This window comes from Hydrogenophaga sp. (genome assembly GCF_041913525.1).
Lineage (GTDB): Bacteria > Pseudomonadota > Gammaproteobacteria > Burkholderiales > Burkholderiaceae_C > Hydrogenophaga.
Window position 1 is genome coordinate 1 of record NZ_JAYSFD010000006.1, and the last position, 111,266, is coordinate 111,266.

103 protein-coding genes, 1 tRNA gene and 2 pseudogenes (1 of these 106 running past the window's edge) are annotated in these 111,266 nt (G+C 66.4%); 76 read left to right on the forward strand and 30 right to left on the reverse strand.

What is annotated here, in order from left to right:
• Positions 1 to 60 precede the first annotated feature (60 nt).
• A pseudogene (locus ACE3RQ_RS09130) lies at positions 61 to 495 on the forward strand (recombinase family protein); the annotation flags it as partial.
• Between the two features lie 42 nt (positions 496 to 537).
• Positions 538 to 903 (forward strand): plasmid partitioning protein RepB C-terminal domain-containing protein, encoded by a 366-nt coding sequence (locus ACE3RQ_RS09135; protein ID WP_374521660.1) that lies wholly within the window; start codon positions 538 to 540, stop codon positions 901 to 903.
• 68 nt (positions 904 to 971) lie between these two features.
• Here the strand turns inward: ACE3RQ_RS09135 and ACE3RQ_RS09140 are convergent, their stop codons facing one another.
• Positions 972 to 1,991 (reverse strand): hypothetical protein, encoded by a 1,020-nt coding sequence (locus tag ACE3RQ_RS09140; protein ID WP_374521661.1) that lies wholly within the window; start codon positions 1,989 to 1,991, stop codon positions 972 to 974.
• A 779-nt stretch (positions 1,992 to 2,770) separates the two neighbouring features.
• On the opposite strand from ACE3RQ_RS09140, the gene ACE3RQ_RS09145 reads away from it, so the two are divergent.
• Positions 2,771 to 3,277, forward strand: a complete 507-nt coding sequence (locus ACE3RQ_RS09145; RefSeq protein ID WP_374521662.1) for a hypothetical protein — start codon at positions 2,771 to 2,773, stop codon at positions 3,275 to 3,277.
• A 140-nt stretch (positions 3,278 to 3,417) separates the two neighbouring features.
• Here the strand turns inward: ACE3RQ_RS09145 and garD are convergent, their stop codons facing one another.
• The 4 genes from garD to kdgD all read right to left on the reverse strand — a co-directional run bounded on the left by garD (position 3,418) and on the right by kdgD (position 8,343).
• Complete coding sequence (garD, locus tag ACE3RQ_RS09150) at positions 3,418 to 4,959, reverse strand: galactarate dehydratase (protein ID WP_374521663.1); 1,542 nt, start codon at positions 4,957 to 4,959, stop codon at positions 3,418 to 3,420.
• The gene (gudD, locus tag ACE3RQ_RS09155) at positions 4,956 to 6,299 is read right to left on the reverse strand and encodes a glucarate dehydratase (RefSeq protein ID WP_374521664.1); all 1,344 of its coding nucleotides are present in this window, start codon (positions 6,297 to 6,299) and stop codon (positions 4,956 to 4,958) included. Before gudD ends, garD begins: the two co-directional genes overlap by 4 nt.
• A 134-nt stretch (positions 6,300 to 6,433) precedes the next feature.
• Positions 6,434 to 7,390: a Bug family tripartite tricarboxylate transporter substrate binding protein gene (locus ACE3RQ_RS09160; RefSeq protein ID WP_374521665.1), complete on the reverse strand. Its 957-nt coding sequence runs from the start codon at positions 7,388 to 7,390 to the stop codon at positions 6,434 to 6,436.
• Between the two features lie 41 nt (positions 7,391 to 7,431).
• Positions 7,432 to 8,343: a 5-dehydro-4-deoxyglucarate dehydratase gene (kdgD, locus tag ACE3RQ_RS09165; RefSeq protein WP_374521666.1), complete on the reverse strand. Its 912-nt coding sequence runs from the start codon at positions 8,341 to 8,343 to the stop codon at positions 7,432 to 7,434.
• Between the two features lie 179 nt (positions 8,344 to 8,522).
• Between kdgD and ACE3RQ_RS09170 the strand changes: the two genes are divergently transcribed.
• Both ACE3RQ_RS09170 and ACE3RQ_RS09175 read left to right on the forward strand, forming a co-directional pair.
• A complete protein-coding gene (locus tag ACE3RQ_RS09170) occupies positions 8,523 to 9,290 on the forward strand; it encodes a FadR/GntR family transcriptional regulator (protein ID WP_374521667.1) in 768 nt (255 codons plus the stop codon).
• A gap of 88 nt (positions 9,291 to 9,378) precedes the next feature.
• Positions 9,379 to 10,851 carry an aldehyde dehydrogenase (NADP(+)) gene (locus ACE3RQ_RS09175; RefSeq protein ID WP_374521668.1) on the forward strand — a complete coding sequence of 491 codons (1,473 nt, stop codon included), beginning with the start codon at positions 9,379 to 9,381 and terminating at the stop codon, positions 10,849 to 10,851.
• Positions 10,852 to 11,143: 292 nt separating this feature from the next.
• Here ACE3RQ_RS09175 and ACE3RQ_RS09180 read toward each other — a convergent pair whose 3' ends face one another.
• Entirely contained in the window at positions 11,144 to 11,320 is a 177-nt protein-coding gene (locus tag ACE3RQ_RS09180) for a hypothetical protein (protein WP_374521877.1), read from the reverse strand.
• Between the two features lie 324 nt (positions 11,321 to 11,644).
• Here ACE3RQ_RS09180 and ACE3RQ_RS09185 point away from each other — a divergent pair, with 324 nt between their 5' ends.
• From ACE3RQ_RS09185 to ACE3RQ_RS09285, 21 genes are all read left to right on the forward strand, one after another.
• Entirely contained in the window at positions 11,645 to 12,223 is a 579-nt protein-coding gene (locus ACE3RQ_RS09185) for a TRAP transporter small permease (protein WP_374521669.1), read from the forward strand.
• The gene (locus tag ACE3RQ_RS09190) at positions 12,220 to 13,497 is read left to right on the forward strand and encodes a TRAP transporter large permease (protein WP_374521670.1); all 1,278 of its coding nucleotides are present in this window, start codon (positions 12,220 to 12,222) and stop codon (positions 13,495 to 13,497) included. The genes ACE3RQ_RS09185 and ACE3RQ_RS09190 overlap by 4 nt, the downstream gene beginning before the upstream one ends.
• A gap of 46 nt (positions 13,498 to 13,543) precedes the next feature.
• The gene (locus ACE3RQ_RS09195; protein WP_374521671.1) at positions 13,544 to 14,557 is read left to right on the forward strand and encodes a TRAP transporter substrate-binding protein; all 1,014 of its coding nucleotides are present in this window, start codon (positions 13,544 to 13,546) and stop codon (positions 14,555 to 14,557) included.
• Positions 14,558 to 14,577: 20 nt separating this feature from the next.
• Positions 14,578 to 15,369, forward strand: coding sequence for an SDR family NAD(P)-dependent oxidoreductase (locus ACE3RQ_RS09200; protein ID WP_374521672.1), 792 nt, complete (start codon positions 14,578 to 14,580; stop codon positions 15,367 to 15,369).
• 33 nt (positions 15,370 to 15,402) lie between these two features.
• A complete protein-coding gene (locus ACE3RQ_RS09205) occupies positions 15,403 to 16,113 on the forward strand; it encodes a GntR family transcriptional regulator (RefSeq protein WP_374521673.1) in 711 nt (236 codons plus the stop codon).
• An 18-nt stretch (positions 16,114 to 16,131) separates the two neighbouring features.
• Complete coding sequence (locus ACE3RQ_RS09210; RefSeq protein WP_374521674.1) at positions 16,132 to 16,995, forward strand: oxaloacetate decarboxylase; 864 nt, start codon at positions 16,132 to 16,134, stop codon at positions 16,993 to 16,995.
• 38 nt (positions 16,996 to 17,033) lie between these two features.
• Positions 17,034 to 18,440 carry an FAD-binding oxidoreductase gene (locus ACE3RQ_RS09215; protein WP_374521675.1) on the forward strand — a complete coding sequence of 469 codons (1,407 nt, stop codon included), beginning with the start codon at positions 17,034 to 17,036 and terminating at the stop codon, positions 18,438 to 18,440.
• Positions 18,437 to 19,276, forward strand: coding sequence for an SDR family NAD(P)-dependent oxidoreductase (locus ACE3RQ_RS09220; protein ID WP_374521676.1), 840 nt, complete (start codon positions 18,437 to 18,439; stop codon positions 19,274 to 19,276). The genes ACE3RQ_RS09215 and ACE3RQ_RS09220 overlap by 4 nt, the downstream gene beginning before the upstream one ends.
• A 17-nt stretch (positions 19,277 to 19,293) precedes the next feature.
• On the forward strand, positions 19,294 to 20,211 hold the full coding sequence (locus ACE3RQ_RS09225; protein WP_374521677.1) for a VOC family protein: 918 nt from the start codon (positions 19,294 to 19,296) through the stop codon (positions 20,209 to 20,211).
• Positions 20,208 to 21,128 carry a sugar phosphate isomerase/epimerase family protein gene (locus ACE3RQ_RS09230; RefSeq protein WP_374521678.1) on the forward strand — a complete coding sequence of 307 codons (921 nt, stop codon included), beginning with the start codon at positions 20,208 to 20,210 and terminating at the stop codon, positions 21,126 to 21,128. Before ACE3RQ_RS09225 ends, ACE3RQ_RS09230 begins: the two co-directional genes overlap by 4 nt.
• A gap of 43 nt (positions 21,129 to 21,171) precedes the next feature.
• Positions 21,172 to 21,921 (forward strand): electron transfer flavoprotein subunit beta/FixA family protein, encoded by a 750-nt coding sequence (locus ACE3RQ_RS09235; RefSeq protein WP_374521679.1) that lies wholly within the window; start codon positions 21,172 to 21,174, stop codon positions 21,919 to 21,921.
• Positions 21,922 to 21,932: 11 nt separating this feature from the next.
• Entirely contained in the window at positions 21,933 to 22,862 is a 930-nt protein-coding gene (locus tag ACE3RQ_RS09240; RefSeq protein ID WP_374519699.1) for an electron transfer flavoprotein subunit alpha/FixB family protein, read from the forward strand.
• A 602-nt stretch (positions 22,863 to 23,464) separates the two neighbouring features.
• Positions 23,465 to 23,776, forward strand: a complete 312-nt coding sequence (locus tag ACE3RQ_RS09245; protein ID WP_374521878.1) for a DUF3489 domain-containing protein — start codon at positions 23,465 to 23,467, stop codon at positions 23,774 to 23,776.
• The gene (locus ACE3RQ_RS09250) at positions 23,773 to 24,153 is read left to right on the forward strand and encodes a DUF2924 domain-containing protein (RefSeq protein ID WP_374521680.1); all 381 of its coding nucleotides are present in this window, start codon (positions 23,773 to 23,775) and stop codon (positions 24,151 to 24,153) included. The genes ACE3RQ_RS09245 and ACE3RQ_RS09250 overlap by 4 nt, the downstream gene beginning before the upstream one ends.
• A complete protein-coding gene (locus tag ACE3RQ_RS09255; protein WP_374521681.1) occupies positions 24,153 to 25,835 on the forward strand; it encodes a recombinase family protein in 1,683 nt (560 codons plus the stop codon). The genes ACE3RQ_RS09250 and ACE3RQ_RS09255 overlap by 1 nt, the downstream gene beginning before the upstream one ends.
• Positions 25,836 to 26,238: 403 nt before the next feature.
• Positions 26,239 to 26,577, forward strand: a complete 339-nt coding sequence (locus tag ACE3RQ_RS09260) for a zinc ribbon domain-containing protein YjdM (protein ID WP_374521682.1) — start codon at positions 26,239 to 26,241, stop codon at positions 26,575 to 26,577.
• A gap of 395 nt (positions 26,578 to 26,972) precedes the next feature.
• On the forward strand, positions 26,973 to 27,923 hold the full coding sequence (locus ACE3RQ_RS09265) for an HNH endonuclease (protein ID WP_374521683.1): 951 nt from the start codon (positions 26,973 to 26,975) through the stop codon (positions 27,921 to 27,923).
• 350 nt (positions 27,924 to 28,273) lie between these two features.
• Complete coding sequence (locus ACE3RQ_RS09270) at positions 28,274 to 29,245, forward strand: hypothetical protein (protein ID WP_374521684.1); 972 nt, start codon at positions 28,274 to 28,276, stop codon at positions 29,243 to 29,245.
• Positions 29,238 to 30,365 (forward strand): hypothetical protein, encoded by a 1,128-nt coding sequence (locus ACE3RQ_RS09275; protein WP_374521685.1) that lies wholly within the window; start codon positions 29,238 to 29,240, stop codon positions 30,363 to 30,365. Before ACE3RQ_RS09270 ends, ACE3RQ_RS09275 begins: the two co-directional genes overlap by 8 nt.
• Positions 30,362 to 31,030 carry a hypothetical protein gene (locus ACE3RQ_RS09280; protein WP_374521686.1) on the forward strand — a complete coding sequence of 223 codons (669 nt, stop codon included), beginning with the start codon at positions 30,362 to 30,364 and terminating at the stop codon, positions 31,028 to 31,030. The genes ACE3RQ_RS09275 and ACE3RQ_RS09280 overlap by 4 nt, the downstream gene beginning before the upstream one ends.
• Positions 31,031 to 31,307: 277 nt before the next feature.
• The gene (locus ACE3RQ_RS09285; protein WP_374521687.1) at positions 31,308 to 32,426 is read left to right on the forward strand and encodes a putative phage abortive infection protein; all 1,119 of its coding nucleotides are present in this window, start codon (positions 31,308 to 31,310) and stop codon (positions 32,424 to 32,426) included.
• 435 nt (positions 32,427 to 32,861) lie between these two features.
• On the opposite strand, the pseudogene ACE3RQ_RS09290 reads toward ACE3RQ_RS09285, so the two are convergent.
• Positions 32,862 to 33,329, reverse strand: a pseudogene (locus ACE3RQ_RS09290) (tyrosine-type recombinase/integrase); the annotation flags it as partial.
• 179 nt (positions 33,330 to 33,508) lie between these two features.
• On the reverse strand, positions 33,509 to 34,276 hold the full coding sequence (locus tag ACE3RQ_RS09295) for an IclR family transcriptional regulator (protein ID WP_374521688.1): 768 nt from the start codon (positions 34,274 to 34,276) through the stop codon (positions 33,509 to 33,511).
• A gap of 112 nt (positions 34,277 to 34,388) precedes the next feature.
• Between ACE3RQ_RS09295 and ACE3RQ_RS09300 the strand changes: the two genes are divergently transcribed.
• From ACE3RQ_RS09300 to ACE3RQ_RS09360, 13 genes are all read left to right on the forward strand, one after another.
• Entirely contained in the window at positions 34,389 to 35,393 is a 1,005-nt protein-coding gene (locus tag ACE3RQ_RS09300; RefSeq protein WP_374521689.1) for a Bug family tripartite tricarboxylate transporter substrate binding protein, read from the forward strand.
• Positions 35,383 to 36,963, forward strand: coding sequence for an AMP-binding protein (locus ACE3RQ_RS09305; RefSeq protein ID WP_374521690.1), 1,581 nt, complete (start codon positions 35,383 to 35,385; stop codon positions 36,961 to 36,963). The genes ACE3RQ_RS09300 and ACE3RQ_RS09305 overlap by 11 nt, the downstream gene beginning before the upstream one ends.
• A gap of 14 nt (positions 36,964 to 36,977) precedes the next feature.
• On the forward strand, positions 36,978 to 38,144 hold the full coding sequence (locus tag ACE3RQ_RS09310; RefSeq protein ID WP_374521691.1) for a thiolase domain-containing protein: 1,167 nt from the start codon (positions 36,978 to 36,980) through the stop codon (positions 38,142 to 38,144).
• A gap of 2 nt (positions 38,145 to 38,146) precedes the next feature.
• On the forward strand, positions 38,147 to 38,560 hold the full coding sequence (locus tag ACE3RQ_RS09315; RefSeq protein WP_374521692.1) for a Zn-ribbon domain-containing OB-fold protein: 414 nt from the start codon (positions 38,147 to 38,149) through the stop codon (positions 38,558 to 38,560).
• A complete protein-coding gene (locus tag ACE3RQ_RS09320) occupies positions 38,557 to 39,333 on the forward strand; it encodes an SDR family NAD(P)-dependent oxidoreductase (RefSeq protein WP_374521693.1) in 777 nt (258 codons plus the stop codon). Before ACE3RQ_RS09315 ends, ACE3RQ_RS09320 begins: the two co-directional genes overlap by 4 nt.
• Entirely contained in the window at positions 39,330 to 40,157 is an 828-nt protein-coding gene (locus tag ACE3RQ_RS09325) for an SDR family NAD(P)-dependent oxidoreductase (protein ID WP_374521694.1), read from the forward strand. The genes ACE3RQ_RS09320 and ACE3RQ_RS09325 overlap by 4 nt, the downstream gene beginning before the upstream one ends.
• Before the next feature lie 31 nt (positions 40,158 to 40,188).
• Positions 40,189 to 41,013, forward strand: coding sequence for an SDR family NAD(P)-dependent oxidoreductase (locus tag ACE3RQ_RS09330; RefSeq protein WP_374521695.1), 825 nt, complete (start codon positions 40,189 to 40,191; stop codon positions 41,011 to 41,013).
• A gap of 13 nt (positions 41,014 to 41,026) precedes the next feature.
• A complete protein-coding gene (locus ACE3RQ_RS09335; protein WP_374521696.1) occupies positions 41,027 to 42,187 on the forward strand; it encodes an acyl-CoA dehydrogenase family protein in 1,161 nt (386 codons plus the stop codon).
• Positions 42,188 to 42,220: 33 nt separating this feature from the next.
• The gene (locus ACE3RQ_RS09340) at positions 42,221 to 43,930 is read left to right on the forward strand and encodes a long-chain-fatty-acid--CoA ligase (protein WP_374521697.1); all 1,710 of its coding nucleotides are present in this window, start codon (positions 42,221 to 42,223) and stop codon (positions 43,928 to 43,930) included.
• Positions 43,923 to 44,624 carry an SDR family oxidoreductase gene (locus ACE3RQ_RS09345; RefSeq protein WP_374521698.1) on the forward strand — a complete coding sequence of 234 codons (702 nt, stop codon included), beginning with the start codon at positions 43,923 to 43,925 and terminating at the stop codon, positions 44,622 to 44,624. The genes ACE3RQ_RS09340 and ACE3RQ_RS09345 overlap by 8 nt, the downstream gene beginning before the upstream one ends.
• Positions 44,625 to 44,702: 78 nt before the next feature.
• On the forward strand, positions 44,703 to 45,509 hold the full coding sequence (locus tag ACE3RQ_RS09350; RefSeq protein ID WP_374521699.1) for an enoyl-CoA hydratase/isomerase family protein: 807 nt from the start codon (positions 44,703 to 44,705) through the stop codon (positions 45,507 to 45,509).
• 12 nt (positions 45,510 to 45,521) lie between these two features.
• Positions 45,522 to 46,643 (forward strand): CaiB/BaiF CoA transferase family protein, encoded by a 1,122-nt coding sequence (locus ACE3RQ_RS09355; protein ID WP_374521700.1) that lies wholly within the window; start codon positions 45,522 to 45,524, stop codon positions 46,641 to 46,643.
• A gap of 281 nt (positions 46,644 to 46,924) precedes the next feature.
• Positions 46,925 to 48,616, forward strand: coding sequence for a HipA domain-containing protein (locus ACE3RQ_RS09360; RefSeq protein ID WP_374521701.1), 1,692 nt, complete (start codon positions 46,925 to 46,927; stop codon positions 48,614 to 48,616).
• 179 nt (positions 48,617 to 48,795) lie between these two features.
• Here ACE3RQ_RS09360 and ACE3RQ_RS09365 read toward each other — a convergent pair.
• Positions 48,796 to 48,887 (reverse strand) — tRNA-Ser (locus ACE3RQ_RS09365).
• 115 nt (positions 48,888 to 49,002) lie between these two features.
• On the opposite strand from ACE3RQ_RS09365, the gene ACE3RQ_RS09370 reads away from it, so the two are divergent.
• Positions 49,003 to 50,442, forward strand: coding sequence for a sensor histidine kinase (locus ACE3RQ_RS09370; protein ID WP_374521702.1), 1,440 nt, complete (start codon positions 49,003 to 49,005; stop codon positions 50,440 to 50,442).
• 10 nt (positions 50,443 to 50,452) lie between these two features.
• On the opposite strand, the gene ACE3RQ_RS09375 is transcribed toward ACE3RQ_RS09370, so the two are convergent.
• The 7 genes from ACE3RQ_RS09375 to ppc all read right to left on the reverse strand — a co-directional run bounded on the left by ACE3RQ_RS09375 (position 50,453) and on the right by ppc (position 58,483).
• Positions 50,453 to 51,046 (reverse strand): LuxR C-terminal-related transcriptional regulator, encoded by a 594-nt coding sequence (locus tag ACE3RQ_RS09375; RefSeq protein WP_374521703.1) that lies wholly within the window; start codon positions 51,044 to 51,046, stop codon positions 50,453 to 50,455.
• A 155-nt stretch (positions 51,047 to 51,201) separates the two neighbouring features.
• Positions 51,202 to 52,497, reverse strand: a complete 1,296-nt coding sequence (locus tag ACE3RQ_RS09380) for a tryptophan--tRNA ligase (RefSeq protein ID WP_374521704.1) — start codon at positions 52,495 to 52,497, stop codon at positions 51,202 to 51,204.
• An 11-nt stretch (positions 52,498 to 52,508) separates the two neighbouring features.
• Positions 52,509 to 53,177 (reverse strand): site-2 protease family protein, encoded by a 669-nt coding sequence (locus tag ACE3RQ_RS09385; protein ID WP_374521705.1) that lies wholly within the window; start codon positions 53,175 to 53,177, stop codon positions 52,509 to 52,511.
• A gap of 42 nt (positions 53,178 to 53,219) precedes the next feature.
• Positions 53,220 to 53,852 carry an L-threonylcarbamoyladenylate synthase gene (locus tag ACE3RQ_RS09390; RefSeq protein ID WP_374521706.1) on the reverse strand — a complete coding sequence of 211 codons (633 nt, stop codon included), beginning with the start codon at positions 53,850 to 53,852 and terminating at the stop codon, positions 53,220 to 53,222.
• A 10-nt stretch (positions 53,853 to 53,862) separates the two neighbouring features.
• On the reverse strand, positions 53,863 to 54,771 hold the full coding sequence (locus tag ACE3RQ_RS09395) for a DMT family transporter (protein ID WP_374521707.1): 909 nt from the start codon (positions 54,769 to 54,771) through the stop codon (positions 53,863 to 53,865).
• On the reverse strand, positions 54,771 to 55,625 hold the full coding sequence (locus ACE3RQ_RS09400) for a 3',5'-nucleoside bisphosphate phosphatase (RefSeq protein WP_374521708.1): 855 nt from the start codon (positions 55,623 to 55,625) through the stop codon (positions 54,771 to 54,773). Before ACE3RQ_RS09400 ends, ACE3RQ_RS09395 begins: the two co-directional genes overlap by 1 nt.
• A gap of 62 nt (positions 55,626 to 55,687) precedes the next feature.
• A complete protein-coding gene (ppc, locus tag ACE3RQ_RS09405; protein WP_374521709.1) occupies positions 55,688 to 58,483 on the reverse strand; it encodes a phosphoenolpyruvate carboxylase in 2,796 nt (931 codons plus the stop codon).
• Between the two features lie 163 nt (positions 58,484 to 58,646).
• On the opposite strand from ppc, the gene hemC reads away from it, so the two are divergent.
• Genes hemC through ACE3RQ_RS09425 form a run of 4 tightly spaced genes read left to right on the forward strand, consistent with a single transcriptional unit; the run spans position 58,647 to position 62,825 of the window.
• On the forward strand, positions 58,647 to 59,594 hold the full coding sequence (gene hemC, locus ACE3RQ_RS09410) for a hydroxymethylbilane synthase (RefSeq protein WP_374521710.1): 948 nt from the start codon (positions 58,647 to 58,649) through the stop codon (positions 59,592 to 59,594).
• Between the two features lie 11 nt (positions 59,595 to 59,605).
• A complete protein-coding gene (locus tag ACE3RQ_RS09415) occupies positions 59,606 to 60,439 on the forward strand; it encodes a uroporphyrinogen-III synthase (protein WP_374521711.1) in 834 nt (277 codons plus the stop codon).
• On the forward strand, positions 60,427 to 61,527 hold the full coding sequence (locus tag ACE3RQ_RS09420) for a uroporphyrinogen-III C-methyltransferase (protein WP_374521712.1): 1,101 nt from the start codon (positions 60,427 to 60,429) through the stop codon (positions 61,525 to 61,527). Before ACE3RQ_RS09415 ends, ACE3RQ_RS09420 begins: the two co-directional genes overlap by 13 nt.
• A 23-nt stretch (positions 61,528 to 61,550) precedes the next feature.
• Positions 61,551 to 62,825, forward strand: a complete 1,275-nt coding sequence (locus tag ACE3RQ_RS09425) for a heme biosynthesis HemY N-terminal domain-containing protein (protein ID WP_374521713.1) — start codon at positions 61,551 to 61,553, stop codon at positions 62,823 to 62,825.
• 284 nt (positions 62,826 to 63,109) lie between these two features.
• On the opposite strand, the gene ACE3RQ_RS09430 is transcribed toward ACE3RQ_RS09425, so the two are convergent.
• Positions 63,110 to 66,022 (reverse strand): ribonuclease E/G, encoded by a 2,913-nt coding sequence (locus tag ACE3RQ_RS09430; protein WP_374521714.1) that lies wholly within the window; start codon positions 66,020 to 66,022, stop codon positions 63,110 to 63,112.
• Positions 66,023 to 66,615: 593 nt separating this feature from the next.
• Here ACE3RQ_RS09430 and ACE3RQ_RS09435 point away from each other — a divergent pair.
• From ACE3RQ_RS09435 to ACE3RQ_RS09445, 3 genes are all read left to right on the forward strand, one after another.
• Positions 66,616 to 67,581 (forward strand): RluA family pseudouridine synthase, encoded by a 966-nt coding sequence (locus ACE3RQ_RS09435; RefSeq protein WP_374521715.1) that lies wholly within the window; start codon positions 66,616 to 66,618, stop codon positions 67,579 to 67,581.
• Positions 67,582 to 67,667: 86 nt separating this feature from the next.
• Positions 67,668 to 67,973, forward strand: coding sequence for an H-NS family nucleoid-associated regulatory protein (locus ACE3RQ_RS09440; protein ID WP_374521716.1), 306 nt, complete (start codon positions 67,668 to 67,670; stop codon positions 67,971 to 67,973).
• Positions 67,974 to 68,055: 82 nt separating this feature from the next.
• Positions 68,056 to 68,523, forward strand: coding sequence for a low molecular weight protein-tyrosine-phosphatase (locus ACE3RQ_RS09445; RefSeq protein ID WP_374521717.1), 468 nt, complete (start codon positions 68,056 to 68,058; stop codon positions 68,521 to 68,523).
• A gap of 25 nt (positions 68,524 to 68,548) precedes the next feature.
• On the opposite strand, the gene ACE3RQ_RS09450 is transcribed toward ACE3RQ_RS09445, so the two are convergent.
• Together ACE3RQ_RS09450 and ACE3RQ_RS09455 are read right to left on the reverse strand one after the other, a co-directional pair.
• Positions 68,549 to 69,526, reverse strand: a complete 978-nt coding sequence (locus tag ACE3RQ_RS09450; RefSeq protein ID WP_374521718.1) for an NAD-dependent epimerase — start codon at positions 69,524 to 69,526, stop codon at positions 68,549 to 68,551.
• Between the two features lie 29 nt (positions 69,527 to 69,555).
• A complete protein-coding gene (locus ACE3RQ_RS09455) occupies positions 69,556 to 71,247 on the reverse strand; it encodes an AMP-binding protein (protein WP_374521719.1) in 1,692 nt (563 codons plus the stop codon).
• A gap of 110 nt (positions 71,248 to 71,357) precedes the next feature.
• On the opposite strand from ACE3RQ_RS09455, the gene ACE3RQ_RS09460 reads away from it, so the two are divergent.
• Positions 71,358 to 72,065, forward strand: coding sequence for an alpha/beta hydrolase (locus ACE3RQ_RS09460; RefSeq protein ID WP_374521720.1), 708 nt, complete (start codon positions 71,358 to 71,360; stop codon positions 72,063 to 72,065).
• Here ACE3RQ_RS09460 and ACE3RQ_RS09465 read toward each other — a convergent pair.
• Positions 72,062 to 73,369, reverse strand: a complete 1,308-nt coding sequence (locus ACE3RQ_RS09465) for a Kelch repeat-containing protein (protein ID WP_374521721.1) — start codon at positions 73,367 to 73,369, stop codon at positions 72,062 to 72,064. The two genes, ACE3RQ_RS09460 and ACE3RQ_RS09465, sit on opposite strands and share 4 nt — an antisense overlap.
• A gap of 75 nt (positions 73,370 to 73,444) precedes the next feature.
• Positions 73,445 to 74,401 carry an EamA family transporter gene (locus ACE3RQ_RS09470; protein WP_374521722.1) on the reverse strand — a complete coding sequence of 319 codons (957 nt, stop codon included), beginning with the start codon at positions 74,399 to 74,401 and terminating at the stop codon, positions 73,445 to 73,447.
• Between the two features lie 70 nt (positions 74,402 to 74,471).
• Between ACE3RQ_RS09470 and ACE3RQ_RS09475 the strand changes: the two genes are divergently transcribed.
• From ACE3RQ_RS09475 to ACE3RQ_RS09510, 8 genes are all read left to right on the forward strand, one after another.
• On the forward strand, positions 74,472 to 74,960 hold the full coding sequence (locus tag ACE3RQ_RS09475) for an Lrp/AsnC family transcriptional regulator (protein WP_374521723.1): 489 nt from the start codon (positions 74,472 to 74,474) through the stop codon (positions 74,958 to 74,960).
• A 57-nt stretch (positions 74,961 to 75,017) separates the two neighbouring features.
• Positions 75,018 to 76,349: a glycerate kinase gene (locus tag ACE3RQ_RS09480; protein WP_374521724.1), complete on the forward strand. Its 1,332-nt coding sequence runs from the start codon at positions 75,018 to 75,020 to the stop codon at positions 76,347 to 76,349.
• 45 nt (positions 76,350 to 76,394) lie between these two features.
• Complete coding sequence (locus ACE3RQ_RS09485; protein WP_374521725.1) at positions 76,395 to 77,486, forward strand: PA0069 family radical SAM protein; 1,092 nt, start codon at positions 76,395 to 76,397, stop codon at positions 77,484 to 77,486.
• 252 nt (positions 77,487 to 77,738) lie between these two features.
• Positions 77,739 to 79,019: a CaiB/BaiF CoA transferase family protein gene (locus ACE3RQ_RS09490; RefSeq protein WP_374521726.1), complete on the forward strand. Its 1,281-nt coding sequence runs from the start codon at positions 77,739 to 77,741 to the stop codon at positions 79,017 to 79,019.
• A 16-nt stretch (positions 79,020 to 79,035) separates the two neighbouring features.
• A complete protein-coding gene (locus tag ACE3RQ_RS09495; RefSeq protein WP_374521727.1) occupies positions 79,036 to 80,229 on the forward strand; it encodes a thiolase family protein in 1,194 nt (397 codons plus the stop codon).
• Complete coding sequence (locus ACE3RQ_RS09500) at positions 80,226 to 80,651, forward strand: Zn-ribbon domain-containing OB-fold protein (RefSeq protein WP_374521728.1); 426 nt, start codon at positions 80,226 to 80,228, stop codon at positions 80,649 to 80,651. Before ACE3RQ_RS09495 ends, ACE3RQ_RS09500 begins: the two co-directional genes overlap by 4 nt.
• Before the next feature lie 38 nt (positions 80,652 to 80,689).
• On the forward strand, positions 80,690 to 81,847 hold the full coding sequence (locus ACE3RQ_RS09505; protein WP_374521729.1) for an acyl-CoA dehydrogenase family protein: 1,158 nt from the start codon (positions 80,690 to 80,692) through the stop codon (positions 81,845 to 81,847).
• A 200-nt stretch (positions 81,848 to 82,047) separates the two neighbouring features.
• Positions 82,048 to 82,755 (forward strand): hypothetical protein, encoded by a 708-nt coding sequence (locus ACE3RQ_RS09510; protein ID WP_374521730.1) that lies wholly within the window; start codon positions 82,048 to 82,050, stop codon positions 82,753 to 82,755.
• Positions 82,756 to 82,830: 75 nt separating this feature from the next.
• Here the strand turns inward: ACE3RQ_RS09510 and ACE3RQ_RS09515 are convergent, their stop codons facing one another.
• Together ACE3RQ_RS09515 and ACE3RQ_RS09520 are read right to left on the reverse strand one after the other, a co-directional pair.
• Positions 82,831 to 83,316 (reverse strand): MaoC/PaaZ C-terminal domain-containing protein, encoded by a 486-nt coding sequence (locus ACE3RQ_RS09515; protein WP_374521731.1) that lies wholly within the window; start codon positions 83,314 to 83,316, stop codon positions 82,831 to 82,833.
• Positions 83,313 to 83,876 (reverse strand): DUF2889 domain-containing protein, encoded by a 564-nt coding sequence (locus ACE3RQ_RS09520; RefSeq protein WP_374521732.1) that lies wholly within the window; start codon positions 83,874 to 83,876, stop codon positions 83,313 to 83,315. Before ACE3RQ_RS09520 ends, ACE3RQ_RS09515 begins: the two co-directional genes overlap by 4 nt.
• 137 nt (positions 83,877 to 84,013) lie before the next feature.
• Between ACE3RQ_RS09520 and ACE3RQ_RS09525 the strand changes: the two genes are divergently transcribed.
• The gene (locus tag ACE3RQ_RS09525) at positions 84,014 to 85,387 is read left to right on the forward strand and encodes a hypothetical protein (RefSeq protein WP_374521733.1); all 1,374 of its coding nucleotides are present in this window, start codon (positions 84,014 to 84,016) and stop codon (positions 85,385 to 85,387) included.
• A 27-nt stretch (positions 85,388 to 85,414) separates the two neighbouring features.
• A complete protein-coding gene (locus ACE3RQ_RS09530) occupies positions 85,415 to 86,521 on the forward strand; it encodes a CaiB/BaiF CoA transferase family protein (RefSeq protein WP_374521734.1) in 1,107 nt (368 codons plus the stop codon).
• A gap of 37 nt (positions 86,522 to 86,558) precedes the next feature.
• On the opposite strand, the gene ACE3RQ_RS09535 is transcribed toward ACE3RQ_RS09530, so the two are convergent.
• On the reverse strand, positions 86,559 to 87,512 hold the full coding sequence (locus ACE3RQ_RS09535; protein ID WP_374521735.1) for a 2Fe-2S iron-sulfur cluster-binding protein: 954 nt from the start codon (positions 87,510 to 87,512) through the stop codon (positions 86,559 to 86,561).
• Positions 87,513 to 87,628: 116 nt separating this feature from the next.
• Here ACE3RQ_RS09535 and ACE3RQ_RS09540 point away from each other — a divergent pair, with 116 nt between their 5' ends.
• The 5 genes from ACE3RQ_RS09540 to ACE3RQ_RS09560 all read left to right on the forward strand — a co-directional run bounded on the left by ACE3RQ_RS09540 (position 87,629) and on the right by ACE3RQ_RS09560 (position 93,321).
• Positions 87,629 to 88,945: a Rieske 2Fe-2S domain-containing protein gene (locus ACE3RQ_RS09540; protein WP_374521736.1), complete on the forward strand. Its 1,317-nt coding sequence runs from the start codon at positions 87,629 to 87,631 to the stop codon at positions 88,943 to 88,945.
• Positions 88,946 to 89,010: 65 nt separating this feature from the next.
• A complete protein-coding gene (locus ACE3RQ_RS09545; protein ID WP_374521737.1) occupies positions 89,011 to 89,988 on the forward strand; it encodes a Bug family tripartite tricarboxylate transporter substrate binding protein in 978 nt (325 codons plus the stop codon).
• A complete protein-coding gene (locus ACE3RQ_RS09550) occupies positions 89,985 to 91,169 on the forward strand; it encodes an acetyl-CoA acetyltransferase (protein WP_374521738.1) in 1,185 nt (394 codons plus the stop codon). The genes ACE3RQ_RS09545 and ACE3RQ_RS09550 overlap by 4 nt, the downstream gene beginning before the upstream one ends.
• Positions 91,166 to 91,630: a Zn-ribbon domain-containing OB-fold protein gene (locus tag ACE3RQ_RS09555; RefSeq protein WP_374521739.1), complete on the forward strand. Its 465-nt coding sequence runs from the start codon at positions 91,166 to 91,168 to the stop codon at positions 91,628 to 91,630. The genes ACE3RQ_RS09550 and ACE3RQ_RS09555 overlap by 4 nt, the downstream gene beginning before the upstream one ends.
• Positions 91,627 to 93,321 (forward strand): FAD-dependent oxidoreductase, encoded by a 1,695-nt coding sequence (locus tag ACE3RQ_RS09560; RefSeq protein WP_374521740.1) that lies wholly within the window; start codon positions 91,627 to 91,629, stop codon positions 93,319 to 93,321. The genes ACE3RQ_RS09555 and ACE3RQ_RS09560 overlap by 4 nt, the downstream gene beginning before the upstream one ends.
• Before the next feature lie 7 nt (positions 93,322 to 93,328).
• On the opposite strand, the gene ACE3RQ_RS09565 is transcribed toward ACE3RQ_RS09560, so the two are convergent.
• Entirely contained in the window at positions 93,329 to 94,171 is an 843-nt protein-coding gene (locus tag ACE3RQ_RS09565) for a FadR/GntR family transcriptional regulator (RefSeq protein WP_374521741.1), read from the reverse strand.
• A gap of 154 nt (positions 94,172 to 94,325) precedes the next feature.
• Between ACE3RQ_RS09565 and ACE3RQ_RS09570 the strand changes: the two genes are divergently transcribed.
• From ACE3RQ_RS09570 to ACE3RQ_RS09600, 7 genes are read left to right on the forward strand one after another with little or no spacing between them, the layout of a single operon-like run.
• On the forward strand, positions 94,326 to 95,486 hold the full coding sequence (locus tag ACE3RQ_RS09570) for an acyl-CoA dehydrogenase family protein (protein ID WP_374521742.1): 1,161 nt from the start codon (positions 94,326 to 94,328) through the stop codon (positions 95,484 to 95,486).
• A 12-nt stretch (positions 95,487 to 95,498) separates the two neighbouring features.
• On the forward strand, positions 95,499 to 96,647 hold the full coding sequence (locus ACE3RQ_RS09575; RefSeq protein ID WP_374521743.1) for an acyl-CoA dehydrogenase family protein: 1,149 nt from the start codon (positions 95,499 to 95,501) through the stop codon (positions 96,645 to 96,647).
• 45 nt (positions 96,648 to 96,692) lie between these two features.
• The gene (locus tag ACE3RQ_RS09580) at positions 96,693 to 98,222 is read left to right on the forward strand and encodes an acyl-CoA synthetase (RefSeq protein WP_374521744.1); all 1,530 of its coding nucleotides are present in this window, start codon (positions 96,693 to 96,695) and stop codon (positions 98,220 to 98,222) included.
• Positions 98,222 to 99,238: a phosphotransferase family protein gene (locus tag ACE3RQ_RS09585; RefSeq protein ID WP_374521745.1), complete on the forward strand. Its 1,017-nt coding sequence runs from the start codon at positions 98,222 to 98,224 to the stop codon at positions 99,236 to 99,238. The genes ACE3RQ_RS09580 and ACE3RQ_RS09585 overlap by 1 nt, the downstream gene beginning before the upstream one ends.
• Positions 99,235 to 99,594, forward strand: coding sequence for a DUF6285 domain-containing protein (locus ACE3RQ_RS09590; protein WP_374521746.1), 360 nt, complete (start codon positions 99,235 to 99,237; stop codon positions 99,592 to 99,594). Before ACE3RQ_RS09585 ends, ACE3RQ_RS09590 begins: the two co-directional genes overlap by 4 nt.
• Positions 99,591 to 100,856 (forward strand): CaiB/BaiF CoA transferase family protein, encoded by a 1,266-nt coding sequence (locus ACE3RQ_RS09595; RefSeq protein ID WP_374521747.1) that lies wholly within the window; start codon positions 99,591 to 99,593, stop codon positions 100,854 to 100,856. Before ACE3RQ_RS09590 ends, ACE3RQ_RS09595 begins: the two co-directional genes overlap by 4 nt.
• Positions 100,853 to 101,674 (forward strand): PaaI family thioesterase, encoded by an 822-nt coding sequence (locus tag ACE3RQ_RS09600; RefSeq protein WP_374521748.1) that lies wholly within the window; start codon positions 100,853 to 100,855, stop codon positions 101,672 to 101,674. Before ACE3RQ_RS09595 ends, ACE3RQ_RS09600 begins: the two co-directional genes overlap by 4 nt.
• 31 nt (positions 101,675 to 101,705) lie before the next feature.
• Here the strand turns inward: ACE3RQ_RS09600 and ACE3RQ_RS09605 are convergent, their stop codons facing one another.
• The gene (locus tag ACE3RQ_RS09605; RefSeq protein ID WP_374521749.1) at positions 101,706 to 102,851 is read right to left on the reverse strand and encodes a CaiB/BaiF CoA transferase family protein; all 1,146 of its coding nucleotides are present in this window, start codon (positions 102,849 to 102,851) and stop codon (positions 101,706 to 101,708) included.
• A 310-nt stretch (positions 102,852 to 103,161) separates the two neighbouring features.
• On the opposite strand from ACE3RQ_RS09605, the gene ACE3RQ_RS09610 reads away from it, so the two are divergent.
• Complete coding sequence (locus ACE3RQ_RS09610; protein ID WP_374521750.1) at positions 103,162 to 104,145, forward strand: Bug family tripartite tricarboxylate transporter substrate binding protein; 984 nt, start codon at positions 103,162 to 103,164, stop codon at positions 104,143 to 104,145.
• 57 nt (positions 104,146 to 104,202) lie between these two features.
• Here the strand turns inward: ACE3RQ_RS09610 and ACE3RQ_RS09615 are convergent, their stop codons facing one another.
• The 4 genes from ACE3RQ_RS09615 to ACE3RQ_RS09630 are packed head-to-tail and all read right to left on the reverse strand — an operon-like array spanning position 104,203 to position 107,400.
• A complete protein-coding gene (locus tag ACE3RQ_RS09615; protein WP_374521752.1) occupies positions 104,203 to 105,018 on the reverse strand; it encodes an SDR family oxidoreductase in 816 nt (271 codons plus the stop codon).
• Complete coding sequence (locus ACE3RQ_RS09620) at positions 105,015 to 105,812, reverse strand: enoyl-CoA hydratase/isomerase family protein (RefSeq protein ID WP_374521753.1); 798 nt, start codon at positions 105,810 to 105,812, stop codon at positions 105,015 to 105,017. The genes ACE3RQ_RS09615 and ACE3RQ_RS09620 overlap by 4 nt, the downstream gene beginning before the upstream one ends.
• Before the next feature lie 10 nt (positions 105,813 to 105,822).
• On the reverse strand, positions 105,823 to 106,221 hold the full coding sequence (locus ACE3RQ_RS09625) for a Zn-ribbon domain-containing OB-fold protein (protein WP_374521754.1): 399 nt from the start codon (positions 106,219 to 106,221) through the stop codon (positions 105,823 to 105,825).
• Between the two features lie 3 nt (positions 106,222 to 106,224).
• Positions 106,225 to 107,400 (reverse strand): thiolase domain-containing protein, encoded by a 1,176-nt coding sequence (locus tag ACE3RQ_RS09630; RefSeq protein ID WP_374521755.1) that lies wholly within the window; start codon positions 107,398 to 107,400, stop codon positions 106,225 to 106,227.
• A 70-nt stretch (positions 107,401 to 107,470) separates the two neighbouring features.
• Between ACE3RQ_RS09630 and ACE3RQ_RS09635 the strand changes: the two genes are divergently transcribed.
• The 5 genes in view from ACE3RQ_RS09635 to ACE3RQ_RS09655 are tightly spaced (at most 39 nt apart) and all read left to right on the forward strand, a layout consistent with a single transcriptional unit that may run on beyond the window.
• A complete protein-coding gene (locus ACE3RQ_RS09635) occupies positions 107,471 to 108,244 on the forward strand; it encodes an SDR family NAD(P)-dependent oxidoreductase (protein ID WP_374521756.1) in 774 nt (257 codons plus the stop codon).
• Between the two features lie 7 nt (positions 108,245 to 108,251).
• Positions 108,252 to 109,304, forward strand: a complete 1,053-nt coding sequence (locus tag ACE3RQ_RS09640) for a phosphotransferase family protein (RefSeq protein WP_374521757.1) — start codon at positions 108,252 to 108,254, stop codon at positions 109,302 to 109,304.
• A 39-nt stretch (positions 109,305 to 109,343) separates the two neighbouring features.
• Positions 109,344 to 110,390 (forward strand): hypothetical protein, encoded by a 1,047-nt coding sequence (locus ACE3RQ_RS09645; protein ID WP_374521758.1) that lies wholly within the window; start codon positions 109,344 to 109,346, stop codon positions 110,388 to 110,390.
• A complete protein-coding gene (locus ACE3RQ_RS09650) occupies positions 110,387 to 111,211 on the forward strand; it encodes an enoyl-CoA hydratase/isomerase family protein (protein WP_374521759.1) in 825 nt (274 codons plus the stop codon). Before ACE3RQ_RS09645 ends, ACE3RQ_RS09650 begins: the two co-directional genes overlap by 4 nt.
• Positions 111,208 to 111,266: the start of a MaoC/PaaZ C-terminal domain-containing protein gene (locus ACE3RQ_RS09655; RefSeq protein WP_374521760.1), read on the forward strand. It continues 823 nt past the right edge of the window; only the first 59 of its 882 coding nucleotides appear in the window; the start codon lies at positions 111,208 to 111,210; its stop codon lies beyond the right edge, outside the window. Before ACE3RQ_RS09650 ends, ACE3RQ_RS09655 begins: the two co-directional genes overlap by 4 nt.

Sequence of the window (111,266 nt, forward strand, 5' to 3'; positions counted from 1 at the left end):
TCTGTAAACGGACTCTACTAACCTTCAACTGGTACGCCTTATGGGGGGCAGGTCACGGCAGAACTGAAGGCGCGGGGATGGTTGACGCCAGAGCGTGAAAACAAGCGCAAGGGGTTTGGTGGGAACCGGGCTTTCAGCCGCGGGCACCTCTACCGGATCTTAGGTAACCCGATCTATGCGGGCATGGTCGGCCACAAGGGCGAGAACTTTCCCGGGATGCATCCGGCCATCGTCGAGATGGATCTTTGGACGCAGGTCCAGCAGCGGCTGGAGGCCAATCGACAAGGTCACAAGACCCAGGTCAAGGCGAAGAATCCCAGCCCATTGAGCGGCAAGCTGTTCGATGAAGCGGGTCGCCGGCTAATCCCATCCCACACCCGAAAGGCCAACAAGCGGTACCGTTACTACGTGACATCGACAGACGACCCAGGGGAGCCTATCGGCGAGTTACCCCTAGATTTCGCACCCCTCTGCCCGGCATCCTGCTACTTGTAGAAGTGGGCACAGAGATGACGGATAGCCGCTTCATTGCGAAAGATGAAGCCCAGTCGACAGATCGAGTGTGCAGAGATGATGGTGGCGGCCAACTGTATGACGGTTCGATATGCCCAAGCTCTATTGGCCGCCACGCCAAACCATCTGCTCCTCACTCCAAGACGAAAGTCGCCCCGTGCGAGCCAAGATCAAATCAATCAACTGGAGAGGGAGACTGAGAACTTGCGTGCCCGATACCGAGTTACTGAGTTGACCTACGCAGATGACATGCTCAACTTGGTCGTGGCAAAGGGCTACGTGGGCAAACTGTTGGCGCACCCAGCCATCGAAAGCTATCTGCGCAAGTGGCATGCAGATCTTTTTCCCGAGTTGCTGGCCGTCGTCTCGCTGAACTCAGTAGACGAGTGAATTTAGGGAACGCCCATCAATCCATGGGGCGGGCTCTTGTTTCAGCGACTTGTAACTTTACGCCTGCGTCAGCAGTCGAGCCTCTTGAAGTGCTCGGGGACTTCCCGATAGCCGACCAGATGTACCTCTAGCCCAGATCCCCGCACCTGGTTGAGCGCGTGGGTGATGGCATCAGCGACCCAAAGCGGATCGTTGCCGAAAACACCTGCGCCGATGCCTGTGAGGAGCACTCGTGGCGAGCCGTTGTTTTCAGCCTTTATCCAAGCAGCACGGAGCGTGGCTTCGTATGCCGCTTCTAGGACCAGTCTTGCGAAAGGCTCCCAGATGTGGCTGGGCAAGCCACTGTAGGCAACGGGGAGCGCCGAGCAATACACCTGGTTCACCTGGTGGCGTGACGTAGGTGGCAAATCCGTGACATCTACGTCTCGGTGCCAGCCTACACACAGAAGGCTGCGCAGCCAGTCCTTTCTCTCGATGTCCAAGGTCCGCAGCATTTGTGAGACCGCCTTGATCCCATGCAACTTGCCTAGCGCGTAGCCGTTTTGCATTGACCAGAGATCTGGGACTGGGATGCCGAGCATTTCAGACAACGCGTCACCCATCGCGCTCAGACCGTCGATCTGTTGCTCGGTTGTCTGTCCAATTTGCCCTCTGACCGGGACAAGGTAGTTTCGCCAGATCGTGCCCGCGCCTGCCGCCATTGCACAGGCCGGTCCTTGGGTTCGATCCAACGCGTATCGTGTCACTCCATGCTCGGGCGTGATGTCGGGTCCGACCATTTCTAACGCATTGAACTGCGACGCGACCTGGAAAGTTGCACCCGCATTGGCAGGGTCCGCATGCAGGCTCCTGGCATCTCCGATCACCGTTTTTGTCTGCACCTGCTTGCTGCCGGTCTGTGGGCTCAAGGCGCGAAACTCGGCGAGAGATGTCATCTCAAACTTGCCCATGTGATGCCGGCTGCCGTCCTTGAGAGAGACCAACTGGTCGCCTTCGACTCTCAGTTGCTCCTGCGTCCACTGGTAGTGTCCCTCCACAAAACCGGTGATGCTTTCAAACCAGTCTGTGCCTTTGCTTGTGGTGCTCATTTCTTTGGCCGCTTTGAATATGGTCGACACAGTATCGGCACCTCTTTGCACAAGTCCAGACCATCTTTTCTTGTTCTTTGAGCAGGCAAGTTTTCTCGGCTAAGGATATGGCGGTGGAACAAGTTGATCTACGGAAGAGCGTCAATGTCGTCATCGAGGCAGTAGGAGAGTCGACGCAGTACCCTCGTCGGATCCCAGTCAGGCGGCATCTCATTGAGATCCGTGTTCTCCAATGCCTTACTCAGGCAGTCCTCAACATGCTGTCTCGCAGTGGTAGCCCAGCGTAGGTCGATAGGCTTTTGGAGCCTGACTCTTCGAATGGCTGCACGATCCATCGTCTCAAGCGCCACCATGGCCACTGCGGCGCTCAGGCTCTTGTCAGATTTTTGATCCTTTTCCACCTTGCGAGCTCCATTGCGCGTAGGGTCGGCTGGGAGTGGCTCTTGGCCGGGCTAGGCCTTGTGAACCGCATGGACCTACACACCGCTTTTTCCTCTACCACGTAGCGCACCTACACATGGATATCCTGAGCAGGTGCTGTCAATTCGTCAATGACAGATTTCCCCCGCATCTGAAAGATGTGCCGTGCTAGATCAGCACATGACTTTGACCTAGACTGCTCGTGCCATCTCCTCGCTTTGCACTCTTAACGGGTCAAGACCATGCCACTATCCGCTAGTACTCTTCAGTCTCTCCAGCAAGCTGGTCAAGCTGTTCACGATAGTCGAGAGCGGCTTAAGGCAGAGGTGGCTCGTCACACCGAGCGGCTAGTCTCAGCCATGGCAAGTCAGCCACTGGCGCCTGGCGTCGACAGCGCTTTCGCCCAGGTAAAGCAAGTGGCAAGGCTCCATCAGGAACTTCAGGCCTTGGAGGATCAGCTTGTCACCATCTATCAGGCCGCTGAACAGATCAAAGGCGAAGAGATTCAGGTGATCGAGGCACTTCCGCATCGACGCTCGCGTGTCGAATCGGCTATGTCGACGGCTGAGGACGCTCGCCTTGTAGCCCATCCCGGTCCTCGCAAGTCCGGCAAAGCTCCACCACCCAAAGAGACTCAAATGCGCGGCGCGTCAAAGCGACGCGGCGGTCGGGTCAGTGCTAACGACGAAAAAGTCTTCAAAGCTTTGCGGCGGCTGGTGAAGGTACACAAAGGGGAGGCACTGTCTCAGTCACAGATCGCAGGTGATGCGGACATTCCGGTGGGCTCTATTGCAGCCTCCATCAAGAGGCTCTTGGACGCCAAGCGTGTGATTCAGACTGAGCGTGGCCGATATCATGTTGTCTGAATTTCAGTTCTGTAGATGCTAGGACTGTTGGCCTGACCCCCAAAAGTTGGGCTGTCGCAATCCCGCCCATCATGTGGTGCTTCTCATCTGTTGTTACACCGGCCTGAGTCCTTGTAATTCGAGCAGTCTGGCTACGTGTTTCACGTAACAGGTGCTGGATTGAACAGCACCAGGTCGTTGTGCAGGCCCCAGCGCTCGGCCCAGGTTTTTTCGCCGCTGGCCACGGCCAGCATGCGGTGAAAGAGCGCCCAGCCCATGTCGTCGATGCTGGCCTCGCCGCTGGCGATGAGGCCGGCGTTGAGGTCCATCAGGTCGTGCCAGCGGCGCGCTAGGTCGTTGCGCGTGGCCACCTTGATCACCGGGCACTCGGCCAGGCCATAGGGCGTGCCGCGCCCGGTGGTGAACACGTGCAGGTTCATGCCGGCGGCCAGTTGCAGCGTGCCGCAGATGAAGTCGCTGGCGGGCGTGGCGGCGAAGACCAGGCCCTTCTGGCGCACCTTCTCGCCCGGGGCGATCACGCCGTGGATGGGGCCGTTGCCGCTCTTGACGATGGAGCCCATGGCCTTCTCGACGATGTTGGACAGGCCACCTTTCTTGTTACCGGGCGTGGTGTTCGCGCTGCGGTCGGCCTGGCCGCGCGCCAGGTAGGCGTCGTACCAGGCGAGTTCGCGCACGATGGCCTGGGCCACTTCGGGCGTGGCGGCGCGGCGGGTGAGCTGGTCCACCGCGTCGCGCACCTCGGTGTTCTCGCTGAACATCACGGTGGCACCGGCGCGAACCAGCAGGTCGGTGGCGAAGCCCACGGCGGGGTTGGCGGTGACGCCTGAGAACGCGTCGCTGCCGCCGCACTGCACGCCCACCACCAGCTCGCTGGCGGGGCAGGTTTCGCGCCGGCGGCGGTTCAGCCGCTCCAGGTGGCCTTTGGCCTGGGTGAGGATGCTGTCGATCATGGACATGAAGCCCACGTGCTGCTCGTCCTGCAAGCACACCACGTCCGGCCCATGGCGCTCATTGCTGATCGGGATCGAGCCGGGCGGCAGCAGGCGCTCGGGCTGCAGCTTCTCGCAGCCCAGGCTGAGCACCATCACCTCGCCGCCGAAGTTGGGGTTGCTGGCCAGGTGGCGCACGGTGCGGATGGGGATGACGGCGTCGGGCGCGTCGATGGCCACGCCGCAGCCGTAGCTGTGAGTGAGGCCCACCACGCCGTCCACGTTGGGGTAGTGGGGCAGGAGTTCATTCTTGATGCGCTCCACCGCGAACTCGAGCACGCCGGCCACGCACTGCACGGTGGTGGTCACGGCCAGCAGATTGCGCGTGCCCACGCTGCCGTCGGCGTTGCGGTAGCCCTCGAAGGTGTAGCCATCCAGCGGCGGCAGCTCGGCCGGTGGCTGCGGCGGGGGCAGGTCTTGCAGGCTGCGCGCGCCGGGCATCACCAGGCGCTGTTCGTTCACCCAGCCGCCGGCGGGCACGTCCACCGCGGTGTGGCCGATGACCACGTTGTAGCGGCGCACCTCGCTGCCGGCGGGCAGGTCGATCAGGGCCACCTTGTGGCCCTGGGGCACGGCCTGCACCAGGGTGGGCCCGTCGGGCAGGGCAGTGCCGGTGGGCAGGCCGCCGTCGTTCACCACCACGGCCACGTTGTCTGCCGGGTGGATGCGGATGGTGCGGGGCGTAGGGTTCATCGGACGAGGCAGGGGCGTTTGGGGTCGAAGGTCCAGCCGGGGATCAGGTACTGCATGGCCATGGCATCGTCGCGCGCGCCCAGGCCGTGTTGCAGGTAGAGCTGGTGCGCTTTCTCCACTTCGGCCATGTCGATCTCGATGCCCAGGCCGGGCTTCCTGGGCACCTGCACGTAGCCGCCTTCGATTTTCAGCGGGTCTTTCGTGAGGCGCTGGCCGTCTTGCCAGATCCAGTGGGTGTCGATGGCGGTGACCTTGCCCGGCGCGGCCGCGCCCACGTGGGTGAACATGGCCAGCGAGATGTCGAAGTGGTTGTTGGAGTGGCTGCCCCAGGTCAGGCCCCAGTCGCGGCAGGTCTGGGCCACGCGCACGCTGCCGGCCATGGTCCAGAAGTGCGGGTCGGCCAGGGGAATGTCCACGCTTTGCAGGGCCAGCGAATGGGCCATCTGGCGCCAGTCGGTGGCCACCATGTTGGTGGCGGTGGGCAGGCCGGTGGCGCGGCGGAACTCGGCCATCACCTCGCGACCGCTGAAGCCGTCTTCGGCGCCGCAGGGGTCTTCGGCGTAGGCCACCACGCCGCGCATCTTCTGGCCCAGGCGGATGGCGTCTTTCAGCAGCCAGCCGCCGTTGGGGTCAAGCGTGACGCGGGCCTCGGGAAAGCGCTCGTGCAGCGCGGTGACGGCCTCCACCTCGGCGTCACCGGCCAGCACGCCGCCCTTGAGCTTGAAGTCCTGGAAGCCGTAGCGCTTGTGCGCCGCCTCCGCCAGGCGCACCACGGCCTCGGGCGTGAGGGCGGCCTCGTGCCGCAGGCGGCACCAGTCGTCGGCGTGGTCTGGCTCACTCGCCGGATCGGCATACGGCAGATCCGTCTGCTTGCGGTCGCCCACGAAGAAGAGGTAGCCCAGCATCTGCACCGCGTCGCGTTGCTGGCCCTCACCCAGCAGCGCGGCCACCGGCACGCCCAGGTGCTGGCCCTGAAGGTCGAGCAGGGCCGATTCCACGGCGGTCACGGCGTGAATGGTGGTGCGCAGGTCAAAGGTCTGCAGGCCGCGCCCGCCGCTGTCGCGGTCAGCGAACTTGGCGCGCATGGCGTTCAGGATGGCCTGCAGTTGGCCGATGGGCTGGCCCTCCACCAGCGGCCGGGCGTCTTCCAGCGTCTGGCGGATCTTCTCGCCACCCGGCACCTCGCCCAGGCCGGTGTGGCCGGCGTTGTCGGTGACGATGACGATGTTGCGCGTGAAGAAGGGCGCGTGCGCGCCCGAGAGGTTGAGCAACATGCCATCGCGCCCCGCAACGGGAACGACGCGCATGGACCTGACGACAGGGGCAGAAGAAGCACTCATAGGAAACACAAACGGTGAGGAGAAATGCCTGGGTCGAGGGCGCCGCGGCGCCGGCTCCGCCGGGCCGCCTGCGCCGCCCCCTGGGGGGTGACGCCGCAGGCGGCGCGGGGGATCTGGACGTAGCGCGGGGGGGCTTAGTCAGCCTTGATGTTGCGCGCGGTGATCAGCTTTTGCCAGCGGGCGAACTCGGCGGCCTGGAAGGCGGCAAACTGCTCGGGGGTGTTGAGCACCAGTTCAAAGCCCAGCTCCAGCAGCTTGCCATTGACCTGCGGGTCTTTGAACACCGCCAGGGTGGCGTCGTGCAAGCGCTTCTTCACGTCGGCAGGAATGCCTTTGGGGGCGGCCAGCGCCTGCCACGACTGCACGTTGGCGTCTTTCACGCCGCCTTCTTCCAGCGTGGGCACATCGGGCAACAAGGGCGATCGCTTGGCGCTGGTGATGGCCAGGGGCTTGAGCTTGCCGGCCTTGATCTGCGGCATGGCGGTGTTGATGTTCATGAACGAGGCGTCCACCTGGTTGCCCAGCAGGTCGGTCATCACCGGGCCGCCGCCCTTGTAGGGAATGTGCACGCCGCTGGTGTTGGTCTGCTGCCAGAACAGCTCGGCCGTGAGGTGGTCGCTGCTGCCGTTGCCAGACGAGGCAAAGGTCATCTTGCCGGGGTTGGCCTTCTGGTAGGCGATCACGTCGGCCAGCGATTTGTGGGCTGAGGCGGCGGGCACCACTAGCACGTTGGGCGCCTGCACCACCACGGTGATGGGGTCGAGGTCTTTCAGCGCGTCGTAGTTCACCTTGATGAGGTGCGGCGCGATCACGAAGGGGCCCAGCGACGAGACAAACAGCGTGTGGCCGTCGGCCGCTGATCGCACCACGTGTTGCGCGCCGATGGTGCCGGTGGCGCCGGGCTTGTTGTCCACCACCACGGTGGCGCCGCCGAGCTTCTCGCCCATCTTGTTGGACAGGGTGCGCGCGATCAGGTCGGTGGAGCCGCCGGGCGGGAAGGGCACCACGATGGTGATGGGCTTGTCGGGCCAGGCGAAGGCGCTCAGGCTGGCCGAGCCGGCCAGCATCAGGGTGAGCAGGGCTTTTTTCATGGTTTGTCTCCTAAGGGGGGGGCGGGCGGGAACGAGTGGCCTTATTGCGGGCCGAGCTGGTCGATCAGGGCCTTGAGCTGGGCCATTTCGTCGGCGTGCAGATCGGTCAGGGGCGCGCGCACCGGGCCGGCCGAGTGGCCCACCAGCGTGGCGCCGGCCTTCACGATGCTCACGGCGTAGCCGGGCACGCGGTTGCGCAGTTGCAGGTAGGGCATGAAGAACTGCTTGAGCAGGCGGTGCTGCGTGGCCATGTCGTCGGTGCGCACGGCCTCGTAGAAGTCCATCGCGGTCTTGGGGATGAAGTTGAAGACCGCCGACGAATACACCGGCGTGCCCAGCGCCTTGTAGGCCGCCGCATACACCTCGGCCGTGGGCAGGCCGCCCAGGTACGAGAAGCGGTCGCCCATGCGCAGGTAGATGGACGACATCAGCTCGATGTCGCCCACGCCGTCCTTGAAGCCGATCAGGTTGGGGCAGCGCTCGGCCAGGATCGCCAGCGACTCGGGCGTGAGCTTGCAGACGTTGCGGTTGTAGACGATCACACCGAACTTCACGCTCTTGCACACCGCCTCCACGTGGGCGATCAGGCCTTCCTGGCCGGCTTCGGTCAGGTAGTGCGGCAGCAGCAGCACGCCGTGGGCTCCGGCGCGCTCGGCTTCCTGCGCGCACTGGATGGCAAAGCGCGTGGGGCCACCCGCGCCGGCAATGATGGGCACCTTGCCACGGCAGGTCTGCACGGCGGTCTGGATGATTGCGGGGTATTCGTCGGCGGTGAGCGAGAAGAACTCGCCCGTGCCGCCGGCAGCAAACAGTGCGCTGGCGCCGTAGGGGGCCAGCCATTCCAGGCGCTCGGCGTAGGCGCGGGCGTTGAAGTCGCCGTTGGCGTCGAAGTCGGTCAGCGGGAAAGACAGCAGGCCGCTGGACATGATGGATTTGAGTTCTTGCGGGGTCATGGGCGCGAGTTCCGTGTGAATGAAGGCGGGGCAGGGTGTCCGGCGGGCCGATCTGTCTGGGGTGCTTGGCCTTTGTTCGGGCCTTTGCTACAGTTCAGCCAACCGCGATGTCTGTTGTATGTCGTCAGACAACTGAGCGGATTCTGAAAAAGCCCAACCGGGCTGTCAAGGGAAACTGCATGTTCTCAGTGAAAACCCCAGGTGAGGCGGCCGCCGCCCCCGTGCCCGCCCGCCGTCCCCGTGGCCTGGTGCCCGAGATCGTGGCCACGCTGGAGGCCGATATCCGCGCCGGCCGCCTGCAGGTGGGCGACAAGCTGCCCACCGAGTCGGCGCTGGTGGAGCGCTTCGAGGTGAGCCGTACCGTGGTGCGCGAGGCCATTTCGCGCCTGCAGGCCTCGGGCCTGGTCGAAACCCGCCACGGCATCGGCACCTTCGTGCGCCAGGCCAGCGCGCCCGAGCCCACCTTTCGCATCCCGCCGCAAGACCTGGCCACCGCGGCCGACGTGATCGCGCTGCTGGAGCTGCGCATCAGCCTGGAGAGCGAGGCCGCCAGCCTGGCCGCGCAGCGCCGCGACGACAGCCACCTGGCCGCGATGCTGGCCGCGCTCTCGGCCTTCGAGGCGGCCATCCGCGCCGACTCCGACGCCGTGCCCTCCGACTTCCAGTTCCATGTGGAGGTGGCGCGCGCCACCGGCAACCGCTACTACGCCGACCTCATGGCCTACCTGGGCACCATGATCATTCCGCGCACCCGCCTGCGCACCGCGGGCGATGCGCCCGAGGGCCGGCTGGCCTACCTGCAGCGGGTGCACCACGAGCACGAAAGCATCTACTTTGCCATTCGCGACCGCGACGCCGAGGCCGCCCGCGCGGCCATGCGGACCCACCTCAGCAACAGCCGCGAGCGTCTGCGCCGCGCCCAGGCCGCCGAGGCCCAGCGCGCCTGAACCTCACCGCAGCACCCGGGCGGCTTGGCCGCCCGTTTTGTTGCTCTTAATCATCAGACGTCAGTTGACATAACCGGAGATACCGCCCATGACCGCCCTCGTTTCCCTCGACGCCCGCACCGGCCAGCCCTGCGGCGAGCCGCTGCCCACCGCCACCCTGGTCGACATCGACGCCGCCGTGCAGGCCGCCCAGGCCGCCGCCGCCGACTGGGGCGCCAGCGACGGCGCCACCCGCGCCCGCCTGCTGCGCGAGCTGGCCCAGGCCCTGGAAGCCGATCGCGAGGCCCTGGTGGCCTGTGCCGACCGCGAGACCGCGCTGGGGGAGGTGCGCCTGCAAGGCGAGCTGGACCGCACCGCCTTCCAGTTGCGCCGCTTCGCCAGCCTGGCCGAGCAGGGCACGCCTTTCGTGCGCGTGGACGACCCGGCCGTGGCCGGCGCCCCGCCCGTGGGCCACCCCGCCATGTGGCGCCAGCGCGTACCGCTGGGCCCGGTGGCCATGTTCGCGGCCAGCAACTTCCCCTTCGCCTTCTCGGTGCTGGGCGGCGACACCGCCTCGGCCCTGGCCGCGGGCTGCCCGGTGGTGGTCAAGGCCCACCCCGGCCACCCGGCCCTGTCGCAGCAGGTGATGGCCCTGGTGCGGCCGGTGCTGGCGCGCTTGGGCCTGCCGGCCGGCCTCGTGGGAATGGTGCAGGGTGCGGCCGTGGAGGTGGGGGTGGCGCTCATCCGCCACCCGCTGATCGCGGCTGGCGCCTTCACCGGCTCCACGCGCGGCGGCATCGCCCTGCTGGCCGAGGCCAACGCCCGCCCGCGCCCCATTCCGTTTTACGGCGAGCTCGGCGCCATTAACCCGGTGGTGGCCTTGCCCGCCGCCCTGGCGGCCAGGGGCGCCGAGCTGGCCACCTTGCTGGCCGGCTCCATCACCCTGGGCTGCGGCCAGTTCTGCACCAACCCGGGCCTGATCGTGGTGATCGACGGCGCGGCCACCGACGCCTTCGTGGCCGGTCTGGCCGAGGCCATCGCGCCACTGCAGCCCCACGCCATGCTCACCCCGGGCATGCGCCGCGCCTTCGACGCGGGCGTGCAGCACTTGCTGCAGGCCGGGGCGCAGCCGCTGGTGCAGGGCGCGGGGCAGGCCAGCGCGCCGGGGCCGCATTTGCTGCAGGTGCCGGCCACGCGCTTCATCGACACGCCGGCCTTGCGCGAAGAGGTGTTTGGCCCGTCCAGCCTGATCGTGCGCTGCGCCGACGAGGCCGAGGTGCTGCGAGTGCTCGACGCCGTGGGCGGCAGCCTCACCGTTACGCTGTGGGGGGTGGACGACGACACCCCCGTCAATCGCGCCCTGGTGCGCGGCGCCACGGCGGTGGCTGGGCGTGTGCTGTTCAGCGGCGTGCCCACCGGCGTGGCCGTGACCGCTGCGCAGCAGCACGGCGGCCCGTGGCCCGCCTCTACCGCGCCCATGACCACCTCGGTGGGCGATGCCGCGCTGGACCGTTTCCTGCGCCCGGTGTGCCTGCAGGACGCCCCTGCATGGCTGGTGCAGCGACAGGGCGTGCCTTTCTGAAAGTGAGCAGGGGTGATTCGGCGAGCGACTCATTTTTGCTCTTGGCGAATCCCTGTCCGATTTCTTGAAAAGCGAGACCTCTGGCGCTACTCGTTCATGCGCAGTCGTAGGAGCTTTGGGAGCAGAGCTCGTGCAGCGACCACAAGGTCGAGCCACTTGCGACTCGCCGCAATGCACTGGGTCACGATAGAGGTGGCCCGCTACTGAAATGCGGCTTGCGTAGGGCCGCGTCTGGGCAATGGCATCGCGTTCGAATGAGAACAAGAGGTCTTGCCTGCGCCAGCTGTTGAATCTATTGAGGTGTTCGGGGACTATCAAGATAGCCGAGCAGTTGTACTTCTAGCCCACACATCTGCGTCTGATTAAGTACGCGGGTGATGGCGTCAGCCACCTGCACACCGAGGGCTGTGGCGATATCGGTCTTACCGATACCAGGGCCGACGAGGACCAAGCTGTTTGCGTCCTCTATGAACTCTCAACAACGCAACTCGTGCGCCAAGGCTTTGGCGACTTAGCTGCGCGAGAGGTCAGAGCCCGCCAAATCCCCGCAGGAAGGGAACCTGGTCCCCGTGGGCTGGTATGCCTCCGAGCGCAAATCCCGGCCGACGGTCTTGTCCCTGGCAGGGGCGAAAAGCTCAGCCTCCCTTGCACCTCAAGTCGCCAAAGCGGCACAGAACGTCCATGTGTGATGCCGGACGGCTCAAAGTCGTTGAGTTTTAGGGTTTGCACTAGTAAGGATACCGAACCTTACATACAACAATGCAACACTTTCACAAAAAAGAGCGAGACAACCATGCGCCCCTCATCCCCGCGCAAAGGGCTTGCGCAGCATCTGCTCGAGGGCTTTCTGGCCTTTTGCCTTGTCGCCATGGTGGTCATGGTGTTTGGTAATGTGGTGCTGCGGTACGCGTTTGACTCCGGCATCACGGTGTCGGAAGAGCTGTCCCGATTTGCGTTCATCTGGCTTGTGTTTATCGGCGCTGTGGTGGCCATGCACGAAGGCTCGCATCTTGGCGTTGACACGGTCGTGTCCCGGTTGCCCCGTGGGGGTAAGGTGTTCTGCCTATTGCTGTCCGAGCTGCTGATCTTGCTGTGCTGCGCCATGTTCTTTTGGGGCACCTGGCGTCAGCACGAGGTGAACGCCACCACCACCGCGCAGGTGACAGGTATCTCGCTGATCTGGGTGTTTGGCCTGGGTTACTTCACCAGCCTGGGCATTGCGCTGGTGTCGCTGCGAAAGCTCTGGCGGCTGGCTACTGGCCGCCTGAGCGATGACGACCTGATCTCGGTGCGCGAGTCCGAGGAAGACCTGGGCGATAGCCCGCAGGGTGGCTCGCCCATGCAACCCCTCACCCTGGAGAAGCGCGCATGACGGCTGGCGTTTTTGTGTTTTCGCTGCTTGGTGCCATGGCGCTGGGCATGCCCATCGCCATCGCCTTGCTGGTTTCGGCGGTCGCGCTCATGGCCTTGCAGGGCAACATCGACACCACGATCCTGTCGCAGAAGATCATTGAGGGTGCCGACAGTTTTCCGCTGTTGGCCATTCCATTCTTCATTCTGGCCGGCGAGCTGATGAACGCCGGCGGCATCTCCAAACGCATCGTCAACTTCGCACTGGCCTTCGTGGGCCACATTCGCGGGGGTTTGGGTATCGTCGCTGTGATCGCCGCAGTGATCATGGCCGCCATCTCGGGTTCGGCAGCGGCAGACGCCGCTGCGCTGGCTACCATGCTCATTCCCATGATGCGCCAGGCTGGCTACAACGTGCCGCGTGCAGCTGGCCTGATCTCCGCTGGTGGCGTGATTGCGCCTGTGCTGCCGCCGTCTATCGGCATGATCGTGTTCGGCGTTGTGGCCAACGTGTCGATTGGCAAGCTGTTCATGGCGGCAATCGTGCCTGGTCTGCTGATGGGCGTGGCGCTGTTGGTTACCTGGCTGATCGTCGCTCGCAAGGACCGGGTGGCAGTGGTGGAGCGCATGCCCTATCCGCAGCGACTGCGAGTAACCATCACCAGCCTGGGTGCGCTGCTTATGCCGCTGGGCATCGTCGGGGGCATGAAGCTGGGCGTGTTCACGCCCACCGAGGCCGCCGTGGTGGCCTGCGTCTATGCCTTCTTCATGGGCATGTTCGTGTATCGCGAACTGCGGTGGAACATGATGTACCCGCTGCTGGTGTCGGCCGCGAAGAGCACTGCCGTGGTGGTGTTCCTGATCGCCACCGCGCTCGTGTCGGGCTGGCTCATTACGGCGTCCGACATTCCGCAGCAGGTCAGCGAACTGCTGCAGCCCTTGATTGACCGGCCCATCCTGCTGATGTTCGTGATGATGGTGCTGGTGGTCATCGTGGGCACGGCGCTGGACTTCGCGCCCACGCTGCTGATCCTCACCCCTGTGCTCATGCCCATCGTGCGCGAGGCGGGCATTGACCCGGTGTACTTCGGCGTGCTGTTCATCATGAACAACGCCATCGGTCTGATCACGCCACCAGTTGGCATTGTGCTCAACGTGGTGTGTGGCGTGGCCCGTATCCGCATGGGCGATCTCATGAAGGGCATTTGGCCATTTTTGCTGGCCGAGTTGTTCGTGCTGCTACTGCTGGTGCTGTTCCCTTCGATCGTGCTGGTGCCACTGCGCTGGCTCACCTGATTTCCCCGTCCCATCCAGACCCCCAACTCAAACAGGAGACATCCACATGACCCGTTCCGCCCGCGTTTCCCTCCATCTTCTCGTCGCGGCCTCCGCGATGTTGGTCACTGGCGCTGCCTTGGCCCAGACCAAGACCATTCGCGTGTCCTCGGCCGTGAGCAAGGTGCACCCCATTGCCAGCGGCATTGCCAAGATGGTTCAGTGCACAAATGAGAAGGCCGGCGGCAAGCTCAAGATGGTGCCTTACCTGGACGGCGCGCTGGGCAACGACACCACGGCGTCGCAGCAGGTGCGCACCGGTTCCCTGGAGATGGCGCTGGTGTCAACGGCACCGCTGATGGGCGCCATTCCGTCGCTGGGCGTGTTCGATCTGCCCTTCCTTTTCAACAACGAGAAAGAGGCAGACCAGTTGCTCGACGGCAAGGTGGGCGCTTCTTTCAACCCCAAGTTTGAGGCCGCCGGCCTGGTGAACCTGGCGTTCTGGGAAAACGGTTTCCGCAACGTGACCAACTCGCGCCGGCCCATCGGCAAGTGGGAAGACCTGCAGGGCGTGAAGATGCGCGTGATGCAGAACAAGGTGTTCCTGGACACCTTCTCCATGCTCGGCAGCAACGCCACGCCGCTGGCCTTCTCCGAGGTGTACTCGGCACTGGAGACCCGCACCGTGGACGGCCAGGAAAACCCGCTGGCCCTCATCAACGACATGAAGTTCTACGAGGTGCAGAAGTACCTCTCGCTCACCCGCCACGCCTACAGCCCGCTGGCCGTTCTGTATTCCAAGCGCCTGTTTGACCAGCTGAGCGCCGACGAGCAGGCCGCCCTGCGCGATTGCGCGGCCGTGGGCCGCGAGGAATCCCGCCGCACGGGCCGCGCGCAAGACGCGACCACCCTGGCCAGCCTGAAGGGCCATGGCATGCAGATCAACGAAGTGAGCGCCGCCGAGCTGCAGCGCATGCGCGCCAAGGTGGCGCCGGTGTACGAGGCGCAAGGCAAGGTGATCGGCGACGACACCATGAAGATGATCAACACCGAGCTGCAGCGCGTGCGCGGCCAGCAGTGAACCACGCCAGCGAACGCATCATGAGCTCTGTTGTGGTCATCACCGGCGCTGCACAAGGCATCGGTCTTTCGCTGGCCCAGGCGTTCGCGCGCGCTGGCTCGCGGGTGGTGCTGGGCGACATCGACCCGGCCGCCTGCGAGAAAGCCGCCGCCGATCTGCGCGCGGCGGGCGCCGAGGCCGTGGCCGTGAGCGCCGATGTCACGCGCCCTGACCACTGCGACGCCCTGGTGCGAGAGGCCGCGCGCGCCTTCGGCCGCCTGGACGTGATGGTCTGCAACGCCGGCGTGGCCAAGATCCGCCCGTTCATGGAGCTGGAGCCCCACGACTGGGACCTGCACTGGGCGGTGAACGTCAAGGGCGCCTTTCTGTGCATGCAGGCCGCCGCGCGCCAGATGCGCCAGCAAGAGCCGCTGGCGCCGGGGCGCCCGCGCGGCAAGCTGCTGGCCATGGCCTCCATCGCGGGGCGCTATGGCGCCGGGCCCATGGCGCCCTACCAGGCGCCGTACCGGGCCAGCAAGGCCGCCCTCATCAGCCTGGTGCAGACGGCAGCCTACACGCTGGCGCCCGACATCACCGTCAATGCCCTGTGCCCTGGCATCGTGGCGACGGACATGTGGACGCGAATGGACCACGACCTGGCCGGCTTCAACAACGCCCCCGAGGGCTTCGCCAGCCGCGTCAAGGCGGTGCCCATGGGGCGCGGCCAGACGCCCCAGGACGTGGCCGGCCTCGCGCTCTACCTGGCCTCGCCCGCTGCCGACTACATGACCGGCCAGTCCATCAACATCGATGGCGGCCTGGTGCTGAGCTGATCGCTTGTGGCCCTTGCCACGAAAGGAACCCGCATGACCCGCAAGTTTGATTTCGAGATGCCCAAGTCCCTCACCGAGATCGTGGCCAGTCGCCTTCGCACGGCCATCATCGACGGCGAGTTCGCCCTGGGCGAAATGATCTCGGAGGAAAACCTCGCGGCGTCATTCGGCGTGAGCCGCACGCCGGTGCGCGACGCCCTGACACTGCTGCAGACCACCGGTCTGGTGGAGATCCGGCCCAAGCGCGGCAGCTTTGTGTTCAAGCCATCCAAAGCAGATCTGGTGGCCATCTGTGATTTCCGCCTCTTGCTGGAGGTCCGGGCGGCCCAGCGATCGTTCGAACGCGATCGCGACGCCATGCTGGCGGGCCTGCAAGCGAGCCTTGGCGAACTGATGGCCGCGCACGACGCCGAGGACGACGTGCGCTATGGCCATGCCGACCTAGCCTTCCACCAGGCGTTCTTCACGCATTCAGGCAATCCCTACCTGTCCGATGCATACGACCTGGTTGCCGGCAAGGTCGGCGCCTTGCGAACGGCCATGTCACGTCAGTTCTCCGACGCGCGCGACACCTCGCTCACCGAGCACCGCGAGGCCATCGCCTTGATCGGTGCGGGGGATTTCGAAGGCTTGCATGGGCTGTTGAAGCTCCACATCGAACGCACCATCGACGCCTACGTTCTTGCCTTCGGGCCAGACGAACTCAAGGCGGTGCAGCGGCCACGCCTGCAGCGCATCACCTGAGCTTTCACTGCCTAAACAATGATCACCACCTCCCGACTTCGCCCGTTGCTTGACTCTGGCCGCATCGTCGTGGCCCCCGGTGCGCCTGATGCGCTCACCGCTCGACTGGTGCAGCAGGCCGGCTTCCCGGCTGTGTACATGACCGGATTCGGTGCCACGGCCACGCGGCTGGGCATGCCCGACATCGGCCTGATGAGCCAGACTGAGATGACTGGGCATGCCCGCGACATGGTGCGCGCAGTCGACATTCCGGTCATTGCCGATGCCGACACCGGCTACGGCGGCCCGTCCAACATTCACCGCACGGTGCGAGAGTACGTGCAGGCTGGCGTGGCGGCTATTCACCTTGAGGACCAAGTGGCGCCCAAGCGCTGTGGCCAGATGGCGGGTATCCGCCTGATCGATGCCAACGAGAACGTGCGGCGGCTGCGCTGCGCCATCGAGGCGCGCGGCCAGGACGATTTGCTCATCATCGGGCGCACCGATGCCCTGCCAGCTGCTGGCATGGACGAGGCTGTCCGGCGCGCACACCTGTATCAGGACGCAGGTGTCGATCTCGTGTTCGTCGACGGCATCAAGACACCGGCTGAGGTGGAAGCCGTAGCCAAGCGTGTCAAAGGTCCCAAGGTCGTGTCGCTGGTGGACGGCACGCCAGCGGCCGCGCTCACTGTGGACGACCTTCAGGCGATGGACTTCTCGGTGGTCTTTTACGCCGTGACCGCGCTGTTTGCCTCGGTGAACGCAGTGTCCCGTGCTCTCACGGGTTTGCGTCGCGCGGGCACCACCGCTGGACTGGAGCAGGGCATGGCCAGCTATGCCGACTTCACCGCCGTGGTCGGACTCGACTTCCACCAATCCCTGGACAACCGCTGGGGCACCTGAAGCCTCTGCCCACCCCCTTTTCTGCCTTCCACTTTCTCATGTCCACTTTGACCACTTCCTCCTCTGCACTGCATGAGTTGCTTGACGCGCTCGGCCCCAACGCCGTGCTGATCGGCGGCGATGTGCCGGCCCGCAACCGCAACGACTACAGCGGCCTGAAACCCACCGAGCCGATGGCGGTGGTGCGGCCCGCCGACACCGCCGGCGTTGCTGCGGCCATGCGCATCTGCCACGCGCACGGCATCCCGGTGGTGCCGCAGGGCGGGCTCACGGGTCTGTGCGGTGGTGGCCGTGCCGGGCCTGGTGAAGTGGCCCTGTCGCTGGAGCGCATGGTGGGCATCGAGGAGGTCGACAAGGCCGCCGCCACCATGACCGTGGCCGCCGGCACGCCGCTGGAGACGATTCAACTGGCGGCTGACGAGGCCGGCTTCTTCTGTCCGCTCGACCTCGGCGCGCGCGGCTCTTGCGCCATCGGGGGCAATCTCTCGACCAACGCCGGGGGCAACCGCGTCATCCGCTACGGCATGGCGCGGGAAATGGTGCTGGGGCTGGAGGCGGTGCTGGCCGATGGCACCGTGGTCAATAGCCTAAACAAGATGATCAAGAACAACGCGGGCTTCGACCTGAAGCACCTGTTCATCGGCAGCGAGGGCACGCTGGGGGTGATCACGCGCGTGGTCATTCGCCTGTTTCCCAAGCCCGGCTCGCGCATGGTGGCCATGTGCGCCGCGCCCGATTACGCCACCTTGCTGACCCTGCTCGACAAGGCGCGCTCGGGGCTGGGGCCGCTGCTGTCGGCCTTTGAGGTGATGTGGCCCGACTACTGGGGCCGCGCCGTCACCGAGCTGCGCGCCCGCAACCCCTTCGCCGGTGACGACACGCCGTATAAGGGTTACGTGCTGATCGAGGCCCTGGGCACGGATGCCGAGGCCGACGCGCCGCGCTTCCAGGCGTGGCTGGAGGGCCTGCTGGAAGACGGCATCGTGCCCAACGCAGTGGTGGCCCAGTCGCTGGCCGAAGAGCAGGCGCTGTGGGGCGTGCGCGATGCCTGTGGCGAGTTGCATCAGGTGTGGCCTGGCCACGTGGCCTACGACATTGGCCTGCCTGTGGCCGATATGGACCGCTACGTGGGCGAGTGCAAGGCGCGCCTGGCGCGAGAAGTGCCGGGTTGCGAGACGGTCTTCTACGGACACATCGGTGATGGCAACGTGCACATCGTGGCCTACCTGCCCGGCGCCGAGCAGCAGCCCAAGGACGCGCTGGATGCGGTGGTCTACGGGCTGGTGGCCGATTACGGCGGCACCGTGTCGGCCGAGCACGGCATCGGCACCCTGAAGCGGCAGTGGCTGGGCCACGCGCGCTCGCCCGAACAGATCGATCTGATGCGAACCCTCAAGGCCGCGCTCGACCCCAAGGGCATCCTCAACCCCTACAAAGTGCTATGAGCGCGCCCCTGCTTTCCAGAACGCTGGCCGGCCGGGTGGCGCTGGTTACCGGTGCCGGCCGGGGCATCGGCCGCGCGATAGCCGAAGACCTCGCCGCACGTGGCGCGTCGGTGGCCCTGCTTGACGTAGAGGCACCCGATGTGGCCGCCCTTGAGATCGGGAGCCGTCACGGCGTGGCGACCCAGGCAGTAGCAGCCGACGTCACCCGAGAACACGAGGTGATGGCAGCCTGCACCGAGGTCGAGGCGACGCTGGGCCCAGTGACGGTTTTGGTGAACAACGCTGGAATCATGCAGCGCCAGTCGGCCGACTTCCACACCCTGCCCATGGACGACCTCGCGCGCATGCTGGCCGTGCACGTGACTGGCAGTGCCACCGTGTGCAAGGCAGTGTTGCCGGCCATGCGGCGCCAGCGGTTTGGTCGCATCGTGAACCTGTCGTCGGTAATCGGTCTTGTGGGTCTGCAGCGGCGCACCGGTTACTCCACCGCCAAGGCAGCCATCGCCGGTCTTACCCGTGGCCTGGCGCTGGAGAACGGCCGGCACGGTATCACTGTCAATGCCGTGGCGCCAGGCTATGTGCTGACCGAGGTGCTGCAGGACAAGATGCGCCTGGGCACGCTGGACCACGATTTGTTCGCCCAGCGCGCGGCCGTGGGCCGCTGGGCCAGGCCGGAAGAAATCGCACGGGTGGTGGGCTTTTTGTGTGAGCCGGCCTCGGGCTTTGTGACTGCGGCCGTCTGGCCGGTGGATGGCGGTTACGCCGCGAGCGGAAACCCCGGAGAGGACCTGGGTCCGCTTCAAGAGCTACCAGAGCCTATGGCGCCTGGCATCTGAACACCCAAGGAGAGCACATGCAAACCTTCGCACGCGACCCCATTCAACCCGCTGCGGCCCGCGAGCCGTTGTTGCCGGCGGATAACCCGTTGGGCCTGGAGGGCATCGAGTTCATTGAGTACGCGTCCCGCGCACCCCAGGCTCTGGGCCTGGCGCTTGAGCGCATGGGATTTCGCCTGGTGGCTCGCCACCGGTCCCGCCAGGTGCTCCTGTACCGGCAGGGCGGCATGAATGTGATCGTCAACGCGCACCCGGGCGCCATGCCCATGGTCAACGCGCCGTCAGGTGATTCCGCACTCGTGGCCATCGGGCTGCGTGTCCACGATGCCGGGCAGGCGTATCGCCGGGCCGCCGAACTGGGAGCTTGGACCGTTCCGGCCCAGATAGAACCCATGGAGCTTTACATCCCCTCCATTCATGGCGTGGGTGCCAGCCGAATCTACTTCGTCGACCGTTGGCGCGAGTTCTCCATCTTCGATGTGGACTTCACCGCCGTGCCCCGCGTGGATCAGCATCCGCCGGCCATTGGGGGCCTGCACTGGTTTGGCGTGGTGCAGTACATCGGCAACGACCGCATGGCCGACTGGACCGAGTTCTACACCCGCCTCTTCGGCTTCGAGCCCTTGCCCGATGACGAGCGCTTTGGCCTGCTGCCCAAAGGCCGAGTGCTGCGAAGCCCCTGCCAGGGCTTCTACTTGCAGCTCGTAGAGCCCGACCTGAGCGAGCTGGACCCCGACGGCATCGAATACTTGGCGCGCGTGGCCTTCGGCGTACCCGATGTGCTGGCTTGCGTCAATGCATTACGTGCTGAGGGCATGGCCTTCGTCGAATCGCAGGCCTTGCAATCCAGCGCCCGCGGCGCGGTGACAAGTAGCCACGGCGGTGGCGCTATCTTCGAACTGGTGCACCACACCAAGGCTGGCGTTGCAGCATGAAGGAGCTTGTCGCGCCGCTGCCGCCGCAGCTCAATATCGCCGACTTCGGTATGGACACCATCTCGCTCTCAGGCACCTTGCCTGACAAGCTGGCGGCTATGCGCCGGGCGGGCTTTTCGCAGGTGATGCTCTCGGCGCGCGACCTCACTGGGCACGCCGAAGGTGTTGACGCAGCCATCGAAGCGGTGCGCGCGAGTGGCTTGCGCGTTACGGGCTTTCAGGTGCTGCGCGACTTCGAGGGCCTGTCGGGGCGACTGCACTCCTACAAGGTGGACATCGCCAAGGCCATGCTGCGCATGTGCCATGGCGTGGGAGCGCCGGTGTTGCTGGTGTGCTCGTCCACCTCCGCACACGCCACCGAAGACCGAGAGGCCATGGTGCGAGACCTGCGAAAGCTCGCCATGCTTGCGCTGCCACTGGGGATCAAGGTGGCATACGAAGGGCTGTCGTGGGGTCGGACTATCTTCGAATACACCGCGGCGTGGGATCTGGTGAGCCGCGCCGACATGCCCAATCTTGGGCTGTGTCTGGACTCTTTCCATGCGCTTGCCACCAGGACCGCGCCCGAGTTCATTGACGACCTGGACCCGCAACGCATCTTCCTGGTGCAGCTGGCCGACTACATGTGGAATGAGATCCGCACGGTGGAAGAGCGCATCACCACGGCCAGGCATTTCCGCGTTTTTCCTGGCGAAGGCGTGCACAGCGATGCGGTGGCCGACATTGTGTTGCGTCTCGACCGTCTGGGTTATCGGGGCGATTACAGCTTCGAGGTGTTCAACGACGACTACTTGCAGATCCCGCCCGATACCGTGGCGCAGCGCGCACGCGACTGCGCCGTTTGGCTGGGTGAGGATGTCCTTCACCGGTCGGTACCGTTGCCGGGCAGCCTGCGCTTGCGTGCGGTGGCAGCCTGACACCAGGGCCCCTCGAGTGGCGGCATTTAATAGGAGTGAGCAATTGAAGGTCATCGTTCCCGTCAAACGCGTGGTGGACTACAACGTCAAAGTGCGAGTCAAGAGCGACGGCACGGGCGTGGACATCGCGAACGTGAAGATGAGCATGAACCCGTTTGACGAAATCGCGGTGGAAGAAGCCGTGCGCCTGAAGGAGAAGGGCGTGGTCAGCGAGGTGATCGCGGTGTCCTGCGGCGTGGCGCAGTGCCAGGAGACGCTGCGCACGGCCATGGCCATTGGTGCCGACCGCGGCATCCTGGTGGAGACCGATGTGGAGCTGCAGCCCCTGGCCGTGGCCAAGCTGCTCAAGGCCCTGGTGGACAAAGAGCAACCCGGCCTGATCATCCTGGGCAAACAGGCCATTGACGACGACGCCAACCAGACCGGCCAGATGCTGGCCGCCCTGGCCGACCTGCCGCAAGCCACGTTTGCCAGCAAGGTGGAAGTCTCGGGCGACAAGGCCCAAGTCACCCGCGAGGTGGACGGTGGCCTGGAAACCCTGAGCCTGAGCCTGCCGGCCGTCATCACCACCGACCTGCGCCTGAACGAGCCGCGCTACGTGACGCTGCCCAACATCATGAAGGCCAAGAAGAAGCCGCTGGAGACCGTCAAGCCCGAGGACCTGGGCGTGGACGTGGCCCCGCGCCTGAAGACCCTGAAGGTGAGCGAGCCGCCCAAACGCGGTGCGGGCATCAAGGTGCCGGACGTGGCGACCCTGGTCGAGAAACTGAAGAACGAAGCCAAAGTGATCTGAGGAGCCCGAACATGACCGCACTCGTCATTGCCGAACACGACAACGCCAGCATCAAAGGCGCCACGCTCAACACCGTCACCGCCGCCGCCCAACTGGGTGGTGAAGTGCACGTGCTGGTGGCCGGCCACAACGCCGCTGCTGCCGCCGCCCAAGCCGCGCAAATCGCCGGCGTGAGCAAAGTCATCCACGCCGACGCTGAGGGCTTCGCTCACGGCCTGGCCGAGAACGTGGCCGCCCAGGTGCTGGCCATCGCCGCTGGCTACAGCCACCTGCTCTTCCCCGCCACGGCGGCCGGCAAGAACGTGGCCCCGCGCGTGGCCGCCAAGCTGGACGTGGCGCAGATCAGCGACATCACCAAGGTGATCAGCGCCGACACCTTCGAGCGCCCCATCTACGCCGGCAACGCCATCGCCACCGTGCAAAGCGCGGACGCCACCAAGGTCATCACCGTGCGCACCACCGGCTTCGATGCCGCAGGCCAAGGCGGCAGTGCCGCCGTGGAAACCGTGACGGCCGCCAGCGGCAACGGCAAGAGCGCCTACGTGGGCAGCGAGATCGCCAAGAGCGACCGCCCCGAGCTCACGGCGGCCAAGATCATCGTCAGCGGTGGCCGTGCGCTGGGCAGCGCCGAGAAGTTCAACGAAGTCATGACGCCCCTGGCCGACAAGCTGGGCGCGGCCATTGGCGCCAGCCGCGCGGCGGTGGACGCGGGCTACGCGGCCAACGACCTGCAGGTGGGCCAGACGGGCAAGATCGTGGCGCCGCAGCTCTACATCGCCGCTGGCATCTCGGGGGCCATCCAGCACCTGGCCGGCATGAAGGACAGCAAGGTGATCGTGGCCATCAACAAAGACCCCGAGGCCCCGATCTTCGCCGTGGCCGACTACGGCCTGGAGGCCGATCTGTTCTCGGCTGTGCCGGAACTGGTGCAGAGCGTCTGACGCGTTGGTGCGACGTTGTCGTCAGCAACCTACGCCGGTGATGAGCGTCGGCTAGCGCCACCTGCGAGGTGGGTTGAACATACTGTGCAGTGCTTGTACGGATGACAGGAGCCGAAGGTCTTCGACCAGTTGACTCAGGCGCACAGAATATGGAACGATGGATGTCGAGTCCTTGCGGTCAGGCTGACTCCTCGTCTCTGGTCACATGAGATTCAGAGTGTCGAATACGCTGCTCCAGTACTTAAAGAAGCCTCGCAGCCAGGAGTCTGAAAGTGGAATCGGACAGGTCCTGATCGATGATCTACAGATGTTCCAGACGTCTGGTGCCGTTGATTGAATCGATCGATTAAGGTCTATTCAATCGCATCGATCAATCTTTTCGGTCATGCAAGCCTATCGCCTCAATCATTACCAATCACCACGGGTACTGCTTCCATAGCTTGAATCACAACTGATGTAGAGCGTTACTACCTCCGTGCCGCTGTATGGCATAGGAGATCTACGTGAAACGAACTGCATCGACCACAGCAAAACCCAACTCTGCAAAGACCAGACCGAAGGCACCAGTCGCTAAGCTCGCGCCGTCTCGATCTCCCTCGAGGGTGGCTGGAGCGTCCCCGTCCAAAAAGGCCGGCAGGCAGCCAAGCTCGAAAGCTGAACTGGCTGCGCAAGCGTACTCTCATGGAGCCGCTTCCGGAGAAGGTTCAACGAGCAAGCAATCTCAAGTGATTGCCTTGCTCAAGTCAGGCGCCGGGGCCTCAATGGCTCAGTTGATCGAGGTGACCGGTTGGGTGCCGCACACCGTGCGAGCCATGATTAGCACGGCTTTGCGCAAGCGGCTTGGCCTGAATGTTGAGTTGAAAGTCGAAGACGGTGTGCGCATCTACCGGATCGTGGAGGCGGCCAGCCAATGACGGAACTGGAAGTTATCCGGGCGGCCAGCCGGGATCTCCTCGTGACCCGGTGGCAGGCGCGCTTCAACGTCAATCCACCACCCCGGGTTCACACCGAGCTCTTGCGCCGCGTTTTGGCCTGGCATGTCCAAGTCGAGGCCACCGGTCAGAAGGTGACCCTGCATCGTCCTAGCTCTGCATCGGTAGATCGGACCAGGTCGCTCCTTACGCCTGGCACTCGGTTGTTGAGGGAGTGGCGAGGCACTACCCATGAGGTCTCGGTCGGCGCTGATGGGTTCGACTACGCAGGCAAGACCTACAAGAGCCTCTCTGCCATTGCTCGTGCGATTACCGGCACGCCTTGGTCGGGGCCCGCGTTCTTTGGGATCAAGCGCTGATGGCGGCCAAAAAGTCAGGGGGTCTTTCTGCTCCCCAGGTCGATCCCTCGCTGGCTTGCGCGATTTACACGCGCAAGTCGTCGGAGGAGGGCCTGGAGCAGGACTTCAACTCCCTTCACGCCCAGCGTGAGGCGTGTGAGGCTTTCGTACTGAGTCAGAAGAGCCTGGGCTGGACCCTCATCCCGACCGCCTACGACGATGGCGGGTTTTCTGGTGGCAACGTCGAGCGACCCGCCCTCAAACGCCTCATCGCCGACATCGAAGCGGGAAAGGTCAAGGTGATCGTGGTCTACAAGGTCGATCGCTTGACCCGATCGCTGGCTGACTTCGCCAAGCTGGTGGACCTATTCGATGCCAAGGGCGTTTCCTTCGTCTCGGTGACCCAGCAGTTCAACACCACCACCTCCATGGGGCGGCTGACGCTCAACGTCTTGCTGTCCTTCGCTCAGTTCGAGCGCGAGGTGACCGGTGAGCGCATCCGCGACAAGATTGCTGCCTCCAAGAGAAAAGGCTTGTGGATGGGTGGAGTGCCCCCCGTTGGTTACCTGGCCAAGGGACGCACGCTCGAACCCGAGGAGCCCCATGCAAGTCGTGTCCGAGAGATCTACGACTTGTATCTCAAGCTCAACTGCGTGCGCCTAGTCGCGGCAGAACTGAAGGCAAGAGGCTGGTTGACGCCAGAGCGTGAAAACAAGCGAAAGGGGTTCGGTGGGAATCGGGTTTTCAGCCGCGGGCACCTCTACCGCATCTTAGGTAACCCGATCTATGCGGGCATGGTTGGCCACAAAGGCGAGAACTTTCCCGGGATGCATCCAGCCATCGTCGAGATGGATCTTTGGACGCAGGTCCAGCAGCGGCTGGAGGCCAATCGACAAGGTCACAAGACCCAGGTCAAGGCGAAGAATCCCAGCCCATTGAGCGGCAAGCTGTTCGATGAAGCGGGTCGCCGGCTAATCCCATCCCACACCCGAAAGGCCAACAAGCGGTACCGTTATTACGTGACACCGTCCGACGACCCAGGGGAGCCGATCCGGCTACCTGCGGATGATCTTGAGCAGCTTGTCCGCCAAGCGATCGTGAACTGGGCCTCCAACGACAAGGAGGTACTGAATGCTGTGGGATGGAAGGACGCCAAGATGGCGGCCGATGCCTTGAAGGAGGCGAAGCATCTGGCCACGGTCTTGCAGCACAAGTCGAAGGCAGAACTCGCTTCCCGAATTGCTCGGGTCGAAGTGACTCCCAGCCTGGTGAGGATTTGGCTCGATCTGGCGAGGTCTGGGCTGCGCAAGGACGACTCGGGACCGAAAGAAGCCATCATTGAGGTGGCTGCCGAGCGCAAGCGAAGCGGCATGGCTGTGCGGCTGATCATTGGCGACCAGCGACCCGGCAAATTGCAGATACGTTCTCCTGATTCGACCCTGGTGTCCTTGATGACCAAAGGAAAGACCTGGTTGCAGCAGTTCACACAAGGCGGGCAGGCGATCGAGACTATTGCCGAGCGCGAAAAGCTCAGCTCCCGATATGTAAACCGGGTTATCAACGTCGCGCTGCTGGCGCCTGACATCGTGCAGGCGATCGAGCGAGGAGACCATCCGGGGGATCTGAACGTGACCAAGCTAATCACGGCAGTGCCATTTCCCGTGGACTGGGATCAGCAGCGACAGTTATTGGGCATCGGATGATGGCGGTACCAAATGTGAGGCCTAACGAGTCGAGGAATCGGAGCGCGAGGTCAAGCAATGGGCGAGACTCAACGCACCTTCGCGCTAGACCCAGCGAAAGCGCAATCACATCGCTCCAACGGTTCCGATCCTGCGTCTTCGACTGGTGCCTTTCATGGACTTAGCCGGCCTGCCGGCGCTGCAGGAGGTGGTGCGCAAGCCGCAATCACGTGGTGTGCGCATGATGCTGTCTGAGAAGAATTACCGCGTGCGCGCGCTAAGCTCTGCAGGAGCGGCGTGCTCGACGCTGTGGCCGATGGCGACTAAGCCGACGAGTTGGCAGCCGTGCTGCGTCGCTTGCCCCGAGCGCAGCCCTTGACGAAATTTCCACGCCTGTTTTTTTACCCCATCTCTTACGATCGCCATGAATCTTCCTGCCTGCCCCCATTGCCACTCCACCCTGACATATCCGGATGGGGACCTGCTGATCTGCCCCGAATGCGGACACGAATGGCGTTCTGGCGAAGCCAATGAAACAGCTGAGGTGGTAAGTGTCTGGCGCGATGCTGTTGGCAACGAGCTGAAAGACGGCGATACAGTCACGCTGATCAAGGATCTCAAGCTCAAGGGTTCTTCGCTGGTGCTCAAGGTGGGCACCAAGGCGCGTAACATCCGCCGCGTCGAGGGCGATCACGACATCGACTGCAAGCTGGACGGTGTGGGGGCGATGCAGTTGAAGTCTTCGGTGGTCAAAAAGGCTTGAGTCGGCGCCTCTTTCACGCTGGACTTCCCCCATCGGTTGAGTCTGTAGGCAAATCGCCTGTCTTACTCTGAATCGACCCGGCCCGGGGCGGTTCACGTTGCTGTCTTAGTGGACTGCGACAACACCACCCCGGACATGTTCGAATACGCATTGCGAGTGGTCACACAGTTTGGTCGTGTGGTTTTGCGCCGCGGCTAGGGACGCCTGAGAAAGCGATAAAGGGGACGCAGATGGTTTTGCCTGAGGTAGAGCGAGCAGTTGTTGAGAACGCACTTCGGCGGTTCGATACCGACTTGCGAGCACAGAAAGAATGGAGCGGGTGGGAGAAGAGTGCGGCTCAGAAGTACGCACTTGTCCACAGTGGTCTTCGGTACCCACCCAAGAAGATCATCTCGATGGCCACTGGCGTGCCGGTGAGTAAGTTTTCTGGAGGAGGTCAATCGAACGAGTACCTTCAGACCAGGGGCTTCGAGATCGTAGTAATCGACCACGCGGAAAGTGGTCCACTAAAGGCCCCAACTTTTCTTGTCGGAAAGGTCTATGACCGTTGGCCAGACATTAACGTGCCATACGGTGGCAGTCGCCAGAGTGGCATCTCTTCTTCAGGCCGAACAGCGGCGATATTCCTGTTCACAGGAGACACGGGGGAGCAATATGGTTACCGCGACACGTTTGATGCCGACGGCGTGTTCTCGTACACAGGTGAGGGGCAAGTCGGTGACATGCAGTTGACCAAGGGCAACCTATCGATCGCAAACCATGCTCGAGACGGCCGGGCCCTACATGTGTTCGAGTCACTCGGGAAGGGTAAGGGTCAGAAATACATCGGTGAGTTCACCTATGTGAACCACAGCTTCCGCCGCGGCCCAGATAGAAAGGGGAACGATCGGCAGATCATCGTGTTCCATTTGGTTCCTGTAAGCGGGGGGGTAGAGGATGAGCTGACCGAGGGAAATGACGAAAATCTCCTAAGCGCACCAACGCTGGATCTAGCTGAAGCCCGCAGGCGAGCTTTGGCGGCGTTTGATGCCAATGAGGGCAGTGGTGGCAAAGAAGCAAAGAAAAAGCTCTACGTCCGCAGCAGAGCCGTGAAGGACTATGTGCTGCTACGGTCGCGCGGCGAGTGCGAGTCCTGTCATGAGCCTGCGCCCTTCAATCGGGTCGATGGCAGTCCTTACCTGGAACCCCACCATACAACCCGTGTCTCTGATGGGGGGTTGGACCACCCAAGATTTGTTGGTGCGATCTGCCCAACCTGCCATCGCGAGATTCATCACGGCCTCGACGGAAATCGACGCAATGCCGAGTTGACCGAGTATCTGGCTGAGATTGAGCCGCTCGCTTGAAGCCAAATGATCAAAGAGCGGACGATCTGGGTCGCAGAAGCCGTCATCCTCTAAGGTGAGCAGCGATCGCATCGCAAGGCGAATTTCCAACAAGGCGCAGGGTGGATGGAGCGAAGGGCTCCAATGACTTATGTGCAGCGGTTGCAGGCGGTGGCTTGACGTGAGCGAACTCACGCTGGCTGACCTCACGCAGTCGTCCGGGCCAGGGAGCTAGTACTTGCCAAGGAACAAAACTACGACCTCCCGTGACCGCTGGCCACCAAAAGCACGGCTGCATCCATAATCTATAAACAGTGTTAAGAAGCCGTATTTAGGGGGGCTCAGTGTCGGAAACGAGCAAGATCGCATTAATGGCGATGAAACTGTCTGATGAAGTGTTCTCAGAATTCTTCTGGACAAAGGTCGGCCCCGAAGATCAGAACTGGCCCTGTGAGGACAAGGTCCTTCATGGCGTCGACACGCATCCGGCGGATGTGGTCTTCTACTACGACGAGCCGTATGCGCAGCGCAGGACGTTCATTCATTGCGACCTGAAGAGCTACGCAAAGGGCTCCATCACGACCGCGACCTTACAGGGGGCTATTGCCAGCCTCGCCAAGCAGATCGCCTGCGCAGAGAAGAGCGAGCGCTGGCGGGACCTCTATATGCATGGCAACGTGACGCCGAACGTCTGCGGACTGCTCTTCGTCTACAACCACGACGGTGAGTACGACAAGGACTTCACGTCTGTGCTGAGCGCAGCCACGCCCAAGGAACTGCTGCTGCCTAAGGGTGCGCGGCTGTTCGTCTTGGGCCCGCGCGACGTGCACTGGATCGACAACGTTCGGTACGACATTCGACAACTGCGCGGCGCCGCTGGGCCAGCGGCCTTGCCAGCGGCCCAGCATTGCAAGTTCTTCTATCCGCAATTGGACGGACGAGCCAATCTCCAGCCGGAGAAGGCACGCGCGGCCACGCTGGAGATGCTGACCTCGCCTTGGATCGTGTTCGAGTACAAACATGGGCCTGCTCTCGCCCAGCGAGGCGTCATCGTGTTCTATCGCCGATCGGGAGAAACCGAAGAGGAGTTCATGTACCTTCTCGATTTCTTGCGCCACTACCAAGTCCTGGAGGATGCGACCAAGGTGGACATTCGGTCCATGGCCTCGGATGCTGCAGCCGCTGCACGCTTTCAGAAGGCCAAGCAGCGCTACGTCGAGAGCCTGGGCGACAACGGCCACTCGACTGAGCTCGCCGCGAAGGTCAACGCCATCGGCTACACGAAGATGACGCAGGCAATCACGGAGTTCTCTTCGATCGACCTGGGGATGGACTATGCGTGATCCTGGGCAGCTGTATTTCGCCACGAACAAAGAGATCCACGACCTGCTGATCTCCGCCAAGCAGAAGGTGACGGAAGCGGTATTGCTGGAGCTGCTGCGCGACCGCGGCATCTTCAGTTCGCCAGCCGATTCAAGAGAGGCGCTGGTTCAGTACCTGTCGCTGCTCCCACACGACTACGCGGATGTGTGCGGCATTCTGGAGCGGCGCGAGGCCTCGAAGCGGGGTGAAAAGACGGCTACGGTCTCGTTGAACACCGAACTGTCGCCAGACGAGCTCAAGGAGATCGTCAGCGAATACCAAAAGGCCGAAGTCCAGGAGGTCGTTCGCGCCCACAAGAAGAGCGAATCCGAATTCGTCATGAACGTGACCTACTCCGAGTTCGACTACTCCAAGACGCGGCTGCTGCAGCGCCAGGATCGAGATGCAGAGTTGGTTTTCACCACGGTCGGGGGACGCACCGAGATCCGCATACCGGCAACCGACCGCGCCCGTGCCATGGTCGATAAGCTGCGGGAGCGAATTGAAGCTCACAAGAAGGCCGTTGTGCAACTCGAAGAGATCGAGCTGACTGGCCTGACCTCGGCTGAGGCGCGAACGACGTTCTTCACGCGGCTTATCTCTTCGTTACCCGACTTTCCATTGATGACCGTCTCACGCCTGCGGGTCGCCCATTCGACCTCGGAGCAAGAGGACGATGACTTCGATATGGACGGTGACGACGTTGACGAGGCCGAAGAGAAGATGCTCGGCGTGGTCGAGAACGTGGCGCTCAGCGGTGAAAACCTGGTTGCCTCCGAGATGTACCAGGAGCTGAAGGACAAGGGCTTCTTCATCACGTCGATCACTTGGCGCGCGAAGCAGAACGTCCACCCCTACGCGATCATCGAATGCGACGCGGGCTTTGAGGATCGGCAGGCCGGCAGGAAGTTTCGCTATTCCATTCATGGTGCGCTCAAGTTCAAGAATGGCGCGTATACAAAGAACATCCGCCCGGTCAGCGAGGCGGAGAAGGCAACCCTGCTCGCGATGATCGAGAAGACTGCCCGTACCGTCTTGGCGCAATTGCTCGCCGAAGAGGCGGGTGCTGGTGCGGATTCGGAAGCGGGGACCACTTCATGAAACGCTATCGCTGGCTAAGGGCTCGATGGCCAATCTCTATGCGAGTTCTGGCCAAACGCCTTCGCGTGAAGGCGTTTGATGGAGAGCAGGTCGAAGGCTTCGTTCTGGACCGGGTCAGAGACGATTTTCTCGATGCCAGATTCGTGGAGAAGATCGAGTACGACGATACCGTTACCGACCCATTTGGAGTGGAGGCGAGTTTTCACCGCGTCGAATACCGAAGTTGTGAATTCAAGGCGGCAGTGGCCGGTCCAGGCTTGGAACTCGTGGACGCCCCCCGCGGAGTTCAGACCATGATCAGTCGGCTGGCGGAGGCAACCGACTTTGCTTTGGCGATCAGCCCGCTTTCGGTCAACGTGCTGGACTGGGCGAGCGAAGTGCAGCGGCGCTTGAACGAAGTGGGGATCGTGGATTCACTGCAATTGGGAGCGATGGAACTCGCCTCCAATGTCCAGGCCAAAGCGGTCGTCAAGGGCAGTGTCGACGTTCTCGGGGCAACCCAGGCACTCGTACACGGTAAGAAGCACGTTATCGAGAAGGTTCAGATCCGGTTCATGCGCCCCAAGCGCTTGACGGTGCTGTTGACGAACAACGGCGTGGCCCGTTTCGATCAGGAGCCAAGCGAGGATTTGCTTTCCATCGTTCGAGCGTCGTTGCCGCTGTGACCATTGGCCGGGCGTTCAAACCAAAGATTGTTCTGACGGTTAAGCGGGTGTCCTAAAGCAACGACTCACGGTGCCGCCGACTGCGTGGTTTCACGGCTGCGCCAGGAAGCTGCGCTTCGATTCGCCGGACTCACCGAACAAGGTCAGATTCAGGCGGCACCAACGCAACCTGCGTTGCCAGCGCAAGCGCAAGCGCAGGCCGACGAGTACGCATGCGAAGCAGTGCGGCCATCCACGACAATTTCTGCAAACAATAGCCTCATTCAATGGAGAGACGATGAGCCTGAGATTTTTATTCGTCGTACATGTGCTTTTGCTTGTGCAGGTTAATAGCTTCGCGAAAGAGGGTACCGCCGGACCGACCATGCCTCCCAACCAGCCAATGCCAATCCAAACTAAGGCCAGCCAGGAGGAGAGGAATGTACGCATCCAACTAATGAAGGCGCTCGATGCCGAGTTGCAAGCTCGTACAGCAGAGCGGAATGCACCTCCCGCCGCCCCACTCGCCAAAGCCGCGTTTGAGGCGCCCCCGGGCTCTATGCAGTACAAGGGTCTGCTGGGCGACTATTGGGGGGGCGTATACGGAACCATCATCGCAGCTATTACGTCGCTGCTGGTGTTGATCACATGGCGGACGACACGCAAGAACGACAACAAGACAAAGACCTATCAAGTCTTCACTGAGATGCTGCGAACGCACGAGGAGATTGTCACTTCGATGAGGATTGGTGACGCCGTCGGACGTGAAGCTATCGCATTGCTTCTTAGCGAATTCAGCTTCATCTACAAGGCGACTCAGAGCCACGTTCCTGAATACGATGTTTGGAGCATGCATGACCGCGTGGACATCGCATACACGTACATGTATTACGGCCCGCAACTGCAGACTCAGCGAGTCCTTTCTGGCTACAACCCCGCATTGTTAAAGCTGATTGGTGACGCGGTTTCGGCAAAGCAGCAACGGAATGCTCGATCGATAGGTGCGCGCCATCGACAACGCCTATTCAAGGGCCATCAGAACCGCATCTCGCATTACTTTCGCAACCTCTTCGCTGCATACAAGTTCATCGACTCATCCGACCTTTCCGAGCCAGAAAAGAAGGACTTGGGAAAGGTCCTTCGCGCTAAGCTGTCGAACTACGAGCAGGCGCTCTTGCTACTCAACGTCATGTCGAATTTGGGTAAGCCGTGGATAACAGCTGGCCTGCTGAACTTCTACGAGCCTATCAAGAACGTGCCACGAAACTTCTTCTCATTCGATGAGCAGAACTTTGACTTGAAGGTTGAGTTTCCGGACATCGATTTTGAATGGGCACCCAAGGCCACTCCAGGTGGCAGGGTAAGGTGGTCTGCGAAGATTTTCTCCGGCTACAAGGCATTTTTCGACAGGGTGTGAGAGAGGTCCGCTGCATGGCGCAAGCGCGCCGCAAGTGCCACGAACTTTGGGCCAACCATGGCAACCAGGTCGGCAACCTGGACGACATGCGCATTTGCCAATCTGGTGATGTTGCTCGCGTGGACCGTTCGGCGGGCGATCTTGACCGGTATGCGGTGCTAGGTCTGCTTTTCGCCGGACCGGCAATTTGGCGGATTTGTGCGGAGCGGCAGCAATCAGCCTTTGGACTAAACCGCTCGCGCGGTAGTCTCCGAGCGGAGATGGTTGGTTGACGTCGATGGCACACGTGCCGATGTTGTGAGCCGAGGTAATTTGCCTCGTTCACGACAGGAGCAACATCATGAACGTACCCCATCCGGCGGTTTCGCCGTTGCGCCAGCGCATGCTCGAAGACATGCGGATGCGCAGGCTTGCACCCAAGACGCAGACCGCCTACATGCGTTGGCTGTCGATGTCGCTGACCTTCAGAGACACGACTTCGCTGGCGCGAAGCCCCGTGCCGTAGGCCAGGGACAGTGCGGTCTGGTGCTTGAGGTTTCCTGTTGCTGCGATCAGGCGAGCCACTTCCTCGCGGCTGAGCACCACCGGCAAGGTGCGTGGCACATGAACGAGCTGCATCTTGGCCGTCAACTCCGCGCGATCCAGGGTGATCTCGCAGAAGAACTTCAGCCCAGTGATCGTGGCGTTGAGGGTGGTGGGCGAAGTACCTTCGTCAACCAGGTGAAGCTGGAAGTTGCGCAGGTCTTCGACGGTGGCGGTATCTGGCGGCCGGTGAAGGTAGGCAGCAAACCGGCGCACGGCTCGGATATAGGCGGTCTGCGCCTTGGGTGCAAGCCTGCGCATCCGCATGTCTTCGAGCATGCGCTGGCGCAACGGCGAAACCGCCGGATGGGGTACGTTCATGATGTTGCTCCTGTCGTGAACGAGGCAAATTACCTCGGCTCACAACATCGGCACGTGTGCCATCGACGTCAACCAACCATCTCCGCTCGGAGACTACCGCGCGAGCGGTTTAGTCCTTAGGCTGATTGCGGTCCATCAGATTCCTCTGTCGAACGACAGTATCCCTGTCGACCGGTCAGTCAAGTTATTCTCGATGTGCACTCTTCGAGCGCCTTCTTCATCGTCTTGATCAGGAACTGCTGGCGCGCCTGAGACATCCTCTGTACCGGGGCCGCCACACTGATGGCTGCGGGTACGCCGAAGTGAAGAGCAGGCACGGAGATCCCGACACCAAGAATGTTTTCGATCACGTGATTGCCGACCACTGACCATCCGCGCTCTCTGGTGGTCTTCAACAACAACTGCAGTCGGGCGGGCGTCATCCCTCCATAGGACGCCAGCGCTGAAGCATTGGCTTTGATGATCTCCGAAGCGTCTGTCTCGGGCAGGGATGCAAGCAAAGCCATGCCCGCTGCACCGACGCCAAGTGGTTGTCGGCGCCCCACCTCCACCGTGACTGCCTGCACCGGGAAGCTGCCGATCTGGCGGGCAATGCAATGCGACTGCGTCCCCTCGCGAATGATCGCGAAAGCCGCGTCCTCGCTCACCTCGCTGACACGCTTCAGGACTGATGAAAGCTGTTCAACCACCGTATCGAGTGGACTGTTCACTGCCTTCACATGGGTGCTGCAGAGCGCATATCGAAACCGTTCGATCTGCTCGACATAGCCGCAGTCAATCAACGTCGCCAACAGACGATAGATGGTCGGGCGTTCGAGGTCGCACTCTCTGACCAGGTCAGCGATACGAACCCCTGTTTCACCGTGCCTGCCAACGCAGTCGAGCACAGCAAGGCCTCGCATGAGCGAACGATTTCCGCCATCTTTGTTGGAGGTACTGCTCTTCATGTCAAAAATCGAATTTCTGGAAATCGTACGACTGGCGGACATTTTGAGTTCATTGTTTCTGCATCGCAACCAAAAATTGAGCCCGTCACAACACCCAACATAGGAGACAAACATGGACTTCCAAACTCGACCGTTTTCTCGTCGCACTTTTCTCACGGCATCGGCGGCCACCTTGGCTGCAGGTTTGGCACCCACGCACGCGTGGGCCAACACCGAGGCGGCTTACCCCTCTCGTCCGGTCACCCTCGTGGTGCCATTCGGGGCTGGTGGTGGCACCGATATCGTCGCGCGTCTGCTTGCAACCGAACTCTCGAAACAATGGAAAGCAGGTGTTGTTGTCGAGAACAAGGCCGGTGCCGGTGGACAGATCGGTGCTACCGCCGTCGCGCGCGCAGTGCCGGACGGACACACGCTGCTGATGGGGATTACGACGCTGATCCAAGAAAGAAGCCTGTACAAGTCTCTCCCGTATGACGCTTTCAAGGACTTCTCTCCACTGGCGCAGTTGGCTACCTCTGTGAACTTCCTGGTGGTGCCGGCAAGTTCCCCGATCAAATCGTTCAAGGAATTTGTTGCCTTCGCACAGTCGCGCCAAGGAAAGCTCAACTACGGCTCGAACGGCAATGCAGGGTCCTCACATCTCCACAGCGCGCTTCTCAACACCTCGTTAAAACTGGATATGGTGCATGTGCCTTACAGCGGCTCAGGCCCTCTGCTGACGGCCATGCTCGGTCAGCAGGTCGATTGCGCCTTCATTGACATTGCCCCGCTGAGGCCCCACGTTCTGGCAGGCAAGTTGCGAGTCTTGGCAGTAACTGGCCCCAAGCGTTCTGCATTCTTTCCCGACACGCCGACCTTTGAAGAGCTCGGTCTTCCCGGCTTCGAGCCGGTCGGTTGGTTCTCCATTTTTGCACCGTCAGGCGTTCCTGAACCGCTGCGAGCCACCATTTCATCAACCGTCATTCAAGCCATGCGTGCACCAGAAATCGTCAAGCGCGTCGAGGAGTTGGGTCTAACCCCCTCTCAATTGACTCGGCAAGCTTTTGCGGAATCGATGCAAGTCGATGTGGAAAAGTGGAAGAAGATGATCCAAGCGGGGAACGTCAGTGTCAACTGAATCCACATCCAACAGCTTGCTGCAACGCGGTGGCACGGTCGCTGAGACGGTGTTCTCGGCGATCGCCCAGTATCCGGAACGCAAGGCCTTCGCCAACGACGAGGCGGTTGTCACCTACCGCGAGCTGGGCGAGCAGATCAGCCGCATCGGGCAGCTGCTCGACAGTCTCGGGCTGCAGCCAGGCGATACGGTGGCGCAGCTTGGGGTCAACCGGTTCGAGGTCTTTGCGATCATCGTGGCGGTGTACATGCGTGGGCTACGCTCGCTCACGCTGCACGCCATGGGCAGCGAGGCCGACCACGCCTATGTGCTCAATGACAGCGCGGCCCGGGTGGTCATCGTCGACGAGTACCACGCCTCTCGGATCGCGCCGCTGCAAGGCCGGAGTCCAAACGTGAAGCACTGGTTCTCGATCGGTCCCGTGCCCGGCTGCACCGATCTTGCAGCCAAGCTTGCCGGGTTCGATGCGAGGCCGTTGGTGGCGGCAGGTGATGCCGAAACCGTTGTTCGGGTGGCCTACACCGGTGGCACGACCGGAAAACCCAAAGGTGTCATGCTATCTAACCGCGCGTTGATGACCAACGCGTTGCTGGACGTGGCCGCAAAGGACTGGCCGCAGGATGTTCGCTACCTTTGTGTGGCACCGATCTCGCACGGAGCGGGGTCGATGGTCGTCCCCACCCTGATGCAAGGTGGATGTGTCACCCTGCTGCGCGGATTTACCGTAGATGGAGTCATCGACGCCATCAACCGGTACGGGTGCAACGTCACCTGGATGGTGCCAACCATGTTGTACGGACTGCTGGATTCCGGCCGCACGGGCGAAGTCGACTGGTCGCGTTTTCATGCGCTGGTCTACAGCGGTGCGCCGGCGTCGCCGACGCGCATCCGGCAGGCATTGAACCTGCTCGGGCCGGTGCTGATTCAGAGCTATGGCCAGTCGGAAGCGCCCAACGACGTGCTGATTCTCGGCCGTGCGGACCATGCGCGTCTGGATGACGCGGCTTTGGCCAGCGCTGGGCGTCCGTATCCCTTGATTCGTGTCGCGCTGCTCGACAACAACGGTGTTGAGGTGCCGGACGGCGAACGCGGCGAGATCTGCGTTCGGGGTCCGATCGTGATGTCGGGCTACCTCAACAAGCCTGACGAGACAGCCGCTGCGCTGGCTGGCGACTGGCTGCACACCGGCGACGTGGCTTACAAGGGGGCCGACGGCCTCTTCTACATCGTCGATCGCAAGAAGGACCTGATCATCACCGGCGGCTTCAACGTCTTCCCGAAAGAGGTGGAAGACACCATCTGCGCCAACCCTGGTGTTGCCGCTGCTGCGGTCATTGGGGTTCCAGATGCCAAGTGGGGCGAAATGGTGGTCGCGTACGTCCAGCTCAAGGAGGGCTCCGTGGTCTCCGGAGAGACCATTGCCAACGAGGTGCGGCAAGCCAAAGGTCCCGTCGCCACACCCAAGCGGGTGGAGTTCGTTTCAGCGCTGCCGCTCACGGGTCTTGGAAAGATCGACAAGAAGGCCTTGCGAGCAAACCACTGGTCATCCACCGAGCGCGCTGTGAACTGACAAGGATTCGTGTCATGCAGAAATTTGAAGCCTACCTCTGCGGAGCTTTCGAGCACCCGACCCGGCTGGCACCCGACAAATCGGTGGCGCAGTTGCACTATGAGTGTGCAGCGGGCGCGCTGGCCGACGCTGGCCTGACGTTCGACGACGTCGATGGCTACCTGTGTGCAGGCGATGCCCCTGGTGCCACCCCTCTGGTCATGGCCGACTACATGAACTTGCGGGTTCGCTGGGTCGATGGCACCGACCTGGGTGGCTGCTCCTACATCGCCCTTGTGGCGCACGCAGCCGCAGCGATTGCCGCCGGCCGCTGCAGCGTTGCGCTGATCACGATGGCCGGACGGCCCCGTAGCTTGGGTCAGTCGGTCGGCGTCAAGCCACGCGCCCTGAGCCCGGATCGGCCCGAGACGGCGTTCGACAGTGCCAGCAACTGGACCATTGCCCCGCTCTATGGCATGGCAGCGCAGCGCCACATGCACGAACACGGGACCACGTCCGCGCAGCTCGCAGCCGTGAAAGTGGCGGCTTCCACCCATGCGCAGCACAACCCGCATGCGATGCTGCCGAAGAAGGTGACCGTAGAAGACGTGCTGGCGTCGGGCGTCATTGCCGATCCGCTGCACAAGATGGATTGCTGCGTCATCAGCGATGGCGGCGGGGCGCTGATCGTGACGAGCAAATCGGTAGCACTGCGCACCGGTCGGCCCTTGGTCAAGGTGCTAGGCACCGGCGAGACCATTCACACGAATGCGGGCGGCCAGATCGATCTGACAGCGACGGGTGCGAAGGAGTCGGGTCGGCTTGCATTCGCCCAGGCCGGGTTGTCGCCTCGCGATATTCAGTACGCGTCGATCTACGACAACTTCACCATCATGGTGCTGCTGCAACTGGAAGATCTGGGCTTCTGCAAGCCGGGCCAGGCAGGCGCCTTTGTCGCCGAGGGCAACCTGATTTCGGGACAGGGAGCGCTGCCGTGGAACACCGATGGCGGTGGCCTGTGCAACAACCATCCGCAGAACCGGGGCGGTGTCACCAAGATCATCGAAGCCGTGCGGCAGTTGCGCGGCGAAGCCCACCCCAAGGTGCAGGTGCCGGACTGCCGGTTCGCGCTGGCCAGCGGACCGGGCTTCGTGTTGGGCGCAGGCCATGCGCATTCGTCGTTGATCCTCGGAAGGGAGTAACCATGTCAGAGATCACACAAACGGCGTGGAACGAAGATCCCTACGTTGCCGCGCTGCCCGAGAACCGCCCGTTCTGGCAAGCAGCCGAAGAGGGCCGTCTGCTGGGCAAGGTCTGCAAGGCGTGCAACAAGTTCCATTGGTACCCGCGGGTGGTGTGTCCCTTCTGCTGGAGTGCCGACACGCACTGGGTGCCGCTCAGTGGACGCGGCGAGGTGTACGCCTTCTCCACATTGCGCCGCGCCAACCCACCGTACACCCTGGCCTATGTCCAACTGGCCGAAGGTCCGGCGATGCTGACCAATCTCGTGGACATGGCCGAGACCGATATGCGCATCGGTGCACCGGTGCAGGTCGTCTTCAGTCGCACCGAAGATGGCCGCATGGCCCCCAAATTCACAAAGATGGAGACTACATGATCGATCTATTCCCTCACACCAGTGCCATCGTCACCGGTGGCGCGTCCGGCCTGGGGCTGGCAGCCGTCAAGGAGTTGCTGGCCCATCAGGTGCATGTCGTGGTGCTGGATTTGCCAACCTCCAAGGGCGCTGAAGTCTGCGCCGAGCTCGGCCCCCTAGCCACGTTCTCGCCCGGTAGCGTCACTTCGGAGGCCGACGTGCAGGCCGCCGTTGCGGCCGCTGCAGCCATCGCGCCCCTGCGCTGGGTGGTGCACTGTGCCGGTCGGGGAGCTCCCATCCGGCTCGTTGAGAAAGATGGCTCGCCTGGTTCGCTGGAGAAGTTCAGCGAGGTGACACAACTCAACGTCATCGGCACCTTCAACGTGCTGCGTCTGGCGGCGGTGCAGATGGCGCGCAACGAACCGCAGGGCGATAGCGGACAGCGTGGCGCCTTCGTGCTGACTGCGTCGGTTGCCGCATACGAAGGTCAGATCGGCCAGATCGCCTACAGCGCTGGCAAGGCGGCCATTGTGGGCATGACGCTGGTTTCCGCGCGCGACCTGGCCAAGCACGGCATCCGCGTCAATACCATTGCACCGGGCCTGTTCGATACGCCCGCCCTGGTCCGGCTTTCCGACCAGGTCAAGGCAGGGCTCGCTGCGTCCATTCCGTTCCCGCAGCGGTTGGGCCGGCCCGCAGAGTTCGGTCGTCTTGCGGTGAACCTGCTGGAGAACGACATGATGAACGGCGAGACGGTCCGCCTCGACGGCGCGATCCGGATGCAACCGCGATGAACGGGAACATCAGACGCGAGGCCCTGCCCCTGCGGCTGGATGGCCGCACGGTTTTTGTCGTCGGCGGGGGCTCGGCCGGCCCGGGATGGAGCATCGGCCGCGCCTCGTCGGTCACTTATGCCCGCCAGGGAGCACAGGTCTGCGTGGCGGACCGCGACGAGGCATCGGCACGCGAAACAGTCCGCCTCATCGAGCAGGAAGGTGGCCGCGCCATCGCTCTGGTCGGCGATGCGGCCGACGCCGGGGATGTGGATCGTCTGTTCGGCGAAGCGCGCGCAGCTTTCGGACCCATTGATGTGTTGCACTACAACGTGGGCATCGGCAAGGTCGGCGGCCCGCTGGAAACCTCGGCCGATGACCTGGCACGAATCCATCAGGCCAACGTCGGGGGCCTGCTGCTGGCCACGCAAGCCGTGCTGCCCGAGATGAAGGAGCGGCAACGCGGTGCGATCGTCGCCATCTCGTCCATCGCCGCGCACCGTTTCCTCGGCTACCCGCACTTGGCCTACGGCGTGACCAAGGCCGCGGTCGAGCATTTCATCCGGCTGGTGGCCCAGGAACATGCAAGCCATGGCATTCGCGCCAACACCGTGGTGCCCGGTCTGATCGACACACCGCGCATCGCCAAGACGGTCGCCTCGCAATACAGCGCCGACGATCTGGACGAGGCGCGCCAGGCCCGCGCACGCCAGGTGCCATGCGGCCGCATGGGAACGGCCTGGGACGTCGCGCACGCCTGTGCCTTCCTGGTGTCCGACGCAGCTTCGTACATCACTGGCACCGAACTGTTGGTGGACGGTGGCATCACCGGCAAGTACGTCTGACAGGTCCATCTCGCTTTCCACACCAGGTCTTATGCAAAAGCTAAAGAACAAGGTTGCGCTGGTCTCCGGATCGGGTCGCGGCATCGGCCGAGAGATCGCCTGCAAGCTCGCACTTGAAGGCGCCAGTGTCGTTGTCAACGACCTCGACGAAGGCCCGGCGCATGACACGGTGCGGGCGATCGCGGCGGCCGGCGGCCGGGCCGTGGCCTGCGTGGGCAGTGTCACCCAGTCCGACTTCGGGCAACGTTTCGTCGACACCGCTCTGGCCGAATTCGGTCGCATCGACATCATCGTCAACAACGCCGGGTACACCTGGGACAACGTGATCCAGAAGATGAGCGACGAGCAGTGGGAAGAGATGCTGGCGGTGCACCTGACGGCACCTTTTCGCATCCTCAGGGCCGCTGCCAACTACATCCGCAGCGCCGCGCGACACGAGGCAGAAGCTGGCGCGCCCGTGTTCCGGAAGGTCGTGAATGTCTCATCGACCTCAGGCGTGTACGGCAACGCCGGACAGGCGAACTACTCCGCCGCCAAGGCCGGGATCAACGGTCTCACCCGCGCCATGGCCAAGGAATGGGGCCGCTACAAGGTCAACGTCAACAGCGTGGCTTTTGGTCTGATTTCGACGAGGTTAACAGAAGCCGATGCGAACGCCGACGCCAGCATCGACATTGATGGCCGCCGCATCAAGGTCGGTGTGAACCCGCAAATACTGAAAAACGCCGAGGCCCTCATACCTTTGGGCCGAGCCGGCACACCTCAAGAAGCCGCCGGAGCGGTCTACCTCTTTTGCATTCCCGAGTCGGACTACGTCAGCGGCCAGGTCCTGGTCTGCGGCGGTGGCCGGCCCTGAAACACCGATTGTCATGACCATCAACTCTCCCGCCCGTCCCTGGATGGACAGTGACCTTTCATTGCTTCGCGACAACGCGCGGCGCTTTTTCGAGACCGAGTGCGTGCCGAACCAGGATGCCTGGGCAACGCAGAAGCGGCCCGACCGTGCCATTTGGCGCCGGGCCGGCGAACTGGGCCTGCTGTGCCCGGATGTACCTGAGGCCTACGGCGGCGCAGGCGGAAGCGTTCTGCACCAGGTCGTGGTCTGCGAGGAGCAGCACCGTGCACTGGTGAACAGTTTCAGCCTGAACGTGCACAGCGGCGTTGTCGCGCACTATCTGCTGTCTTATGCCAGCGAGGAACAGAAGCAGCGCTGGCTGCCAGCGATGGTGAGTGGCGAGATGGTCGGGGCCATAGCCATGACCGAGCCCGGCGCGGGAACGGACCTGCAGCGCATCCAGACCAGCGCCGTTCGCGACGGCGACCATTACGTGGTGCGGGGGGCCAAGACCTTCATCACCAACGGCTGGCATGCCGACTTGATCATCGTCGCGGTCAAGACCGATCCCACGGCGCGAGCGCGCGGCGTGTCGTTGCTGGTGATGGAAACGAGGGACCTACCGGGCTTTCGTCGCGGCCGCCTGCTCGACAAGCTGGGCCAGCATGGCCAGGACACGGTGGAGCTGTTCTTCGACGACGTGCGCGTGCCAGTGGCCAACCTGCTGGGCGGGGAAGAAGGTCGCGGATTCTCGCAACTGATGCAGCAGTTGCCGCGCGAGCGGCTGCTGATCGCAGTGGGCACGGCGACCACGATGCAGCGCGCCGTGGACGAGACGCTGGGCTACGTGACCCAACGCCAGGTGTTTGGCGCGCCACTGATGTCCCTGCAGAACACGCGCTTCAAGCTGGCGGAATGCCAGACCCAGGCCACAGTGGCACGCAGCTTCGTCGACGACTGCATCGCCCGTCTCCAGCGAGGCGAACTGGATGTGCCGACCGCGGCCATGGCCAAGTGGTGGACCACCGACACCTTGTGCAAGGTGGTGGATGAATGCCTGCAGTTGCATGGTGGCTATGGCTACATGCGCGAGTTCCCCATTGCACGCATGTACGCCGACGTGCGCGTGGGACGCATCTATGGCGGGGCCAATGAAGTGATGAAGGAAATCATCGCTCGCGGCCTTGAAGCATGAATGCGTCACGCCCAGGTCTCACAGGCGGGATCCATGACTGAACTCAACCCTCTTACCGCAAACAAGCCGTGGTTTGCCGCCTGGCCACGTGGGCTGCCGCACCGCATCCATGTGCCCGAGACACCCATCGACCATTGTTTGTCGGTCGCTGCAGAGCGTTACCCGAACAAGCCGGCCCTGATCTTCATGGATCGGGAGTGGACCTACGCTCAACTGTCGGCCCAGGTGGATGCCGTGGCCGGACACCTTCAACAGGTGGCTCAAGTGCAAGCTGGCGACCGGGTGCTGCTGATGAGCCAAAACTGCCCCCAGTTCGTCGCCGCGTTTCTTGCCATCCTGCGCTGTGGCGCAGTGGTGGTGCCCATCAATCCGATGTGCACAGCCACCGAGCTGGAGCACTACCTGAACGACAGCGGGGCCGAGGTGGCCCTGGTCGCGCAGGACATGCTGCCTGCCATGCAGCCGGCGTTTGACGACAGGCGTTTGAGGCACGGGGTGGTGCATGTCTACTCCGAGGCCATGGCCGCCGACACCGACCTGGTGTTACCGCAAGGGATGGAGGCGCCGGCTGCTGTGTTGAGCGACGAGCGACTGGCACGTTGGTCGGACGTGATCGCGGCGTCGTTACCGGTCGAACACAGGACTACCCAACCCAACGAGCTGTGTCTGCTGCCGTACACGTCGGGCACCACAGGCCGTGCCAAGGGCTGCATGCACACCCACCGCAGCGTACAGGCGGCAACAACCGCGTCCGTGTTGTGGCGGAACCTGCATGCCGAATCGGTGGTGCTGGGCGCGGCGCCCTTGTTTCACCTCTTGGGCCTGCAGAATGCGATGCTGATTCCGCTGGCGTCCGCCGCCACCGTGGTGCTGCTGCCTCGCTGGCATGCCGGCAACGCGGTGCGTCTGATTGAGCGCTACCGTGTCAGCGTGTGGGCTGCGCCGCCGGCCATGCTGAGCGATTTTTTTGCACACCCTGAGGCGCAAACGCGCGATCTGTCGAGCCTCTCGGTGCTGGCCGGCGGTGGTGCGGCCATGCCAGAGGCCGTCTCCACGATCCTGCGCACCCGCTTTCAGATCGACTACATCGAGGGTTACGGCATGACGGAAACCGCCGCCTTCCTTCTCTGCAACCCGATGCACCGCACCAAACCTCAATGCCTGGGCATTCCCAGCTTCGGTGTGGACGTCCGTATCGTGGACCCGGAAACACAGAGCGAAGTTGCGGCGGGCGAGGTGGGCGAACTACTGGTGTCCGGCAACCAGGTGATGCAAGGCTACTGGCGCAACGAAGCGGCCAATGCCGAGGCATTCCGCGTGATCGAGGGACGGCGCTACCTGCGCACGGGCGACCTGGCTCGCATCGACGCCGATGGGTACCTCTTCATGAGCGATCGCCTCAAACGCATGATCAATGTCAGCGGCTACAAGGTATGGCCGGCGGAGCTGGAGTGCACGCTGCATGAGCACCCGGCGATCCAGGAAGCCTGTGTCGTTGCCGCTCCTGATGCACGTCAGGGCGAGTCTGTGCGCGCCGTGATTGCGCTCAGGGCGGGCGCTGAGCTAACGGCCGAGGACTTCATCGCCTGGTGCCGCGAGCGCCTGGCCGCCTACAAGGTGCCCCGAATCGTGGAGTTCCGTTCCGCGCTCCCCAGGTCCAGCACCGGGAAGATCGCGTGGCGCGAAATTCAGATGGAGCTCAACCCGACAACAGACCCTGTGTCAAAGGATTCCCATGCGTGAACGTGTCCTCATTACCGGCGGAGCTGCCGGCATCGGCGCAGCGGTGGTGCGGCGGTGCGCCGAGCGTGGTTGGGAGACCGTCGTCATCGACACGGCGGCGGATGCCGATATACGCGCTGATCTGAGCGATGCGGCGGCCACGGCGCAGGCCTTGCAGAAAGCCCTTGCCAACGGACCGATCACGCGACTGGTCAACAACGTTGGGGTCGTGTGCCCGAATCCGCTGGAGCTGCAGACGCTAGAAGAGTTCGATCGCGTGATGGCGGTGAATCTGCGGTGCGCGCTGCAATGCGTGCAGGCCCTGAGACCCGGCATGCAGCAGGCGGGATTTGGACGCATCGTCAACATGTCTTCCCGGGCCGCCTTGGGCAAAGAATTGCGCACGGCTTACGCCGCGAGCAAGGCCGGCCTGCTGGGCATGACGCGCGTCTGGGCCCTGGAGCTGGGCGCTGAAGGCATCACGGTCAATGCCATCGGACCCGGTCCGATCCGCACCGAACTGTTCGACCGCGTCAACCCCGCTGAGTCCGCGCGGACCCGCGCCATCATCGAGTCGGTCCCCGTCAAGCGGCTGGGCGAGCCAGCCGACGTTGCGGCGGCGGTCGACTTTTTCCTCGGCGCCGACAGCGGCTTTGTCACCGGGCAAACGCTGTACGTGTGTGGCGGCATGACAGTTGGCGTGGCCGCTGTCTGAACGTCTCGCTGATTTCCCCACCCGTTTGAACACCACGCCCCGCCCGCCACGACGGCGGCGGTGAACCCAGGCACACCCATGAATACGGAAACCGTTGAAACCCCAGAGAACCCGGTCGTTGTCGAGCGGGATGGCCATGTGGCGGTCGTCGTGCTGAACCGGCCCGAGGCCATCAACGCGATCAACGCAGCGATGAAGATCGCATTGCCTCAGGTTCTGCAGGCGCTCGATGACGATCCGGATGTGCGCGTCGTCGTCATGGCGGGTGCTGGTCCTCGCGGTTTTTGCGCGGGCGCCGACATCAAAGGCTTCACTGAACCTGAAACCAGTCTGCGTGCGCGCAAACGCCTTTTGCAAGCCGGCTTCACATCGGCCCTCGACCGATTCAGCAAACCCACCATCGCTGCACTGCACGGCCACTGCCTCGGTGGTGGCATGGAGATCGCATTGGCCTGCGATTTGCGAGTTGCGGCCCAGGACACACTGCTGGCCTTGCCGGAAATCAACCTGGGACTGATGCCCGGTGCGGGCGGTACGCAGCGCCTGCCTCGATTGGTGGGACTGGGCCGCGCGCTTGAACTGATGCTGCTGGGGGATCGAATCGGCGCAGAGGAAGCGCTGCGCATCGGGATCGTGAACCGCGTAGTCGCAACCAGTGCTGACGTGCGCGCCGAGGCCGTGGCGCTGGCACAGCGCATTGCGCAGAAGCCACCGGCTGCTGCAGCGGCGGTGAAGGAAGCGACCCGCGTGGGATCGACTCTGGATCTGGCAACGGGCATGCGGCTGGAGAAGGACTTGTTCGCTCTGCTGCTCGCCACCGAAGACAAGCTGGAAGCGGCCACAGCGTTCAAGGAGAAGCGGGCGCCGAGATTCACCGGTCGCTGAGGGTTCCTGAAAATGATCACCCCATCGACTGCCACGAGGGCAACTCGCAGCGGTCCACTGGCCGGTCTTCGCGTCATCGAGTTTGCAGGGCTTGGCCCCGCCCCTTTCGCCTGCATGATGCTGTCCGACATGGGTGCCGAAGTCGTGACAATCGACCGGCCCTCACGGCGCCCGTCGGGGCCAGATGACATCACCGGACGGGGCCGGACGCTGGTGCTCGCGGACCTGAAGAATCCACAAGACCGGGACCGCGTTCTCCAGTTGATCGAGGGCGCCGATATCCTGATCGAAGGCTTTCGTCCTGGTGTGATGGAACGTTTGGGCCTTGGTCCCGACGCCGCGCTCTCGCGAAACAAGCGGCTGGTATACGGGCGCATGACCGGCTGGGGGCAGTCCGGTCCCTTGGCCCAAGCTGCGGGGCACGATTTGAACTACATCGCCATCACCGGAGCCCTGGATGCGATTGGCCCCGCCCATGGTGCACCTGTGCCCCCATTGAATCTGGTGGGTGACTACGGTGGGGGGGCTCTGTACCTTGTGGCCGGCGTGCTCGCAGCCCTGCATGAAGCAGGTCGCTCCGGAGTAGGTCAGGTCGTCGATGCGGCCATCGTGGACGGCGTGGCGTCACTGCTGAGCCTGTTGGTGTCCCACGAGCAGCGGGGAATCCTGAGTGAGCGGCGGGGAAACAATGTCCTGGACGGCGGCGCACCGTACTACGCTGTGTACCAGACCGCAGACGCACGGTACATCAGCCTTGGGTCGATCGAGCCGGCCTTTTTTGCGAAGTTCTGCGAGCTGACCGGTCTCAATCCGTCTTGGCGCGATGCTCAACATGATCGTGCGCATTGGCCCGCCTTGCATGCGGAAATAGCAAAGCTTTTTCTCAAGCAGCCACAGGCTTACTGGACCTCGCTGCTTGAAGGTACCGACGCTTGTTTTGCCCCTGTCCTGTCTTTGGGAGAAGCGCGAAAGCACGGGCACATGATCGCGCGTGGAACCACCCAAGTTCTGGACGGTGTTCCGCACCCCGCCCCCGCGCCGAGGTTCTCTCGAACGCGCTCCAGCATACAGTGCACTGCGCCAACGCAACCAGTTTCGCTTGATGCGGCTCTTGAAGCTTGGGCCAGTCCCTGAACGCAGAATTAATTGGTGATCGGCAGGTCGACGGGACTTGGCATGCAGTACGAGACACCCAATGAACGCTAAATTGGTAGCAGCGGCCGTTCAGCATCAGCTATCGAACGACCAGTGTCGCTGCATAAACGTCGTTCGGCGCGCTGAACGTGCGGGTTGGGTGCGCCGAAAGTCCGGATCCGTGCCCGAGCCGCGCTGTGGAAAGCTTTTGGGCTGTAGGCGTCTGACCAAGCGGTCGTGACAAAAGAATAGGAGTCTTCATGTCATTGAGGAGTCCTCTTATGTCACGCTTGAAAACTGCAGCCGCCACGCGAGCCCGCTGTCGCCTGGGTCAGGGTCTCTGCCAGGTCCGACGCCAACGCGGTTGGGCGCGCCGCGACTTGGCCGGCCAACTTGCTGTGTCGGTGAGCACTATTCAACGCATCGAGAGGGGCGACCCTGGCGTTGCCTTGAAAACATTGATGCACGCAGCCGTTCTGCTCGGCCTCCTTCGTGAGTTCGCTCGACTTCTTGAGCGGCATTTCGTGTCGTACTCTTCTGAGGTGGCCCCTTGGGGTACTAAGGCATCAGGTGACGAAGCACGAGCAAAGATCAACCTTGATCTGGCGCCGGAAACTCGAATCTTGTTGCCAAAGAGTTCTTGTGGTCCCCGCTTGGCCAAACATTTCAGTGTGCTGCTGGGCGTACAAGCGATCCCCATGGGGGAGGTGCGGTTGAGATCCGTAGCCAAGGCCCGGCTTATCGAGTTCCTGCCCGGGGATGCTTGGTCTACGCATGGATGCATCGTTTCAACCTCGCCGAGAGGCCGGGAGATCAAGGCTAGTCAGCGGATCTGGCTCACCAAGTGCGAATGGCGCAACAAATACGCGGCGCTGGTTGATGCAACTCCCAGTGGTTTCGGCGGCCGCGTAGTTCGCCGAGCTGCCGAAGTCGGACTGCTTGACGTGTTTCGGGGTTCAGGGGAGGTGCCAAGCTGTTTCGACGATCTGTGCGCCGTTTTGGATGTTGCCCGCCTTGGTGCACTTCGAGTGGTTCCGCACCGGGAGGTGCCGACTGACAGGTTGATGGATGCGTTGATGCTTCCCTGCGAGGGGGCACTAAGTCAGATCGAGGCTGCAACACGCGCATTTGAGATAGGGGAAGAAGACCAACGCCAGCTCCTCTTGCTTTTGTACTGCGCGACCGCTCTTGGCGGCGCGCGTCTCAAGAGCACATGGATTGACGGTAACGGCCAGCTCTCGATGGCGAAGTTCGACAGCGGTTTGGAGGGCTTGTCGCTCAATCGAGCCGAGGTGCTGGCGATGCATTTGGCGGCAGCGGCGGGGATTGACGCAGTCCGGGTCAGGCTGCTCAACCCGGTGCTGCGGCCTATTCTCGTTGGCGAGCGCTTTGACCGTACTGAGGTGGGTGAGCGCCGTCCGTTCCTGTCCGCGCGCAGCCTGCTCGTGGCCCAGGGGCGTGATGACGTCGGGCCCCTCGACCTGCTACAAGCGATGCGCGTGCATTGCAGGGACTTTTCTGGTGACGCTAGTCAGCTATGGCAGCGTCTCGTTTTCATGCGGCTGATCTGGCAGCCGGGAGACGTTTTGCGAAAAATCGGGTTCCTTTATGCCGGTCATGGGCGTTGGCGTCTTGCGCCCGCGTACGGCTTGCGCCTTTATCCGGCTTTCGAGCCCAAAGATGAGGCGCCGGCGAGTCAGGGCCTTCGGCTTACTCTGAAGGACCTCATGGAGAGGGCGGGGGAGTTCGGACTTGGCCCTGACCAGGCTCGGTGGTACCTGAGTCGGCAACTGAACAGTCTCGGGCGCTGGAGGACGGTGGCCTCGCAGTTCTTTGTTCACATAAACGCGCGGGACATCGAGCGGCTTGAGCCGGCGATACATGGCTCGCTGATCGATGGCGCGCGCCTGCTGAGGATGTGCCAGAGTTCGACCTCACCGTACCAACGCCATGTTGACCTTAGCGTACTTTAGCCACTACCTGTATCGACAAAAGCGCCGGGTAGAGAGAAACCGGCGCCAAAGCAGGGTAAGGGAGCTGCTAGCTGTATTTCGGAGAAATTAGAGACTGGACGCCATCGGCCGCAACCCCGCGCCACGCCTAGCGTTCGAACAACAAAAAAGCCCCTGCGATGCAGGGGCTTCAGACTCGTTGGCGGAGAGAGAGGGATTCGAACCCTCGGTACAGCAAAAACTGTACGCCGGATTTCGAATCCGGTGCATTCGACCACTCTGCCATCTCTCCGTGTCGAAGTCCGGGATTCTAGCATCTTCAAAAGCCCGCTTTCGACGTGTCACCGCCGATGACCATTCGCAACAAGCCGATGCGACAATGACCGACCGAAGCGTCGAACCACCCCATGCTCGTCGACACCCAGCCCGCCACCTACCAGCACATGCCCGCATCGCCTGAAGTGCGCGAGCACTGGGTGAACTCCCAGCTGATCGGCGTCATGATGGACAACCTCGGGCCTTCGCTACTGGCCGGGGCCCTGACGTTGCCGGTGCTGGTCTACCTCATGGCTGGCGAGGTGAACAGCCTGGCACTCGGAATCTGGGTACTCCTCGTGGTCTTCATGCTGGTGCTCCGGTACCGATTGATCGGCCTGTATCGCCTGCAGTTTGATAGCGTGGAGGGGCCGCATCGCATGGCTTTTCTGCGTCGCTACCAGTGGACGTGGGCTGCTGTGGCTTTGTTGTGGGGTGGCTCAGCTGGTCTCGCCTACCTTGAGGCCAGCCTGCTCACACAATTCGTGTGCGCGCTGGTCATCCTGGGGCAGGGGTTGCTCAACCTCACGGCATTCAGCGCCTATCTCCCTGTGTACCGCGCCTACGCCAACTCGTTGACGCTGGCGGTGATGGTCGGCCTTCTGGTGGCCGCATCGGGCCACCTCGACAACCCGGGTGCCGTGCAGGCCACGCTCGTTCTGGAAGTGTTAACGCTGGTGTTCTGGTTCCTGATGCGCGTGGCCGGTAACCGACTGAACCACGTGCACCACTCCAGCTTCGAGTTGCAGTTCTCCAACCAGGAGCTGATCGACTCCCTCACCTTGCAGACCCGTGCCTCGCTGCGGGCGGTGGCGACCAAGAACCGGTTTCTGGCCTCTGCCGCGCACGACCTGCGCCAGCCGGTGCACGCCCTGAGCCTCTATGCCGACTGGTTGGCCACCGAGCCAGAAATGGCCCGCGACATCGCGCCGCGCATCTTGCAGTCCACCCGTGCCATCAACGAGCTGTTCGATTCGCTGTTCGACCTCACGCGAATCGACGCCGGCAACTACAAGGTGCGGCTGCAGCACGTGGACGTGGTGGAGGTGTTTCGCGACCTTCGCCTTCAGTTCGAGCCGGTGGCGCAGGCCAAGTCGCTTCGTTTTCGCACCCACGCCAAGCACACGGTGATCTGGTCAGACCCGGTGGTGCTGCGCCGCATTCTGGGCAACCTGGTGTCCAACGCCTTGCGCCACACCCAGCGCGGCGGTGTGCTGGTTGGGCTGCGTCGGCGCGAGGACATGCTGGTGCTGGAGGTGTGGGACACAGGCGTTGGCATCGCCCGTGAGCACCAGCAGGCCATCTTTCAAGAGTTTTTCCGGGTGTCGCAGCACCAGGGCACTGAGGACAGCCTGGGCCTGGGCCTGACCATCGTGTCCAAGCTGACCTCGCTCATGGGCTACCAGCTGTCGCTGAATTCCGAGGCCAACCGGGGCAGTGTGTTCCGGGTGATGTTGCCCGCCTTCACCCAGCAAGAGCCCGACGCCGATGAGCGCCAGCCAGTGACCGACGCGGCGCAAACGGCTTCTTGATAAACGGCGGTCAGGGCTCCAGCAGACCGGCGGTGCGCGCCAGGTGGCTGGCCTGGGAACGGCTCTTCACATTGAGGCGGCGGAACAGGCGCCACAGGTGCACCTTCACCGTGTGCTCGCTGATCTGCAGGCGCTCGGCGATGTCGCGGTTGGACAGACCGCGGTCCAGCATCACCAGCAACTGTTTCTGGCGCTTGGACAGCTTCTCGGGAATGGTGGGGGCGTTTTCGTCTTCCACCTCGTCGGCCAGGAACTCGCGCAGCACCTTGGCGATTTGCGCGGCACCGGCCGATTTCTCCACGTAGGCATCGGCACCGGCTTCGCGCGCCAGGTCTTCGTAGTCGGAGGCGGGTGAGGCCGACAGCACGATGAGCGAGGTGTCGGGCAGCATCTGCCGGATTTCGCGCACGCCCGACACACCGTTGGTGTCCGGCAGCTTGAGGTCAAGGCAAACCAGTTCGGGCTCGCCGTGTTCGGCAATGGCCTTGCTCACGGATGCCAGGCGTTCGAGTTCCACGACTTGCGTCGAGGCACGCAGTCTGCGCAGCAGCATGACCACGGCCTCGCGCATGAGCGGGTGATCGTCAATAACAAAAATACTCATGTCTGAACGCGCTGGTATTAAAAGTTGCGAACTAGCAGGATAGCCCCATTGTGACGTCTTGGCGATAAGCAAAGACCGGCAAAAGGGATACTTTCCGTGCGGAGTTTGGCGTCAATCGTGTTCGATTTGATCGCGAACCATCTATTTTCGCCTATTCACTGCTGAAACTGGCGCCACGCGTCAAGAGCCACCCCAAGCTCGTCGATGTCGGCGTGCAGTTCCAGTTGACGGCCCAGCGACGCCACAGCAGTAAGACCCTCGTTTTGCAGGCGCGCGATGTCCCGGGCTGCCTCACGCGGTGCGGCGTAGCCTTGGCTCTGGACCAGCAGTTTGCCCTTGGCGTCGAGCACCTTGAAGTGGAACTGGCCATCGGCCTCGCGGTACTGCTTGAAGCTGGGCAGCGCGCTCTTTTGCGGCTTGACCACGGCCTTCGCCTCGGCACCCAGGTTCAGCGGGCGCAGACCGACGGCGTGGCGCAGGCGCGTGGTGAATGGGGTGGCGATGGCGCGCGCTTTCTCCGCACCTGCCTTCAAGGTCTTCTCGATGTGGCCGGGGTCTTTCATGAGCTGGTCGTAGACCTCGCGCATGGGGGCAATTTCGCGGTCCAGGCGCTCGAACAGCATCTGCTTGGCGTCGCCCCAGGCAATGCCCTCGGCGTAGGCCTTGGCCAGGGCCTGCGTTTCCTCGGTGCTGGCGAAGGCTTGGTAAAGCTGGAACAGGGCCGAGCCCTCGGTGGTCTTGGGCTCGCCCGGCGCGCGCGAGTCGGTGACGATGCCCATGATGAGCTTGCGCAACTGCTCGCGCGGCACGAACAGGGGAATGGTGTTGTCGTAGCTCTTGCTCATCTTGCGGCCGTCCAGGCCGGGCAGGGTGGCCACGTGCTCTTCGATGGCGGCCTCGGGCAGCGTGAAGTGCTCGCCGTAGAGGTGGTTGAAACTTGACGCCATGTCGCGTGCCATCTCGATGTGCTGAATCTGGTCACGACCCACTGGCACCTGGTGGGCGTTGAACATCAGGATGTCGGCGGCCATCAGCACCGGGTACATGAACAGGCCGGCGGTGACGCCGTCGTCGGCGTCCACGCCCGCGGCGGCGTTCTTGTCCACGGCGGCCTTGTAGGCGTGGGCGCGGTTGAGCAGGCCTTTGCCGGTGATGCAGGTCAGCATCCACATCAGCTCGGGAATCTCGGGGATGTCCGACTGGCGGTAGAAGGTGACCTTCTCCGGGTCAAGGCCGCAGGCCAGCCAGGTCGCGGCGATCTCCAGCGTGGAGCGCTGCACCCGCGCCGGGTCGCCCGTCTTGATGAGGGCGTGGTAGTCGGCCAGGAAGTAAAAGCTCTCCACATCCGCGAGGCGGCTGGCCCGCACGGTGGGGCGAATGGCGCCCACATAGTTGCCCAGGTGGGGGGTGCCGGAGGTGGTGATGCCGGTGAGGACGCGCACAGGTTTCATGGCGGGAGAAATCAGAAAAGCAGCAAACGCAGGGGGGTGAGCAACAGGTCAATCAGGGCGCCGGTCAGGCCCATCAGGGGCCGCAGCCACAGGGCGCCGACGATGCCGGAGATGACCAGCGCCATGACGATGAAAAAGCCCCAAGGCTCCACGCGGGCGAGCCAGGAGGCCTGGCGCCAGGGCAGCAGGCCGACCAGAATGCGGCCCCCGTCCAGCGGGGGCAGCGGAAACAGGTTGAAGGCGAACATCACCAGGTTCACGCTGACACCGGCGCGGCACATGTCCAGCCAGAAGCGCTCGTCCACGCCAAGTGCCAGCAGCAGGTACAGGCCCAGCGTCCAGGCCACCGCTTGCACGAAGTTGGCGCCTGGCCCGGCCAGGGCCACCCAGATCATGTCGCGCTTGGGGTTGCGAAGGCGGCCGAAGTTCACCGGCACCGGCTTGGCATAGCCGAACAGAAAGTTGCCTGCCGTGGCGAAGTACAGCAGCAAGGGCATGGCGATGGTGCCCAGGGGGTCGATGTGCTTGGCCGGGTTGAGCGTCACGCGCCCGAGCAGGTAGGCCGTGGGGTCACCGTAGTGCTTGGCCACGTAACCGTGCGCCGCCTCGTGCAGGGTGATGGCGAGCAGCACGGGAATGGCGTACAGCGTTACGGTCTGGATGATCTGGGCAAGGTCCATGGGCGTGAGCGGGCAAACGCGTATTGTCGGTGAGGCAAGGAATCAGAGGCCCAATGGCGCCAGGGCGCCACGTCCCTCGCGCAGCACATCGGGCTCGCCTCCGGTGCCCATGGGGGTGAGGTCGATGACGGTGGTCGGCTCCAGCGCGCAGGCGCCCGCGTCCACGATGCCCGCCAGTTCATTCTCAAGCCGGGCGCGGATGTCCTCGGCATCGTTCAGCGCCTCGCCGTCGGGCAGGATGAGCGTGGTGGCCAGCAACGGCCCGCCCAGTTCTTCCAGCAGGGCTTGCAACACCCGGTGCTCGGGCACGCGCAGGCCGATGGTCTTGCGCGAGGGGTGGCTCACCCGCCGGGGCACCTCTTTGCTGGCTTCCAGGATGAAGGTGTACGGCCCGGGCGTGGCCAGCTTGAGCAGGCGGTACTGGCGGTTGTCCACCCGGGCGTAGCTGGAGAGTTCGCTCAGGTCGCGGCACAGCAGCGTGAGGTGGTGCTTGTCGTCCACCTGGCGGATGCGGCGCAGGCGGTCCGCCGCGGCCTTGTCGTCGATCTGGCACACCAGGGCGTAGCTCGAATCGGTGGGCACCGCCAGCACGCCGCCGCCTTTGAGCAGTTGCACCGCCTGCTTGAGCAGGCGCACTTGCGGGTTCTGGGGGTGCAGCGTGAACAGTTGGGACATGGGGCTTGCCTTAGGCTTCGGGTGGGTCAACGGGCAGGTGGCGTTCGCGCGAGGCCCAGACACTGGCGCTGGCCCCGCAGCCCACGATCAGGGCGATGCCGGCCAGCTCCAGCGTGCCCGGCACGTGACCGAACACCACCCAGCCGCACAGCATGGCAAACGCGATCTGCCCGTAGAGATAGGGCGTGAGCGTGGAGGCCGGCGCGCGGGCGTAGGCCAGGATCAGCAGGAAATGGCCGATGGCGCCCATCAGGCCAATGAACATCAGTTGCAGGAAGGTGGCGATGTCGGGGATGGTTGTCCAGGCAAAGGGCAGCACGGCTGAGGCGCCCAGCGCCCCCACCCAGCCGGTGTAGAAGTGCACGGTCCAGGGGTCTTCGGTTTGCGTGAGGCGGCTGGTGAGAATCTGGAACCAGGCGTAGATGAACACCATCAGCAAGGGCAGCAGGCTGGCCCAGCCCACCACGCCACCGCCGGGGCGCACCACCATCAGGGCACCCGCAAAACCGCCGAACACCAACAGCCAGCGTCGGGGCTCGATGCGCTCGCCCAGCCACAGCACGGCCAGCAGCGTGACGGCCAGCGGCGTGATCATGACGATGGCGGTGAACTCGCCCACTGGCATGAGCTGCACGCTGGTGAAGGACAACACGCTCACCGCCAGCAACAGGCAGCCGCGCAGCAACTGGTAGCGGGGGTGGGCCGTGCGCAGCAGCGATCGACCCTTGAGCGGCAGCATCACTGCTGTCACCAGCACGGCCTGAATGGCGTAGCGGAACCACAGCGCCATGAGGACCGGAATCGCGGCGCCCACCACCTTCACCGTGGTGTCCAGCATGGCAAAACAGGCCGTGGCCGTGACGATCGCCCCGATGCCGACCAGGGTGCTGGTGCGCGAGGTCGGCTGGCCGGCGGTCATCAGTGAATGCGCCCGCTCAGCAGCTCCCACACGGGGGTAAGTTGTCCGGGCAGGTTGGGCAGGCGGCCCAGGTCGGTGTGGCTTTCATCCGGGCTGTGGAAATCGCTGCCGCGCGAGGCCACCAGGCCCAGTTCCTGGCACAGCGCGGTGTACTTGATCACGTCCGAGGCGTTGTGGGCGCCGGTCACCACCTCCACGCCTTGCCCGCCGTGTTGCTTGAACTCGGTGAACAGCGCGTATTCCTCGGTGGCCGAGAAGGGGTAGCGCCCCGGGTGGGCCACCACCGCCACGCCACCGGCGCCGGTGATCCAGCGCACCGCGTCACCCAGAGACGCCCAGCGGTGCGGAATGAACCCAGGCTTGCCTTCGGTGAGGTACTTGCGAAACACCTCGGGAATGTCTTTGCAGGCGCCAATCTCCACCAGGTAGCGCGCAAAGTGCGAGCGCGAGATGAGGTCAGGGTTGCCCACGTATTTCAGTGCGCCCTCGAAGGCGCCCTGAATGCCCACGCGCGCCAGGTCATCGGCCATTTCGCGCGCCCGTTGCTCGCGCCCGCCACGCGTGGCGCGCAGGCCGTCGGCCAGGGCCTGGTCGTCGGGGTCCATGCCCAGGCCGACGATGTGCACCGTCTGGCCGGCGAAGGACACCGATATCTCGGCCCCCGTGAGGTAACGCAGGCCTTCTGCCTTGGCCGCGGCCATCGCCCGGTGCTGGCCGCCCATTTCGTCGTGGTCGGTGAGCGACCAAAGCTCCACGCCATTGGCCTTGGCGCGTTGCGCCAGGGCCTCGGGCGTGAGCGTGCCGTCTGAGACGACGGAGTGGCAGTGCAGGTCGGCGTTGGTCAGGATGTTCACCGGCCCATTGTAGGACGCGGGCTTTTTTCCTGTGCCGAGCCGGGTACCGTATCTGGCGGTTGTCAGCCGGTGTTGCGCAGGCCGGCGGCGATGCCGTTGATGGCCAGGTGAATGCCGCGCTTGAGCCGCTCGCTGTCCGGGGCGGCCGGGTCGCCCGAGCGCCAACGGCGGATCAGTTCCACCTGCAGGTGGTGCAGCGGGTCGATGTAGGGGAAACGGTGTCGGATCGAGCGCTGCAGGGCGGTGTTGCCCGCCAGGCGGTCTTCATTGCCGGTGACCAGGGCCAGTGCCCGCACCGTGCGGTGCCACTCGGCCTCAATCGCGCCGAACACCTGCCGGCGCAGCTTGCGGTCGTCCACCAGCTCGGCGTAGAGCGAGGCCAGGGCCAGGTCGCTCTTGGCCAGCACCATGTCCATGTTGGACAGCAGCGTTGCAAAGAAAGGCCACTGTCGGAACATGCGCTTGAGCAGCGCCGCCCGTTTCTCGTCGCCGGCCACGAAGGCCTCCACCGCCGACCCGAAGCCATACCAGCCCGGCAGGGTCAGGCGGCACTGCCCCCAGCTGAAGCCCCAGGGAATGGCGCGCAGGTCTTCGATGCGCTGGGTGGCCTTGCGCGAGGCCGGGCGCGAGCCGATGTTGAGTTCGGCGATTTCGCGAATGGGCGTGGCCGAGAAGAAATAGTCGGCAAAGCGCGGGGTTTCGTACACCAGCCGGCGGTAGGCCGCCATGCTGTGGCGCGACAGTTCATCGGCCGCCTTCAGGAACACCGGCGAGGCCTCTCGCGTGGGCTGCAGCAGCGTGGCCTCCAGCGTGGCCGCCACCAGCGTTTCCAGGTTGCGCCGGCCGATTTCCGGGTTGGCGTACTTCGAGCCGATCACCTCGCCCTGCTCGGTCAGGCGAATCTGGCCGCGCACCGTGCCCGGGGGCTGCGCCAGGATGGCCTGGTAGCTCGGGCCGCCGCCTCGGCCCACGGTGCCCCCACGGCCGTGGAACATGCGCAGGCGAATGGGCACGTCTTCGCCCTGGTTGAGGCGGTCGAACAGGGCCACCAGGGCCATTTCGGCGCGGTACAGCTCCCAGTTGCTGGTGAAGATGCCACCGTCCTTGTTGCTGTCGGAGTAGCCCAGCATCACGTCCTGCTCGTGATAGCCCAGGCCCTGGCCCCGTTGCACCATGGCCCGCACGCCGGGCAGGGCGTAGTAGTCGCCCAGGATGGTGGCGGCGTTGCGCAGGTCGTCGATGGTTTCGAACAGCGGCACCACGATCAGGTCGGCCCGCGCGTCCTCGGCCAGCAGCCCGTGCATCAGGCCAGCCTCTTTCTGCAGCAGCAGCACCTCCAGCAGGTCGCTCACGGTTTCGGTGTGGCTGATGATGGCGTGGCGAATGGCTTGCGCGCCGAAGCGCTCGCGGCCCCAGCGGGCGGTCTCGAAGATGCGCAGCTCGCTCAAGGTGTGGGCCGAATAGGGCGCCTCAAGCACGCGCAGCGGGCGGGCGTCGTTCAGCGCCTGCAGCAGCAGGGCGCGCTTGGCGCTCTCGTCCAGCTCGCTGTAACGCGGCTCGATGCGGGCGGTGGCGAACAGCTCGGCCACGGCCAGTTCGTGCTGGTCGGAGCTTTGGCGCAGGTCAATGGTGGCCAGGTGAAAGCCAAACACCTCCACCGCCCGGATCAGCGGCTGCAGGCGCATCGAGACCAGCGCCTGGCCGTGGTGCTCGCGCAGCGAGGCCTCGATGGTGCGCAGATCGGCCAGAAAGTCGGCGCTGCTGGCGTAAGGGTCTTGCGGGGCCACGGCGTGGCGCGCGGCTTCGGTGCCCGTGAGGGTCTGCAGCGTGGCGGCCAGGCGGGCGTAAATGCCGGTGAGCGCGCGCCGGTAGGGCTCGTCCTGGCGGTGCTCATTCGTGTCAGGCGAGCGCTCGGCCAGGGCTTGCATGGCCGGGCTCACTTGCGCGCGCCGGGCCGAGATCGACAGCTCGCCGCCCAGCAGGTGCACCTCGGTGAGCAGGTGGCGCAGCGCCATTTCGGCCTGGCGCTTGAGCGCCAGGGTCAGGGTGTCGGCCGTCACGTTGGGGTTGCCGTCGCGGTCTCCGCCGATCCATTGGCCCATGCGCAGGAAGGGCGCCACCGGTTCGCCCAGGCCGGTTTCCAGTTCGCGATACAAGCGCGGAATCTGCTGCAGGAAGGTGGTTTCGTAATAGCTCAGCGAGTTTTCGATCTCGTCGGCCACGGTGAGCTTGGTGAAGCGCAGCAGGCGGGTCTGCCAGAGCTGGGTGACGCGGGCGCGCAACTCCACCTCAATGTCGGCTTGCTCCAGCGGGCTGGCCTGGTCGCGCTGGGTCAGCAGCCGCGCAATGGCCCGTTCGGCGTCCAGAATGCTTTTGCGCTGCACCTCGGTGGGGTGAGCGGTGAGCACCGGCGACAGGTGGGCCTGTGCCAGCGTGTGCGCCACCTCGCGTGGCGATATGCCGGCCTTGCGCAGCCGCTCCAGGCTCACCGCCAGGCTGCCCTGCTGGCGCTCACCGGCGCGCTCGTGCACCGCGCGGCGGCGAATGTGGTGCCGGTCTTCGGCCAGGTTGGCCAGGTGACTGAAGTAAGTGAAGGCGCGAATCACGCTGACCGTCTGGTCGGCGCTCAGGCCCTTGAGCAGCTTCTTCAGGGCCTTGTCGGCCTGGGCGTCCTTGTCGCGGCGAAAGGCCACCGACAACTGTCGGATGCGCTCGATCAGCTCAAAGCCGGCGTCACCCTCTTGTTCGCGGATCACGTCGCCCAGGATGCGACCGAGCAGGCGGATGTCTTCGATCAAGGGCCGGTCTTTGTCGAGTCGGTGGTCTTGGCTGGCGCGGCGCGTGGCGGATCGGCTCATGGCGAAGGCTTGGGGTGGTGGGGAGTGGCGCGCATGCTAGCATCGCCCGACCCCCTCCCGTCTGGCCTCCGGGCCGCCCGATCGCTTGCCTTGGGCAGCGTCGCCGCCGGTGGGCCGGCCCTGGTGGCCGGCCGAGTCCGCGCCCCGAAATTCCTTGTCATTCATGAGCTCCAACACGCCCCTGTCCATCACCATCGCCACCCGTGAAAGCCGCCTGGCCCTCTGGCAGGCAGAGCACGTGAAGGCCCGCCTGGAAGCGCTGGGGCACCGGGTGACCTTGCTGGGCATGACCACCCTGGGCGACCAGATCCTGGACCGCAGCCTGTCCAAGGTGGGGGGCAAAGGCCTGTTTGTGAAAGAGCTGGAACTGGCGCTGGAAGACGGCCGGGCCGACATCGCGGTGCACTCCCTCAAAGACGTGCCCATGGAACTGCCGCCCGGCTTTGCGCTGGCCTGCGTGATGGAGCGCGAAGACCCGCGCGACGCCTGGGTGTCGCCCCACTGCGCCGGCTTGGCCGACCTGCCGCCCAATGCGGTGGTGGGCACCTCCAGCCTGCGCCGCAGCGTGTTGCTGCGCGCCTCGCTTGACGCCCTGGGCCGCACTGACGTGCGCATCGAGCCCCTGCGCGGCAACCTTGACACCCGCCTGCGCAAGCTCGATGAGGGCGGCTACCACGCCATCGTGCTGGCCGCTGCCGGCCTCAAGCGCCTGGGCCTGGGCGAGCGAGTGCGCGCCATCTTCGAGCCCGAGGCTTCCCTGCCCGCTGCAGGCCAAGGCGCCCTGGGCATTGAGATTCGCGCCGACCGGCAAGACCTGATCGACGCCCTGGCCCCTCTGGTGCACCAGCCCACTTGGTGGCGCGTGGCGGCCGAGCGCCAGGTGTCGCGCGCCTTGGGGGGCAGTTGCTCGGTGCCCCTGGCCGCCTACGCCGACTGGAACGCCGAGGGAGCCCTGCACTTGCGAGGCGCCTGGGGCGACCCCGACGGCCAGAAGCCGCTCATTCAGCGTGAAGCCGCCGCGCGGGTGCAGTCGCTCACCGAGGCCGAAGCCCTGGGCCAGACCGTGGCCGAGGCGCTGATGGCCGCCGGGGCCGGCGGCCCCACCGCGTGAGCACACCGGCCGTGCCCCGACCGGGCCGGCCCAGCGTGGTCGTCACCCGCCCGCAGCCCGAGGCCGATGCCTGGGTGACCGCGCTGCGCGAGCGGGGGTGGTCGGCGCTTGCCTTGCCTTTGCTGGCCGTGGCGCCGCCCGCCGATCCTGCCGAGCGCGAAGCCCTGGCCCAGGCCCGCGCTGGCTGGTGGCGCTTTGATGCGCTGATGTTCGTCAGCGGCGCGGCCGTGCACCATTTTTTTGGGGATGGTCGCCTCGGCACGCCACCGGTGGACGCCCACACCCGCTTCTGGGCCCCAGGTCCTGGCACGGCCAAGGCCTTGGCGCAGGCGCTGACGCGTGGCGGCATCGCACCCGATCGCATTGACAGCCCGTCGCCCGCCGCGGCCCAGTTTGACTCCGAGCACCTGTGGCCGGTTGTCGCGGCGCAGATGGGACCCGGTCGCCGCTTGTTGATCGTGCGAGGTCGCTCCGCCGGCGCTCAGCCCGGCGAGCTCCCCGGCAGCGGTCGAGAGTGGTTGATGCGCCAGTGCCAGGCCGCTGGCGCGGAAGTGAGCGCCTGTGTGGCCTACGAGCGCCGCGTTTGCTCGCTGGACGGCTCTCCCCAAGCCCCTTGGCGAGAAGCCGCGCAACAAGGCGCGGTGTGGTTGTTCAGCAGCTCCGAATCGCTGGCGGCGCTGGCGCCGCTCGGCGCGACGGTGGACTGGTCCCGCTGCGCCGCGCTGGTCACCCATCCACGCATCGGTCAGGCAGCCCAGGGCCTCGGGTTTGGCCGTGTGGTGGACACCCGACCGGCGTTGGACGATGTATTGCGCACTCTAGAATCGACCACGTGGACAAATTGACCCCCGATACCCCGGATTCGCCTGTGGCACCGCCCCCAGCCCCGCGCCCGCCCAGCCGCGCCGGCGCGGTTCTTGGCGTGGTGGGCCTGCTGCTGGCCGCCCTGGCCCTGGCACTGGGGGGCCTGCTGTGGCAACGCCTCTCGGCGGCTCAGGAAGAGCTGGCCCGTCGCTCGCTTGATTCGTCCAGCACCGCGACCGAGGCACGGACCGTGGCCGCGCAGGCCGAGGCCCAGGTGCAAGAGTTGCAGGCGCGCCTGTCGGTGGCCGAGGTGAAGCTCTCCGAGGTGTCCTTGCAGCGCAGCCAGTTGGAAGAGCTGATGCTCTCGGTGTCGCGCTCGCGCGATGACAACCTGGTGCAAGACTTGGAGTCGGCCATCCGCCTGGCCGCGCAGCAAGCCCAGGTCACGGGCAGTGTTCAGCCCCTTATTTCTGCCCTGCAGGCGGCCGATCAGCGCATCGGCCGTGCCGCGCAGCCCCGCCTGAACCCGGTGCAACGCGCCATCGCGCGCGACATTGAGCGCATCCGTGGCGCGTCCCTGGCCGACATCCCGGCGCTGGCCGCGCAGCTCGATGAGCTGGCCCGCCAGGTGGACCTGTGGCCCACGCTCAACCAGGTCGGGCCGCAGGCCGTGGCGGCGCAGCCGGCGCCCGGCGCGCCTGCGCCAGTGGCCGAGGCGATGCCCGATGCCGATCCCGCCGGTGCCGGTGCCTGGGCCAAGGTGAAGACGTGGTGGCAGCGCATTGCCAGCGAAGTGGTGCACAGCGGGCGCGATCTCGTGCGGGTGAGCCGCATCGACCGCCCCGAGGCCGTGCTGCTGGCGCCCGAACAAACCTTTTTCCTGCGCGCGAACCTCAAGCTCAAGCTGCTGAACGCCCGCTTGGGCGTGCTGGCCCGCCAATTGCGCATTGCGCAGGCCGATCTGGTGGCGGTGGACTCGGCGCTGGAGCGCTACTTTGACCCCAAGGCCAGCTCGGTGGCCGGGGCGCGAGCGGCCATGCTGCGCCTCAAGCGAGATTTGGTGGACAGCCCCATGCCCACGCCCGACGAAACCCTGGCGGCCCTGGCCGCCGCCGCAGGGGGGCGTTGATGCGCAGCCGGCAAACAGGCGCCATGCGCAGTGTGTTCTGGCTGCTCGCCCTGGCTTGCCTGGCGGTGGCCCTGGCCCTGCTCATGGGCAACAACTCGTCCACGGTGACCTTGTTCTGGCCGCCGTACCGCTACGACGTCTCGTTCAACTTTTTCCTGTTCGCCCTGCTGGGCTGTTTCGTGGTGCTGTACGCGGCCATGCGGGCCCTGTCGGTGCTGCGTGAGTTGCCGGTGCAAGCCCAGCGCTGGCGTCAGCAGCAGGTGGAGCGGGCGGCGGTGGGCTTCGTCATGGACGCACTCTCCCACCAGCTCGCTGGCCGCTTCGTGCGCGCGCAGGCGGCCGCGCAAAACGCACTGGACCAATTGCAAGGCACGGCCGCCTGGCCTCGGCGCGAACAGCTGCAGTTGCTGGCCCACCTGATGCTTGCCGAAAGCGCGCAGTCGCTGCAGAACCGCGATCGCCGCGATCGCCATCTTCAACTGGCCCTGGCCCCCGAGTTGGCGCGCAAGGCCCCGGAGGCCGCTGAGGGCGTAATGCTGCGGGCGGTGCATTGGGCGGTGGAAGACCGTGACGTGGAGACCGCGCGCAGCCGCCTGGCCGACTTGCCCCAGGGCATGGCGCGCCGAATTCAGGCCCTGCGCCTGAAGCTGCGGGTGGCCGGCCTGGGGGACGCTACCCAAGAGGCACTGGAGACGGCCCGCCTGCTGGCCAAGCACCGTGCCTTTTCGCCCGAGGCGTCGCGCAGCATTGTTCGAGGCTTGGCGATGGATGCCCTGCGCGAGGCGCAAGACCTCAGCCAACTGACGGCGGTGTGGCGTGCCCTGGATGCCTCAGAACGGGCCATGCCCGACATCGTGCTGGTGGCCGCGGCGCAGGCCCAGCGCCAAGTCTCGGCCGGTGCCGATGAATCGGCGGTTGAGGAAGCGCGCCAATGGGTGCGTGGCTGTGTTGAGCCGCTGTGGACGGGCTTCAATGGCTTGACCGCCTCGCAGCAGCTTCAGTTCGTGCGGGTGTACGAGCCTTGCCTGGCTGGCCTGGACGGGGCTGGTCTGGCGCGTCTGGAGCAGTTGCAGCGCCTGGCGCCTCAAAACGCCTGCCTGCAGTACCTGGCGGGGCAGGCTTGCATGCATCGCCAGTTGTGGGGCAAGGCTGCGCAGTTGCTGGGGCAGGCGCGTCACGGCCTGCACGATCCGATGCTGCTGCGTCGCACCTGGCGATCCCTGGCCTTGCTGGCCGAGGAGCGTGGCGACACCGCCGCTGCCCAGGCCGCCTGGCGCACGGCAGCCCAGCTCGACTGAGCCGAGGCTCTGCCTGGGGCCCGTCGGCCCTTTCCGCTCGACCATGGGCTTGGCCACCAAGGGCTTGGTGGGCCTAGCCGATCCTGCGCTTCATCTGGCTGGGTCATGCGTCGTGCTGTCCCGGCGACGAGGCGGGCGCTGTCCACCCGTCAGTGGCGGTGGCCCACTGGCCGGAACGGCTTGTCGCGAGCCACGCCCGGTCAGGCCAAAAAAAAGCCACCGCTTGGCGGTGGCTCTTGCTGCGTCAACCGCCGAGCCGTTGCCGGCCCGGGGGCTTTGGGGCGTCAGGCCTCAAAAGGCAGGGTGACGCTGCGCAGGTCTTTGCGGGTCTCGACCAGCACCAGCGGACCTTCGTCGATCAACACGGGCGGCTTGGGCTCACGCGGCACGTGCACCGGCTTGGGTTCGGCGGCAATGGCGGCTTGGGCCTGTGCCACCTTGGCGGCGTCGGAGTTCACCCATTCCAGGCCGCAGGCGCGGGCCACATCGGCCAGGGCATCCACGGGCAAGGTGTAGGGCTGCACCTTCGGCAGGCCGGCGGACACCACGGGCGCTGCAGGCGCCACCGCGGCCGGTGCCGGTGCCGGCGCCGCAGGCTGGGCGACGGCGGGCTCTGCCGCGATGGTCGGCGCGATGGGCGAGGCGACGGGTGCCACCGGGGCGGCAACAGGTGCTTCCACGGGCGCGGCGCTGGCCATGGTGAAGTAACTGCGCGTGGGGGCTTCCTCGCGCGTGTCGGTGGCCTCGCTGCTCATCTCGGGGGTGCTGGCGGCTTCGCCTTCGGTGGCGCCTTCGGCGCGCGGGGCGCGCTCGCGGCGGTCACGGCCATAGCGGTCGCGGCTGCGGCGCTCGCGCGGCGCGCGGGGAGCGGCATCGCCCTCTGCGGGTGCGCTGGTCTCATCGCTGCCAGTGGCGTCGGCCTGAGCGGGCGGCAGGTCGGTGGTGTCGGGCTTGGCGGCCTCGGGCGCCTCTTGGCGGCGGCGGCCTTCGCCACGGCCTCGGCGTTCCCGGCGCTGGCCTTCGGCGGCTTCAACGGCCTCGGTGGCGGGGGTCTCCGCGGGGGCGTTCAGCTCGGGCGTGAGGACCTCGGTCTGTGCCGGGGCGTTGTCACGGCGGTTGTCGCGGCGGCCATTGCCTCGTTCGCCCCGCTCGCCACGCTCACCGCGCTCACCGCGCTCAGCGCGTTCGCCACGCTGGCCTTCAGCCCGGGCCTCGCCGCGCTGCTCGCCGCGGCGGCTGTCCTGGCGCTGACCCTCAGCACGGCCTTCGACCGAGCGGGCTTCGCCTTGGCGGCCACGCTGGCCTTCGCCACGGCCTTCGGTGCGACCTTCTGCGCGGCCTTGGCGGTCACCGCCACGACCACCGCGGCCGCCACGGCGACCTTCGCCGCGCTCTTCCTTGGCCGCAGGGGCAGGGGTGGCCGGTGCCGGGGCGGGAGTGGGCTCTGCCGGGCTGGCGGCGAACAGGCTCTTGAGCCAGCCGAAGAAGCCGCGCTGGGCAGGCGCAGCCGCAGCCGCCACAGGGGCTGCCTTGGGTACGGCGATCGGCGCGGCGGCTTCAGCGGGTGCCTCGGCCTTCGGCGCGGGCACGGGCGGACGATCGGGCAGCACGCCCTTGATCACCGGCTCTTGCTTGTTGGTGCGTTCCTGGCTGCGGCGGGTGAAGCTGGCCACGTCTTCCACCTCGTCGGCCAGTTTGTAGCTGGCGTCCAGGTTGTCCAGGCGCGGGTCGTCGTGCTTCATGCGCTCCAGCTTGTAGTTGGGCGTGTCGAGCGACTTGTTGGGCACCAGCAGCACGCTGATGCGCTGCTTGAGTTCGATCTTGGTGATCTCGGTGCGCTTCTCGTTGAGCAGGAAGCTGGCGACTTCCACCGGCACTTGCACCAGCACGGCGGCGGTGCTGTCTTTGAGCGACTCTTCCTGGATCACGCGCAGGATCTGCAGGGCAGACGATTCGGTGTCGCGGATGTGGCCGGAGCCGCCGCAGCGCGGGCAGGGAATGGACGAGCCTTCGCTCAGCGTGGGCTTGAGGCGCTGGCGGCTCATTTCCAGCAGGCCGAACTTGCTGATCGAGCCGAACTGCACGCGGGCGCGGTCTTGGCGCAGCGCATCGCGCAGGCGGTTTTCGACCTCGCGGCGGTTCTTCGACTCTTCCATGTCGATGAAGTCGATCACGATCAGGCCGCCGAGGTCGCGCAGGCGCATCTGGCGGGCCACTTCGTCGGCGGCTTCCAGGTTGGTGCGGGTGGCGGTTTCCTCGATGTCGCCGCCCTTGATGGCGCGCGCCGAGTTCACGTCCACCGCCACCAGGGCTTCGGTCTGGTCGATCACGATGGCGCCGCCGCTGGGCAGGCTCACGATGCGGCTGTAGGCCGTCTCGATCTGGTGCTCGATCTGGAAGCGGCTGAACAGGGGGGCGTCGTCGCGGTAGCGCTTCACGCGGTGCCCATGCTCGGGCATCACGTGGCTCATGAACTGGTGGGCCTGTTCGTAGATGTCGTCGGTGTCGATCAGGATCTCACCGATGTCGCTGTTGAAGTAGTCGCGGATGGCGCGGATCACCAGGCTCGATTCCTGGTAAATCAGGAAGGCGCCCTTGCCGCCCTGGGCAGCGCCGTCAATGGCGGTCCAGAGCTTGAGCAGGTAGTTCAGGTCCCATTGCAGTTCGCTGGCATCGCGGCCAATGCCGGCGGTGCGGGCGATGATGCTCATGCCATTGGGGTACTCGAGCTGGTCGAGCGCGGCCTTGAGCTCGGCGCGGTCTTCGCCTTCGATGCGGCGGCTCACGCCACCGCCTCGCGGGTTGTTGGGCATCAGCACCACGTAGCGGCCGGCGAGGCTGACGAAAGTGGTCAGCGCGGCGCCTTTGTTGCCGCGCTCTTCCTTCTCCACTTGAACCAGCAGTTCCTGGCCTTCCTTGATCACGTCGTTGATGCGCGCCTGCGACGGTGAGACGTTGCCCTGGAAGTACTGGCGGGAAATTTCCTTGAACGGCAGGAAGCCGTGGCGGTCTTCGCCGTAGTCGACGAAGCAGGCCTCGAGCGAGGGCTCGACGCGGGTGACGACGGCCTTGTAGATGTTGCCCTTGCGCTGTTCGCGCCCTTCGATTTCGATTTCGTAGTCGAGCAGTTTCTGCCCGTCCACGATCGCCAGGCGGCGCTCTTCGGCCTGCGTGGCGTTGATCAGCATGCGTTTCATGTTGCGTTTTCCTTCGTTCCAGCACACAAGGCGCGCGGGCATTTGGGCATGCCTGCGGCGCCGACTTCGCCAAGAAGCCGCGCCGGAAAACGCGAACGAGGGGAGGAATTGCCGGAGAGCCGTTGACCGTCGGTTCGGGGGATGTTCGACCAGGCGGGCACCGAGGTGCCGCGTCGAACCGCCAGGTCAGGGCGTAGGCGCGCGGAGTTGGGTGATCGGGAGCGGTTCGATGGCTGTCAGTGACATGGATCTGGCCGTCTTCTCGGGTGGTTCACTTCGTCCTGGCCCAGCCACATCGGGCGGCTGGACATTGGGGGTATTCCGTTTCGGGTTCGCGATTCTTCTGCGGATTCGCCCGCGGCTTCCGCCTGACCGGTGTCGTGCCTGGATTCGCTCTTGAATGCCTCAGGGAACGGACACTGGTCCAGGGTGCTGCGGGTGGCAACCACGTCCATCGGTCGACCGGCCACTGCAAGGCACTTGGTCACTGCGTGTGCGGCCTGCCTTAAACTCAAGCCAAATCAATCACTTACAGCACACGATGGGCGTCACGCATTATAGACACGTCCCCGTCGGCGTGGTGGCCCCTTTGCATGGCCGTGTCAAGCCCCGTTCCCAGCGTTCAGCACCTCACCGTCGATGACGAATCGGCCGGTCAGCGCCTGGACAATTTCCTCATGCGCATGCTCAAGGGCGTGCCCAAAACGCACATTTACCGAATCATTCGATCGGGCGAGGTGCGCCGCAACAAAGGGCGGGTCAATGCCGATGACCGGGTGCAGGCCGGCGATGTGTTGCGAATTCCCCCTATTCGCCTGTCAGAGCGAGCCGAACAAAAGGCCGCTGCCCCCGCACCGGCCCGCGAGTTTCCCGTGGTGTTCGAAGATGAATTCTTTTTGGCTATTGATAAGCCGGCGGGTGTCGCGGTGCATGGCGGCAGCGGCGTGAGTTTTGGCGTGATTGAGCAGTTGCGCCGGGCGCGGCCCGAGGCGCGATTGCTCGAATTGGTGCACCGGCTCGACCGGGAAACCAGCGGATTGCTGCTGGTGGCCAAAAAGCGCAGTGCCCTGAAGGCACTGCAAGACCAGTTTCGCGAACGCGAGACCGGCAAGACCTATCTGGCGCTGGTGAAAGGTCGTTGGCCCGACAAACTCAAGGTGCTGGACCAACCCCTGCACAAATTTTTGTTGCCCGACGGTGAGCGCCGGGTTCGCGTGACCACGCGAGATGACCCCGATGGCCAAAAGGCCATTTCGCTGGTGAAGGTGGCACGTCACCTGCCGCCCGATCACGCATTGGGGCACGAAATGAGCCTGCTGGAGGTGACCATCAAGACCGGCCGCACGCACCAGATTCGCGTGCACCTGGCCAGCGCCGGTCATCCCATTGTGGGTGACGACAAATACGGCGATTTCGATTTGAACCGGGAATTGGCCCGCCAGGGCCTCAAGCGCATGTTTCTGCACGCCTGGCGCCTGCGATTGCAGCACCCGGCCAGCGCGCAGACGATGGAATTGATGGCCGAATTGCCATCCGAACTGAAAAAATGGGTTGAATAGGGCTGGGGATGCAATAGAATCCGGGCCAGCATCCGTCGATCACTTGGAATGGATGCTTCATTGGAACCCAAAAGGAGCAAAGTAGCATGGCAACGTATTCCGAACTGATGGCGCAAGCCCAGGCCCTGATGGCGCAGGCTGAGCAGGCCCGCAAAGACGAGTTGGCTTCCGTGATCGCCGATATCAAGGCCAAGATGAAGCAGTACGGAATTACCGTGGCCGATCTGGGCAACGCCGCCGGCGGCAAGAAAGTGGGCAAATCCAAGTCGACCGCCGCTGCCAAATACCGTGGTCCCAATGGTGAACTTTGGGCGGGTGGCCCGGGTCGCAAGCCGGAGTGGGTGCGCGCCGTGCTGGCCAAGGGTGAAAGCCTGGACAGCTACCGCATCTGAACCGGCTGTTGTGCCGCCAAAGAGCCCGCCCATGGCGGGCTTTGTCTTTTGTGCGTCTTGATTTCCTCTGGTTTGGGTTTGTATGTTCCGTGTGCTTGTCGTCTGTATGGGCAATATCTGCCGCTCTCCCATGGCCGCCAGCGTGCTGCAGGGCGAATTGGAGCGCCGGGGCCTTCAGGCCCTTGTGGAGGTGGACTCGGCCGGCACCCACGGTGCGCACGCAGGCGAGCGGGCCGACCGACGGGCGGTGCAACTGACGAGCGAGCGTGGCTACCCGCAAATTCTGCGCGAGCGTTCGCGCCGCATCGTCGATGCCGACTTCGAGCGCTTTGACCTGATCCTGGCGATGGACCGGCACAACCTGGCGCGCCTGCGCGATCGCTGCCCGCCGGCGCACCAGCACAAATTGCACCTGTTCCTGGCCTACGCCGGTCAGGACGAGGCGGGCGAGGTGCCCGACCCGTACTACGGCCCGCAAGAGGGTTTCGAGGTGGTGCTCAAGATGATTGAGCGCGCGGTGCCTGGCGTGATCGAGCGCTTGCCGCTGTAAAGGCCCGCTCGGCGCGGGCGCGGCCTCAGACGCGGTGGTACTCGCGGTACCAGCGCACGAAGCGCCCGATGCCCTCGGCCAGCGGTGTGCTGGGCGCGAAGCCCACCCAATCGCGCAGGGCCTCGGTGCTGGCGTAGGTGGCGGGCACGTCACCTGGCTGCATGGGCAGCAGGTTCTTGGTGGCGCTGCGACCGGTGGCTTGTTCGATGCAGCCAATGAAATCGAGCAGGGGCACCGGGTCGTGGTTGCCGATGTTGAACACCCGGTAGGGCGCGGCGCCAGCCGCCTCGGGCGTGGCGGGTTTGTCCAGCACGCGCACCACGCCTTCGACGATGTCGTCGATGTAGGTGAAGTCGCGCTTCATGTCGCCGTGGTTGAACACGTCGATGGGGCGGCCTTCGAGCACGGCCTTGGTGAACGAGAAGTAGGCCATGTCGGGCCGGCCCCAGGGCCCGTAGACCGTGAAGAAGCGCAGGCCGGTGGTGGGCAGGCGGTAGAGGTGGCTGTAGGTGTGGGCCATCAACTCGTTGGCCTTTTTGGTGGCGGCGTACAGGCTCACCGGGTGGTCCACCGCGTCGGTCTCGGCGAAGGGCATCTTGGTGTTGCCGCCGTACACGCTGGAGCTGGACGCGTACACCAGGTGGCCCACGCCTTGCGCCCTGCAGCCTTCGAGCACATGGCCGAAGCCGGTGAGGTTGCTCTCCAGGTAGGCGTGGGGGTGGGTGATGGAGTAGCGCACGCCGGCCTGGGCGGCCAGGTGCACCACCGCGTCGAAGCGCTGGCCGGCGAAGAGGCGCTCCATGCCGGCGCGGTCGGCCACGTCCAGCGCCTGGAAGTGGAAGCAGGGATGGCCGTTCAGCAGGGCCAGCCGCGCGTGCTTGAGCGCGGGGTCGTAGTAGGTGTTGAGGTTGTCGATGCCGGTGACGGTGTCGCCGCGGTCGAGCAGGCGTTGGGCGGTGTGCAGGCCGATGAAGCCGGCCGCGCCGGTGAGCAGGATGTGCATGGGGTGCGGTCGAATGGTGCGAGTGGTGGTCAGTGGTCGGCCCAGACGATGGGCTGGCGCCCGCTTTCCCAGGCCTCGAAGCGCGGGCCGTAGACCTCGTCGATGCGGTTGCGCTTGACCTTCAGCGTGGGCGTGATCATGTCGTTGTCCACCGTCCAGGGCGTGCTCACCAGCACCAGGGCCTGCAATTGTTCGTGCGGGTCAAGGTGTTCGTTGATGGCCTGGCGGTGTGCGTTGAGCGATTGCGCGAGGGCCTGGCGCGTGGCGGGGTCTTGGGCCTGGGCCACGGCGTCGGCCGCCAGCATCACGATGCCCAGTGGCTGGCCCAGGCCGGCGCCGGCCACGCAGCAGGCCTCCACCGCGGGGTGCATGGCCAGCTTGTCTTCGATGGGGGCGGGCGCCACGTACTTGCCTTTGCCGGTCTTGAACAGGTCTTTCACCCGGCCGGTGATGCGCAGGCAGCCGCGCGCGTCGATGGTGCCCTTGTCGCCGGTGCGCAGCCAGCCGTCTTCGGTGAACGCCTCCTGGCTGCGCAGCGGGTCTTTGAAGTAGCCCAGCATCACGGCCGGGCTGCGCACCTGCACCTCGCCATCGTCGGGGTTGATGCGCTGTTCCACGCCGGGGTAGGTGGGGCCCACGGTGCCGCGCTGGTCTTCGCCGATGAGGGTCATGTGCGAAATGGCGAGGTTCTCGGTCATGCCGTAGCCCTCCTGGATGTGCAGGCCCAGGCGCTCGTACCAGGCCAGCAGGGCCTGGGGCATGGGTGCGGCACCGCCGGCGGCAAAGCGGCAGTGGTCCAGCCCGAGTGCGGCCAGGATCTTTCGGCGCACCAGCCGGCCCACGATGGGCAGGCGAAGCAGCAGGCGCAGGCGCAGCTCGGGCAGCTTCTGGTGCACGCCCTGCTGAAACTTCACCCACAGGCGCGGCACCGAGAAGAACACCGTGGGCCGGGCGCGCTGCATGTCTTGCGCAAAGGTGTCCAGGGTCTCGGCGAAGTACACGTGCGACGAGGTGCGCAGCCAGGCGTGTTCCACCAGCATGCGCTCCACCACGTGGGCCAGGGGCAGGTAGGACAGCAGGCGGTCCTCGCCGGTGATGGGCACGCGCGCCAGGCCTTTGTCGATGCCCCAGGCGAAGTTGCCGAAGCTGTGCATCACGCCCTTGGGCAGGCCGGTAGTGCCCGAGGTGTAGATCAGGGTGCAGAGCTCGTCGGCGTCGCGCACCGGCTGGCCGGGCATGGGGGCTTGCTGGGCGCAAAGCGCGTCCCAGCCGGGGAACTGCGCCTGCGCGTCGGCCGGCGACACCGGGTAGGCGATGCACAGCAAATCGGTGGGCACGCCGGGGCGCATGGTGTCCCAGGTGTCAAGCTTGCCCACGAAGCAGGCGCGGGCCTCGCTGTGGGTGAGGATCTGGTGCACCGTCTCGGGCGCCAGCGTGGGGTAGAGCGGCACCGACACGTAGCCGGCCATCCAGATGGCCAGGTCGCTCATCATCCACCAGGCGCAGTTCTTGGACAGGATGGCCACGCGCGAGCCGGGCTCCCAGCCCTGGTCTTGCAGGAAAGCGGCCATGCGGCGCGCCCCGTCGGCCACTTCGCGCCAGGTGAACTCGCGCACCTGCCCGCCGTCCATCGGCTGGGTGAGGGCGACGCGGTCGGGCGTGGTGGTCTCCCAGTGGTACAGGCGCTGCAGCGCCAGCAACTCGGGGGCGACGAGGGACATAGGGCAGGTCTCCGGTGCGGTGTGGGCGAGGGAATACGGGTGAGGGTCCAGCCCGACACTCTAACCCGCTGCGCCGAGCCCCATTGGCCGGGGCCGCTATGCTGCGCGGCATGAACGAACTTCCCCTTGAGTGCCTCGAAGGCCAGACCGGCGGGGCCGATGCCCAGCCCGTGGCCACTCTGATCGTGTTGCATGGCCTGGGTGCCGACGGCAGCGACTTCGTGCCCCTGGCGCGCGAGCTGGACCTGTCGCCCATTGGCCCGGTGCGCTACGTGTTCCCCAACGCGCCCATTCGGCCCGTGACGATCAACGGCGGCTACCCCATGCCGGCCTGGTACGACATCTTCCCGCCCACCGACGGTGACCCAGCTGGTGCGCGCGCGGAAGACGAGGCCGGCCTGCGCGAGGCGGCCGACTGGGTGCAGCAACTCATTGACCGCGAGGTGGCGCGCGGCATGCCGGCGCACCGGGTGGTGCTCATGGGCTTTTCGCAAGGCTGCGCCATGACGTTGATGGCCGGCCTGCGCGCCCCGCAGCGCCTGGCCGGGCTGGCGGGCCTCTCAGGCTACCTGCCACTGGCCGCCACGCTGCCGGCCGAGGCCAGCGCCGCCAACCGCGACGTGCCCATCTTTCTGGCCCACGGCAGCGAAGACGACATCGTGGCGCCCGAGCGTGGCCTGGCCACGCGCGATGCGCTGCAGGCCATGGGCCACGGCGTGGCCTGGCACAGCTACCCCATGGGCCACACGGTGTGCCCCGAGGAGGTGGCCGATCTGCAGGCCTGGCTGCTGCAGGTGTTGCAGGTGTCCCGGGCCTAACGGATCTCGTTGGCCGGGTCGTAGGCCAGGGTGAAGCCATTGCCCGGCACGAACACGCGGCCGTTCACCGTGGCCGCGCCCGCGCGCCCGAAGGCACGGGGGCTGGCGGTGACGGTGCGCCAGGTGTTGGTGAGCGGGTCGTAGCGTTCCAGCACATCCAGCGCCCGCTCCACGTTTTCGCCACCGGCCACCCACAGCGCACCGTCCGCCACGGCCGTGGCGGCAAAGGCCCGTGCATTTACCATGGGCTGGCGTGCGCTCCATTGGTCGGTGAGGGCGTCATAGGCCGACACCGTGGCCACCCACTTCGGCACCAGGCCGCCGTAGCCGCCCACCGCGTACACGGTGGTGCCGATGGTCTGCAGGCCCAATTGGGCCCGGGGCGACGGCAGGGACGCGCGTGCTTGCCAGGTGTCGGTGTCAGGCAGGTAAGCCTCTACCGTGGCCAGCACATTGGTCTCGAACTCGCCTCCGGCCACCACGATGGCGCTGCCCGTGGCGGCGGCGCCCGCGTGAAAGCGCGGCGTGGGCATGGGCGCGCCGGTGCTCCAGAGGCCAGTGGATGGGTCGTAGATGTCCACCGTGCCCACGGCCGAGATGCTGTAGCCATCGGTGCGCCCACCCATGGCATAGAGCTTGCCGCCCCAGGCGGTGAGCGTCAGGCCCATGCGGGCGGTGGGCATGGCGGGCAGGTTGGCCCAGGTGTTGGTGGCCGGGTCGTAAACCTCAAGCGCGTTGGTGGCCGGCCCGGGCACCACGCCGGTGTCGGTGCGCTGGCCGCCGGCCACGTACACCTTACCGTCGAGGGCGGCCACGCCGGCGTATTCGCGGGCCATTGGCGCGGCAAGCACCTGCGTCCAGGGGAAATCGGCAATGCGCACCGTGGCCGTGAGCACGTTGGACAGCAGGCCCAGTCGGTCGCGGGTCTGCACCTCCACCAGGTAGCGGCCGGCAGGTTCGTCGGCCACCCCGATCTCGCCCAGGATGCTGCCCTCGGTGAGCGTCTCCAGCCCTTCCACCGGCAGCCAGCCCAGGTCCAGCACCAACTCGCCCAGCAGATTGCGCACGCGCAGTGAAATGGCGGTGAGGTCGCCTTGGTCGTCGGTGAAATCCAGCTGCACCGAGAACGTTTGGGGGGTTGACGACACGTAGGCGGCTTCTGGGGAGATGAACAGATTGCTGATGGCCGGCGCCGTGCCGGTAGGGGCGACAGTGCTGCCACCACCGCCGCCACAAGCGGTCAGGACGAAGGCGATCATCCAGACCAGTGCGAGCCGCCAGGGCGCGCGTGCGTTGGAATTCATGTGCTGCTCCTGCAGGGCAAGAATGCCCGCTGGTCACAGCATGGCCCAGCGCGCGCGCCAGACCGTTGAGCGCGCTCAGTGGGCAGTGCTGCGCGGTGCGCCAGTGAAGCGCCCGCGCCACAGCGCCACCATCGTTGGGCCGTAAAGAATGCAGGCCAGGGCCAGGCCGATCAGGGGCAGGGCGGCGAACACCCAGCCGGTGAGCGCCTCGCCGCCCAGGGCCACGCCCACGGCCAGGGCCACCACCGGGTTCACGAAGGAATAGCTGCCGGCCAGCGCCGCGCTGCTGTTCTGCAGCAGCCACAGGTAGGCGTTGAGCGTGACCAGGGTGCCCAGCACCACCAGGTACAGCCAGGCCAGGGCCGACACCCACGACACCTGGGCGAAGGTGAACGTGCGGGCCTGCGGCTCCAGCCAGGCGCTGGCCAGCAGGCTCAGTGCGCCGCCCAGCAGCCATTGCGCGCCCGAGGCCATGGCCGGCGAAGGCAGGCTGAGCTTGCGCGAGGCGTACGAGCCCAGGCTCCAGGCCAGGGGCGCGCCGAAGGCGCACAGCGTGCCGACCAGGGTGGTGGAGAAATCGCCCTCCAGCGCCAGCAGCAAGGCGCCCAGGGCGCCCAGTGCCAGGCCCAGCCAGCTCGTCCAGGGCACGGGCTCGCCGCCCCAGCGCGTCCACAGCGCCAGCCACATGGGCATGGTGGTGACCACGGTGGCCATCAGCCCCGAGCCAATGCCCAGGCGCTGCGCCGCCAGCACCAGGCCCATGGCGGCGAACACCATGAGGCCGCCGATCAGCGCGCTCGATGCCCACTGCGCCCGGGTGGGCCAGGGCAGGCCTTGCCAGCGCGCCCAGGCCAGCATCAGGCTGCCGGCCGCCACAAAGCGCGTGCCGTTCATCAGCAGAGGGGGCAGGGTCTGCATGGCCAGGCCCAGGGCGAAGTAGGTGGTGCCCCAGACGATGTAGACCGTGAGCAGGGCGGCAACCAGGCGGCTTTGGGTGGGGTGGCCGCTGGTGGGGTTGAAATTGGCTGGCATCTCGAAGCCTCTGTAAGATATTTTCCAGAGAAATTTACAGGTGCCGAATTTTCATCGGTCTTGAGACGCCATGCAAGCAAATATTCAGCTCGACGAGGTGGACGCCGGAATTTTGACGGCGCTCAGTGCCGACAGCCGACGTTCTTACGCCGATGTGGCCTCAGAGGTGGGTTTGTCCACCGCCGCCGTCCACGAGCGGGTGAAGAAGATGGTGGAGCGCGGCGTGATCGAGCGCTTCTCGCTGCGCGTGGACCCGGCGCGCCTGGGCCTGCACTTCACCGCCTTTGTGGCCATTCGCAACGACGGTGGGGTGCACTGCCGCGAGGTGGCGCCGCGCCTGCGCGAGCTGCCCGAGGTGCTGGAGCTGCACAGCGTGGCCGGCGAATACGACTTTCTGGCCAAGATTCGCACCACCCATGCCCGGGCGCTCGAGGACGTGCTCTACGCCATCAAGGCCATTCCTGGCGTGGCGCGCACCATCAGCACCGTGGTGCTGAACACCGAATTTGAAGAGCGCCCGCTGCGCTGGCCAGCCACCGGCGCGCCGCCTGCGCCCTGAGGGAAACCCCCGGTTTCCGAGGCGGCTTGGCCCGCAGGCCTTTGCGAGAATGCTTGCATGCAATCCCATTTGGCACCGTCCCATCACGCACCAGACGATCCGCGCCAGTTGCTGCGCCAGTTGTATGACGCGGCCGTGCGCCGGGCCTTGCCGCTGCACAACACCGCCGCGCACCTGCCGCCGCCGCCCAAAGGCCGCACCGTGGTGATCGGCGCGGGCAAGGCCGGTGGCGCCATGGCGCAGGCGGTGGAGGCCTTGTGGCCAGCCGATGCGCCCTTGTCTGGCCTGGTGGTCACCCGCTACGGCCACACCCCGCCGCGCCCGGCCGGCTTGCCCGAGCGCATCGAGGTGGTGGAGGCCGCGCACCCCGTGCCCGACGAGGCCGGCCTGGCCGCGGCCCAGCGCATCCTGGGCCTGGTGCAAGGCCTCACCGCCGACGACCTGGTGCTGTGCCTCATCTCAGGCGGGGGCTCGGCCCTGCTCACCTTGCCGGCCGATGGCCTCACCCTGGCCGATAAGCAGTGCATCAACCGGCAGTTGCTGGAGAGTGGCGCGCACATTGGCGAGATGAACACCGTGCGCAAGCACCTCTCGCGCATCAAGGGTGGGCGGCTGGCAGCGGCCTGCGCGCCGGCGCGGGTGGTGACGCTCACCATCAGCGACGTGCCCGGCGATGACGTGAGCGTGATCGCCAGCGGCCCCACCGTGGCGGACGCCAGTACTTGCGCCGATGCATTGGCCATCCTGCACCGCTATGGCATTGCCGTGCCCGAGGCGGTGCACCAGGCCCTGAGCAGCGGCACGCTGGAAACGCCCAAGCCGGGCGATGCGCGCTTTGCCGGCCACGCGGTGCACCTGATCGCCACGCCGCAAGAGAGCCTGCAGGCCGCGGCCGAGGCGGCGCGGGCCAAGGGCCTGAACGCCTACATCCTGAGCGACGAGATCGAGGGCGAGTCTCGCGAGGTGGGCAAGGTGCTGGGCGCCATGGCCCGATCCACCGCCCTGGGGCGCAGTGCCTTCCAGCCGCCTTGCGTGATCTTGAGTGGCGGCGAGACCACCGTGACCGTGCGCCCGCGCGCCGAGGGCCAGCCCAAGGGCCGGGGCGGGCGGGCCGGTGAGTTCTGCCTGGGCCTGGCCCAGGCCCTGGGCGGGCAGGCCGGCGTGTGGGCGCTGGCGGCCGACACCGACGGCATCGACGGCGTGGAGGACAACGCCGGCGCCTTCGTGGCGCCCGACACCCTGGCGCGCGCCGCCGCGCAAGGCCTGAAGGTGAGCGATCACTTGGACCGAAACGACGCCTACGGCTACTTCTCGGCCCTGGGCGACCTGGTGGTGACCGGCCCCACCCACACCAACGTGAACGACTTCCGGGCCTTGCTGGTGCGCTGAGTTTGGCCCCACAATACTGTGCATTCGTACAGTATTGGAGTGGGCATGGAAGCACGCTTGCCGCTGCGGCGGCTCAAGGGACGCGGGGTGTCCTTCGCGGTGCCGCACCGCTTCGAATCGACCGACCGCGCCGCTTTTGACGACGGCTGGAGCACCCTGGCCGAGCAGGCACAGGCCGACGACGGGCACGCCCCGCCGGCCACGCAGGTGACATGGGAAGACGCGCGCAGCGCCCTGACCGAAAACGACTCGCCCGACATCGGCTTTCGTTACGGCCTGAACCCCTACCGGGGGTGTGAGCACGGCTGCGTGTACTGCTACGCCCGGCCCTCGCACAGCTACCTGGGCCTCTCGCCGGGGCTCGATTTCGAGACCCGCCTGATCGCCAAGCGCGGCCTGGCCGCCTGCCTGGCGCGCGAGCTGCAACGCCCCGGCTACCAACCCGATGGCCTGGCCCTGGGTACGGTGACCGACGCCTACCAGCCCATCGAGCGCGAGCTGCGCCTCACGCGCGAGGTGCTGCAGGTGCTGCACGACGCCGGCCACCCGCTGGCCATCGTCACCAAGGGCAGCGGGGTGGAGCGCGACATCGACCTGCTGGCGCCCATGGCCGCGCAAGGACTGGTGGCGGTGTACCTCACCATCACCACGCTTGACCCGGCACTGGCCCGCGCACTGGAGCCGCGCGCCGCCGCGCCGCACCGGCGCCTGCGCACCCTGCGAACGCTGGCCGAGGCCGGCATTCCGGTGGGGGTGAGCGTGTCGCCGCAGATTCCGTTTCTGAACGAAGACATGGAACAGGTGCTGGCCGCCGCGCACGAGGCCGGCGCGCGCCGCGCTTTCTACCAGGTGCTGCGCCTGCCCTGGGAACTGAGCCCGCTGTTTCGGCAGTGGTTGCAGCAGCACTGCCCCGACCGCGCCGAGCGCGTGATGGCCCGCATTCAAGACATGCGCGGCGGGCGCGACTACAGCGCCGACTTTGCCCAGCGCATGAAGGGCCAGGGCATCTGGGCCGACCTGCTGCGCCAGCGCTTCACCAAGGCGTGTGACCGGCTGGGTTACGAGCGCACGCGGGCCCCGGTGCGCACCGACCGGTTCCGGCCGGCGGCGCTGGCGGGGCAGGGCGAGCTGTTCTGAGCGCTGGCCAACCCTTGCCAAGCGCGGGCGGCGGGGTAAGCAATTTCCACGGTTGACCTGGGTTTGTCCTTGTGCGTAAACTATGGTCCAACCATTGAAAAATGGGGCCAAAAAAACCAATGGCCTTGTGGCAACGGTGATCACCGGCAGGCAACCCCGAGGCACGCATGTGCAAACACGGCGGGTGGCGCTGGTGACATGTTTGTCAAAGGTATAATGGTCAGACCAATAAACCATGAATCGGGGACAACCGTGTTCGATCAAGCCCGCATCAACGCACTGCCCGCGCAGGACGCACCCGCCGCCAAAGGCCCAGGGGTGCTCGATGGCATCCGCGTCATTGACTTCACCCACTTCGTGGCTGGCCCCCTGGCCACCATGACGCTGGCTGACTTTGGCGCCGACGTCATCAAGGTGGAAGCGCCCGGCAAGGGCGACGATTTCCGCTACTACCCGCCGGCCGACCCCGAACTGCCGGCCCAGGGCGCGCCTTACCTCTGGACCAACCGCAACAAGCGCAGCATCGGGCTGGACATGAAATCGCCCCAGGGCCTTGAGGTGGCCAAGGCCCTGATCGCCGACGCCGATGTGCTGGTGGAGAACTTCTCCACCGGGGTGATGGAGCGCTTCGGGCTGGACTACGAGACCTGCCGCCAGATCAACCCGCGCCTGGTGTATTGCTCGGTGTCGGCTTATGGCCGCAGCGGCCCTTACGCCGACCGGCTGGGCTTTGACCCGATCGCCCAGGCCGAGAGCGGCTTCATCTCGATGAACGGCTACCCCGACCGCCAGGGCGTTCGCACCGGCTCGGCCATCATGGACATCAGCACCGCCATGTGCGCCACCAACGCCATCTTGCTGGCGCTGATGGCCCGCCAGCGCGACGGCCTGGGCCAGTTCCTGGAGGTGGCGCTGTTCGACACGGCCATCCTCATGACCGGCTTTGCCGCCATGCAGCACCTCACCACGGGTTACGAGCCCAAGCGCAACGGCAACACCAGCCCCGACACCTGCCCCTCGGGCGTGTTCCAGTGCCAGGACATGCCCTTCTACATCAACTGCGGCAACGACGGCATCTTCGTGCGCCTGTTTGAGCAGGTGCTCGATCGCCCCGACATTGCCCACGACCCGGTGCTGTCCAAGCGCGCCAACCGGCTGGAGCAGCGCGACTTCCTGTTCAAGGTGATGGAAGAGGAATTCGGCAAGCACCCCTGGAGCCACTGGCAGCCCAAGCTGCGCGCCGCCGGCGTGCCCAGCGGCCAGGTGCGCACCCTGGCGCAGGCCCTGGCGTCTGACGAGGCGCGCTCGCGCGGCCTGGTGAACCGCATCGAACACCCGGTGAAGGGCTGGATTCCCAACATCGCCACGCCGCTGCGCCTGAACCGCACGCCGGCCAAGGCATCGGTGGCCGCACCGGCCGTGGGCGCCGACACCGACGCGATCCTGCACGAGGTGCTGGGCTTTGATGCCGAGCGCATCCAGGCCCTGCGCGACGCGGGCGCCTTCGGCGCCGTGGCGCCCACCACCGCCTGAGCCGGGAGCCCAAGAGATGAGCCGCAACGTCGCCATCATCGGCGCCAGCGCCATTCCCGTGGGCCGTCACCAGACGGCCGACGACGCCGCGCTGCAGACGCTGGAACACGAAATCATGACCCGCCTCGTGGTCGAGGCGGTGCGCGACGCCGGCGTGGACAAGCAGGACATCCAGAGCCTGGTGTTCACGCTGCCGCGCCCCTACACGCGCCAGAAGTACTTCCACACCTTCCTCATGGGGCAGTTGCGGCTCTCGTGCCGCGGCAACGTGATGGAGGTGATGGGCAACGGCATGACCGCCGCGCTGGCCTTTGACCAGGCCTGCAACGACATCATGCTGGGCCGCTCCAACGTGTCGCTGGCGCTGGGCATCAACATGGAAAGCGCGGTCTCGGCGGCCGAGCACATGATGAGCAGCATGCGCACCACCGGCGATGTGGACTTCCACACCTCCGCCGGCTTCACGCCCATTGCCTGGTACGCCATGGACGCCATGCGCTACATGCACGAGCACGGCGCCACCCGCGAGCAGCTCGGCTCGGTGGCGGTGAAGAACCGCCACCACGCCAGCCTGAACCCGCTGGCGCAGTACCGCAAACCCATCACCCTGGAAGAGGTGGTGGGCCAGCGCCCCATCGTGGAGCCGCTGGGCCTGTACGACGTGCCCCCGCGCGGCGACGGCGCGGCCTGCCTGGTGCTGGCCAGCGAAGACGTGGCCAAGGAACTGGGCCGCCCCTATGTGCTGGTGCGCGGCCGTGGCTTCTGCCACGACGGCACGCACCAGATCAGCGACGTGCCCAACGACATGATCGCCTTCACCTCGGCCCGCCAGGCCGCCGCCACCGCCTACGAGCAAGCGGGCCTGTCGCCGGCCGACATCGACGTGGCCGAGCTGTACGCGCCCTGCACGATCGTGGAGGTGCTGGTGAGCGAGGCCCTGGGCCTGGTGCCGCGCGGCCAGGGTGCGCGCGCCGCCTTTGAAGGCGAGACCCGCCTGGGCGGGCGCATTCCCATCTCCACCTCGGGCGGCCTCACCTCGCGTGGCCACCCGGCCTACGTCACCTCGCTCTACAACTACGTCGAGCTGGCCGAGCAGTTGCGCGGCCGCGCTGGCGAGCGCCAGGTGGCCAACGCCCGCTTCGGCATCGCCACGGGCGAGCTGGGCAACTACAACGCCGCCCTCATTCACGTGCTGGAGGCCAAGCCATGACCCTCGCCACCGTGGCGATCGACGCCGATCGCGCCTACCCCCCGCGCCTGTCCGACTTCACGCAGACCTTCTGGTCGGCCCTGGGCCAGGGCCGCTGGCAGACGAGCTGCTGCAAGGCCTGCGGCAAACAGACCTTTCCGCCCAAGCCGGTGTGCCCGCACTGCTGGTCCACCGAAATCGAGTGGACCGAGCTGAGCCCGCGCGGCACCTTGTATTCGTGGACGCGCATCCACGCCGCGCCCGCCGTGTTCGCGGCCGAGTCGCCCTATGCCTGCGGCATCGTTGACCTGGACAACGGCATCCGCCTGGCGTGCCGCCTGGTTGAGCGAGACGACCGCCCGCTGGCCGTGGGCAAGCCCGTCGAGATGGTGGTGCTGCAGTACCGCGACGGGCCTTTGTTCGCGGCGCGCCCGGCCGACTGACCTCTTCTGTTTTTCTTCCCCACCCTGGAGACCCTCTCATGTCCCTCATCAACACCGTCGGCCTGACCGAAGACCAGCGCATGATGCGCGAAGGCGTGCTGGACCTGCTCAACCGCCACCTGCCGTGGGAAAAAGTCCGCAAGATGGACGAGAACCGCGAGTTCCCGCACGAGGCCTATGAAGCCCTGGCCGACGCCGGCTACATCGGCCTGTTCTACCCCGAGGCACTCGGCGGCATGGGCGGCTCGTACCGCGACATCGCCGTGTTCCTGGAAACGCTGGGCTACTACTACACCGGCATTGCCCAGGCCATCACCACCTCGGCCGTGTACGCCGGCATGCACATCGCCAAGTTCGGCACGCCCGAGCTGCAAAAAGAACTGGTGCCCAAGATCATTGCCGGCAAGGCCAAGCTGGCCCTGGGCATGTCCGAGCCCGGCACCGGCTCTGACGTGGCCGGTATCAAGACCTTCGCCGAGCGCCAGGGCGACGAGTACGTGCTCAACGGCAACAAGGTGTGGATCACCTGCGCCCACGTGGCCGACTACCTGGTGGTCATCACCCGCACCGACCGCGAAGGCAGCCGCCACCAGGGCATCAGCACCCTGCTGGTGGACGCCAAGGCCCCGGGCGTGACCATCCGCCCGCTGTCCATGCTGGGCCGGCGCACCACGCACGCCAACGAAATCTTCTTCGAGAACGTGCGCGTGCCCGCCACCAACCTGTTCGGCGGCGAAGGCCGTGCCTGGAAAAACATCATGAGCTGCCTGGGCCTGGAGCGCCTGGGCCTGGCCGCCATCTCCGCCGGCCACTGCTTCAAGATCACCGAGTACGCCCGCGACTACGCCAAGCAGCGCGTGCAGTTCGGCAAGCCCATCACCGACTTCCAGGTCATCCAGCACAAGCTGGCCGACATGCTCATCCTGTCGGAGACTGCGCGCCAGATGGTCTACCGCACCGCCGACGTGCTCGACGCCGGCCTGCCCGCCGTGACCGAGGCGTCCATCGCCAAGGTCGTGGCCTCGGAAAACAACTTCAAGTGCGCCGACATCGGCATGCAGATCATGGGTGGCGCCGGCTACTCGAACGAGTACGACATGCAGATGTTCTTCCGCGACTCGCGCGTGGGCCCCATCGGTGGCGGCACCAACGAGATTCAGCGCAACATCCTGGCCAAGCAGATGGACCTGGCCTGATCGGCTGCCTGACCCCTTGAAAAAAGCCCGGTGGATGTCCACCGGGCTTTTTGCTTGCCGACGCTATCGCCTGCCCAGTGGTTGGTGGTGTTGAATGGGCCGGCCGGCGACGGCGCGCCGCAGGGCAAAGGCGATGGGCTCCTCGGTGAGCTTGGCCTTCTTCATGGCATGCCCCTGCGGGGCCTTCATCGCGCCAGGCGATGGACACGATGGTGCCGGGCCGCCGGTTCTTCTATCGTCGCCAGGCGCTTGGGCTTGCCGTCGTGTTCAGCCGGCGCTGCGCCAGAGCGCACGAATTCATGGTGATACCGAAGAGGCTTCTTTTCTCCGTCGTCCTGTCGCTGGTGCTGCTGGCCGGGTGTGCCCTGGCCACCCACCGAGGCGAGGCCGCGGACGCTGCCGCGCGTTGCCAGGGCACCAGCCTGCCAGCAGGGGCGGCGCAGGCGCAGGCGCAGCCCCTTGCCTTGGGGGACACGCTCCATCAGATCAGGGCGGCGGAAGAGGTCAACGCGGTGATGGTGACCCAACACCAGTTGCCGGCTTGGCAGGCGGGCACCTACGTGGTTGATGTCACCCTTCAAGTGGGCACCCGGGTGCACATGGTGGTGGACCGTCGGGCCCATGACGCGATGGTGTGTGGCCACCTGGGCTTTGCGGGGCAGTGGGCCACCTTGGAGCAGGTGCCCGACCAGGCATTTGCCAGGAATGCCTTGGCCATCAGCACCGCGTTCAAGAACGACGTGGGCTTTGTGGTGGAGCTGGAAATCGTGAAGCCGACGGCCGCGCAGGTGGGGCTGGTGGGCCCGCTGGGCGCGGCGGCGGGGGGCGCCCTGCAGGTGAAGTTTGCGTTTGAGCAGCGCCAGGGCGCGGCGCATTTCAGGCTGGTCAGCCAGCGGGCCCTGCCCTGAGCCGGTCGGGGGCCTGCTGCGGCACTGCCTGTGGGGCAATGCCGCAGGGCATGGGGTCGAAGGGGGCGCCGGCCCTCAGCCCGCCACCGCCACCGGCCGGCACTTGTACATGTTGGAGATGGTCATCGAGTGCACCATTTCGCCGCGCTGGTTTTTCACGATGCGTTCGCAGGTGACGATGCCTTTGGTGCCGCTGCTGGTGAGCTTTTTCTCCACCGGGGTGATGAGGGCGTGGATGGTGTCGCCTGACTTCACGGGCAGGTGCATGCGCCAGTTGTCCAGGCCGGTCATGGCGATGATGGTGCCGTCGTTGATGCCGCTGAGGCATTGCAGGCCGCCCACGATGGCCAGCACCAGCGGGCCGTGGGCGATGGGCTCGCCGTAGGGCTGGGTTTTGCAGAACTCGTGGTCGACGTGGGGCGCGTTGTGGTCGCCCGAGAGGCAGGCGAAGTTGACGATGTCGGTGAGGGTGACGGTGCGGCGCGAGGTGACGATGGTCTTGCCGATCTCGAAATCTTCAAAGTACATGCCGCGCGGCTGGCGCTCTTCGATCTGGCTCATGGGGTCTCCTGTTGGGGTGGGGTGGTTTGGGGTTGGTGGAAGCGGGGGTGGTGCTGCAGCACCACCGGGCCGTCCAGGCGCCACGAGTGGCATTGGCCCAGGTAGTGCGGGCGCTCGTCGCTGGGCGGCAGGCCCTGTTTCTTGCGCTGCTGCACGTGCCAGATGGGGATGGTCTGCAAGGCGGCGGTGGCCATGTTCACCAGCAGCTCGCGCAGGTGGGTGCAGCTTTGCACGCCGCCGATGCGCTCGCTGATGGCCTTGCGCCAGCCGTAGCCGATGCGCGCGCCCACCAGGGGCTTGAGGCTGTCCTGGATTTCCATGCACACGCCAAAGGGGGTGGACAGCATCTTGGCCGAGACGTCCTGCACCACGAACTCGTCGTTCAGGGTGAGGGTGATGGCCATGTGGTGCACCGGCTGGCCCGCGGGCAGCAGGCCTTTGCCGGGGGTGAGGGTGTCGTAGTGGCGCAGGTCGCGCAGCTCGGCTTCGATGTCCCAGAGGCCATCGTCTCGGCGGTAGCCGTTGAACTCGATGGAGCGGGTGTGCAGGCGTTCTCGCATGGGGCAGGTTCGGTCAGTGGGGATGCCTGGATGATGGGGCAGGCCACCCGGTGGTTCTGTCATCAATGCATCAATGGTTGAGCCAAAACATTGTATATTTGCCCGATGCGTGTTGGCAAAGCAATTGACCACTTCCCATGGTGACCGCCCGTTCTCGCCTGGTGCTGCTGGGGCAGGCCCTGGTGGTGGTGTTCACCGTGCTGGACATGGTGTGGCCCAGCCACCTGGGGCCATGGGCCATCGCGGCGGCCGGTGGCGTGTTCATGCTGGGGGCGCGGTCGCCCATGTCGGTGGGCTTGCGCCGCACGGTGTGGGCCTTGGTGCTGGCCACCTTGGCCCTGCTGCCCTGGGGGCCAGACCCTTGGCTGGCGCTGGAGAAGGGCATTCGCATCGGGGGGCTGATCTCGGCCATCTTGCTGTCGGTGTCGCTGCTGTCGCGCGCGGCGCAGCGCGTGCAGCTCTTGCGCGAGGTGGTGCGCCGCCTGCTGGCCGTGCCCCCCCGCCAGCGCCGCGTCACCCTGCCCATTGCCAGCCAGGTGTTTGGCGGCTTCCTGGGCTTTGCGGGCATCAGCATGCTGATGGAGGCCGCGTCGCAGTTGCCCGACACCGACCTTGAGGCCCGGCGCGAGTGCTTCCAGGGCATTTCGCGGGGCTACGCGGCGGCCAATCTGTGGAGCCCGATGTACAGCAACATCAGCATCCTGCTGGCCTTGAGCCCGGGCCTGAGCTGGGGCGCCATCTTCCCCTACGCGGTGCTGCTGGCCCTGACCAGCCTGCTGCTGGGCTATGCGCTGGACCGGCTCTCGCGCCGCCGCGGCGAGGCCGCCGCTGGCGAGCCGGTGCAGTGGGGCGCGCTGGCGCGGCTGGCCTGGCCGGTGGCGCTGGGCATGCTGGTGTTTCTGTGTGGCGCCGTGGCCCTGAGCGCCTGGGCGCGGGTGCCGATCGCGGCGCTCATCGTGACGATGGCACCCATCGCGGCCGTGGCGATCACGGTGTACCTGGGGCCGCAGCGCCGCCCCTGGCGCGAGGCCTCGGCGCAGGTGCTGCAAGACTTTCGGGGCTTTCAATCGCTGGCTGGCGAGGTGCGCATGCTGATGGCCTCGGGCTGCGCGGGCACGGTGATCGCGGCGGCCATTCCGGTGACGTGGACGCAGCCGCTGGCGCATGCCCTGGCGCCTTACCCGGTGCTGGCCTGCCTGTTCCTGGCCGCGGCGGTGGTGATGCTCTCGTGCACCTCGGTGCACCCCATTCTGTCGGGCATCGTCGTGGCCGCTGCCTTTCCGGCCATGGCCGTTGGCCTGCCGCCCACGGCGCATGTGCTGGCGGTGCTGGCCGGGCTGGGCCTGGCCGTGGTGACCACGCCTTTCTCGGTGGTGAGCCTCACCGCCAGCCGCTTCTCGGGCCTGCCGCTGCTCACCGTGAGCATGAAGGCCAACCTGGGTTTTGCCGCCATCAGCCTGGTGCTGGTGGGCCTCATTCTGGGCGGCTCGGCCAGCCGGTTCGCCCACTGATTCCTCTCCTTGAAGAAAGCCATTCCCATGACCACCACCCCGTCTGCCACCGGCCCCCTGGCCGGCATCCGTGTCATTGAATTCGCCGGCATCGGCCCGGGGCCGTTCGCCTGCATGTTGCTGTCTGACCTGGGGGCCGAGGTGATCCGGGTGGACCGGCCCGGCGCGCGCCTGGGCGACCCCAAAGACATCATCGGCCGCGGCCGCCAGACCGTACTGCTGGACCTGAAGAACCCCGCCGATGTGGCGCAGGTGATGGACCTGCTGGCCCAGGCCGACGTGCTGGTGGAGGGCTTTCGCCCCGGCGTGATGGAGCGCCTGGGCCTGGGGCCCGACGCGGTGGCCGAGCGCAACCCGCGCCTGGTCTATGGCCGCATGACCGGCTGGGGCCAAGACGGCCCGCTGGCCCAGGCCGCCGGGCACGACATCAACTACATCTCGATCGCCGGCGCCCTGGCCGCCATTGGCGAGGCCGGGCGCGCGCCCGTGCCGCCGCTGAACCTGGTGGGCGACTACGGCGGCGGCAGCCTGTACCTGGTGGTGGGCATTCTCTCGGCCGTGATCGAGGCCAAGCGCAGCGGCCGTGGCCAGGTGGTGGACGCCGCCATCTGCGACGGCGTGGTCTCGCTCATGAGCCTGTTTCAGGTGCAGGCCCTGCGCGGCACGCACACCGAGCAGCGCGGCAGCAACATGCTCGATGGCGGCGCGCCGTATTACCGCGTGTATGAAACGGCCGATGGCGGCTTTGTGTCGCTGGGGCCGATCGAGCCCAAGTTCTTTGAACTGCTGTGCGAGAAGGTGGGCCTGCCCGAGCACCTGCGCCAGGCCCAGAACGACCGCGCCCGCTGGCCCGAGATGGCCGAGGCCTTCGCTGGCATCTTCCGCACCCGCACCCGCGCCCAGTGGTGTGAACTGCTGGAAGGCACCGACGCCTGCTTCTCGCCCGTGCTGCCGCTGAGCGAGGCCGCGCAGCACCCGCACCTGCAGGCGCGTGGCGCCTTCGTGCCGGTGGACGGTGTGGTGCACACCGCGCCCGCGCCGCGCCTGTCGCGCACGCCGGCGCGCATCCAGGGCCCGGCGCCCAAGGCCGCCGTGGCGGTGGCCGACCTGCTGGCGCGCTGGCAGCAGGGCTGAGCCTGGCGCCCGGCGGCGGCCGGGCGACGAACAGGCTTTAGAGGTCCAAGGTCAGCACCGCGCTGCGCGAGCCCGAGCAGCAGGCGATCACGCAGCGGTTGCCCTGGCGCTCGTCGTCGCTGAGGCACTCGTCGCGGTGGTCGGGCAGGCCGTCCAGCACCTCGATGCGGCAGCTGCCGCAAATGCCTTGCGTGCAAGAAAACGGCACGTCCACGCCCGCGTCCAGCAAGGTGTCCAGCATCGACTGGCCGGCCACCACCGGCAGGCGCCGCCCGCTGCGGGCCAGCTCGATTTCATAACCGCCGCCAATGGCCGCGGCCTGCGTGGCGCCAAAGCGCTCGTGGTGCACCTGCTCGGGCGGCAGGGCGGCGGTGGCGTCGATCACCGCGTCGATCAGGCCGTTGGGTCCGCACACATAGAAGTGGCTGCCCTGCGGGGCCTGGGCCACGATGGCGGGCAGGTCCAGCCGGGCGTCGCCTTCGCCGGTGCGGCACAAGTGCACCTGGCCAAGGCCTGCGGCCTGCAGCGCCGTGAGCTCGCGCACAAAGGCCATCTCGCGCCCCAGGCGGGCGGTGTAGTGCAGCACCCAGGGGCGCCCCAGCGCGTTCAGGCGCTCGGCCATGGGCAGCAGCGGCGTGATGCCAATGCCACCGGCCACCAGCACGGTGAAGGGCGCGTTTTCCACCAGCTCGAACTGGTTGCGCGGGCCGTGCACTTCCAGCGCCATGCCCACGCGCGCCACCTCGTGGAACCAGCGCGAGCCGCCGCGGCTGTCGGGCGCGTGCTTGATGGCGATGCGGTAGCGCTCGCGCCGCGTGGGCGAGCCCACCAGCGAGTAGCTGCGCCGGGGGCCGTTGGGCACCTGCACGTCGATGTGCGCCCCGGCCGTGAAGGGCGGCAGCTCGCCGCCGTCGCGGGCGTGCAGGTCAAACGAAGCCGTGCCATCGGCTTCCAGGCGAATCTGGCGAAGGATCAGGGTTTGCGGGTTCATGGCGGTTCGAGTGCGCGTTTGGGGGCTGGGTGACGGACAGGTGACAACCGGGATTGCTGTTGCATCTGGCTAGTGGTACGATTTATCAATGGTACTACCAATATGGAGATGACAACATGCTGAGTCGCGAAGACAACGAGCGCCTGGTGCGCGTGGGCCCGGGCACCGAAATGGGCCAGCTCATGCGCCTGTACTGGATTCCCTTCCTGCTGGCCAAGGACGTGCCGGCCGATGGCCAGCCCTACCGCGTGCGCCTGCTGGGCGAAGACCTGGTGGCCTTCCGCGACAACGAAGGCCGCGTGGGCCTGGTGGACCACGCCTGCCCGCACCGTGGCGCGCCCATGGTGTTCGGCCGCAACGAAGACGGCGGCCTGCGCTGCGTGTACCACGGCTGGAAGTTCTCGGTGGAGGGCCGCTGCCTGGAGATGCCGGCCGAACCGGCCAACTCGCGCATGCCGGCGGCCATGCGCATCAAGTCGTACCCGGTGCGCGAGCGCAACGGCGTGCTCTGGACCTACATGGGCCCCGAGCCCGAGCAGGCCCCGCCGCTGCCCTCGGTGGAATGGAACATGGTGCCCGAGGAGCAGGTGGCCCTGTCGGTGCGCGTGCAAGAGTGCAACTGGCTGCAGGCGCTGGAAGGCGAGATCGACTCGGCCCACGCCGCCATCCTGCATGGCCGCGCCGACAACAGCGGCATCATCAACCAGTGGAAGCAGGCACAAGACTTGGCGCCCACGTTTGAGTGTTCGGTGCAGGAGGCCGGCGTCAGCATCGCCTCGCGCCGCCAGGTGGGCGAGGACGCCAATTACATCCGCGTCAACCAGTACATGATGCCCTTCTGGACGCTGGTGCCCCCGCAGAGCCAGTACCCCGAACTCAGCGGCCACGCCTGGGTGCCGATCGACGACGAGCACACCCTGTGCCTGATGTTCTCGTACCACCCTGACCAGCCCTTCTACGAAAAGACCCGCAAGGTGTTCAAGGAAGGCCACGCCGGTCGGCAGACCGGCCACTCGTCCGAAGACTCGTTCGAGAAGCGCCCCTGCACCGACCCATACCACACCTACTGGAGCGTCTTCAACCGCGGCAACGCCTACCAGTTCAGCGCCGAACTGGCCAAGAAGTACAACGCCGGCCTGCCGGGCCTGTGGGTGCAAGACGCGGCCTGCCAGTCGGGCGTGGCGGCCATTTACGACCGCAGCCAGGAGCACCTGGGCACCACCGACACCGGCATCGTGCGCACCCGCCGCCTGCTGCTCGATTCCCTCAAACGCCTCGCGGCCGATGGCCAGCGCCCGGTCTCGGCCACCGACCCCGACCAGTTCCTGTGGCGCGCCATCTCCATCACCATCCCCGCCGGGGGTGACTGGAAGCAGGCCGGTGCCGAGGTCATGAAGGCCAAGCTCGGCCAGGGGTTTGGCTACGTGCCCTGAGCCCGGGCCCGATTCCGCACAAGAAGACAACGCCCATCCCACCGCCACCCACAGAAGGAGACACCATGAGCCGACACCACCTCAACCGCCGCCAGTTCGCGGGCGCCACCGCGGCCCTGCTGGCCGCGCCGGCCCTCACGGCGCATGCCCAGGCCTACCCCTCGCGCCCCATTCGCGTGGTGGTGCCGTACCCGGCCGGGGGCTCCACCGACCAGCTCGCGCGGGCCATTCAGCAACCCTTGTCTGAGCTGCTGGGCCAGCCGGTGGTGATCGACAACCGCGCTGGCGCGGGCGGCACCATCGGCACCGACATCGTGGCCAAGGCCGCGCCCGACGGCTACACCCTGGTCTTCGGCAACACCGGCCCCAACGCCGTGGTCTCGCTCTTGCGCAAGGTGCCGTACGACCCGGTGGCCGACCTGGCGCCCATCTCCACCGTGGCGCTCACGCCCATGATCCTGGCCGTGCCGGTGGACAGCCCGGCCAAGACGCTCAAGGAGTTCCTGGCCTATGCCAAGCGCGAGGGCGACAAGCTCAACTACGGTTCGGTGGGCAACGGCTCGCTGTCGCACCTCACGGGCGAGCACTTCAACGACAAGGCCGGCCTGAAGCTGCTGCACATCCCCTACAACGGTGGTGCACCCATGCTCACCGCCTTTGCCAGCGGGCAGCTGCACGCTGCCTTCGTCACCGGGCTGGACGGCGCGTCCATGCTGGCCTCGGGCAAGGTGCGTTACCTGGCCGTGGCCACGCCCGCGCCCACCGACGTGGTGCCCGGCCTGCCGGCCATCGCCGATGAGGTGCCCGGTTTTGCCAGCACCGCCTGGTTCGGCCTGCTTGGCCCCAAGGGGCTGCCGGCCGACCTGCTGGCCAAGCTCAACAGCGCGGTGGTGGCCTCGGTGGCTCGGCCCGAGGTGCAAAAGCTCTTCACCGAGCGCCGCATCGAAGCCCGCAGCAGCACCCCCAAAGAGATGGAGCAGCGAATCGCCGGTGAGATGAAGCATTGGGGCGAGGTGATCCGCAAGGCGGGCATCACCACATGAGCGGCGAGCGCACCCTGCGTGGCCGCGTGGCCGTGGTCGGCATTGGCGAGACCCCGTACTACAAGCACGGCCAGTCGCCCGACGCCGAGTTCAAGCTCGCGCTCAAGGCCATCCTGGCCGCCTGCGCCGACGCCGGCCTGGACCCGCGCCAGATCGACGGCTTCGCCTCGTACAGCGACGACCGCAGCGAGGCCACCCGCCTGGCCGCCGCGCTGGGCCTGCCGCGCCTGCGCACCGCCACCATGCAATGGGGCGGTGGCGGCGGGGGTTGCTGCGCAGCCGTGGCCAACGGCGCGGCGGCCATCGCCACCGGGCAGGCCGACTGCGTGGTGGTGTTCCGCTCGCTGGCCCAGGGCCAGTACGGCCGCTTTGGCCAGACCACGGGCGTGAACACGGCCTCGGGCGAGAAGGCCTACCTCATGCCCTACGGCGTGCTCTCGCCGCCACAGCGCTTTGCCATGCGGGTGCAGCGCTACATGCACGAGCACGGCGTGCGGCAAGAGGCGCTGCGCGCCATTGCGCTGGCCTCGTACCACCACGCCCAGGCCAACCCGCGCGCGGTGATGCACGGCCGCCCGCTGGACGAGGCCCGCTACGACGAGTCGCGCTGGATCGCCGAGCCCTTCCACCTGTTTGACTGCTGCATGGAAAACGACGGCGCCGCCGCCCTGGTGCTGGTGGACGCCGAACGTGCGCGCGATTTCCCCAACAAGCCGGTTTATCTGCTGGGCGCCGCCTCGGGCGCGGGCTACCGCTTCGCGGCCCACCCGCACAACTCGGCCGAGTACGCCTCGGCCAACTTCGGCACCGTGGCGCGCGACCTGTACGACATGGCTCGCGTCACCCCGGCCGATGTGGGCGTGGTGCAGAGCTACGAAAACTTCACCGGCGGCGTGGTCATGGCCCTGGCCGAGCACGGCTTCTTCAAGCCAGAAGAGGCCAACGACTTCCTCACGCTGGAGAACCTCACCGCGCCCAAGGGCCGCCTGCCGCTGAACACCAGCGGCGGCAACCTGGCCGAGTGCTACATGCACGGCTTCGAGCTGGTGCTGGAGGCGGTGCGCCAGGTGCGCGGCACCTCCACCAGCCAGGCCCCGCGCCACGACGTGGCCCTGGTGGTGGGCGGCCCCATGGTGGCGCCCGCCAGCAACCTCATGTTCGGATCGGAGGCCGTGCTGTGAGCGCCCCCACCACCACTCCCTCGACCACTTCCTACCTGCCCGAAGGCCTGCCCATTCCGGTGCCCGAGCCCGATGGTCTGTCGGCCCCGTACTGGGCCGGCCTGCGCGAAGGCAAGCTGCTGGTGCAGCGCTGCGCCCACTGCGGCACCTGGCAGTTCGGCCCTGAGTGGATCTGCCACCGCTGCCACGCCTTCGACCCCGAGTGGGTTGAGGTGGAACCCAAGGGCCGCATCTACAGCTGGGAACGCGTCTGGCACCCCGCGCACGCCAGCCTGAAGAACCACGGCCCCTACCTGGCCGTGCTGGTGGAGCTGCCGCACGCCGGCCTGGTGCGCATGGTGGGCAACCTGCTGGGCGACCCAATGCAGCCGGTGCAGATCGGCGCTGAGGTGCGCGGCGTGGTTGAGCACCACCCCCAGGCCAACCCGCCCTACAGCCTGCTGCACTGGACGCTGGCATGAGCCAGGGCCACGCCAGCCAGCCCGACCTGATCGTGGTGGGCGCCGGGGCTGGTGGCATGACCGCCGCCCTGGTGGCCGCGCTCGATGGCCTGCGCGTGGTGCTCTGCGAGGCCAGCGAGCAAGTGGGCGGCACCACCGCCACCTCGGCCGGCACCCTGTGGGTGCCAGGCAACCCGCAGGGCGAGGCCGCCGGCCATGGCGACACGGTGGACGCCGCGCGGCAGTACCTGCACGCCCTGATCGGCCCGCTGGACGCGCGCGGCCGGCGCGAGGCCTACTTCGCCACCGCCGCGCAGGCGCTGGGCGACCTGCAGGCCCGCAGCGCCGTGGCCTTCGCCAGCTCAGGCATGCACCCCGACTACCTGCCGCAACTGCCCGGCGCGGCGGTGAGCGGGCGGGCCGTGTCGCCCCTGCCGTTTGACGGCCGCCTGCTCGGGCGCGATTTCGTTCGCGTGCGGCCACCGCTGCCCGAGTTCATGGTGCTGGGCGGCATGATGGTGGGCAAGGCCGACATCACGGCCCTGCTCAACCGCTACCGCTCGTGGCGGCACTTCTCGCACACCGCCCGGCTGGTGCTGCGCCACGCCATCGACCGCCTGCGCTACCCGCGCGGCACGCGGCTGGTGATGGGCAACGCCCTGGTGGCGCGGCTTTTTCACAGCCTGCGGCAAGCGGGCGTGGACATTCGTTTTGGCTGGCGCCTGACCGGGCTGGATCAAGAGCAGGGCAGGGTGGTGGGCGCGCGCTTCACGGCCGGCGATGGCGAGCACACCCTGCGCGCCCGCGTGGGCGTGGTGCTGGCCACCGGTGGCGTGGGCCACCACGCGGCCTTGCGCCGTGAGCTGGATCCGACCGGCACCCCGGTGCACCCGCTGGCACCGCCCAGCGTGCGCGGCGACGGCGTGGCCAGCGCGCGCGAACTGGGCGCGGCCATCGAGCAGCACCCGGGCAATTTCTTCTGGCAACCGGTGTCGCGCGTGCCCCGCGCCGACGGCAGCACCGGCCTGTTCCCGCACCTCTTTCTGGACCGCGCCAAGCCCGGCCTGATCGCGGTGAACGCGCAAGGCCAGCGCTTCGTGGACGAGGCCGCCTCGTACCACCACTTCGTCGAAGGCATGGTGCGCGCCGGCGCGGTGCCGGCCCACCTGGTGTGCGAAGCGGCGTTTGTGCGGCGCTACGGCCTGGGTGCCATTCCCCCCGGCACCACCGACCTGCGGCCCTGGCTGGCGCGCGGCTATCTGGTACAGGCGCCCACGCTGGACGCGCTGGCGCAGGCCCTGGGCCTGCCGGCCGGTGCCTTGCCCGCCACCGTGGCCCGCTACAACGAAGGCGCACGGCGCGGCGAAGACCCCGACTTCGGCAAAGGCGCCTCGGTGTTCGACCGCTTCAATGGCGACCCGGCGCACACGCCCAACCCCTGCCTGGCGCCCATCGAGGCGGGGCCGTTCTGCGCGCTCACGGTGTGGCCGGGCGATGCCGCGTCCAGCGCGGGGCTGGTGACCGATGTGCACGGCCGCGTGCTCGATGCGGCCGGGCTGCCGCTGCCCGGTCTGTACGCCTGCGGCAACGACGCTGCTTCGGTGATGCAGGGCCGCTACCCTGGCCCCGGCACCACCCTGGGCCCGGCCATGGTGGAGGGCTGGCGCATCGCGCGGCACGCGCGCGATGCAGGGGATGCGCTGAGGGCCTGAGCCCGCTTCAGGCGCGGGCCTTGGCCTTGGCGGTCGCCTTGGCTTTCGCCGTGGCCTTGGCCGCTGTCTTCTTCTGGCTTTCGCTCTCCAGGTACTCGCTCACCTTGCGCAGGTGCTGGGCCATGGCGGCGCTGGCGCCTTCGGGGTCTCGCGCGCGCAGCAGCGCCAGCACCTGGCGGCGCACCAGCATGATGTCTTGCCGGGGCTGCGGGTCGATGTGGGCCAGCAGCTCGCGGATGATCTCCGACAGCGCGTCCACCATCATCAAGATCACGTTGTTGTGCGTGGCCCGCGCGATGAGGCGGTAGAACTCGATCACCGACTTGGTGTTGCGCGAGCCACCGCGCTCGCGGAACAGCTCGGTGTGGTGGTCAATGTCGGCCTCGATGGCGTTCAACTCTTCTTCGGTGGCGCGGGCGCAGGCCAGGCGAATGGCCACGCCCATCAGTTCCACCCGGGCCTCGGTCACGTCCGAGATGGAGACCTGGCCCAGCGAGACCATGTCTTGCACGCTTTGCGTGAGGCCGGCGCTGTTGCTGTCGCGAATGAAGAAGCCGCCGTTCAGGCCGGTGCGCGCCTCTACCACGGCGGCGGCCTCCAGGCTTCGCAAGGCCTCGCGCACGGCGATGCGGCTGATGTCGAACTGCTCGGCCAGCTCTTTCTCGCCGGGCAGGCGCTCGCCGGGACGCAGGTCGCCACGGGCGATCTGCTGGCGAATCTGGTCGCACACCACCTCAAAGGCGCGGCGCGTGCGAACGGGCTGGAACACCGGGCCCCGCGCGGTTGGCGTGGGGGCTTTGCTGGCGGCACTGGCGCGGGTGGCGGTGGTCGCCGGGGATTTGCTTGGCATTGGATGAACCTCTTTTGGGCGATCGTAATACAGGGTCACCTTCGTGACGGACGGGCCTTGGCGTGCCAGATTCGGGTTGTCAGGTTTTATTGGTTGAACCATAATAATGCGACCGGACTGGAACAAGCGTCAACCCCAGACAACAGGACATTCGATGGACCTCCAACTCACCGCCGAGCAACAGGCCTTTCGGGCCGAGGTGCGGGCTTTCATTCAAGAGCGGCTGCCGCAAGACATTCGCGATCGCCTGCGCGCCGGCCACCCGCCGCGCAAGGAGGACACTGTGCGCTGGCAGCGCATCCTCAACGAGCGCGCCTGGGCTGCGCCGCACTGGCCGCGCCGCTTCGGCGGGGCCGAACTGGGCCAGGCCGAGCGCCTGATCCTGATGGACGAGCTTTACCGCGCGCCCGCGCCGCTGCCGCAGGTGTTCAACATCACCATGCTGGGGCCGGTGCTCATGAAGTTCGGCACGCCGCAGCAGTGCGAGCACTTCCTGCCCAAGCTCGCCAGCCTTGACCTCTGGTTCTGCCAGGGCTTCTCCGAGCCGGGCTCGGGCTCTGACCTGGCCTCGCTGCGCACCGCCGCGCGGCGCGAGGGCGACCACTACATCGTCACCGGTCAGAAGATCTGGACCACCACCGCCCACTGGGCCGACTGGACCTTCGCCCTGGTGCGAACCGACCCCGAGGCGCGCAAGCAAGAGGGCATTTCCTTCCTGCTGATCGACCTGAAATCGCCCGGCATCACCATCCGCCCTATCACCTCGATCGACGGCGAGCACCACCTCAACGAGGTGTTCTTCGACGAGGTGCGCGTGCCCGTGGCCAACCTGGTGGGCCAGGAAAACAAGGGCTGGGACTGCGCCAAGTTCTTGCTGGGCAACGAGCGCACCGGCATCGCCAACGTGGGCCTGTGCCGCGAGCGCCTGGACCATGCGCGCGCCGTGGCCGAGCGCACGCCGCAAGGCGCGGGCCGCCTGATCGACGACCCCAAGCTGCAGGCCGAACTGGCCACGCTGGACGCCGAGATTCGCGCACTGGAGGTGACCAACTGGCGCTTCCTGCTCACGCCCTCGGCGCAGCAGGAACTGCCGGCCTTCGCCTCGGTGCTCAAGCTCAAGGGCGTGGAGCTGCAGCAAGACGTCAACGCGCTGCTGGCCCGCATTGCCGGCCCCTCGGGGCTGGAGCGCCGCGGCAGCGACGACACCGCGCACGGCCCGCTCACGCCGCGCTATTTCTACTCGCGCGCGGCCAGCATTTATGGCGGCACCAGCGAGGTGCAGAAGGACATCTTGTCCAAGTTCATCCTGGGTTGAGGACGACGCCCCATGCAATTCGAATTGAACGACGAACAAAGCGCACTGCGCGACAGCCTGGCCCGCCTGCTGGCCGACCGTTACGGCTTCGAGCGCCGCCGCGCCTTGGCCAGCAGCCCCGAAGGCCATTGCCCCCAGACCTGGGCGCAGCTCGCCGAGCTGGGCCTGATGGGCCTGCCCGTGGCCGAGGCCGATGGTGGTTTTGGTGCCCGCGCCGAAGACCTGCTGCCGGTGATGCAAGAACTCGGCGCGGCCCTCTCGCTGGAGCCCTACCTGCCCCTGGTGCTGGGCGCCACCGCCGTGCGCCTGGCCGGCAGCGAGGCGCAGCGCGCCGAGTGCCTGCCCGCCGTGACCGAGGGCGCTTGCCGCCTGGCCTGGGCGCACGACGAGGCCGCTGGCCGCCACGCGCCCTGGTGGGTGCAGGCCACCGCCCGCCGCGAGGGCGATGCCTGGGTGCTGAGCGGCGCCAAGTCGCTGGTGCTGGGCGCGCCCCTGGCCGACCGCTTCGTGGTGAGCGCCCGCCTGAGCGGCGAGGCCGCCCAGCGCGAAGGCTGCGCCCTTTTCCTGGTGGACGCCAAGGCCCCGGGCGTGCAAGTGCGCGCCTACCCCTTGGTGGACGACAGCATGGCCGGTGAACTCAAGCTCACCGGCGCCCGTGCCCAGGCCCTGGGCGATGCCGCCGATTCGGCGCGCGCCCTGGCCGCCATCGACGGCACGCTGGCCATGGGCATCGCCGCCATTTGCGCCGACATGACCGGTGCCATGCGCGCGGCCTATCGCCTGGCGGTGGACTACCTCAACACCCGCCAGCAGTTCGGCCGCCTGATCGGCCAGAACCAGGCCCTGCGCCACCGCGCCGCCGAAATGCTGGTGAGCCTGGAGTTGGCCAAGAGCATGGCCATCACCGCTGCGGTGGCGGTGGACGACCCGGGCAGCGAAGGCGCCCACCTTGACCTGCACCGCGCCAAGCTGTCGGTGGCCCGCCACGCGCGGCAACTCGCGCAGCACGCGATTCAATTGCACGGTGGCATTGGCATGACCGAGGAATACGCTGTGGGCCATTACCTGCGGCGCATTCACGTGCTGGACCAGTTGCTGGGCGACGGCGATGCCCATGCCGCCCGCCTGGCCGCGCTGCTGACGCAAGGCACGGCCGCCTGAGGCCCTGCCCTGGCACCCGATACACAGAAAGAGAGAGACAAGAGCATGAGCACCGCCATGATTTACCTGGACGAACGCGGCCTGCCGCGCGATGAACTGGTGCAGCGCGGCCTGCGCGCGGCCACCGGCTTCTCGCGCATGGGCATTGGCGAGGGCGACACCGTGGCCTTGCTGCTGCGCAACGACTTCGCCTTCTTCGAGGTGCTGCAGGCCGCGGGCGCCATTGGCGCCTACGCCGTGCCGCTGAACTGGCACGGCAAGACGGATGAGGCCGTCTACATCCTGAACGACTCGCGCCCCAAGGTGCTGGTGGCGCACGCCGATTTGCTGGCGCCGCTGCGCGACCAGATCCCGGCCGGCATCGAGTTGCTGGTGGTGCCCACCCCGCCCGAGGTGCAACAGCGCTACGGCATTGCCGACGCCGCCTGCCAGGTGGCGCCGGGCGATGTGGCCTGGCCGCAGTGGGCCGATGGTTTCGAGCCCTGGGCCGAGCCGCCCAAGCGCAGCCGCGCCACCATGATCTACACCTCGGGTACCACCGGCCACCCCAAGGGCGTGAAGCGCGACCCGGCCTCGCCCGAGCAAAGCCAGGTGTACGCCGACCTCATCAAGCGGGTGTACGGCGTGGAGCAGGGCGTGCGTGCGCTGGTCACCGGGCCGCTGTACCACGCCTCGCCCAACGCCTACGGCCGCCAGGCCTTCGGGCTGGCCGAGGTGCTGGTGATGCAGTCCAAGTTCGACCCCGAGGAAACGCTGGCGCTCATCGAGAAGCACCGCATCACCAACGCGGTGATGGTGCCCACCATGTTCGTGCGTATCCTCAAGCTGCCGCGCGAGGTGCGCGAGCGTTATGACGTGTCCTCGCTCAAGTGGGTCACCCACACCGGTGCGCCGTGCCCGCGCGAGGTCAAGCAAGAGCTGATGGCCTGGTGGGGGCCGGTGGTCTATGAGACCTACGGCGGCACCGAGGTGGGCACCGCCACCCTGGCCACCCCGCAAGACTGGCTGGAACACCCGGGCTCGGTGGGCGTGCCCACGCCGGGCACGCGCATCGCCTTCTATGGCGAAGACGGCCAGCCCGCGCCCGATGGCGAGCCCGGCGAGATCTACATGCGTGTGCCGGCCTACGCCGACTTCACCTACCTCAACAACCCCGAGAAGCGAAAGAGCGTCGAGCGCGACGGCCTCATCAGCGTGGGCGACGTGGGTTACCTGAAGAACGGCCGCCTCTACCTGTGCGACCGCCGCTCGGACATGGTGATTTCCGGTGGCACCAACATCTACCCGGCCGAGATCGAGATGGTGCTCACCCAGTGCCCCGGTGTGCAGGACTGCGCGGTGTTCGGCATTCCCGACGAAGACTTTGGCGAATCGCTGGCCGCGGCGGTGGAGCTGATGCCCGGCGCCCAGCTCACGGCGCAAGACATCAAGGCCTACCTGGAAGCGCGGCTGGCCAAGTACAAGGTGCCCAAGCGGGTGGACTTTCACGCCAGCCTGCCGCGCGAAGACAGCGGCAAGATCTTCAAGCGCCGCCTGCGCGACCCGTTCTGGCAAGCCACGGGCCGCAAGATCTGATGGCCACCGCGCGCGACCCCGAGGCCGTGGCCTCGGCCCTGCAGGCCGTGCTCTCGCGCCAAGGCGATGGCGTGGTGCAAGGCGAGGTGCAGGGGCTGAGGCGCCTCACCGGCGGGGCCACCAAAACCACCTGGGCCTTTGACTGGGTGAGTGGCGGCGCCACCCAGGCGCTGATCCTGCAGCAAACGCCCGCGCTCACCGGGCCACGTGGCCGCGTGCCCAAGCTCACCGCCGCCGAAGACGCCGCCGTGATGCGCGTGGCCCGAGCTGGCGGCGCGCCCGCGCCCGTGGTGCGCCTAGTGCTGACCGAGGCCGATGGCCTGGGCGAGGGCTACGTGACCGAGGCCGTGCCTGGCGAGACGCTGGGCAAGAAGCTGGTGCGCGACGACGCGTTCGCCAGCGCGCGGGCCGTGATGGCCGCCCAGTGCGGGCAGATACTGGCCGCCATCCACCGCCTGCCACTGCAAGGCCTGGGGTTCCTGCAAACCCTCTCGCCGGCTGACGAGCTGGCGGTGTACTCAGACCTGCTGGCCGCCTGCGGCGTGCGCCACCCGGCGCTGTCGTTCGCGCAGCGCTGGGTGCGTGAGCACCTGCCCACCGACTGGGCCCCGGCCCTGGTGCACGCCGACTTCCGCACCGGCAACCTGATCGTTGGGCCCGAGGGCGTGCGCTGCGTGCTCGACTGGGAAATCGCCCGCATCGGCGACCCCATGCAAGACCTGGGTGTGCTGTGCATGCGCTCGTGGCGCTTCGGCGGCGCGGGCGAGGTGGGCGGCTTTGGCGAACGCGAAGACCTGTACGCCGCTTACGAAGCCGCCAGCGGCCAGCCGGTGGACCGGGCGCGCGTGCGCTTCTGGGAAGCGTTTTCCAACCTCAAGTGGGCCATTGCCTGCGCGCGCCGAGGCTCGGCCACCCGGCCCGACGGGCGCCCGGCCAGCGTGGAACTCAGTGCCGTGGGTCGCCGCCTGGAAGAGCCCTTGTGGGACTTCATGCAACTGATTCAGGAGGCCGCATGACCGTCTTCGTGCCCGACATGGCCCGGCTGGTGCAGGCCACGGCCGACCACCTCGAACACGAGCTGCTGCCCACGCTGGACGGCTACCACCGCTTTCACACCCGCGTGTGCGTGAACGTGCTGCGCATCGTGCAGCGCCAGGCCGAGCAGGGCGCCGCGCTGGAGGCGGCCGAGTGGGCGCGCCTGCGCGAGCTGTTGCAGTCCACCGAGGCGCTGCCCGCGCTGAACGACGCGCTGGTGCGCCAGCTCGACGACGGCAGCCTGCCCCTGGACACCCCGGGCCTGGCGGCCCACCTGCACGCCACGCTGGGCGACGCGCTGGCCATCAACAACCCCAAATGGACCCGGCAGCCATGAGCGCACCGCCCATTGCCTCTTTGCCCCCGCCGCGCCTGCGCCCGGCCGATGCGCCTCTGCCACTGGCCGGTGTGCGCGTGGTGGACTTCAGCCACTTTCTGTCGGGCCCGTATTGCACCCAGATCCTGGCCGACTTTGGTGCCGAGGTGTGGAAGATCGAAAAGCCCAATGGCGGTGACGACTTTCGCTCGCACAAACCGCCCGACCTGGGCGGTGAATCGCTGGGCTATCTCTGGACCAACCGCAACAAAAAGGGCCTCACGATTGACCTCTACAGCGAGGCCGGCCGGGCCTTGGCCTGGGAGTTGATCGAGCGCGCCGACGTGCTGGTGGAGAACTTCTCGGCCGGCGTGATGCAGCGCCTGGGCCTGGATTTCGAGACCGTCTCCAAGCGCCACCCGCGCCTCATCTATTGCTCGATTTCCGCCGCCGGCCGCGAAGGCGAACTGGCGCAGCGCGTGGGCTTCGATCCCATCGCCCAGGCCGAGAGCGGGTTGATGGCGCTCAACGGTCACCCTGGGGCCGACCCGGTGGTGGTGGGCTCGCCCATCATCGACATCACCACCGGCATGATGGCCGCCAACGCCGTGCAGGCCGCGCTGCTGGCGCGCCAGCGCGACGGCCTGGGCCAACTGGTGGAAGTGGCCATGCTCGACCAGGCCGCGCAGATGGCGGGCTACCGGCCCATGGGCTATCTCGTCACCGGCCAGGAGCCGCCGCGCGTGGGCAACTCCAGCCCGGTGGTGGTGGCCATCGGCATGTTCGCCACCGCCACCTCGCCGCTGTACCTGTGCTGCGCCAACGAGCGCAGCTACCAGCGCCTGGTGCGCGACGTGCTGAACCGCCCCGACCTGGCCGAAGGCGAGTACGCCGAGCCGCGCCAGCGCGCGCGCCACCGCGACGCCCTGCGCCAGGCCTTGCAAGACGCCATCGTCGCCCAGCCACGCGAACACTGGCTGCGCGTGATGCGCGCGGCCGGCGTGCCGGTGGGCGCGGTGCGCTTGGCCGGCGAGGCGCTCACCAGCGACGACGTGCGCGAGCGCGGCCTGCTCAGCGCCATTCCCCACCCCACGGCAGGGCAGGTGCCCAACCTGGCACCGCCCTACCGCCTGAGCCGCACCCCCGTGGCCGACCCGCAGGCCGCGCCCACGCTGGGCCAGCACACCGACGAGGTGCTGCGCCAGGTGCTGGGGCTGGGCGACGAGGCCATTCAGGCCCTCATCGACCAAGGCGTGCTGGGCACCCAGAGGGAGCAGCCATGAACACCACGACCGACGCCATGGGGTTCCTGGCGCACACCGGGCCGCTGGAGCGCGTGGCGCCCAACGCCTTGGCGCTGGACTTGGCGCCGCACCACCTCAACATCGGCGGGCGTCTGCACGGCGGCATGGTGATGACGCTGATCAGCGCCGCCGCCGAGGCCACCGCGCTGGACGCCGCGGCCCAGGCCCAGGCCGGCGCCCGCGCCGAGATGCTGTCGCTGGACGTGCAGTTCATCAGCGCCACGCTGGGCGGCGCCCGGGTGCAGGCCGAGGTGCGGCCCACGCGCGTGACGCGCACGATGGTGTTTCTCACCATCGAATTGCGCGCAAGCGATGAGTGCCTGGCCACGGCGGCAGCGGTGTACCGCATCGTGCCGGCCGGGGCTGACGAACCGGTGCCGCCAGCGCCAGCGCCTTCGCTGGTGGGTTGGGACGTGGCCGTGTGGCGCGAGCCGTTTGCCCGCCACATTGGCCTGGCCCACGAGCGCACGCTGGCCAGTGGCTTCAAGGCATGCCTGTTCCAGGCCGACCCCACGCGCCTGTGCGCGCACGCGCCGCTGCTGCACGACGGCATGGCCCTGTTCGTGGCCGACGTGTTCACCGGCCGCGCCTCGTCGCTGGCCTCGCAAGGGCGCTGCGTGACGCTGAGCATGCAGGTGCGCCGCCTGGGCGATGTGCCCGCGGGCGCCTGGGCTGAGTTCCGGCCCGAGGTGCGGCAGGTGTCGCCGTCGGTGGTGTTCACCGATGGCACCCTGTGCGTGGGCGACCGGCCGGTGATGGCCGTGGCCTCGGTGTGGAAGGTGCTGGGGGCCACCTGAGGCGGCCCCCGGGGCGTGGCCCCAGGCGGTGTCAGGCAGCGCCGAAGGCGCCGGCCGCTTGCAGGCGCTGCAGCTCAGGCGCGCCCAGGCCCCAATCGGCCAGGGCGGCGGCATCGTCGGCGCCGGGGGGCACCCAGGCCTTGGGCTCGTCCGCTGGCGTGCGGCTGAAGCGCGGCGCGGGCGCGGGTTGCACCACGCCGTCCACCGTGACGAAGGTGCCGCGCGCCTTCAGGTGCGGGTGCTCAGGTGCCTCGGAGAGCGACAGCACGGGTGCAAAACACGCGTCGCTGCCCTCCATCGCCTCGCACCACTCGGCGCGGGTGCGGCTGCGGAACAGCTCGGCAAAGCGCGCCTGCAGGCGTGGCCAGCCGGCGCGGTCGTGCTGGGCCGGCAGGTCTTCGCCTTCCAGCCCCAGGCGGCGGATCAGCTCGGCGTAAAACTGCGGCTCGGCCGCGGCCACGGTGACGTACTGGCCATCGGCCGTCTCGTACACGTGGTACCAGGGCGCGGCGCCGTCCAGCACGTTTTGCCCGCGCGCATCTCGCCAGCGGCCCTTGGCGCGGTTGGCGTGCAGGTAGGTGGTGAGCGAGGCAGTGCCGTCCACCATGGCGGCGTCCACCACCTGCCCCTTGCCCGACTGGCGGGCCTCCAGCAGCGCGCAGACGATGCCAAAGGCCAGGTACATGCCGCCGCCGCCAAAGTCGCCGATCAGGTTCAGCGGCAGGGGCGGTGGCGCATCGGCCGTGCCCAGCGGGTGCAGGGCGCCGGCCAGGGCGATGTAGTTGGCGTCGTGGCCCGCGGCCTGGGCCATGGGGCCATCTTGCCCCCAGCCGGTCATGCGGCCATAGACCAGGCGCGGGTTGCGGGCCAGGCAGGTGTCGGGGCCCAGGCCAAGGCGCTCCATCACGCCAGGGCGAAAGCCTTCGATGAGCGCATCGGCGCCGTCGAGGAGCTGGCGCAGCGTGTCCACCGCCTCGGGCTTTTTCAGGTCCAGCGCAATCGAGCGCCGGTTGCGAAAGAGGATGTTGGCCGCCGGCTTGGCCGGTGCCTGGCCGGGCGGGACAGGGCGCTCGATGCACAGCACCTGCGCGCCCATGTCGGCCAGCATCATGGCCGCAAACGGGCCGGGGGCTAGCCCGGCCATTTCAATGATCTTGATTCCGTGAAGAGGTCCCATGGGGTGTGTGAGCGTCGGCCTGGGCCGAGGGGGAGAAGGCTGAAGGTGGCGCGGCAATGGCGCCGGGCGCGTGGACCAGAAAGGCAAACGAGGCGCCCCAGGTGGTCACGAAGCGCAAGACCCAACGGCGCAGGCGCGAGCTCATGGGGCGTCTCCTTTTTCAATGGTTGGGCCAATTATCGAAACCGGAAGGCGGGATGTCAATGAAGCTGGGCCAGGGCAATCCCTAGGCCATCCGTCTGAAGAAGCCTTGACACCGCACACGCTGTTTTATAAGGTTCAACCAATCATTTACAAAAGGAGACAAGCGATGACAATCAACCGCCGACAAGCCCTGGCCGCTGGCCTGGCCACGCTGGGTGGCGCGGCCACCACGGCCCACGCGCAGACCGCGCCCGCCGCCACGCCGGCCTACCCCACGGCGCCCATTCGCATCGTCATTCCCACCGCTGCCGGCGGCGGGCACGACACCATGATGCGGCTCATTGGCCAGAAGCTCACCGAGCGCCTGGGCCAGCCTTGCGTGGTGGAGTCGCGCCCCGGCGCCAGCGGTGCCATCGCGGCGGCGGCGGTGGCGCAGGCCCCGGCCGATGGGCACACGCTGATGGTGGGTTACAGCGCCTTCCTGAGCAACACGGTGCTGCTGGACAAGGTGCCCTACAAGGTGGAGGACTTCGTGCCGGTGAGCATGCTGGCGCTCACGCCGATTGCGCTGGGCATCAGCGAGTCGCTGGCGGCGTCCACGCTCAAGCACTACGTGGCCATCGCCAAGACGCGTCCGGGTCAGTTGTCTTACGCCTCTTACGGGCCGGGCAGCGGCGGGCACTTCGTGGGTGAGCTGTTCAACATGGCGGCCGGCATCAACACGGTGCACGTGCCCTACAAGGGCGAGACGCCGGCGCTGCTGGACGTGCTGGCCGGGCAGGTGCAGGCCTCGTTCACCTCGGTGGGCGGCGCGCGCCGCTACCCGGGGCGCATCCGCGCGCTGGCGGTGGCCACCAAAGAGCGCTCGCCCAGCTACCCCGACGTGCCCACCTTCGCCGAGCTGGGTTACCCCGAGGTGGACATGCCCGGCTGGGGCGCCCTGTTCGCGCCGGCCAAGACGCCGCCGGCCGTGGTGCAGTTGCTCACGCGCGAGATCAACCGCATCGTGCTGCTGCCCGAAGTGAAGGCCAAGCTGTCCGAGCTGGGCTTTGACGCGGTGGGCTGGGACGGGGCGCGCACCAACGAGTTCCTGAAAGAACAGCTGGCCAGCACGCGCAAGCTGGTGGCCTCGGGCCGCATCAAGCTCTGATGTGAAAAGGCCCCGCCTGGCAGGCGGGGCCTTTCTCTTTCTCTCCCCCCGTTCGCTTCAGATGAAGGAATCGGGAATCAGGTCGCTCTCGGGGCAGTCGCTGTACATCGAAAGGTCGGTCACGCCCTGCTCGCGCAGCACCTGCTCGTCGATGCAGAAGTGGCCGCTGAAGGAGCGGTCGCGCGTGAGGATGGCGTGGGCCGCGTCGCCCATGATCTCGGGGCGGCGGGTGCGCTTCATGGTGGCCTCGCCGCCCAGGATGTTCTGCACCGCCGCCGTGCCGATGAAGGTGCGCGGCCACAGCGCATTGAAGGCCACGCGGTCGCGGAACTCGCCGGCCATGCCCAGCACGCACATGCTCATGCCGAACTTGGCCATGGTGTAGGCCACGTTGGGCGCGAACCAGCGTTCTTCCATGTTCAGCGGCGGCGAGAGCATGAGCACGTGCGGGTTCTCGGCCTGCAGCAGGTGTGGCAGGCAGGCGCGCGAGACCAGGTAGGTGCCGCGCGCGTTGATGCCGTGCAGCAGGTCAAAGCGCTTCATGTCGGTGGCCAGGGTGCCGGTCTTGCTGATGGCGCTGGCGTTGTTCACGCAGATGTCGATGCCGCCAAAGCGCGCCACGGTCTGTTCCACCGCGGCCAGCACCTGGTCTTCGTGGCGGATGTCCACCACCAGCGGCAGGGCCTGGCCGCCCGCGGCCTCGATGGCCTTGGCCGCCGTGTAGATGGTGCCGGGCAGCTTGGGGTGTGGCTCGGCCGACTTGGCCGCGATGGCGATGTTGGCGCCGTCGCGCGCCGCGCGCAGGGCAATGGCCAGGCCAATGCCCCGGCTGGCGCCGGTGATGAAGAGGGTCTTTCCCTTGAGCGTGCTCATGCTTTCACCTTTGGAAATCCCCGGTAGGGCGGTGCCTTCTTGGCCAGCATGGCCTCGATGGCCACGCGCGGCTCGGGCGCGGCAAAGGCGGCGGCCTGGCTGGCGGCCTCCAGGGTGAACAGGGTCTGCTGGTCGGCGTCGAGCGAGGCGTTGAGCGCGGCCTTGGTCAGCGCCAGCGCGGTGGGCGCGGCGTGGGTGAGGCTCTCGGCGATCTGGCGCACGCGCTCTTCCAGCGCCTCGCTCTCGTGCACCTCCATCACCAGGCCCAACTGGCGGGCCTCTTCGGCGTCGATGTCGCGGGTGGAGAACATCAGTTCCTTGGCGCGCTGCAGGCCCACGGCGCGCGGCAGCAGGTAGAGCGCGCCCAGGTCAGGCACCAGGCCCAGGCGCAGGTAGGCCATGCAAAAGCGCGCGCGCGGTGTGGCCACCACCATGTCGGCGCACAGCGCCAGGGCAAAGCCCGCGCCCATGGCGGGGCCGTCCACCGCGGCGATGACAGGGCGGCCGAGGTTGAGCATGTCCTGAATGAAGCGCAGGCCGGTCTTGATGCGCTGCTGCCAGTAGTGCGGGCCCGAGTCGAGGTGCTCGTGCAGCACCTGCAGGTTGCCGCCGGCGCAGAAGGCGCCGGGCGTGCCCGCCAGCACCAGCACGCGAATCTCGGGGTCTTGGCGCACCTGCTCCAGCACGGCCATGAGGTCGGCGCGCAGCTCGGCGTCAAAGGGGTTGTGTTTTTCCGGGCGGGCCAGGCGGATCCAGCCCACCCGGTTCACCACCTCGAAGCTCAGGGTGTTCATGGCGCTCTCCTCAGGCGGGGGTGAACATGGGCACCATCTGCCCGTCATCAGTGGGCTTGAACACCACCTTCACGCGCTGGCCGATGTGCACCGTGTCCAGGTCGCAGTCGACGATGTTGCTCAGCACGGTGATGCCTTCGTCCAGCGTGACGTAGGCGATGGCGTAGACCTGCGGGCCGGCGCGGCGGGTGACGCTCACGCTGTAGATGCTGCCCTGGCCACTGAGGGTTTCCCACTCGGTGTCGCCCTGGCAGAAGGGGCAGATGGGGCGCGGGTACCAATGCAGCTTGCCGCAGTGCTGGCAGCGCCGGCTGGTGAGGCGGCCCTCGCGGGTGGCGGCCCAGAAGGCGTCGGTGGCGGCGTCCACCAGGGGGGCGCTCAGGGGGCGGTCAACGTAGGGGGTGCTCATGTCTTATTCCCGTTCCATGATGAGGGTGGCGCTGCCGTGGCGCGAGCCGAGCAGGCCGCCGGTGCCCTGGGCCAGGGCGAGGTGGCAGTTGGGCACTTGCACCTTCGGGTGCGCCTCGCCGCGCAACTGGCGCACGGCCTCGATCACCTTGGTGATGCCGCCGCGGTTGGCGGGGTGGTTGTTGCACAGGCCGCCGCCGTCGGTGTTGAAGGGCAGCTTGCCCACGCCCGAGATCAGGTTGCCGTCGGCCACGAACTTGCCACCTTCGCCCTTCTTGCAGAAGCCCAGGTCTTCCAGCTGCATCAGCACGGTGATGGTGAAGCTGTCGTAGATGGACGCGTACTGGATGTCAGACGGCTTCACGCCGGCCTCGGCAAAGGCCGCCGGGCCGGTGACGGCCGCGCCCGACCAGGTGAGGTCCACCTGGCCGCCGAGCTGGCCTTTGATGGTTTCGGCCCCGCCCAGCACCTTCACCACCGGGCGCTTGAGCTGGCGCGCAATTTCGGGGCGCACCACCACCAGGGCGCCACCGCCGTCGCTCACCACGCAGCAGTCGAGCTTGTGCAGGGGGTCGGCGATCAGGGGGGAATTCAGCACGTCTTGCACGGTCACCGCGTCGCGCAGCATGGCGTGGGGGTTGTGCTGGGCGTGGGCGGCGGCGGCCACCTTGATCCAGGCCAGTTGCTCGGCCGTGGTGCCGAACTCGTGCATGTGGCGGGCCGCCGCCAGCGCGTACATGTTCACCGTGACGGGCGAGTAGGGCATTTCCCAGGGCACGTCGGGGGTGGAGGGCGTGACCAGCCGCTGGCCCACGCCCACGCCGCTGGCGCCTTCGGTGCGCGGGCGCCCGGCCAGGGTGATCAGGGCCACGTCGCACTTGCCGGCGGCAATGGCTTGCGCCGCGTGCGCCACGTGAATGAGGTAGGCCGAGCCGCCGGTGTCGGTGTTGTCGATGTGGCGCAGGCGCGTGAGGCCCAGGTAGTCGGCCATGCTGTTGGCGCCCAGGCCGGGCGCGTCGCCAGCGCAGAAGTAGCCGTCCACGTCGGCCAGGGTGAGGCCGGCGTCTTGCAGCGCGCCGCGCGCGCATTCGGCGTGCAGCTGGGCCACGGTTTTGTCTGGTGCCTTGCGGGTGGGGTGTTCGTATGCGCCTGCGATGCAGGCCTTGCCCTTGATCGTCATGTCTTCTCCAGTTGACGGGTGTTCGAACCGTAGAATATCATTGGTTCAACCATCAAACAAGGAGCAGCACATGACCCCCATCGTTTCCCTCGAAGGCCGCACCATCGTCGTCACTGGCGCGGGCCAAGGCATTGGCAAGGCACTGGTGGAAACCGTCATCGGCCTGGGCGGCAACGCCGTGGCGGTGGACCTGAACGCCGAGACCCTGAACGCCGTGGCGGCGGCCCAGCCGGCCGACCGCGTGCTGGCGGTGCAGGGCAGCGTGGCCGACCCGGCCCTGGCCAACCGCGCCGTGGCTGAGGCCGTGGCCAAATTTGGCGCGGTGCACGGCCTGGTGAACAACGCCGGCATCATTCGCCCCGCCATGATCGAGAAGATGACCGACCAGCAGTGGCAGGACGTGATCGACGTGCACCTCACCGGCTCGTTCTACTGGACGCGCGCCGTGGGCCAGCACATGGTCGAGCGTGTGAAGGGGGGTGACAAGAGCGGCGGCTCCATCGTGAACATTTCGTCGGACGCCGGGCGCAAGGGCTCGATTGGCCAGATCAACTACGCCGCCGCCAAGGCCGGCATGCTGGCCATGAGCATGACCATCGCCCGTGAGTGGGGCCGCCACAACATCCGCGCCAACTCGGTGTGCTTCGGCGTGGTGGAAACGCCCATGACGGAAGTGGTGCGCGGCGAGAAATTCCGCGACGGCATGCTGGCGCAAATTCCCATGGGCCGCTGGTCCACCCCCGACGAGGCGGTGAAGGCGGTGTGCTTCCTGCTGTCCGACGGCGCCAGCTACATCACCGGCCAGCACCTGGGCGTGAACGGCGGCTTCCACATCAGCCTCTGATCGCGCCATGACGGCCAGCGCCCAGCACGACCTGAACAGCGACCTGGACGCCGGCCGGCTGGCCGACGTCATCCGCACCCGCATCGAACCCTTCACCGGAGAGCTGCAGGTGCGGCGCATCGAGGGCGGGCAGTCCAACCCCACCTACATCGTCGATGCCGGCGCCAGCCGCTACGTGCTGCGGCGCAAGCCCTCGGGGCCGCTGCTGCCCTCGGCCCACGCCATCGAGCGCGAGTTCCGCGCCATGAAGGCGCTGGCCGGCACCGAGGTGCCGGTGCCGCGTGTGCGCCTGCTGTGCGAAGACCCCGAGGTGCTGGGCAGCGCCTTCTACGTGATGGACTTCGTGGACGGCCGCATCCTGGGCGACCAGACCCTGCCGGGCATGTCGCCCGCGCAGCGCCTGGCCCACTACACCGAACTCAACCGCGTGCTGGCCCGCCTGCACGCCGTTGACCACCGCGCCTGCGGCTTGGGCGACTTCGGGCGCGAAGGCAGCTACGTGCAGCGCCAGCTTGAGCGCTGGACGCGCCAGTACCGCGCCAGCGAGACCACGCCCATTCCGGCCATGGAAAACCTGATCGCCTGGCTGGGCGAGCGCGAGCCGCCGCAAGACACCACCACCCTGGTGCACGGCGACTACCGGCTGGACAACGTGGTGTGGCACCCCACCGAGCCGCGCATCGTGGCCGTGCTCGACTGGGAACTCTCCACCCTGGGCGACCCGCTGGTGGACTTCGCCTACCACTGCATGACCTGGCACCTGGCCCTGGGCACGCACCGCACCCTGGCCGGGGTTGACCTGGCGCCACTGGGCATTCCCGACGAAGGCGCCTACCTGGCCCTGTACGCGCAACACAGCGGGCGAGACGTCAACCCCATTCGCGATCACTGGGCGTTCTACATGGCGTTCAACATGTTCCGCATGGCCGCCATCCAGCAGGGCGTGGCCCGCCGCGCGCTGGACGGCAACGCCGCCAACAGCCGCGCCCGCGACGTGGCTGAGCGCGTGGCCCTCACCGCCGAGGCCGGCTGGGCGCAGGCCGAGCGGGCCATGGCCTGACCGCGCCGCGTTTCGACAACACACAGCAGGAGACAGCCCATGTACATGCCCCCCAACACCCGCCTGCGGCTGGACCCGCAAGACGAGTACACGCACACGCCCGAGGCCGTGTCCAACTACAACGAGAGCATGTACTTCAACGCCTTCGACACCGCCAGCGGCGTGGGGGCGTGGATGCGCATTGGCAACCGGCCCCACGAGGGCCATGCCGAGATGACCTGCTGCGTCTATCTGCCCGACGGGCGCGTGGGCTTCATGTTCGCGCGCCCGGCCATCAGCGGCAACGCCGAGATGGCCGCCGGCGGCATGCGCTTCGAGGTGCTGGAGCCCTTCAAACGCCTGCGCGTGACCTATGACGGCGAGCTGCTGCTCATGACCGACCCGCACGCCATGGCCAACCCCAGCGCGGCCTTCAAGGCCTACCCCAAGCGCCCGGCCTCGCTGGCGCTGGTGTTCGAGGGGGTGTCGCCCATGCACGGCGGCGAAATCGTCGATCTGAATGGCCAGCCCATCGAGCTGGACCCCGAGCACGCCGTCTACCGTGGCCACACCGAGCAGCACATGGCGGTGAGTGGGCACATCACCGTGGACGGGCAGCGCTTTGACATGACCCAGGGCACCGGCTACCGCGACAAGTCGTGGGGCCCGCGCCACTGGCACAGCTTCTATTGGTACAAGTGGCTGCCCGTGGCCTTCAGCCGCGACTTCGGTGTGCTGCTGTCCATCAAGGGCAACCCCGAGGGCGGGCCCAATCGCATCAGCGGCAACGTGCTGCGCGGTGGCGTGTACGAGGCGGTGCTCGACGGCCGCATCGACGCCGAGTACGACGACAGCTGGTACCCGCGCCGCTTCAGCGCCTGGGTCAAGACGGCGCAGCGCGAATACACGCTGCAAGGCCGCGTGCTGGCCACCGTGCCGCTGCGCCACCAGCGCAAAGGCAGCGCCGACCCCACCCGCTACACCCGCATCACCGAGAGCATGAGCGAGTACACCTGCGAGGGCCACACCGCCCTGGGCATGACCGAGTTCTGCGACGTGATGCAAGGCGGCGTGCCCATCTCTGTGTCTGCCCAGGAGGCCGCATGAGCGACACCGTTGTGCTGGAACGCCAGGGCGGCGTGGCCCTCATCACCCTGAACCGCCCGCAGGCCAAGAACGCGCTGGACCCGGCCACCACCGACGCCCTGGTGGCGCACCTGCGCGCCCTGCGCGACGACGACACCGTGCGCGCCCTGGTGCTCACTGGCGCGGGCGGCGATTTCTGCGCCGGTGGCGACGTGAAGGCCATGGCCAGCAGCGGCAATGGCGGCACCCGCAGCCCCGAGCAGCGCCGTGCCGGCATGGCCCGCTACCGAGACCTCGCCACCGCCATGGCCGGGCTGGACAAGCCCGTGGTGGCCGCGGTGGACGGCGTGGCCTTTGGCGCCGGCCTGAGCCTGGCGCTGTGGGCCGACCTGGTGCTGGTGAGCGACCGGGTGCGCCTGGCCATGGTGTTCCACCGCATCGGCCTGGTGCCCGACGTGGGCGCCTGGTACACGCTGCCCCGCGTGGTGGGCCTGCAGCGCGCCAAAGAGCTCATCTACTCCGCCCGCGAATTCGGCGCACAAGAGGCCCTGCGCATGGACCTGGCGCTGGAGGTGCACCCGCCCGAGGACCTGCTGCCGCGCGCGCTGGAGATCGCCCACAGCTTCGAGGGCGCATCGGCCACCGCCATGAGCCTGTCCAAACAAGCCCTGCAAGCCTCGCTGCAGACCGACCTGAACACCATGCTCGACATGGAGGCCACCGCCCAGGCCGTGGCCGGCGGCAGCGAGTACGCGCGCGAATCGGTGCGCCGCTTCGCCGCCCGCGAACCGGCCCAGTTCCGCTGGCCCGCCCTTCCCACCCAAACCAAGACCACCCCATGATCGATTTCGACCAAACCAAGGCCTGGCGCTCGGGCCCTGTGCGCCACACCTACAC

Bases quoted from the DNA above. Each gene is read 5' to 3' on its own strand.
- ACE3RQ_RS09135 (WP_374521660.1), top strand. From the start codon at position 538: ATGAAGCCCAGTCGACAGATCGAGTGTGCAGAGATGATGGTGGCGGCC.
- ACE3RQ_RS09140 (WP_374521661.1), bottom strand. From the start codon at position 1,991: ATGAGCACCACAAGCAAAGGCACAGACTGGTTTGAAAGCATCACCGGT.
- ACE3RQ_RS09145 (WP_374521662.1), top strand. From the start codon at position 2,771: ATGGCAAGTCAGCCACTGGCGCCTGGCGTCGACAGCGCTTTCGCCCAG.
- garD (WP_374521663.1), bottom strand. From the start codon at position 4,959: ATGAACCCTACGCCCCGCACCATCCGCATCCACCCGGCAGACAACGTG.
- gudD (WP_374521664.1), bottom strand. From the start codon at position 6,299: ATGAGTGCTTCTTCTGCCCCTGTCGTCAGGTCCATGCGCGTCGTTCCC.
- ACE3RQ_RS09160 (WP_374521665.1), bottom strand. From the start codon at position 7,390: ATGAAAAAAGCCCTGCTCACCCTGATGCTGGCCGGCTCGGCCAGCCTG.
- kdgD (WP_374521666.1), bottom strand. From the start codon at position 8,343: ATGACCCCGCAAGAACTCAAATCCATCATGTCCAGCGGCCTGCTGTCT.
- ACE3RQ_RS09170 (WP_374521667.1), top strand. From the start codon at position 8,523: ATGTTCTCAGTGAAAACCCCAGGTGAGGCGGCCGCCGCCCCCGTGCCC.
- ACE3RQ_RS09175 (WP_374521668.1), top strand. From the start codon at position 9,379: ATGACCGCCCTCGTTTCCCTCGACGCCCGCACCGGCCAGCCCTGCGGC.
- ACE3RQ_RS09185 (WP_374521669.1), top strand. From the start codon at position 11,645: ATGCGCCCCTCATCCCCGCGCAAAGGGCTTGCGCAGCATCTGCTCGAG.
- ACE3RQ_RS09190 (WP_374521670.1), top strand. From the start codon at position 12,220: ATGACGGCTGGCGTTTTTGTGTTTTCGCTGCTTGGTGCCATGGCGCTG.
- ACE3RQ_RS09195 (WP_374521671.1), top strand. From the start codon at position 13,544: ATGACCCGTTCCGCCCGCGTTTCCCTCCATCTTCTCGTCGCGGCCTCC.
- ACE3RQ_RS09200 (WP_374521672.1), top strand. From the start codon at position 14,578: ATGAGCTCTGTTGTGGTCATCACCGGCGCTGCACAAGGCATCGGTCTT.
- ACE3RQ_RS09205 (WP_374521673.1), top strand. From the start codon at position 15,403: ATGACCCGCAAGTTTGATTTCGAGATGCCCAAGTCCCTCACCGAGATC.
- ACE3RQ_RS09210 (WP_374521674.1), top strand. From the start codon at position 16,132: ATGATCACCACCTCCCGACTTCGCCCGTTGCTTGACTCTGGCCGCATC.
- ACE3RQ_RS09215 (WP_374521675.1), top strand. From the start codon at position 17,034: ATGTCCACTTTGACCACTTCCTCCTCTGCACTGCATGAGTTGCTTGAC.
- ACE3RQ_RS09220 (WP_374521676.1), top strand. From the start codon at position 18,437: ATGAGCGCGCCCCTGCTTTCCAGAACGCTGGCCGGCCGGGTGGCGCTG.
- ACE3RQ_RS09225 (WP_374521677.1), top strand. From the start codon at position 19,294: ATGCAAACCTTCGCACGCGACCCCATTCAACCCGCTGCGGCCCGCGAG.
- ACE3RQ_RS09230 (WP_374521678.1), top strand. From the start codon at position 20,208: ATGAAGGAGCTTGTCGCGCCGCTGCCGCCGCAGCTCAATATCGCCGAC.
- ACE3RQ_RS09240 (WP_374519699.1), top strand. From the start codon at position 21,933: ATGACCGCACTCGTCATTGCCGAACACGACAACGCCAGCATCAAAGGC.
- ACE3RQ_RS09250 (WP_374521680.1), top strand. From the start codon at position 23,773: ATGACGGAACTGGAAGTTATCCGGGCGGCCAGCCGGGATCTCCTCGTG.
- ACE3RQ_RS09255 (WP_374521681.1), top strand. From the start codon at position 24,153: ATGGCGGCCAAAAAGTCAGGGGGTCTTTCTGCTCCCCAGGTCGATCCC.
- ACE3RQ_RS09260 (WP_374521682.1), top strand. From the start codon at position 26,239: ATGAATCTTCCTGCCTGCCCCCATTGCCACTCCACCCTGACATATCCG.
- ACE3RQ_RS09265 (WP_374521683.1), top strand. From the start codon at position 26,973: ATGGCCACTGGCGTGCCGGTGAGTAAGTTTTCTGGAGGAGGTCAATCG.
- ACE3RQ_RS09270 (WP_374521684.1), top strand. From the start codon at position 28,274: ATGGCGATGAAACTGTCTGATGAAGTGTTCTCAGAATTCTTCTGGACA.
- ACE3RQ_RS09275 (WP_374521685.1), top strand. From the start codon at position 29,238: ATGCGTGATCCTGGGCAGCTGTATTTCGCCACGAACAAAGAGATCCAC.
- ACE3RQ_RS09280 (WP_374521686.1), top strand. From the start codon at position 30,362: ATGAAACGCTATCGCTGGCTAAGGGCTCGATGGCCAATCTCTATGCGA.
- ACE3RQ_RS09285 (WP_374521687.1), top strand. From the start codon at position 31,308: ATGAGCCTGAGATTTTTATTCGTCGTACATGTGCTTTTGCTTGTGCAG.
- ACE3RQ_RS09295 (WP_374521688.1), bottom strand. From the start codon at position 34,276: ATGAAGAGCAGTACCTCCAACAAAGATGGCGGAAATCGTTCGCTCATG.
- ACE3RQ_RS09300 (WP_374521689.1), top strand. From the start codon at position 34,389: ATGGACTTCCAAACTCGACCGTTTTCTCGTCGCACTTTTCTCACGGCA.
- ACE3RQ_RS09310 (WP_374521691.1), top strand. From the start codon at position 36,978: ATGCAGAAATTTGAAGCCTACCTCTGCGGAGCTTTCGAGCACCCGACC.
- ACE3RQ_RS09315 (WP_374521692.1), top strand. From the start codon at position 38,147: ATGTCAGAGATCACACAAACGGCGTGGAACGAAGATCCCTACGTTGCC.
- ACE3RQ_RS09320 (WP_374521693.1), top strand. From the start codon at position 38,557: ATGATCGATCTATTCCCTCACACCAGTGCCATCGTCACCGGTGGCGCG.
- ACE3RQ_RS09325 (WP_374521694.1), top strand. From the start codon at position 39,330: ATGAACGGGAACATCAGACGCGAGGCCCTGCCCCTGCGGCTGGATGGC.
- ACE3RQ_RS09330 (WP_374521695.1), top strand. From the start codon at position 40,189: ATGCAAAAGCTAAAGAACAAGGTTGCGCTGGTCTCCGGATCGGGTCGC.
- ACE3RQ_RS09335 (WP_374521696.1), top strand. From the start codon at position 41,027: ATGACCATCAACTCTCCCGCCCGTCCCTGGATGGACAGTGACCTTTCA.
- ACE3RQ_RS09340 (WP_374521697.1), top strand. From the start codon at position 42,221: ATGACTGAACTCAACCCTCTTACCGCAAACAAGCCGTGGTTTGCCGCC.
- ACE3RQ_RS09345 (WP_374521698.1), top strand. From the start codon at position 43,923: ATGCGTGAACGTGTCCTCATTACCGGCGGAGCTGCCGGCATCGGCGCA.
- ACE3RQ_RS09350 (WP_374521699.1), top strand. From the start codon at position 44,703: ATGAATACGGAAACCGTTGAAACCCCAGAGAACCCGGTCGTTGTCGAG.
- ACE3RQ_RS09355 (WP_374521700.1), top strand. From the start codon at position 45,522: ATGATCACCCCATCGACTGCCACGAGGGCAACTCGCAGCGGTCCACTG.
- ACE3RQ_RS09360 (WP_374521701.1), top strand. From the start codon at position 46,925: ATGTCACGCTTGAAAACTGCAGCCGCCACGCGAGCCCGCTGTCGCCTG.
- ACE3RQ_RS09370 (WP_374521702.1), top strand. From the start codon at position 49,003: ATGCTCGTCGACACCCAGCCCGCCACCTACCAGCACATGCCCGCATCG.
- ACE3RQ_RS09375 (WP_374521703.1), bottom strand. From the start codon at position 51,046: ATGAGTATTTTTGTTATTGACGATCACCCGCTCATGCGCGAGGCCGTG.
- ACE3RQ_RS09380 (WP_374521704.1), bottom strand. From the start codon at position 52,497: ATGAAACCTGTGCGCGTCCTCACCGGCATCACCACCTCCGGCACCCCC.
- ACE3RQ_RS09385 (WP_374521705.1), bottom strand. From the start codon at position 53,177: ATGGACCTTGCCCAGATCATCCAGACCGTAACGCTGTACGCCATTCCC.
- ACE3RQ_RS09390 (WP_374521706.1), bottom strand. From the start codon at position 53,852: ATGTCCCAACTGTTCACGCTGCACCCCCAGAACCCGCAAGTGCGCCTG.
- ACE3RQ_RS09395 (WP_374521707.1), bottom strand. From the start codon at position 54,771: ATGACCGCCGGCCAGCCGACCTCGCGCACCAGCACCCTGGTCGGCATC.
- ppc (WP_374521709.1), bottom strand. From the start codon at position 58,483: ATGAGCCGATCCGCCACGCGCCGCGCCAGCCAAGACCACCGACTCGAC.
- hemC (WP_374521710.1), top strand. From the start codon at position 58,647: ATGAGCTCCAACACGCCCCTGTCCATCACCATCGCCACCCGTGAAAGC.
- ACE3RQ_RS09425 (WP_374521713.1), top strand. From the start codon at position 61,551: ATGCGCAGTGTGTTCTGGCTGCTCGCCCTGGCTTGCCTGGCGGTGGCC.
- ACE3RQ_RS09430 (WP_374521714.1), bottom strand. From the start codon at position 66,022: ATGAAACGCATGCTGATCAACGCCACGCAGGCCGAAGAGCGCCGCCTG.
- ACE3RQ_RS09435 (WP_374521715.1), top strand. From the start codon at position 66,616: ATGGCCGTGTCAAGCCCCGTTCCCAGCGTTCAGCACCTCACCGTCGAT.
- ACE3RQ_RS09440 (WP_374521716.1), top strand. From the start codon at position 67,668: ATGGCAACGTATTCCGAACTGATGGCGCAAGCCCAGGCCCTGATGGCG.
- ACE3RQ_RS09445 (WP_374521717.1), top strand. From the start codon at position 68,056: ATGTTCCGTGTGCTTGTCGTCTGTATGGGCAATATCTGCCGCTCTCCC.
- ACE3RQ_RS09450 (WP_374521718.1), bottom strand. From the start codon at position 69,526: ATGCACATCCTGCTCACCGGCGCGGCCGGCTTCATCGGCCTGCACACC.
- ACE3RQ_RS09455 (WP_374521719.1), bottom strand. From the start codon at position 71,247: ATGTCCCTCGTCGCCCCCGAGTTGCTGGCGCTGCAGCGCCTGTACCAC.
- ACE3RQ_RS09460 (WP_374521720.1), top strand. From the start codon at position 71,358: ATGAACGAACTTCCCCTTGAGTGCCTCGAAGGCCAGACCGGCGGGGCC.
- ACE3RQ_RS09465 (WP_374521721.1), bottom strand. From the start codon at position 73,369: ATGAATTCCAACGCACGCGCGCCCTGGCGGCTCGCACTGGTCTGGATG.
- ACE3RQ_RS09470 (WP_374521722.1), bottom strand. From the start codon at position 74,401: ATGCCAGCCAATTTCAACCCCACCAGCGGCCACCCCACCCAAAGCCGC.
- ACE3RQ_RS09475 (WP_374521723.1), top strand. From the start codon at position 74,472: ATGCAAGCAAATATTCAGCTCGACGAGGTGGACGCCGGAATTTTGACG.
- ACE3RQ_RS09480 (WP_374521724.1), top strand. From the start codon at position 75,018: ATGCAATCCCATTTGGCACCGTCCCATCACGCACCAGACGATCCGCGC.
- ACE3RQ_RS09485 (WP_374521725.1), top strand. From the start codon at position 76,395: ATGGAAGCACGCTTGCCGCTGCGGCGGCTCAAGGGACGCGGGGTGTCC.
- ACE3RQ_RS09495 (WP_374521727.1), top strand. From the start codon at position 79,036: ATGAGCCGCAACGTCGCCATCATCGGCGCCAGCGCCATTCCCGTGGGC.
- ACE3RQ_RS09500 (WP_374521728.1), top strand. From the start codon at position 80,226: ATGACCCTCGCCACCGTGGCGATCGACGCCGATCGCGCCTACCCCCCG.
- ACE3RQ_RS09505 (WP_374521729.1), top strand. From the start codon at position 80,690: ATGTCCCTCATCAACACCGTCGGCCTGACCGAAGACCAGCGCATGATG.
- ACE3RQ_RS09510 (WP_374521730.1), top strand. From the start codon at position 82,048: ATGGACACGATGGTGCCGGGCCGCCGGTTCTTCTATCGTCGCCAGGCG.
- ACE3RQ_RS09515 (WP_374521731.1), bottom strand. From the start codon at position 83,316: ATGAGCCAGATCGAAGAGCGCCAGCCGCGCGGCATGTACTTTGAAGAT.
- ACE3RQ_RS09520 (WP_374521732.1), bottom strand. From the start codon at position 83,876: ATGCGAGAACGCCTGCACACCCGCTCCATCGAGTTCAACGGCTACCGC.
- ACE3RQ_RS09525 (WP_374521733.1), top strand. From the start codon at position 84,014: ATGGTGACCGCCCGTTCTCGCCTGGTGCTGCTGGGGCAGGCCCTGGTG.
- ACE3RQ_RS09530 (WP_374521734.1), top strand. From the start codon at position 85,415: ATGACCACCACCCCGTCTGCCACCGGCCCCCTGGCCGGCATCCGTGTC.
- ACE3RQ_RS09535 (WP_374521735.1), bottom strand. From the start codon at position 87,512: ATGAACCCGCAAACCCTGATCCTTCGCCAGATTCGCCTGGAAGCCGAT.
- ACE3RQ_RS09540 (WP_374521736.1), top strand. From the start codon at position 87,629: ATGCTGAGTCGCGAAGACAACGAGCGCCTGGTGCGCGTGGGCCCGGGC.
- ACE3RQ_RS09545 (WP_374521737.1), top strand. From the start codon at position 89,011: ATGAGCCGACACCACCTCAACCGCCGCCAGTTCGCGGGCGCCACCGCG.
- ACE3RQ_RS09550 (WP_374521738.1), top strand. From the start codon at position 89,985: ATGAGCGGCGAGCGCACCCTGCGTGGCCGCGTGGCCGTGGTCGGCATT.
- ACE3RQ_RS09560 (WP_374521740.1), top strand. From the start codon at position 91,627: ATGAGCCAGGGCCACGCCAGCCAGCCCGACCTGATCGTGGTGGGCGCC.
- ACE3RQ_RS09565 (WP_374521741.1), bottom strand. From the start codon at position 94,171: ATGCCAAGCAAATCCCCGGCGACCACCGCCACCCGCGCCAGTGCCGCC.
- ACE3RQ_RS09570 (WP_374521742.1), top strand. From the start codon at position 94,326: ATGGACCTCCAACTCACCGCCGAGCAACAGGCCTTTCGGGCCGAGGTG.
- ACE3RQ_RS09575 (WP_374521743.1), top strand. From the start codon at position 95,499: ATGCAATTCGAATTGAACGACGAACAAAGCGCACTGCGCGACAGCCTG.
- ACE3RQ_RS09580 (WP_374521744.1), top strand. From the start codon at position 96,693: ATGAGCACCGCCATGATTTACCTGGACGAACGCGGCCTGCCGCGCGAT.
- ACE3RQ_RS09585 (WP_374521745.1), top strand. From the start codon at position 98,222: ATGGCCACCGCGCGCGACCCCGAGGCCGTGGCCTCGGCCCTGCAGGCC.
- ACE3RQ_RS09590 (WP_374521746.1), top strand. From the start codon at position 99,235: ATGACCGTCTTCGTGCCCGACATGGCCCGGCTGGTGCAGGCCACGGCC.
- ACE3RQ_RS09595 (WP_374521747.1), top strand. From the start codon at position 99,591: ATGAGCGCACCGCCCATTGCCTCTTTGCCCCCGCCGCGCCTGCGCCCG.
- ACE3RQ_RS09600 (WP_374521748.1), top strand. From the start codon at position 100,853: ATGAACACCACGACCGACGCCATGGGGTTCCTGGCGCACACCGGGCCG.
- ACE3RQ_RS09605 (WP_374521749.1), bottom strand. From the start codon at position 102,851: ATGGGACCTCTTCACGGAATCAAGATCATTGAAATGGCCGGGCTAGCC.
- ACE3RQ_RS09610 (WP_374521750.1), top strand. From the start codon at position 103,162: ATGACAATCAACCGCCGACAAGCCCTGGCCGCTGGCCTGGCCACGCTG.
- ACE3RQ_RS09615 (WP_374521752.1), bottom strand. From the start codon at position 105,018: ATGAGCACGCTCAAGGGAAAGACCCTCTTCATCACCGGCGCCAGCCGG.
- ACE3RQ_RS09620 (WP_374521753.1), bottom strand. From the start codon at position 105,812: ATGAACACCCTGAGCTTCGAGGTGGTGAACCGGGTGGGCTGGATCCGC.
- ACE3RQ_RS09625 (WP_374521754.1), bottom strand. From the start codon at position 106,221: ATGAGCACCCCCTACGTTGACCGCCCCCTGAGCGCCCCCCTGGTGGAC.
- ACE3RQ_RS09630 (WP_374521755.1), bottom strand. From the start codon at position 107,400: ATGACGATCAAGGGCAAGGCCTGCATCGCAGGCGCATACGAACACCCC.
- ACE3RQ_RS09635 (WP_374521756.1), top strand. From the start codon at position 107,471: ATGACCCCCATCGTTTCCCTCGAAGGCCGCACCATCGTCGTCACTGGC.
- ACE3RQ_RS09640 (WP_374521757.1), top strand. From the start codon at position 108,252: ATGACGGCCAGCGCCCAGCACGACCTGAACAGCGACCTGGACGCCGGC.
- ACE3RQ_RS09645 (WP_374521758.1), top strand. From the start codon at position 109,344: ATGTACATGCCCCCCAACACCCGCCTGCGGCTGGACCCGCAAGACGAG.
- ACE3RQ_RS09650 (WP_374521759.1), top strand. From the start codon at position 110,387: ATGAGCGACACCGTTGTGCTGGAACGCCAGGGCGGCGTGGCCCTCATC.